We start from the raw sequence: 111,181 nt of genomic DNA, 5'->3' as shown, positions 1-111,181 counted from the left end.
CGCGCCCGGCCCCGGCGGGCGAGATGAGCGTGGTGCTGGGCAGCGGCTGGCCCGGCATCTTGTTGCACGAGGCCATCGGCCACGGGCTGGAAGGCGACTTCAACCGCAAGGGTTCCAGCGCCTTCGCCGGCCAGCTCGGCAAGCAAGTGGCGGCCAGGGGCGTGACGGTGCTGGACGACGGCACCCTGGACAACCGCCGCGGCTCGCTGAACATGGACGACGAAGGCAACCCGACCCAGCGCACCGTGTTGATCGAAGACGGCGTGCTGGTGAACTACATGCAAGACAGCCTCAACGCCCGCCTGATGAAGCGCCAGCCCACCGGCAATGCGCGGCGCGAGAGCTACGCGCATGTGCCGATGCCGCGCATGACCAACACCTATATGCTGGCCGGCGACAAATCTCCCGAGGAGATTGTGGCCAGCCTCGACCGTGGCCTGTACGCGGTGAACTTTGGCGGCGGCCAGGTCGACATCACCAGCGGCAAGTTCGTGTTCTCCGCCAACGAAGCCTGGTGGGTGGAAAACGGCAAGCTGCAATACCCGGTGAAGGGGGCGACGCTGATCGGCAACGGCCCCGACGCGCTCAGCCGCGTCAGTCTCATCGGCTCCGACCTGCGCCTCGACCCCGGCGTCGGCACCTGCGGCAAGGAAGGCCAGAGCGTGCCCGTCGGCGTTGGCCAACCCACACTGCGTATCGACGGCATGACGGTGGGCGGCACGGGCTGAGACGCCGCTGCCAAGGCGCCGCGCCCGTGCGGGCATGGCAGGACCTGCGACTGGCTGTGGGCCCCCAGAAGTCCGCAAGCGGACTCCCCCCGAGGGGCAAGGAAACTTGGGGACAGTCTGGCGTTTGCTTGTGACCGCGTCCGTGGATGTGTGAACCAGGCCGGCGTGCGCCAGGGTTCACACCACCTTCAAGCCCTTGAGTTCCGGTTTCGGGTCGGGTTCGCGGATGTCCATGGCCTCGAGCGCTTGCACCACCAGCCGCGCCACCAGCAGGTTGCGGATGGGTTTGCGGTCTGCCGGGACGATGAACCAGGGGGCATGCCGGGCGTTGCTGCGTCGCAAAGCGGCCTCGTAGGCGTCCTGGTAACGGCGCCACAATTTGCGCTCGGAGAGGTCGGAAGGGTCGAACTTCCAGTGCTTGGCCGGGTTGTCGATGCGTTCCTGCAGGCGTTCGCGTTGTTCCTCGTGGCCGATGTGCAGGAAGCACTTGACGATGGTCGTGCCGTTCTCCGCCAGCATGCGCTCGAAGTCGGCAATCTGCGCCAGGCGCCGATCGAATTCGGTGGCGTCGATTTGCTCGTGCACCAGATTGATCACCGGGTCTTCGTAATGGCTGCGGTTGAACACGCCGATGCAGCCACGCGGCGGCACCTGCGCGTGCACCCGCCAGAGATAGTCGTGCCGCTGTTCGAGCGGCGTGGGAAAACTGAATGACGCCGCGCGCATGCCCAGCGGGTTGACGCCCGTGAACACGGCCTTGGTCGTGCTGTCCTTGCCGGCCGAGTCCATGCCTTGAAGCACCACCAGCAGCGCGCGGTCCTTGCGGGTGAACATGCGGTCTTGCAGTTCGCCAATGTGGTTGCGCAGCTGCGCGAGTTCTGCCTCGACGCCGTTCTTGCCGCTGTATTCCGGCAGGTCGATGGCGGTGTCGCGCTTGTCCAGTTTGGGCGCATCACCCGCGGCAAAGCCGAGATCTTTCATCTCTTTCATCTCTTTGAGTTGGCTCATCCTGGTTCTTTCCTGCCGTTGTGCATGAATGGTAGGTGCGCCACGGTGGCGCTGTGGGGCGCATTGCTTTGCATCTGCCAGAGGATGCCGCCGCGCCCGCGTTGCAATTCAGCCAAGCCCCGGCTTGCAGCCACGGCGCGAACGCGGCTACACTCAATGCACTGATTGCTCCGACCTGCCATGTTCAATTCCGGTTTTTACTTTTATTTCTGGTTCTCGCACCGTGCCGGCGGAGGGAGAGGGCAGCGTTCAGCCTGAATCGATCAAATCCCCCAAAAACCGCCGGCTCAACCCGGCGGTTTTTTTTCGCCGGGCCGGCAAGGAACCCAGCCATGTTCGACGACCGCTCCAATTCCCCCATCCTGCAGCAGACGCAGCAGCCCAAGCATTCCACTCAGCCAGGAGAAAGCTCCATGCCCCCGAAGTCGACAGCCCCGATGCCCGAGTGGCGCGCCGCTCCGTCCGAGAAGACCTCAGCCACCGACGATGAACGCATCAAGGATGTCATGCCGCTGCCACCGCCCGAACATCTCATCCGCTTTTTCCCGATTGCCGGCACGCCGGTCGAGCGGCTGATTCAGGACACGCGCAAGGCGGTGCATCGCATCGTGCAGGGCGACGATGACCGCTTGCTGCTCATCATCGGCCCCTGCTCCATCCACGACCCCAGGGCCGCGCGCGAATACGCCGAACGCCTGGCGCATGAGCGCCGCCGCCATGCGGGTGAGCTCGAAATCGTCATGCGGGTGTATTTCGAGAAGCCGCGCACCACGGTGGGCTGGAAGGGGCTGATCAACGACCCCTACCTGGACCAGAGTTTCCGCATCGACGAAGGCTTGCGCATGGCGCGAGAACTGCTCATCGACATCAACCGCATGGGCGTGCCGGCCGGCAGCGAATTTCTCGACGTGATCTCGCCGCAATACATCGGCGACCTCATCTCCTGGGGCGCCATTGGCGCACGCACCACCGAAAGCCAGGTGCACCGCGAACTGGCCTCGGGGCTGTCGGCGCCCATCGGTTTCAAGAACGGCACCGACGGCAATCTGCGCATCGCCATCGATGCCATTCAGGCTGCACGCCGGCCGCATTCGTTTCTCTCGGTGCACAAGAGCGGCCAGGTGGCCATCGTTCAAACCCGCGGCAACAAGGACACCCACGTCATCCTGCGGGGCGGCAAGACGCCGAACTACGACGCCGCCAGCGTGCGCGAAGCCTGCGAGCAACTGGAGGCGGCGAAGGTGGAATGCCGTTTGATGATCGATTGCTCGCACGCCAACAGCGACAAGAAACCCGAGCGCCAGCTTGATGTGGCGCAGAACATCGCCGCGCAACTTGCGGCTGGCGAGCGCTGCGTTTTCGGCGTCATGGCCGAAAGCCATCTGGTCGGCGGGGCCCAGAAATTCACTCCCGGCAAGGACGAGGCCAGCAGCCTGACCTACGGCCAGAGCATCACCGACGGTTGCCTGCCGTGGGACGAATCGGTGCAACTCATGAGCACCTTGGCCGCTGGCGTCAAGGCCCGGCGCAAGCACAAGTAAGCGCACTTCAGTGCGAATGCGTGTTCAAGTCGGCGCGATGGAACCCAAGGCCCCAAAGCCAGCGGCATCCTTCCGGCGCGGCACCTTGCGGGCGCTGGGCGCGGTGGCCACTGCGATGTTGGGTTTGCGACGGCGGCAGGACCGGGAGCGCGACTTCGCCGCGCTGAAGCTGCAGCATGTGGTGGTGGCCGGCGTCATCGTCGCGGTGGTCATCGTCACCCTGCTGATCGTGCTGGTGAATCGCATCGCTGCCTGAATCACCGCGAAATTGTCCCAGCGCAGCCCGTAAAAAACCCCGCACGAGGCGGGGTGAAGATCTTCACTCGGAAAGCTGAGGTCGACGGACCCGAGGCCCGTCTTGTGCAGATCTTCAGCCCGGCAGGCCGACCGTGGGGTTGCCCAGATTGGTCCACTCGTTCATCGAGCCCGCGTAGAGCTTCGAGTTCTTGTTGCCCATGATTTCGTGCACCACGAACCAGGCGCCCGAAGCCAGGTGCCCGGTGTTGCAGTAGGTGGTGGTGGGCGCGTTGTCGCTGATGTTGGTGTCGTGGAAAATTTTCTTGTAGTCGGCGGCGCTCAGGAACATGGTGGCGCCATGATCATCCTTCACGATGGCATCGATCGGGAAGGACTTGGCACCAGGGAGGTGGCCGGCGGTCTTGTTGATCGGCTTCTTGGCGATGCCGAGGAATTGCGCGGTCGGGCGGGCGTCGATGTACTGCTCGGCGCCGCTCCTCAGGCCTTCCTTGACTTCTGCCGTCGTGGCCAGTAGCGCTTTGTCTTCACCCATTGCTTTCCAGTCGCCCTTGGCGGTCGGGGCAGGCTTGGTGCTCACCGGGAGGCCGGCGTTCAGCCAGGCGTTGGTGCCGCCGTTGAGGATGGCGATCTGGCCGTGCGGCACGCCGAAATAGCGCATTTGGAAGTACAGGCGGGTGCCACGGTCCATCGCGAACACGGCATTGCCGGTGGGCACGATGACGAAGGGCTTGCCGCTGTTCACGCCGGCGTCGTCCATCACCTTGGTGAAGTACTCGGCGGTGGGCATCATGGCCTTGAGCTTGACGCCGTCCACCGTGCGGGTTTCACGGATGTCGTTGAAGTTCACCAGCACGGCGCCAGCAATGTGGCCGCCGGATTTCTTGACCATGTGGTTGGCCATCACGGGCTGTTCGTCGAACGACTTGAGACTGCCGCCACCACGAATGTCCACCACCGTCACATCGTTCAGATGCGCCTTGAGCCATTGCGGTGTCACCAGCGGACCGGGCACATCCATGGCCATGGCGCCTTGTGCGGCGGCCATGCCCAGACCCAGAACGGTGGCGCTCATCAGATATTTCATTTTCATGTCAACTCCTCCTCGGTTTAAATCGATCAGACTGCATCCAAATTTGCAGATTCATGCGTCGGCTCGTGTCTAGCATCCTTGCCGACCTCTTTTTCCCGCGGCGCTTCGCCTCGGCAGGCCACGTGAAGCGGTTCATGGCGCCTGGCTTGCCCCGCCGCTCATCGGGGTGTGAACTGCGGCCGGCCACCACTGGATTCGGGGCGGCACGACAAGAAGCTGCTGGGCAGTTGTCGCGCCTGACCATGTCAACGAGGAGAGCGATTCATGGCTGTCCTGCAATCTAGTAGATACTGTACCGAGTAAATGTAGCCACCTTGTATCGACTGTGTCCAAGCGTTTCACCTGGCCTCGGTGTTTATGCGGAGCGGCATAACCCTAGGGCCGCAAGGTACGCATCCCCCCTTTTACATTCCTCTGCATGAACGCGACGCTGAAGTTGAACTTCGCACATCAGGCCAGCGCTCTGACCGCGGCAATGCCGTGGACGCCTTCACCGGCTGCTGGCGTCTGGCGCAAGCCGCTGGAGCGCGAGCAGCGCGAAAGCGGCCGCGCGGTGCGCTATGTGCCGGGCGCATCGTTTGCCACGCACGCTCATCCCATGGGCGAAGAGTTCTTGGTCCTGAGCGGCATGTTCCCCGACGAGCATGGCCACTATCCCGCCGGCTCCTGGTTGCGCAGCCCGCACCTGAGCCAGCATCAGCCCTTCAGCCGCGAAGGCTGCACCATCCTGGTGAAGGTCGGGCATCTGCCCGCGACGGCCGTCACCGCGTGATGGGGTGCCGCATGACGTGCGCCGCAAGCCTCAAGCGGCCGCTGGCGACGCCTACAATTCCGGGCGTTCCCAAGCCTGCCCCCCAGCCGCATGACTCACGCCCTGCTCACGACCTCCATCACTTCTCTGCCCTTGCTCTCGCGTGGCAAGGTGCGCGACAACTACGCCGTGGGCGACGACCTCATGCTGATGGTGGCAAGCGACCGCATCTCGGCCTTCGACGTGGTGATGGACCAGGGCATTCCGGGCAAAGGGGAAATGCTCACGCGCATTTCCTGCTTCTGGTTCGAACTGCTGGAAGATGTGGTGCCCAACCATCTCACCGGCATCGACCCCGAAAGCGTGGTGGCCGAGCACGAGCGTGAGCAGGTGCGGGGGCGCGGCCTGGTCGTCAGGCGTCTCAAGCCACTGCCGGTCGAGGCCGTGGTACGTGGTTACCTGGCCGGCTCGGGTTGGAAGGACTACCAGGCCAGCGGCAAGGTTTGCGGGGTGGATTTGCCCGATGGCCTGCAGCAGGCAGCCCGCTTGCCGCACCCCATTTTCACGCCCGCCACCAAGGCCGCGCTCGGCGAACACGACGAGAACATCGCCTTCGGCCAGATGGTGCGACTCATCGGTGTGGAACTCGCCGGCCAGGTGCGCGACGTCAGCCTGGAGATTTACAGCCGCGCGGCGGCCCACGCCAAGGCGCGCGGCATCATTTTGGCCGACACCAAGTTCGAGTTCGGCCTGGACAAGCAGGGCCGCCTGGTGTGGATGGACGAAGCGCTCACGCCCGACTCCTCCCGCTTCTGGCCAGCCGACCAGTGGCGCGAGGGCATCTCGCCGCCGAGCTTCGACAAGCAATTCCTGCGCGACTGGCTGGAAACCGTGCCCGGCTGGACCAAGCAGCCGCCCCCGCCCACCCTGCCGTCCGAGGTGCTGGACGGCACCGCGGCCAAATACCGCGAGGCGCTGGAGCGCATCACCGGGCCGGCTTGAGCCGTCGGTTCAGGCACCATGTTCCGAAAGCCGAGGACCCGCACGCAGCGGGCCCTCGGCTTTCGGGTTTCTGGCTCGCGCCTCAGCTCAAGACCACCATGCTCAGGCGGCGGCGGTAGCTTTCCACCGTGGGGTCGGTGGCGGGCGCCTGGCCTTCCGCGGGCTTGACCACCGGCGGCGCGATCAGTTCGAGGATGGCGACATAAGCCTTGCGTGCGGCATCCTCGTTCCAGCTCTTGTCGCGCATCAGGATGTCGAGCAGTTCGTCCATCGCCTCGGTCCAGCGCTGCCCCGCCATGTGGTGTTGGGCCAGGGCGAAGCGGGCGGCGAAGTCGCGCTTGTTCGTGGCGATTGCCGCTTGCAGCGTGGCGATGTCGGCAGCCGCTGCCGCGGCGTCGATGGCGTCCAGCCAGTGCTTCAGCGCACTCGCCAGGCGGTCGAGGGCCACCTTGCCGGCCAGCGGCTCGAAGGCGCGGCGCGCGTCGTCCAGGCGGCCCTCCTGCAGCAGCAGCTTGACATACTCGCCGCGCGCCGCATCGTTCGCGGGGTTGGTGGCCAGCGCTTGTTGCAGTTGCTCCAACTCGGAGACGGGCGCGGCGTCTGCCATGGCATCCGGCGCCTCGTGAGCGTCATCCTGGTCCGTGGAGGCAGGCACATGCTTGTCGAGGAACTCACGAATCTGCCCTTCGGGCAGAGCGCCGACAAAGCCGTCCACCGGCTGGCCGTCCTTCATCAGCACCACCATCGGAATGCTGCGCACGCCGAAAGCCTTGGCGAGTTCCTGCTCTTCCTCGGTGTTGACCTTCACCAGTTTGAAGCGGCCGCCGTAACTGGTTTCCAGCTTTTCCAGCACCGGACCCAGGCTGCGGCAAGGGCCGCACCACGGCGCCCACAGGTCCACCAGAACGGGCATGGTCTTCGAGGTTTCGACCACCTCGGTTTCGAAATTGGCTAGGTTTGCGTCGATCATGATGAGTTCTCCAAAACGCATAGATGGGGGCGCCACGGCCGATTTCCAGGGCGCACCGCAGGGCAGGGCGTGGGGGCTTGCAGGGCGGGCCTGAGCGTCAGCCGCAAGCATACCGGCCCCCGTAAAATGGGCGGATTTCGGAGCAAGCCGGAACAGCTCCGCATCAACAAGCAACACGAAAGAAAACGGCATGGCCTTGATCGGTGTGGTGATGGGTTCGAGTTCCGACTGGGACGTGATGCGGCATGCGGCCGAGATGCTGGCACGCTTCGACGTGGCGCACGAGGCCCGCGTGGTCTCGGCCCACCGCATGCCCGACGCCTTGTTCGCCTACGCCGAGGCCGCACGCGGCCGCGGCCTGGCGGCCATCATCGCCGGCGCCGGCGGCGCGGCCCATTTGCCCGGCATGCTGGCGGCCAAGACCACCGTGCCGGTGCTGGGCGTGCCCGTGCCCAGCAAGTATTTGCGCGGTGAAGACTCGCTCCTGTCCATCGTGCAGATGCCCAAGGGCATTCCGGTGGCAACCTTCGCCATCGGCGAGGCCGGGGCGGCCAATGCCGCGCTGTTCGCGCTGGCCATGCTGGCGGCGCACGACGCGGCGCTGCAGGCCCGGCTCGACGCCTTTCGCGCCGGGCAAACCGCACAGGCCGAGGCCATGCGTGTCGGGCTTTGATGGCGCCAGCGCCTGCTGTGCCGGCGGTCTCGTTGGCTTGTTCGGCGTTGTTCCGCGCCAAGCCCCGCGTGCGCTTTGCCAGAGCGTACGCGCCAGCTTTTCTCACACCATTTTTGCGCTGATGCCCGCATGACAGCCCATCCCACAGACTTCATCGCCCCCGGCGCGACCCTGGGCGTGCTCGGCGGTGGCCAGCTCGGACGCATGTTCGCGCAGGCGGCGCAAGCCGCTGGTTACACCGTGGCGGTGCTGGAACCCGACGCGCACGCGCCGGCCGCCCAGGTCACGCCGAACCATGTCCGCGCGTCATACGACGATGCCGACGCCTTGCACCAACTCGCGCGCATCACGGCGGCCGTGACCATCGAGTTCGAGAACGTTCCGGCCGCGACGCTCGACTGGCTGGACGCGCATGTGCAACTCGCGCCGCACGCGCCTGCCGTGGCCGTGTGCCAGGACCGCAGCGCCGAGAAGGCTCTGTTCACGCGCCTGGGCGTGGCCTGCGCGCCGCATGCGGTCATCGCCAGCGAGGCCGATGCGCGCACCGCGCACATCGAATCGCTGCTGCCCGGCATTTTGAAAACCGCGCGCCTGGGCTATGACGGCAAGGGCCAGATGACGGTGGCCAGCGCTGCCGATTTGCCTGCCGCCTGGCGTGCCCTCGGCGGCGTGACTTGCGTGCTGGAGCGCAAGCTCGACCTGCGCCAGGAGCTGTCCGTCATCCTGGCCCGTGGGCGGGATGGCCAGATCGTCCACCTGCCGCCGCAGCAGAACCTGCACCGCGACGGCATTCTGTTCGCCAGCTTCGCGCCGCCTTCCGCCTTGGAACCCGCCCTGGCGCAGCGCGCGGTGCAGGCCGCCCAGGCCATCGCCCGGGGGCTGGACTACGTGGGCGTGTTGTGCGTGGAATTTTTCGTGCTCGACGACGGCAGCCTGGTGGCCAACGAAATGGCGCCGCGCCCGCACAACTCCGGCCATCACACGCTGGACTCTTGCGACGTCTCGCAATTCGACCTGCAAGTGCGCGCCCTCGTCGGCGCCCCATTGGTCGCGCCGCGCCAGCACAGCCCCGCCGTCATGCTCAACTTGCTGGGCGATGTTTGGTTCGACCCCTCCGGCCAGCAGCGCGAGCCCGACTGGGCCGGTGTGCTGGCCCTGCCCGGCGCGCACCTGCATCTCTATGGCAAACGCGAGCCGCGCCGCGCACGCAAGATGGGCCACCTCACCTTCACCGCAGCCACAACGGCACAAGCCGCCCAGGCCGCACTGCAGGCTTGCAGCGTGCTCGGGCTGGAGCCCTTCTGATGCAAGCCGAAGGCCGTGGGCCACGGCGGGTCACGGAGGCCACCGTTCATTCCCGCGAGATCGTCCAGGCCGCACGCTTGCTCGAAGCCGGAGAACTCGTCGGCCTGCCCACCGAGACGGTGTACGGCCTGGCCGCAGACGCCGCCAACCCGCAGGCCGTGGCGAAGATCTACGCCGCCAAGGGCCGACCGGCGAATCATCCGGTCATCGTCCACCTGCACCGCGACGCCGACCCCTTGCGCTGGGCGGCCGAACTGCCCGATGCGGCGCGCAATCTCATCGCCGCCTTCTGGCCCGGCCCGCTGACGCTGGTCCTGCCGCGCCGCGCAGGCGTCGCCGAGGCCTGCGCCGGCGGCCAAGACACCATTGCCCTGCGCTGCCCCGACCACCCCGTGGCTCAGGCCGTGCTGGCTTTGTTCCAGGGCGGGCAGGGTGGCTTGGCCGCGCCTTCGGCCAACCGTTTCGGCCGCATCAGCCCCACGACCGCGGCCCATGTGCGTGCCGAATTGGGCGCGGCCGTGGCCCTGGTGCTCGACGGCGGCCCCTGTGCCGTGGGCATCGAAAGCACCATCGTCGACTGCACGCGCCTGCAAGCCATGGACGGCTTGCCACGCATCCTGCGGCCTGGCGGCGTGGAGGCGCAGGCCATCGCGGCCGTGCTGGGCTGCACAGAGCAAAGCCTGTTGGCGTTGCCCGACCCGCACCTCGACGCCCGACTGCAACCCCAGCGCGCGGGGATGGCGCCGGGTATGGCTATGCACGCAACGGACGCAGCGCCGGAGGCCCCGCGCGTGCCCGGCGCCCTGGCTTCGCACTACGCCCCGGCCACCCCCTTGCGCTTGTTGCAAGCCGATGCGCTCGACACCGCCTGGCCGAGTGCGCAGCGCATTGGGGTGCTGGCGCCGCGGAGCGCACCGGGCGCCAATCCCCAATCACGCTGGCTGGCCATGCCGGCCGATGCCCAGGCTTACGCCCAGGCGCTTTACGCGGCACTGCGGGAACTGGACGCCGCCGGGCTCAAGGCCATCTGGGCGCAGACACTGCCTGCCGATGCCGGTTGGGACGCGGTGCGCGACCGCCTGCAACGGGCCGCAGCCGACAAGCGCTGAGGATTTCGCGCGACGCAACGGCGTTTTTCAGCATCGCGCACGCTCCATCCGGCCCAGCAGGCGAGCGACGCCTCAGTCGATGCGCAGCCGTCGCCATCGCCCCGCGGCTGGCCGTCTGTTTCCTTACCAGCCAACTTGCTCATCCATGGCCGTGAAGCATTGGGCCGGCCCAATATCTCGCCCAGGGGCGCAAGCCAGCAGATTTCCACGCTTGTGCCAATTTGTTACACAACTGGCGGATTTTCGCAACCCGGGGTTTTCTCACTTGCCACCCTTCGCCACTTCGCTTAATCTAAACGAACGGTCGTGCTTTTACCGTGACAGGGCTGCAGGCGGAACTTGAGCTGCAGCCGATTGACCACAACATTCTGGAGACATCGGCATGCGTTATCCCATTTGGACTGCGCTGGCATTGGCCAGCGCATTGGCTCTTGCAGGTTGCGGTGGAGGCGGCAGCTCCAGCGCCCCGACCTTATCGACCGTCAGCAGCGTCAACGCGTCGAGCAAGGCTCCGACAGCGGCGCCTGCGGGTGGGTTCAAGGCCGTCGTGGCGTTTGGCGACAGCTTGTCTGACGATGGGGCATATACCCTTGCGGCAGTCAGTACCTACGGGGCTCAAGTGTCGTTTACGGGGCTGCCGTATCCAGCAGGCGGTCAGTTCACGATCAATGGCGCTGCCACTGGAAACTGGACCAATGTCTTGGCCAAGAGCATGGGCCTTGGTTTGACCCCGAATCTCATCGGCTACGGTACGGCGCAAGGCCCGGTCTATCTCACTTTGCAGGGCCCGACATCGCCCGGCGCTACGCCGCCATTTTGCGCATTTTCGGTCCAAGGGTCGTGTACCAATTTCGCCCAGGGCGGCTCCATGGTCAGCAACCCGAATGGCATCGGCCATAGCACCGGCGCGCTCACCATTCCCGTGACCCAGCAGGTGCAGAACTATCTCACCCAGTTCAGTACGTTCACCAGTGGCCAACTCATTACCGTGCTTGCCGGCAACAACGACATTTTCACCGCGCTGGGCAATGTGAGCACGCAGGTGACCCAGGCTGTGACGCAAGCCGCGACCCAGGCGGCGCAGGCCGGTACTCCGCTGACACCGGCCCAGATCGCCACAGTGCAGCAGCAGGCGACTTCGCAAGCTGTGGCGGTGGCACAAGCCACCGTGGGTGCGGCAGCCGATCAACTGGCTGGCGTGGTGCAAAACATCATCGCCAAGGGCGGGCAGTACGTCTTGGTCTACACCTTGCCCGATTCCTCCGTCACACCATTCGGCCGCGGCCTGCCTTACACCGGCGCATCACCACCCGCCGCTCCCCCCGCCGGCTATGTGTGCAACAACCAGGACCCAACCCAGCCCTGCTATTTGTTGTCCAACCTCGTGCAGGTGTTCAACCAGCGCTTGACGAATGACTTGCAGGGCCAGCCGGTGAAGATGCTCGATGGCTTCGCCTTGCTGAATCAGGAAATGGCCGATCCTTCCCAGTTTGGCTTCACCAACACCACCACGCCCTGGTGCAATCCGGCGACCACCAGTTCCCTGTTGTGCAACGTGAACACACCCTTCACTGCCGCCGGCGCCACCAGCGCCAATCTGAGTACTTGGCTATTCGCCGATTCGGTTCACCCCACACCCGCCGGTTATCAGGTCATCGCCAACGCAACTTTGCAGGCGATGAAGGGTTTCGGCTGGGCGCAATGACCACACGACAAGGAGATCTCACATGACAACTTTTCTGCGTCAATCATCCTGGTCGCTGGCTCCGGTTGCGGCCGCTCTGACGCTGGCCGCGGTTTTTGCCGCACCCAGCGCCCATGCGGATTCGGCCACGCCCAATACCGTGTTCGTCGGCCTGGCCTATCTGCAAAATCATTCCAGCTCGGCGGACTTGAGCGGCTACAACACGCCGCCCGGCTTGAACCTGAACGTTGGCAATGCCACGACGCTCGGCTTGACCTTTGTCCGCGACCTGCCGGGGCCCTGGAGCTTCGAGTTGGTGCTGGGCTATCCGCCCCGGGTGCGAACCGACGCCATGGGCGCCAACTGGGCCAAGGTCGGCGTCAAACCCGGAGTGGGCATCACCGATGTCGACGTCATCTCGCCCACGGCCTTCATCAACTACCACATCCTCGGCAAGCAATCGAAGTGGGATCCCTTCGTCGGTCTGGGCATCAACTACACGCGCTTCACCAACACCAAGGCGCTCAGTTCGCTCACCGACCATCTCGGCCCCACCCAGATCAGTCTGTCGGACTCCTGGGGCGCAGCAGCGCATGTCGGGCTGATCTATCACATCGACCCGCGCTGGTCGGTGGTCGGAACAGTGGCCGTCGCCGATGTGCAGAGCGATCTGACGTCCACGTCCTATTCGCCGATCAATCCCAGTCTCATCACCTCGCAGGCCAAGACGCACATCAACTTCCATCCCATCGTCTACACCGTGGCAGTGGGCTACAGCTTCTGAGTCAGTTGTGCAGGTGCCTGTTCAAAAGGGGCGCAAGCCCCTTTTTTCTTGGGCTCGGTGCGTGTGTTCGGCTGTTTTTATATACAGGTGTGATAAATTCTGATCCATCGTGAAACAATCGGGGCAGGACAAATGGAACAGGGCAAAACCATGGTGAGCGCGGAAAAGGCCAAGGCACTGGCTGCCGCGCTGTCACAGATTGAAAAACAGTTCGGCAAGGGTTCCATCATGCGCCTGGGCGAGGGCGAGGTGGTGGAGGACATCCAGGTCGTGTCCACCGGCTCGCTGGGGCTCGACATCGCCCTCGGTGTGGGCGGCCTGCCGCGCGGCCGGGTGGTGGAAATCTACGGCCCCGAATCCTCAGGCAAGACCACGCTGACGCTGCAGGTCATTGCCCAGATGCAAAAGCTCGGCGGCGTTTGCGCCTTCATCGACGCGGAACATGCGCTGGACTCGCAATACGCCCAGAAGCTGGGCGTCAACCTGCAAGACCTGCTGATCTCCCAGCCCGACACCGGCGAGCAGGCGCTGGAAATCGTCGATGCGCTGGTGCGCTCCGGTTCGGTCGACCTGGTCGTGGTCGACTCGGTCGCCGCGCTCACGCCCAAGGCTGAAATCGAAGGGGAAATGGGCGATTCGCTGCCGGGGCTGCAAGCGCGGCTGATGAGCCAGGCGCTGCGCAAGCTCACCGGCAGCATCAAGCGCACCAACACCATGGTGATCTTCATCAACCAGATCCGCATGAAAATCGGCGTCATGTTCGGCAATCCCGAAACCACCACCGGTGGCAACGCGCTCAAGTTCTACGCCTCGGTGCGCCTGGACATCCGCCGCATCGGCGCCATCAAGAAAGGCGAGGAAGTCATCGGCTCCGAGACCAAGGTCAAGGTGGTGAAGAACAAGGTGGCGCCGCCGTTCAAGCAGGCCGAATTCGACATTCTGTATGGCGAGGGCATTTCGCGCGAAGGCGAAATCATCGACCTCGGCGTGAACGCCAAGATCGTCGATAAATCCGGTGCCTGGTATGCCTACAAAGGTGAAAAAATCGGTCAGGGCAAGGACAATGCCCGCGAGTTCCTGAAAGAGAACCCGGCCATCGCCACTGAAATCGAAAACGCCGTGCGCGAACAACTCGGCGTGCCCGGCCTGCAAGCTGCCGCAGTTTCAGTGGACGCGTGAGCGGCAGGCACGTCCCCAAGCAAACCGCCGGGTCGTCCCAAGGTTCGCGATCCCCGTCGGGGTGCGGGGTGGCGCAAGACGAACCCCCTGGGGGAACCAGCAGTCTCAAGGCGCGGGCCTTGAGACTGCTGACCATGCGCGAGCACAGCCGTGCCGAGCTTGAACGCAAACTCTCGCGCACCCGCAAGGCGGGCGACCTTCCGCCCGATCGGGCGGAGCTCGCTGCCATGCTGGATGAGCTACAGACGCTTGGCCTGCTCGACGAGCAGCGTTTCGCCGAATCCCTGGTGCGCAGGCGATCGGTCAAGTACGGCAGCCAGCGCATCGGCCAGGAACTGCGCATGCACGGGTTGGACGAGGGCACTGTGAGCGGCGCGCTTGACGCGCTCAACGCGCCCTTGCAGGACGATCTGGCGCGGGCGTTGCGCATTCTGCGCAAGCGCCATCCCGAGCCTGTGAGCAGCCCCCAGGAGCATGCGCGGCAGCAGCGTTTCCTGGCTGCGCGTGGCTTCCCGCACGATGTGATACGGCAGGCGATGAAGCTGCATGCCGCGACGCACCGAAAGGGCGCCATGGACGACGCCCCGGACTCTGACCCGCATGAAGACCCGCAGGAGCATCCTGACGACACTCCACCGCCCGACGCTGCCGATTGAATGGGCGGCATCCCCGCCGTATGCACTGCTAAACTTAAATTTTTGCGCTGCATCAATTCCCGTGTCACCGACCGAAAACCAGAACAAAGCGCCGCCTCTAGCCACGTCAGCTCCCGCTGAGGGCCTCGCGCATGTCGCACGCTCGACCTCCCGCCGCCTGGTGCAAACGCGGTCCATCAGCCTGCAGGTTTATGCCCGTGACGATGGTCTGTGGGACATCGAGGCCGAGTTGATCGACACCAAAACGCGCGATTTCGAGCTGACTGCCGGCCTGCGCCGCGCCGGGCAGCCCATTCACCACATGCGGCTGACCTTGACCATCGACATCGCGTTTCACATCGTCGACGCCGACGCGCATACCTTGGCCGCGCCCTATCCCGGCTACTGCGAAGACTATGGCGACGCCTACCGCAGTCTCATCGGCCTGAACCTGATGCATGGCTTCTCGCCTGCGGTCAGGCAACGCTTGCACGGGGCTCTGGGCTGCACCCACATCACCGAACTCACCCGCGTCCTGCCCACGGCCGCCATCCAGGCGTTTGCCGGCGAAGTGGTGCGCCCGGAAGCCAGCGAGGGCAAGCAGCCCTTCCAACTCGACCGCTGTCACGCGCTCCGCCTGGACGGCCCCGCCGTGCTGCGCTATTACCCCCGCTGGGCCAGGCCTGCGGCGCACAATTCCGACAGCAGCGTGAGCGCCGGCGGTGCTTCGCGATCCGGCTGACGACACGCATTCCAATCCACCTGAAGCGCCTGTTCAACTCCACCCTAACCTGCCAGAGGCCTCCGAACATGAAGATTCACGAATACCAGGGCAAACAGATCTTGCGCGAATGCGGGGTGTCCGTGCCACGCGGCGCGCCCGCGTACACGGTGGATGAGGCCGTGCATGCGGCGCAGCAACTCGGCGGGCCGGTGTGGGTGGTCAAGGCGCAGATCCACGCCGGCGGGCGCGGCAAGGGCGGGGGCGTGAAGCTGGCGCGCTCGGTGGAGGAGGTGCGCACCCTGGCCGGGCAGATGCTTGGCATGCAACTCATCACCCACCAGACCGGGCCTGCGGGCCAGACCGTGCGGCGGCTGCTGATCGAAGAAGGCGCCGACATCCGCCAGGAGTACTACGCCGGGCTGGTGATCGACCGCGCGGCGCAATGCGTGGTGGTGATGGCCTCCAGCGAGGGCGGCATGGACGTCGAAGACGTCGCCGCCCACAGCCCCGAGAAGATCCACAAGGTGTGGGTCGATCCGCTCACCGGCCTGCAAGACGCCGACGCGCTGGCCCTGTGCGCCAAGATCGGCCTGCCCGAAGCCAGCCGGGCCCAAGGCGCCGCCGCCCTGCAAGGGCTGTACCGCGCCTTCTGGGACAACGACGCCTCGCTGGCCGAGATCAACCCCCTCATCGTGCAAGGCGACGGCAGCGTCAAGGCCCTGGACGCCAAGTTCAACATCGACGACAACGCCCTGTTCCGCCACCCCGAGCTGCAAGCCCTGCGCGACCTCGACGAAGAAGACCCCGCAGAGATCGAAGCCTCCAAGCACGAGTTGTCCTACATCCAGCTCGACGGCAACATCGCCTGCCTGGTCAACGGCGCCGGCCTGGCCATGGCCACCATGGACACCATCAAGCTGTTCGGCGGCGAGCCGGCCAACTTCCTCGACGTCGGCGGCGGCGCCACGGCCGAGAAAGTCACCGCCGCGTTCAAGATCATGCTGCACAACCCGCATGTCAAAGCCATCCTGGTGAACATCTTCGGCGGCATCATGCGCTGCGACACCATCGCCGAAGGGCTGATTGCCGCCAGCCAGGCCGTGGCGCTCAAGGTGCCGCTGGTGGTGCGCATGAAGGGCACCAACGAGGACATCGGCAAGCAGATGCTGGCCGAGTCCGGCCTGCCCATCATCAGCGCCGAAACCCTGGCCGAAGCCGCCCAGAAGGTCGTCGCCGCGGCGGCCTGAGCCCACACCCCTTTCCGGAGCCTTTCTCCATCCTTTCTGCACGTCCAAAGCGCAGGGCCGCCCCAAGCTTTGGACGCCCATTCAATCCGGGGCCAAGTATCGCGGGAGCGCAGCGACCGAAACTTGGCCCCGCTCGGAGGCTTGTATGTCCATCCTCATCGACAAGAACACCAAAGTCATCACCCAAGGCATCACCGGCAAGACCGGCCAGTTCCACACCCGCATGTGCCGCGACTACGCCCACGGCCGCGCCGCCTTCGTCGCCGGGGTCAACCCGAAGAAGGCCGGGGAGGACTTCGAGGGCATTCCCATCCACGCCAGCGTGGCCGAGGCCCGCGCGGCCACCGGAGCCACCGTCTCCGTCATCTACGTGCCGCCCCCCGGCGCGGCCGCGGCGATCTGGGAAGCCGTCGAGGCCGACCTCGATCTGGTCATCTGCATCACCGAGGGCATTCCGGTGCGCGACATGATGGAAGTACGCGCCAGGATGCGCGCCAAGGAGGCCGGCGGCGGCAAGCGCACCCTGCTGCTGGGGCCGAACTGCCCGGGGCTGATCACGCCGGATGCAATCAAGATCGGCATCATGCCCGGGCACATCCACCGCAAGGGGCGCATCGGCGTGGTGTCGCGCTCGGGCACGCTGACCTACGAGGCGGTGGGGCAGGTCACCGAGCTGGGGCTGGGGCAGAGCAGCGCGGTGGGCATCGGCGGCGACCCCATCAACGGTCTGAAGCACATCGACGTGCTCAAGCTGTTCAACGACGACCCCGACACCGATGGCGTCATCATGATCGGCGAGATCGGCGGCCCCGACGAGGCCGAGGCCGCGCTCTGGGCCAAGCAGCACATGACCAAGCCCATCGTCGGTTTCATCGCCGGCGTCACCGCGCCTGCGGGCAAGCGCATGGGCCATGCCGGCGCGCTCATCGCCGGCGGCGCCGACACCGCCGAAGCCAAGCTGGACGTGATGCACGCCTGCGGCTTCACCGTCACCCGCAACCCGTCGGAAATGGGCCAACTCATCCAGAAACGGCTGGGCTGATTGGGGTTTGACGCGCGTCCCTGGCGAGGTGCGCGGTGTCGGTGCGACAGCCGCTTGGCTGGGCCGACGTCTGAATCGCGCCACAAGCCTGGCCAGCGCTGGCCGCGACGCAGCCCTGAGTCACTTGCCAGGGCACTCTCCCGCTATGCTGCAGCGTGATGCGCTTGAATGCGCATGGTGTCCCCAGCATTCGTTCGGAGCTTTGCCTTGACCCTGGAGTCCTTTCTCACCCCCGTGTTCTGGGCCGCTCTGGGCCAGATTGTCCTGATCGACATTCTGCTCGGCGGGGATAACGCCGTGGTCATCGCCCTGGCCAGCCGCAAGCTGCCGTTGCCGCAGCGGCGCAAAGCCATCGTGTGGGGCACCGCGGGCGCCATCGGCTTGCGTGTGGTGCTGATTTTTTTCGCCCTCACCTTGCTCAAGCTGCCGTTCCTCAAAATTGTCGGCGCCTTGCTGTTGCTCTGGATTGGCGTCAAGCTGATGCAGCCCGAGGATGACGAGGGCGCTCACGGCGACGTGCGGTCGCCCGACAGATTATGGGCCGCCGTCAAGACGGTCATCATCGCCGACTTTGTCATGAGCCTGGACAACGTCATCGCCATTTCCGGCGCGGCGCAGAACGCCGGTTCCGACCACAGCATGGTTCTGGTGGTGTTCGGCCTGGTGCTCAGCGTGCCCATCATCGTCTGGGGCAGCCAACTGGTCATCACGCTGATGACGCGGTTCCCTATCATCATCACGCTCGGTGCCATACTGTTAGGTTGGATCGCCGGTGGCCTGGTGGTGACCGATCCGGCGACCGAGTCCTGGGTGCAGCAACAGCCCTGGGCCAAGCAGGCAACGGCCCTGGCCGGTGCTGTCGGCGCTGCCATCGTCTGGGGTGCCGGACACTGGCAGCGTCGTCGGAACACCATGACTGCTCACGGTTCCTGACCATCGCCCAAACAACTCATCCAGACCCCGATCCCTATGCCAAGCCTTGCCGACAAGCCGCGCGCCCTGCAATTGGAGATGGCCAGTTGCACCGATATGGGCCGGGTGCGCGAGCACAACGAAGACGCCATCGCCTGCGACGCGGTCGCTGGCATTGCGGTGCTGGCCGACGGCATGGGGGGCTATGCGGCCGGCGAAGTTGCCAGCGGCGTGGCTGCGGCGCAGATCAATGCCGACCTGTCGCGCCTCAAGGCCGAGTACCCGCGCATCAGCGCCGTTGACTTGTCGAATGCCATGCGCGAATCCATCCGGCGCGTGAATACCCAGATCTACCGCTCCGCCAAGCAAGATCTGCGTTACTCCGGCATGGGCACGACACTGGTTGCCGTGGCCTTTACCGGCAATGTGGCGGTGCTTGGCCACGCGGGCGATTCGCGTGCCTACTTGCTGCGCCAGCAGCGCCTGACGCAGATCACCAAGGATCATTCGCTGCTGCAGGAGCAGATCGACATGGGCCTCGTTCGGGTGGGTGACGCCGGAGCGAAAGCCGTGAAGAATCTGGTGACGCGGGCTTTGGGTGTGGATTTGTCCCTGGAGCCGGAGCTCGGCATGACCCCAGTGTTGCCGGGGGATCGGATCCTGCTGTGCTCCGACGGCCTGAGCGACATGTTGTCCGACAACAGCATCCAGACCATCCTGAACGATTATGAAGATGCCGCTGAAGCTGCTGCCCTTCGCCTCGTGCAGGAGGCCAATTTGGCCGGCGGGCGCGATAATATTTCCGTCATCATCGTGACGCTGCACCAAGGTGCATGCGTTTGATCGTACAAAGACGCAAGCTTCCTCCCTGCCCAATGCGACGCCCGATGTTCCCGTGCCCTCAACTCCAACACACAAGGTAGATCGCCATGGCCAAACTGGTCATCTTTCTCGACGACAAAGTGCTCAAGGAAGTGGTTCTCAACAAGGACCGCGTCACCCTGGGGCGGCGCCCGCACAACGATGTGGTGATCGACAACCTGGCCGTGAGCGGCGAGCATGCCGTGTTGCTGCGCGAAGGCGATGGCTATGTGGTGCAGGACCTGGGCAGCACCAACGGGTCCTACATCAACGGCAAGCCGATCAAGCGTGCCGCCTTCAACGAGGGCGACTCGCTGGACATCGGCAAATACACCCTGCGCCTGCTGTCGGACTCGAAGCAATCCGCCTTTGCCGGCTCGCGGTTCGGCAACTCTCGCTTCGGCCCCACAGGCTTCACCAATTCGGGCGGGACTGGAACCAGCTTTCGCAATTCGCGCAGTGGGGTGACCACCTCCAGTTACAGCCCGACGCAACATCAGGATGGCGGCTTGCCGGCGTTCAAGATCCGCGTGGTCAGCGGTGCCGCAGCGGGCACCGAGCTAGTGCTCAGCAAGCCGCAAACCACCTTCGGCCAACATGGTGTCATGGTCGTGTCGATTCAGCGCAATCCACGTGGCTACGAGTTGTCCCAAGTCGAGGGCGAGCAGCGTGTGCGCATCAACGGCGCCGCGCTCGGCCTGGTACCTGCGGTGCTGACTTCAGGCGATGTGGTCGAACTGGCTGGCGGCACGCGCTTGCAAATTCTGCCAGCCTGAAGGCCGGTGCTTGAGCCGCTGCCACGCGGCTTGTTTCTGTTTGGGGCCTAGGCTTCGGGCAAGGATGACTGCGAGTCGTTCGCCCGCGCCCAAACAGCCGCAGGGCTGTTCGGAGCCGCACGGACTCAGCGATTCACGCGCATGAGTTTGAGCATATTCGTGCCACCCGGGGCGCCCATGGGCTCGCCGCAGGTGATGGCGTAGCTGTCGCCAATGGCTAGCGCATGATTTTTCACCAGCAGGATTTCGGCCTGCTTCAGCGCTTCGTCGCGGTCATTGGAAAACTGCATGTGCACCGGACGCACATTGCGGTAGAGCGTCATGCGGCGCACCGAGCTTACCTTGGGCGAGAGCGCGTAGATGGGCATGCGCACACGGTGGCGGCTCATCCACAGCGCGGTGGAGCCTGACTCAGTGAGCGCCACGATGGCCTTGCAGTCCAGATGGTGCGCCGTGAACAGCGCCGCCATGGCGATGGAATGGTCGATGCGCGTGAAACTCTTGTCGACGAAGTCGCGCTCGAGTTTCATTTCCTCGAAGCGCTCGGCTTCGACGCAGATGCTGGCCATGGCTTCCACCGTTTCAACCGGGTATTTGCCGGCGGCTGTTTCCGCCGAGAGCATGACCGCGTCGGTGCCGTCGAGTACGGCGTTGGCCACGTCCGACACTTCGGCGCGGGTGGGCACGGCGTTGGTGATCATGGACTCCATCATCTGCGTCGCGGTGATCACCACGCGGTCCATGTCGCGGGCCATGCGGATCATGCGTTTTTGCAGCGCCGGTACCGCGGCGTTGCCGACTTCAACCGCCAGGTCTCCGCGTGCCACCATGATGCCGTCGGACGCCTTCAGGATTTCCGCCAGCGCCGGAATGGCCTCGGCGCGCTCGATCTTGGCGATGAGCGCCGGCTTGTGGCCATGGGCCGCGCCGGCCACATTCGCCAACTGCCGCGCCAGTTCCATATCGGTGGCGCTCTTCGGGAACGACACGGCCAGATAGTCGGCCTGGAAAGCCATTGCGGTGCGGATGTCCTCCATGTCCTTGGCCGCGAGGGCCGGTGCCGACAGGCCGCCGCCCTGCTTGTTGATGCCTTTGTTGTTCGACAGCTCGCCGCCGATGACCACCGTGGTGATGATCTTCGAGCCCTCCACCGCATCGACCGCGAGCACGATCAGGCCATCGTTGAGCAGCAGCCGGTCGCCCTGTTTCACGTCGCTCGGCAGGTCCTTGTAGTCCAGCCCGGCGATGTCCGCATTGCCCAGTTCGCACTCCGCGTCCAGGGTGAAGCGATTGCCCTTTTCCAGCAGGATCTTGCCGCCGGCGAATTTGCCGACGCGGATTTTCGGCCCCTGCAGATCGGCCATGATGGCGACCTCGCGGCCGCAGCGCTTGGCCGTGTCGCGCACCAGGACAGCGCGGTCGATATGGTCTTGCGCGTTGCCATGGGAGAAATTCAGCCGAACCACATCGACCCCGGCGCGGATGATGCGTTCGAGGACTTCGGGTGAGGCGCTGGCCGGGCCGATGGTGGCCACGATTTTGGTTGCACGGGTCATGGAATGGGAATGTTGGGATCGGTGGAAAGCGGCGTGGCTGACAAGCAGGAAGGCAACAGACAAAAAATACTGCAAAACCGTGAACAATTGAACAGCAGTGTAGGCCTGGATCGGGGTCGTTCCGCACAAAACAGTCTGAATCTGGACGTATGCTTTGACCACGCGCATTGGGCCAAGACATCCCGGCGCGACGATGTGAGGCCAAGGGGGCGGTATGGGGCGGTTGAGATGGATCACGCCGGGGCGGAGCCGCAAACAGCAGCTTCCTGGACCTGGGGTCTGGCGCACGCGCCTGTGAGCCCGGCATGGCCACGACCTTTCCCCTTGACGATCTCACCGACTCGGCCGCGGTCCGCCGCCTGCTCGAGGCCGTCGACCTTCCCATCGGCCGCTGGGATGTGCAATCCCGCCTGACCTTCTGCAATCCGCCCTACTTGCGCTGGGCCCGGTTGCCGGCGCAGGCCTTGCTCGGCAGAACCCTGGCCGAGCTTTACGGCGTCGAGGCCTGGGAGCGAGCCCAAAACGCCTTTGCACTGGCCTTCCAGGGCCAGCCAGCCGAGTACGAACGCCTGTTGACCCACCTGCAGCCGCCGCGCTGGGGCCGCGTCCAGGTGTTTCCCGAACTCACCGCGCAGGGCGAGGTGACGGCCGTCTATACCGTTGCGTTCGATATCCACAACGACGTCGTGCTGGCCGAATCGCTGCGTCGGTCCAACTGGCTGCTGGAGCAGCACATGCTCAATGCGCCATGGGGCGTGGTGGAAACCGATGGCGCTCTGCGTGTCACGCGCTGGTCGCGCGCGGCCGAACAGATCCTCGGCTACACCGCCAGCGAGAGCTTGCGGCTGGACTGCCTCGATCGTGGCGTGGCGCCTGAAAACTTGCCGCAGTGGCATGACACCCTGCGGCGCATCAGGCAGGGCGAGTTGCAATCGTCCGTCGTGCAGCGGCCGCACCATTTGCCCGGTGGGCAACGGATCTGGAGCGAATGGACCTTGTCAGCCCTGCGCAATGACGCCGGCAGCATGGTCTCGCTGCTGTGCTTCGTGCGCGATGTCTCCGCCCAGGTGCGCCGCCATGCGCTCCTGCAGCGCGAGGCCGAGCACGACGCGCTCACCGGCGTGCTCAGCCGCCGCGCCATCATGCGCCGGCTGGACGTCGCCCTGGAACGGCGCCAGCCTGGCGAGCTGTTGGCGGTGTGCTTCATCGACCTGGACGGATTCAAGCCGGTGAACGACAGCCTCGGCCACCATGAGGGCGACCGCCTGCTCATGCATGTGGCCAAGGCCCTGGCCGCCAGCGTTCGCGGCGAGGACGTCGTCGGCCGCCTCGGTGGCGATGAATTCGTCGTGGTGGCGCTGCTGCGCAGCGAGCGCGATGCCGGCGTGCTGGCCGAAAAACTGGTGTGCGCCGTGCGCGATGCGTCCCTCGGCCTGCATCCACGCACGCAGGTCACCGCCAGCGTCGGTGTGGCCATGGTGCCGCAACACGCGCGCAACAACTTCGAGTTGCTGCAGCGTGCCGACGACGCCATGTACACGGCCAAGCGCAGCGGCAAGAACCGTTGGGTCATCTGCCCCAATCCGGATGCTGGACAGACGCAGTTTCCAGGCAAGTCTGCCGCCGTCTGAACGCGATGCGCCGACCTGGCGCCGACGCCGCGTCAAGGTCAGCCCAGCCAGGCGCGCAGTCCGATCAAGATCCAATACGCCGCCATGCCGCTGACGATGGTGCCGAGGATGCCGCGGCGCCACAGGTAGTAGCCGCTGGCAACGACCGCGGCGCCGAGCTTGACCCAGGAGGGTCCCAGATCGGTCGCCAGCAGCAACTCGGGCGCCACCACCGCAGCCAGGGCGGCAGCCGGTGCGTAGCGCAGGGCGAGCCGCAGGCGCGAGGGCAGATTCCAGGCCTTGTGTGGGAACAGGAACATGGCGCGCGTGACGATGGTCACGGCGGTGAGGCCCGCCACCAGGGCGATTTCGGTTTCGAGTTGCATGGGGTTCAGGCTGTGCGGCTTACATCGCCAGGCCGGTGCGGCGCTGGCTCCACGCGTCCCAGCTCATGCCGACCACCAGTGCCAGCGCAATGGCGAGGACGAGATTGAGCTTGAGTGGCAGCCAGAACAGGGCGGTGCTGAGGGCGGAAGCCAGGACGATGACCCCGGCCACGGCGCGGTTGGCCATCAGCCCGAGCACGATGGCCAGCAACGCCAGCGTGCCGGCGAAACCCACGCCCCAGGAGTCGGGAAACAGGTTGGCGAGGAAAATGCCGGCAATGGACGGTATCTGCCAGAACAGCCAGTTGACCGTGCCGCCGCCGAGGAAATAGCGCGTCTGCTCGGTGGTGCCGTGGGCCACGGGATGGCGGCGCAGCATGACCACCAGGTTCACATCGCCGATCAGGTAGCCATAAGCCACGCGTTTGAACAGCGACAGGCGCTCCAGGTAAGGGCGCATTTGCGCGCTGAAGACGACGAAGCGCAGGTTCACACAAAAAGCCGCGCCCAGCACCAGGGCCAGGGGTGCCCCGGCGGCAATCAAGGGCAGGACGGCGAGTTGGGCGCTGCCGGCATACACCGTGAGGCTGATGACCAGCGCCAGCCAGACGCTGAGGCCGGACTTGACCATGGCCACGCCGGTGACCAGGCCCCAGGCGCTGATGCCCAGGCCGACGGCACGCATGTCGCGAAAGCCTTCGCGAAAGTCTGGGTCAGCCAGCAATTGGCGCAAGCGGGGGGGTAGCAAGAACAGTCTCCGAAGGATCTGATGCAGCCCGAGGCAGATCGGGCCGAAGCACGCCAGGGATGCAAATCCGCGGCGATTCCGGTTTATTCTGCGCCGCCGCAAAATCCCCTGCAAGCCGAAGCTGCATGATCGTGCTGCCATGCGCTTTGCATGGCGCATCAACGCCACGCAGGCCGGCAAAGGCTGCTTCTCGACGCCACTTGACGGGCCTGAACCGGCTTGGGCTATTGCCGTGGCACGACGATGCGGCGAAGCACAGGCGCCTTGTGCAGCACATCCATGATGCGCGCGACGTTCGGATTGTTCTGCAGCCCGGCCTCGGCGGCGAGGGCGCCGAAGTTCCTGGCGGTTTGCGGCGCATAGCGCCAGAAGGCGTGCGCGGTGTAGCGCGCCAGGTCCAGTGCCTTTTGTGTTTCGCCCAGACGCAGCAGCACGATCATGCGGCGCGACAGCAGCCCGGGATCGCCCCAGGCGTGGGAGGAGCGATCGAGCAGCGCCAGATCGGCCAGCAAATCGCCCCGGCTGGCGTCGGGTGAGGGCAGCACGGAAGCGGCCTCGGTGAACTGGGCCAGCGGCAGGAAGAACCAGTCGTCACGCAAGGCGGTGCTGCGCGCAGCCAGGCTGCTCTGGGGGTCGCCGCCGTAGACCTCGGCGGTGCGGGTGTAGTCGATGGCCGCCTTGAAGGTGAACAGCAGCGCCAGCACCCCGGCGGCGATGCCGACGCTGCGCCACGGCCCCAGGTTGGGTCGCTTCCATTGAGCCGGCACGCGTTGCGCCGGCGCCGCCGCGCCCTCGGCCCAGCCCAGGGCGAACGCAAACGCCAGGAGGAAGTACGCATACCAAAGTGGGTATTCCACCAGGCTGTGCAGACCGATGAAACTGGCGGTCATCAAGCCCGGTAGCAGGGCGATGCGCCGCGCCGCGCCCGCTAGCCCAACACGCCAGGGCTGCACCACCTGCCACAGCCACACCAGCGCGGCGACCAGCACCGGCAAGGTGCCCGCCACCCCGGTTTCGGCCAGCAGTTGCAGGATCAGATCGTGGGCGTTGTCGATGTTGTCCAGCGGCAGTGGGTGCAGGTGGCCAGCCAGCGTGGTCTGCTCCAGGCCCCAGCCGATCTGGCCCCAGCCCCAGCCGCTGATGGGATGCATCTGGAACACTTGCCAGGCGTTGCGCCAGATGATGGAACGGGCGTTGACCGGCTGGTCGAGTTGGCGCGTGACGGCGTCGAGATAGCTGATCCAGCCGAAATGGTCGGCCTCGCGCAGCACCAGCCACCAGGCCGCATACAGCAGCGGCGCGGCCAGCAAGGCTTGCCAATGCCGGTTGCGCCAGGCGCCCGGCACGGCCAGCGCCACCAGCAGGGCAACCACGAACACATGCACGGTGCCGGTGCGCGAGCCGCTGACGACCAGCGCCCAGGCCAGCATGGCGCTGAAGGTCCAGACGGTGCGCAGGCGCAGGCGCGGAGCCAGTCCGGCCAGCCCGGCAAAGCCCATGGCCACGGCCGTGGCGTAGTGGTTGGGCTGACGCAGATTGCCGTAGATGCGACCATCGCCGGGGAAGCTGATGATTTGATAAAACCAGGCCGCGTGCGCGTTGAACCACTGCCCAAGCGCCGGCATTTGCCACAGGCTGAATTGCACCAGGCCGATGAAACCCTGCGCCAAACCCTGCGCCAGCAGGGCGATGCAAGCCAGGCGCAACCAGGCTGTCTGGCGCGACAGGCCAAGGCCCAATCCGGCCACCAGGGCAGCGCCCAGCAGCAGCAAGACCGCCATCCAGCCCTGCCCTGGGTAAGCCAGGCGTCCCGCGAGGGTTTGCGCCGCAATCACCGCGGCCAGCACGACGAAGCCCCACACCGCTGTGCCCAGGCGTGGTAGCCAGCCGGCGGCGGCGGCGGCCACAAGAGTCAGGCTCCAGAGCCCGGCGGCAAGCAGCATGGTGCCGGTCTTGGCGCTGGGGCCGGGGTCGTACGGCCAGAAGAACGGCAAGGCCAGCGCCAGGACGAGCAGGACTTGCCCCGGCAGGGCGTAACGCGAGCCGGCATGGGCTGGTGCTGGAACGGCCGAGGCGTCGATGCGGGGCCTTTGGGCGTGCGCAGGGGCGGTCATTGGGGTAGGAGCTTGTCGAGCTGTCGGTCTTGCCGCAGCCGGTTTTGCAAGGCTTGCAGCCGGGCGTCGATGATGGATGCCTCGAAGTAGTTGGCGCCCGGTGTGCGCTGGGCGATTTTGAGTTGCAGCACGGCGCCTTCGAGGTTGTCTTCCAGGGCATAGGCCTCGCCGGTGGCGCGGTGCTGGGCGGCGAATTCACCGGTCGCGGCGTAAGCCTGGGCCAGCCATTTCCACAGCTGGATATCGTGGGGATGCAGCACGGTTTGCTCGCGCAGGAAATCGCGCGTGGCGTTTTTGTTGGGCAGCGCGAGCAGAGCACGAGCCTGCAGGTGCAGCGCGGCGCGCGACGCCGGATCGACCAGGAGCAACTGGCGGGCAAGGCTCAGGGCGGGCTGGGCCTGCTGCTGGGACAGCAGCCAGTCGCCGTGCGCCAGATCCAGCGGCAGGCGCTCGGCCGGGCTGAATGCGCTGGCGTCGTTTTGCGCCTGCTGCAAGGCAAGCGCTGCGGCCTCGAACTGGTTGATGGCTTGCAGCGCCAGCGCCTGGCCGTAAGCCCAGGCCGCGCGCTGGGCGGGGAAGCCGGCAGGCTTGGTGGCCAGCTCATCCGCCAGACGGCGCCAGGCGTCGCTGCGGTCCTGGGTGAGCACCCGGGCGCGGGCGTTCATCAGCCAGAAGCGCAGGCTGTGGTCCGGCGGCAGTGGCTGGTTGCCGCCACGCGCCTGGGCATCGGCGATGCGTTCGCTGGTCAGCGGGTGATCCTGCAGGAAGGCATAGACGTCGGCATTGTCCAGGCGCGACATGTTCTGCAAGCGCTCCAGCATGCTGGCCATGGCCTGGGGCGGATAGCCCGAGGCGCGCAGGATGCCAGTGCCGACGCGATCGGCGTCGCGCTCGTTGTTGCGCGAAAAGCGCAGTGCGCGGTCCACCGCAGCGGCCTGCCCGCCCAGCGCCAGTCCCTCCGCGGCCTGACCACTGCCGGTGGCGCCGGCGAGGATGGCCAGCACCAGCGAGCCGATGGACAGGATGTTGTTGGTGCTGGCCTGGGCCAGGCGCTGGGCGATGTGGCGCTGGGTGATGTGCGACAGCTCGTGCGCAAACACCGCAGCCAGTTGCGCCTCGGCCCGCGCGTCCACCACCAAGCCGGTGTGCACGCCGACATAGCCGCCCGGCAGGGAGAAGGCGTTGAAGCTGGCGACGCGCAAGACGAAGACCTCGAAGCGATGCGGCGCGTCGGGCTCGGCAGTCGCGTCGGCCGCCTTGGTCAGGCGCTGGACGATGGCTTGCAAATAGTCGCGCAGCAGCACGTCATGCAGGTATTCGGGCTGGCGGCGCATTTCGCCCATGATGCGTTCGCCCAGCCGGGTTTCCACCGCCGGCGGCAGCAAACCCTGCGCCGCATCGCCCAGCGCGGGCAGGCCGGCAATGGACTCGTTTTCCGCCGCATGGCTTGCGGTGGGCAGCCCGAGCAGCAGCGAAAACCCGCACAGGCCACAGCGCAGGAGTTGGCGACGGCCGGTGAAATCAGTCATGGCTCAAAGCGGTGCAGTGGAGAAGCAATGCATGGCGAAACAAGGTAGAACAAGGACAAGGGCAAAAAGCTCCGACGTCTGGCCCGCGCTCAGGCCGTGAGCGCCGCCAGCGCGCGCTGCTGGCCCTCGGGCTCGAACTCGGCCAGAACGGCCTGGGCCAAGGGAGCGAGCCGGGCGCAGTCGGCGCGCAGAACTTCCTGCTTGACGCTGAGGATTTGCGCCGGGTGCATGGAGAAACTGCGCAGGCCCATACCCAGCAACAGGCGGGTGAGGCTGGGGTCGCCGGCCATTTCGCCGCAGACGCTCACATGCACGGCGCGGCCCTTCCAGGCCTCGGCGGCGTGGCTCTGGGCGATGGTCTGGCCCAGCAGCTGCAGCACGGCCGGATGCAGCGGGTCGTACAGCGCGGCCACGCTTTCATCGGCACGGTCGATGGCCAGGGTGTACTGCACCAGGTCGTTGGTGCCGACCGAGACGAAGTCGAAGTACTTGAGGAACAGCGGCAGCATGAGCACGGCGCCGGGCACCTCGATCATCGCTCCCACCTCCACCGGCCCATAGGCCTGGCCGGAAGCGGCAAGCTCGGTGCGGGCCGTGTCGAGCAGGGCGAAGGTCTGGCGAACTTCGCCGACATGCGCCAGCATGGGGATGAGGATGCGCAGCGGCCCGAATGACGCGGCACGCAGCAGGGCGCGCAACTGCACCCGGAACATGGCGGGGTCGGACAGGCTGTAGCGAATGGCGCGCAGCCCCAGCGCCGGGTTGAGGTGGGTGAAATCGCCGTCGCGGTAAGAGGCCTCGGTGCCCAGCGGTTTGTCGGCGCCGATGTCGATGGTGCGGATGGTGACCGGGCGCCCCTGCATGCTCTGCAGCACGCGCCGATAGGCCTCGAACTGCTCCTCCTCGCCGGGCAGGTCGTGGGCGCGGTTCATGAACAGGAACTCGGTGCGGAACAGCCCCACGCCGGCGGCACCGGACTGCAGCGCGGCGTCGCAGTCGTCGGGCAGTTCGATATTGGCCAGCAGCTCGACCATTTGCCCGTCGAGCGTGCGCGCCGGGGTGTTTTTCAGGCGTTTGAGGCGCTCGCGCGCGAGCGAGGACTCCTGCTTGCGCACGCGGTAGTCTTCGAGAATGATGGGTGATGGATCGACGATGAGCAGGCCGGCGTCGCCGTCGATGATGACCCAGTCGTCCTGCCGGATCAGGCGGCTGGCTTCGCGCGCGCCCACCACCGCCGGAATGTCCAGGCTGCGGGCGACGATGGCGGTGTGCGAGGTCTTGCCGCCGACATCGGTGGCGAAGCCGCGGAACACACCCTGCTTGAACTGCATCATGTCGGCCGGCGAGATGTCGTGCGCCACCAGCACCAGGTCTTCGTCGCTGCTCATGCCGCGCGCCAGCCCGCCCGTGCCGCGCAAGGCGCGCAGCAGGCGCTCCACCACCTGCTCGACGTCGGCTTTGCGCTCGCGCAGATAGCTGTCGTCCATTTCATCGAAGCTGCGGCCGATGACTTCGAGCTGCGCGGTGAGTGCCCACTCCGCGTTGTAACGCCGCCGGCGGATCCACACCGCGGTTTCGCGGCCGATCTGCGGGTCGTCCAGCAGCATCTTGTGAACGTCGATGAAGGCCGAGAGCTCGGCCGGGGCGTCTTCCGGCAATTCAGTCTGCAGCGCGTCGAGTTCGGCGCGCACGGCTTGGCGCGCGGCGCGCAGGCGGTCGACCTCCTGCTCTTCCTGCCCGGGATCGACGAAGTAGTGCGCCACGTCCAGCCGCGCCGAGGACATGAGCACGGCGCGCCCGACAGCCACACCGCGAGAAACCGGAATACCGAAGATTTGCAGAGCCATGACTCCATCTTAGAGGCGGCCGCGGCCGCCGGGGCGTTGCGGTGAGGCACAACGAACGCAGTTCTGCCGCAGCGATGTTTCCAAACCTTACAGTTCTACGCGGAATTCAGCGAGGCTTGGCACTTTTCTGTGTGCGGCGCAAAATCCACCTCTTCTTTGCTCCACTTCACGAGGTGAATCCATGAACAAAATCGTCATGTCTCTGGCTCTGGCAGGTCTGCTCGCCACTCCGGTTGCGGCCTTCGCCATGCATCACGAGATCAAGGTCGAACTCGCGGCGCAGAACAATTCGGGCGAAACCGGCTACGCCATCATCAAGCCCATGGGCAAGGGCATCGAAGTCACCGTCCACCTCAAGGGCGGCCCCAAGGGCGTGGCCCAGCCGGACCATATCCACCCGGGCACTTGCGCGAGCTTGAACCCGGTGCCGAAGTATCCGCTGGAAAACGTGGTGGATGGCATGTCGGTGACCAAGCTGCCCGAAGTCAGCATGGACGATGTGCTCAAGGAGCCGATGGCGATCAACGTGCATGAAAGCGCCTCTGACATCAAGAAATACGTGGCTTGCGGCGACATCAAGAAGTCCATGTGAACAGCTTTCCCGCGCATGAAAAAGCCGGCTCGAAGCCGGCTTTTTCATGCGCGCCGGGGCGTCGCCGCCGTGGTGTTGTCGAGCGCGGCAACGTCCAGCACGAAGCAGGCGCCCCCGCCGGGGTTCGGGACGTAGCGCACATCGCCGCCGTGCAGCCGGGCGATGCGTCGCACCAGCGGCAGGCCCAGGCCGCTGCCGTCGCCACGCCCCTGCAGCCGGACGAACGGCTCGAAAATGCGCTCGGCTTCGGCAATGGGTACGCCCGGGCCGCGGTCGCAGACGCTGATGCGCGCGCCGCCTGCCGTGCGCTGCACGCTGAGTTCGGGCGGGCTGCCGGGGGCGTGTTTGCGCGCGTTGTCTAGCAGGTTGCGAATGGCGTGGCGCAGCAGGCGCTCGTCGCCCGAGAAACGAACCCAGTCGCCCTGGACTTCGACGTCATCGCGCGCCGCCTCCTCGGCGGCCAAGGCCAGCAGGTCAACTTCGCGCACATCCAGAACACGCGTGCCGCCCGCATCCAGCCGGCTGAACAGCAGGATGGTGCCGATGAGCTCGTCCAGCTCGGCCAGGTCGCGCCTGGCCTCGGTCATGGCGGCATCGTGCGTCCTGCCAGGCAGTTGCGGCTGGCTCAGGGTTTCCAGCGCCATGCGCAGGCGTGCCAAGGGGGTGCGCAGTTCGTGCGAGGTATAGGCCAGCAAGGATTTGTGGCTGTTCACCAGGGTTTCGATACGGCCGGCGGCCTGGTTGAACGCCACGGCCAGCGCCGCCACCTCGTCGCGCCCCTCGACGGCCACGCGTGCGCCCAGGTTCAGATTACCGAGCGCCTGCACGCCGCGTTGCAGGCGTTGCAGGCGGCGCGTGAGTCGGCGCATCAACGGGAAGGTGACAGCGCCAACCACCAAGGCCGTGATCACGGTGGTGGCCAGTGGCGACAGCAGCAGGCGCCGCCACGGCGAGGGCTGGATGCCGTAGACATGCATGAAGGCGCGGAACATGGCGTGCCGCAGCGCGACTTCTTGCGGATTGGAGAAAAACAGCCAGTGGATGAACACAGCCGAGGCCACGGCCTGCACCAGCAAGGCGATGGCCAGCGCCAGGCCGATGCGCGCCCACAGCGGGGTGCGCACGGCAAAGGCCGCAGCAGAGCCGGGTGCCGGAGCTGTCGGGGATGCCGCCGATGCCGCGATTGCAGCGTCTGCAGATGGGGCCAGGGCGGCGGCCTTGGGCGCGGCAGCCATGGCGGCTTGGGGCCGGTTCATGCCACGTCCTGGCTGCGGGCAAACACGTAGCCGGCGCCGCGCAGGGTGAGGATGCGCCGCGGGTGGCGCGGGTCGTCTTCGAGCACGGCGCGGATGCGACTGATGTGAACGTCGATGGAGCGGTCGTAGACCTCGGGCGCGTCGGTGTTGTTCACCGCATCGAGCAGGAAGTCGCGCGACAACACCCGCCCGGGATGACGTGCCAGGGCCAGCAGCAGGTCGAACTGGTAGCCGGTGAGTTGGCGCGCTTCGCCATCGACCCGCACCTGGCGCGCGGCGGGGTCGACTTCCAGACGGCCGAATCGCAGAACCTGGGTTGGCTCGGACGCGCCCTGGCGGCGGCGGACGATGGCGCGCAGCCGCGCCAGCAACTCGCGCGGCTCGAAGGGCTTGGGCAGATAGTCGTCGGCGCCGAGTTCCAGGCCGATGACGCGGTCGAGCGGATCGCCCCGCGCCGTGAGCATGAGCACCGGCAGGTCGCTGCCGGTGCTGCGCAGCCGGCGGCACAGGTCCAGGCCGTCGCCATCGGGCAGCATCAGGTCCAGCACCACGGCGTCGAAGCCCGGGCCGTGGCCAACGGCCTCGTCCAGCCCCAGCGCGGTGTGAGACTGGGCCAGGTTGACGGCACGCGTCACCTGCCAGCCAGCCGTCGTCAGGTAGTCGTCCACCATCTGCCCCAGGCGGGCATCATCTTCGACCAGCAGCAGGCGAAGGTTCATGGGCAGTCTCCCGGTCTCGTGCGAATCCAAAGCCTGTGAGCCGCCAGCGGCCAGGCTTGCTTTACTGCGCGCCACCCATGCCGTGGTTCATCGGGCCGTGGCCCATGTCCCCATGGTCGCCCGGCTTCGCGCCGTGGCGCATGCGTTCCTGCAGCATGTGCGCGATCTGCTGGCGCTGCGCCGGGGTCAGGACCAGGGCGACTTCATATTGCGTCTGGGTTATGGTCTTGGAGATCTGATCGGCCACGGCCATCTGTTTGCTGCGCAGGTTTTCCAGCGCACCGAAGTCGATGTTGGGTGCGGCCAGCAATTGCATGCGCTGCTGCGTCAAGTCGTGCATCTGTTCCATCAGCGGACGGTTGTGCTCCATGGCGCTTTTCTGGAACCCGCGGATGCGTTCGCGCTGCTCAGGCGTGGCGTGCACGCGGTCGAGCATGCGCTGCATCGTGCGGTCCATGCCGTGATGCTTCCAAGCTTTTTCGTGGCCATGTGGCATGCCGTGCTGCATGCCCTGACCCATCGGGCCGCCTTGCTGCATGGGGGTTGCGGGAGGCGGGGAAGGTTCACTCTGTGCCAGTGCTGAACCGGCGATCAGGCTCAGGCTCAGGCCCAGCGCACCGAGAACGGCCTTGGTCGAGAGGTGTTGCGGGAAGCGGCTGGGGCGGGCGGTGGTGTGCAGCGACATGATGAATCTCCGGGATGGTCCCGCGTGGGGACGATGCTTGCATGATGCGCTCTAAGCATTGCCAACGTTTGCCGCGCAGATGTCGGAATGTTGCGGGGGCGGCCGGCCGCCGGTCTGGCACTTGCGCCGCGCGGCGCCGGCGGCGCGCCCCGACGTCGTCGCCCGCGAGCCCGCAGCGTGCCGGGCTCGCGGCTTATTCGCCTTCGCCGAATTTATCGTCCACCAGCAAGGTGAGTTGGTCCAGCGCCTGCTGGGCATCCGCGCCATCGGCCTCGATGCCGAGGCGGGAACCCTGGCCAGCGGCCAGCATCATCACGCCCATGATGCTTTTGGCGTTGACGCGGCGGGAGCCTTTGGAGAGCCAGATATCACTGCCGAATTCCGAGGCCAGTTTGGTGAGCTTGGCCGAAGCACGGGCGTGCAGCCCGAGTTTGTTGCTGATGAGGAGTTCGCGTTTCAACATGGGGGAGGGTCGGAGGTCTCGTCGTTGTGAAGTTCGGCGATGCCACGAGCGCCACCGGCCAGGGCCCGGCCCAGGAGCGCGTCCAGTGGCTCATTCTGGTAGCACAGGGTGCGCAGCAGCATGGGCAGGTTGACGCCCGAAACCACGCGCACCGCGGTTGCCGGCACAGGTGCGCGCGCCAGGCGTTGGGCCAGATTGCACGGTGTGGCGCCGGCAGCATCCACCAACAGCAGCGCGGCGCCATCGTTTCCGGCGACGCGCTGCAGCGCCGCTTGCGCCTGGGGCAGCATGCTTTCGGGCGAGGCGTCGGGCGGCACGTCCAGCGCCTCCAACTGGCTGGGGCAACCGGCGTAGACATGGGCTGCACAGTCGCGCAGGGCGCTGGCCAGCGGGGCGTGGGCGATGATGAGGATGCCGGGCATGCGGCGCACTCCAGAGGGCGAATGGGGCAACTGGGTGTCAGCAGCTTCGCGTCACCCAGGGCCATATCGCAGAGCATTCAAGTTTAGCTGCGGCGCAACATTGCGCAAACCCGATGGGTTCAATCACCCAATCAACCCCCGCCCGGCAGGCGGATCGAGTTGGCAAAGGTCTGTGCCGCTTCGTCCTTGTAATGCGAACTGCTGGCGAAGGTCGTCGCCTGGAACACCTGGGTGCCCTGGGCAAACAGAACCACCCGCTCGCGCAGCGGCTGACCCGTGGGGGATTTGCCGGCGATCTTCAGGTCCAGCGCATCGGCCAGGCCACGGGTCGCATGGGCAACATCGGCGGGCTGGCTCTGGGTCACGATGCCGGCTACGTTGCGCACCGCAGCCTGGTGCAGCGCGGCCAGGGCCGCGCTCACCTTCGTCGCGTCCTTCATGTCGGCGTGGGCCAGGGCGAAGGTCATGTCGTCTGTGGCGCACCCGGTCATGCTCATCTTGACCATGCTGCCGGCCAATTGCACGGTTTGCGCGATTTGCTGCGGCTTGCAGGGGAAGGTCAGCAGGATGTCGATGTCCTTCGGGCGCGTTTCCCGCCAGTTCAGGGTGGGTGAGCAAGCGCCAAGCAGACTCGTCGCCGAAACCGCCAGCGCGACAGGCCATGACCAGCCACGCTGGGAACAGGGGCGTTGATGAAGATTTAGCATATGCGCATTATCCGGTGAAGTTTTCCAGCCTACGGAGTTCAGCCCATGTACCGCAACCAGATACTCCCCGAGTCGACTGCGTCCGTCTGGACGAAGTCTGCGCTGCGACTCCAAGCCCATGTGCGCGCCTGGCTTTGGACGGGCTTGATCGCCATGGGGCTGTCATTCACGCTCGCTGGCTTGTCGCGGGCCGACACGCCACTGCCACCTGCGCGCGATCTGCAGTCGAGCGCAGTCCAGGCTGCGAGCCGGCACCAACCGCTGGTGGTGATGTTCAGCTACCCCGGCTGCACCTATTGCGAGCGCTTGCGCAAGAGCACCTACCAATGGCTGGTGAAAGACGGCTACGCGGTGCAACAGGTGGAGATGGAGCCCGATTACCGATTGCTGGGCTTTGACGGCAAGCCCACGACCGGCAAGGCCCTGGCGCGAAAATACGGCGTGCAACTGGCCCCCACCGTGCTGTTTTTCGGCCCCGGTGGGCGCGAAGTGGCCGACCGCCTGGCGGGTGCAGGCCAGCCCGACTTTTACCAAGCCTTCGTCGACCGCGCCTTGAAGGAGGGCGCCGCGCTGCTTGGTGCCAACAAGGAAGCGCCGGGCCGCTCCCAATCTTCCTTGACCCCCTCGGGGGGCGGCCGCAGCAAGGCAGCGGCCTAGGGGCCGTCACGAAGGAAGCGCCGGGCCGCTTCCAAGCTTCCTCCTCCCTCTCGGCGATGCGCGGGAACAAGACTTGACCGTTGGTGCGCAAACGCAGGCAAGCCGGGCGATCGATGCAGCAATGCTGCATACCCTGTGCAGTATTGATATACTGTAGCCAGTATCAAATCCAAAGATTTCACGCCGTGGGGCGGTTCGTCCTTGTCAGCCGTTCCGCTGGTGGATTAGTCTAGGTGTCGGTCTTCGGTTTCGGTGCTGCACAAGGCTGCAAGTACGACCAAAGCCGCTTCGTTCAACCGGGGGTTTTCAAATGGCTGATTCCGCAATGCGCCGCATCGGTGTCGGTGTTGTTCTGCTGGTCGCCGCGTGGCCTGTTTGGGCAGAGGCATTGACGCTGGATTTTCGTCAGGCCATCGACATGGCCTTGCGTCAAAACCCTGACCTGCTTTCGGCCCAGGCGCAAATTGCCCAGGCCCAGGCCGGCGTGTCGCAAGCCGAAGGTGCGCGCCTGCCCAAGATCACTGCCACCGTGGGCGCCACCCGCACCAATGACGCGCTGAATGCCTTCGGCATGAAGCTGTCGCAGCGCCAGGCCACGTTCAACGACTTCGGCGCCAACCAGTTCACTGGCCCGGAGTCTCTCGGCGTCGCCCCCAACAACCTGAACGATCCCGGCTGGGTGAACAATTTCAGCACGCGGCTGGAAGCCCAGTTGCCGCTTTACACCGGCGGCAAGTTGCAGGGCTATCGGCAGCAGGCGCGTTCCATGCTGCTGGCGGCGCAGTCGGGCGACGTTGCGGCGCGTCAGCAAATCATCGCCCGTGCGCTGCAGGCTTACGACGGCGTGTACACCGCGCGCGCCTTCCAGGGCGTGGCGGCCAAGGCGCTGGAGGCGGCGCAGAGCCAGGTGAAAACCGTGGACAGCCTGCTCAAGCAGGGCGTGGTGATCAAGAGCGATTTGCTTTCGGCCCAGGTGCGGCTGGAAGACGTGAAGCTGCAGCAAGAGCAGGCTGGCGACATGGAGGCGCAGGCGATGGATGCGCTGCATGTGGCGTTGGGTCTGCCGCTGACGGAGAAGATCGAGCTTGGGCCGGAGGTGCAGGTGAGCCTGCCCGCTGGCAGCCCGGACAGCTGGATCGGCCAGGCGTTGGAGAACAACCCACAGATCCAGGCACTGCGGCAGCAGATTCAAGCGGCTTCGGGCAAGGTGGAAGTGGCCCGCTCGGAGTTGTATCCGCAGGTGGGCGCCTTGGCGCGTGTCGACACCGCCGACCCGAGCGTGGGCTTCAGCGCGCACAGCTACACCATCGGCGCGCAGCTCACCTGGAATGTGTTCGATGGCGGCGTCGCCCGCCAGGGGGTGGATCAGGCCGTGGCGCAGCGCATGGAGATGCAGGCCAAGTTGCAGTCGGCGGAGAACCAGCTCGGCATGCAGATTCAGGACAGCTACCGCAAGGCGCTGGACGCGCAGAACCAGCTCAAGACACGCGCCCTCGCGGTGCAGCAATCCGAAGAAGCCGCGCGCATCGTGAGCAAGCGCTATGCCAACGGCGTCGGCACGCTGGTGGAGGTGCAGGGCGCGCAAGCCCAACTCGACAAGGCCCGCGCCGACCTGGTGCTGGCGCGCAACCAGATCAATATGCAGCGCGCCGCACTGCGCCTGGCCCTGGGCCAGCTCACGCTCGACGGCCTGCAACCTGTCGTCGCGTCCGCCACGGCATCTGTCGCTGCGTCCGCCATGCAAGCGCAGCCGGCCTCAACCTCGGCCCAACCCTGATGACCACGGATACACCCGGTCGCCCACCCCATTCAGTCGAGAACATCATGCCCCATGCCCCATCGCGCTTCCTGCCCGGCCTCAGCCTGAAACGCACGCCGCTGGCCCTGCTGCTCGCGGCCGCGTTGCTGTCCGGCTGCGGCCGTCCCGACGAAACGGCCAGCACCGCGGCGGCCCCGCGCCTGGTCGCGGCGCGAACCCTCAAGCTCGCCTCCAGCAATCTGCAGCATCTCACCCTGTTGTCGGGCACGGTGGTGTCGAGCAATCAGGTGCAGGTGGCGTCGCGCCTGATGGGCTACATCCGTACCCTGACGGTGAAGGAAGGTCAGACGGTGAAGGCGGGAGAACTGCTGTTCCAGGTCGACCCCACCGACATCGAGGGTCAGGTGGCGCAGGCGCGTGCAGGCCTTGCGCAGGCGCAGGCCAATTTCGCCAATGCCAAGGGGGATGACGAGCGCTTTGGCAATCTCTACAAAGATCAGGCCATTCCGAAACAGCAGTGGGATCAGACCCAACTGCGCTACCAGGTGGCACGGCAACAGGTGGCCGCGGCGCAGGCAGGGCTCAACACCGCATTGGCGCAAATGCGCTATGCCTCCGTGACTTCGCCGATTGCCGGCGTGGTGGTGCAAAAAATGGCGAATCAGGGTGATCTGGCGGCACCGGGCCGCCCGGTGCTGGTGATCGAAGGCCAAGGCAAGCTGCAGGTGCAAACACAAGTGCCGGGCGAGGTCTACGGCAAGATCAGGATTGGCGACACGGTGCAGATGTTTGCGAATGGCAAAACGCTGCAGGGCATCATTGCCCAGGCCGTGCCGGTGGCCGATCCGATGAGCCACACGCACACCGTGAAGATCGATCTGCCCGCCAACGCCGGGCTCGACAGCGGCAGCTTCGTGCGCGTGGGCTTTCCGGTCGGCAGCTCGCCGCAATTGCGTGTGCCACAAGCCGCGGTGGTCGATCGCGCCGGGATGACCGGGGTGTTCGTGGTGGACAGGGATGGCATCGCCCATTTCCGCCTGGTCCGGCTGGGCGCGCAGACCGGCGACGAGGTCGAAATTCAGGCGGGCTTGAGCGCGGACGACACTATCGTCACCAGCAACCTGGGCGCAGTGGAAAACGGCGTGAAGATCGGCGGAGGCAACCGTGGCTGAAGGCGCCCCCATGAACAGCGCGGGCAGGCTGGCCCGCGCCTTCATCAGTTCCAAGATCACCGCCCTCGTCATGGTGGCGCTCACGCTGGTCGGGGTGCTGGCGCTGCTGGTCACGCCGCGCGAGTACAACCCGCAGATCGTGGTGCCGGCGGCAAACATCATCGTCGCCAAGCCCGGTGCCGGCCCGCAGGAAATCCAGAACCTGGTGGTCAAGCCGCTGGAAGCGATCATGGCGTCGATGTCCGGTGTCGATCACACCTACGGCTACGCGACGAACGATTTCGGCGTGGTCACGGTGCAGTTCAAAGTGGGCGAGGACCAGGAGAAAAGCCTGGTCAAGATGTACAACCAGCTGATGCAGAACCTCGACCGCATTCCCCCCGGGGCGATGCAGCCGGTGATCAAGCCGATCAACGTGGACGATGTGCCGATTCTGACCCTGACGCTGTCGTCCGCCAGCATGGGCGGCGTGCAGTTGCGCGACGTCGGCGAGAAGGTGCTGGCGCATTTGCGCAATGTGCCGGGCGTGTCGTTCACCGAGGTGGTGGGCGGTGCGCCGCGGGCTGTGAATGTGTGGATTTCGCCATCCAGGCTGGCCGCTGCCGGCATTCCGCTGGAGCAGCTCGACAAGATTCTGCAGGGCAGCAACGCCGCCGCGCCCATCGGCAATGTGGTCGACAACAACCAGGTCACGCCGGTGCGCGTGGACAGCTTTCTCGGCAACGCGCAGCAGGTGGGCGACATCATGATCGGCGCGCCCGGTGGCAAGCCGGTCTACCTGAAGGACGTGGCGCGCGTGGTGGACGGCCCCGAGCATGTGGACGATCTGTCGCACTTCGCCTGGGGCCTGGCCGCCAAGGGCAAGCCGCACGGGCAGGAGATGAGCGCCGTCACCCTGGCCATTGCCAAGAAGTCCGGCACCAATGCCGTGGTGGTGGTGCATGACGTGCTGGCCAAGCTCGACATCATCAAGTCTTACGCGCTGCCGCAGGGTGTGCATGTCACGGTCACGCGTGACGATGGCCACAAGGCCAACGAGGCGGTGAACACCCTGGTCGAACACTTGGGAATCGCCATCGTCAGCGTGTCGCTGCTGCTGTGGTTTTTCCTCGGCTGGCGCGAGGCGGGCATCGTCACCCTCACGGTGCCGCTGACGCTGTTCGCCGTGCTCGCGGTCGATCTCATCATCGGCCAGAGCATTAACCGCATCACCTTGTTCGCGCTCATCTTGTCGCTGGGCCTGCTGGTGGATGGCGCGATCGTGGTGATCGAAAACATCCACCGCCATCTGCACAGCGGGCCCAAGGGCGACTTCATCTCCACCGTGATCGAGGCCACCAACGAGATCGGCAACCCGACCAATATGGCCACGCTGGCTGTGATCCTGGCCTTCATTCCGATGGCCTTCGTCAGCGGCATGATGGGTCCGTTCATGCGCCCCATCCCGATCAACGTGCCGGTGGCGATGATCGCCTCGCTGCTGCTGGCCTACATCGTCGTGCCCTGGGCAGCGCGCGTGTGGCTGAGCAAGAAGGCCGCGCGCGAAGCCCTGGCGCGCAGCGAGGCGCTGGAAGAGCAGGGCGCGCGCCAGGACGACAAACTGCACACGGCCTACCTCAAGCTCATCGAGCCCATGCTCAAGAGCCGCACCAGGCGCAACCTGATGCTGCTCGCGGTGCTGTTGTTGTTGATTGCGGCGATGTTGATGCCGGCTTGGCAGTTCATCCGCCCGTCCGGCATGAACGGTCCGCTGTCGCCGCTGGGCGTGGAGCTGAAAATGCTGCCGAACGACAACACCAACACCTTCCTGGTGCAGGTGGATACGCCGGCAGGCTCATCGCTGGAACGCACCGACGAAGTGGCACGCGCGGTTGGCGATGTGCTGGCGACCAACCCCTATGTGGTCGATTTCCAGACCTTCGTCGGCGAAGCCGCGCCCATCGACTTCGCCTCGCTGGTGCGTGGCGACATGCTCAAGCGCGGCGACAACTTCGCGCAAATTCGCGTCAATCTCGTGGGCAAGAACGAGCGCTCGATCGGGTCGCACGCCATCGTGCAACAGCTCGATGAGCGGCTCGCCGCGGTGCGTGCACGCTTTCCGTCCAGCTTCATCAAGCTGTTCGAAACTCCACCCGGCCCGCCCGTGCGTGCGCAGGTCATGGCCGAGTTGTACGGCCCGAACTACGACACCCTGCGCAGCTCCGCCAAGAACGTGCTGGCCGACTTCGACAAGACCTATGGCCTGATGAACCAGGACGATTCGGTCACGGCAACCACGGCCGAATACCGCATCGAGATCGACCGCCAGAAAGCGGCCATGTCGGGCATCGTTCCGGGGCAGGTGATTCAACTGCTGCACAACTATGTGTCCGGGATGAAGGTGGGTGCCATCCACGACAACGCCTCGCTGGAGCCGATCAACATCATCGTGCGCGTGCCACGCGCCGACCGCCAGAGCCCGCAGCAATTGCTCGACGTGCCGATCCAGAATGCGCAGGGCAAGATCGTTCCGCTAGCCAGCATCGCCACGGTGGAGAAAACCAGCTTGGCCAAGCCGATCTACACCCGCGACCAGCATCCTGTGGTCTATGTGGGCGGCGAGATGATCCACTCCAGCCCGGTCTATGCCACGCTCAGCCTGAACTCCAGGCTCGACGGCAAAAAACTGGCCAACGGCACCACCTTCACCACCGGCAACCTCGGCTTCACCGACACCCCGGCATCCGACCTCAAAGGCTACCAGCTGCTGTGGGGCGGCGAGATGCGCCTGACGCTCGACGTATTCCGCGACCTGGGCTCGGCCTTCATGGTGGCGCTGGTGTTCATCTACCTGCTGCTGGTGGCGTACTACAGGTCCTTCCTGCTGCCGGTCATCGTCATGGGAGCGATTCCGCTCACCCTCATCGGTGTGTTTCCCGGTCACTGGATCACGCACCAGGCATTTACCGCGACGTCGATGATCGGGGTGATCGCCCTGGCGGGCGTGGTGGTGCGCAACTCACTGCTGCTGATCGACTTCATCCTCGACTACCGCGCCCGCGGCTACAGCCTGCAGGAGTCGGTGGCGCAGGCCGGCGCCGTGCGTCTGCGTCCCATTCTGCTCACCGCGCTGGCCATCATCTTCGGCTCGGCCGTGATGGTGTCCGACCCGGTGTTCGGCGGGCTGGCGGTGTCGCTGATCTTCGGTACCCTACTGTCGACCATCCTCACGCTCATCGTGATTCCGCTGCTGTATTACATCTGGCAGCTTCGTGTCCAATCGCCACCGCCGATGCAAGCATGATGGGCCGCCTTTACAACTTGTCATTCCCGCCGCCGCCCACCCGCTTGATACCCGGGTGGGTTTGCATTACTTTTGATGCATTGATTCCCATCCAACCGCTGGAGCCTGACCATGACCGTTGAACGCTACATCCGTATTTTTGCCGGGACCTTCATCCTGCTGTCCCTCGCCCTGGGTGTACGAGAAAGCCCGATTTTCGTGTCCGAATGGTTCCTGCTGCTGACCGCCTTCGTGGGTGCCAACCTGCTGCAGTTCGGCTTCACCAACTTTTGCCCGCTGGGCATCATCCTGAAAAAGGCGGGCGTGCCTGAGTCCAAGCTGAGTTGCGGGAGCTGAACCGCCTCGGCTCAGCTCGCATGGGTGAGCCCGCAACGCAAGGCCGACCGCCTCAGTATCATGAAAGGCAACGGATGCGCCATTCCACTCCTCCCCATACCCAGCCCCCTGGAGAGTCCTTCATGACTGTTCTCACCGATCAATCTTCGCGTACCGACATCCTCAACCGCCTCAAGCGCGCCGAGGGTCAGTTGCGCGGTGTGCAGCGCATGATCGACGAAGGCGAACCCTGCCTCAAGGTTGCGCAGCAACTGTCGGCGGTGCGCAAGGCGCTGGACAGCACCTTCGTGCGCATGACCGTTTGCTACATCGAGCAGGAGCTCGACTCCCGCATGGACGGCGGCCCGACCGAGAAGGTCAAGCTCGATTCCATGATGGAGGAGATGGAAACCCTGTTGAGCCGCATGACCTGAACCGCCCCGCCCGCTCAAGCGCGGGCGATTGCTGGCGTCATCGCCTCGGCCACGAGGCGGTCCGTTTTGGTGATGACGCCGCCTCCCAGACAAACCTCCCCCGCATAGACCACGGCCGACTGGCCAGGCGTCGCTGCCCACTGCGGCGTGTCGAACGCCAGCGAAAAGCCGCCGTCATCCAGCTCGCCGATGCGGCAGGCGCTATCCGCCTGGCGGTAGCGCGTCTTGGCGCTGAGAGCCCCCCGGGAGCGGCCCTGCATGTCCTCGTGAACCGTGCCGGCGCTGGGTGCGACTCCCGCCACCCAGCTCATATCGCTGGCTCGCAGGCTGTGGCTCAGCAGCCAAGGATGGTCGTGACCCTGCGCGACATAGAGGGTGTTGCTGGCCATGTCCTTGCGCGCCACGAACCAAGGTTCGCCGCTGCCGTCCTTGCTGCCGCCCAGACCAATGCCCTTGCGCTGCCCCAGGGTGTAGAACGCCAGGCCGACATGTTCGCCAAGCAGGCGCCCATCGGGCGTTTTCATCGGTCCGGGGCGGGTCGGCAAGTAACGGTTGAGAAACTCGCGAAACGGCCGCTCGCCGATGAAGCAGATTCCGGTCGAGTCCTTCTTGCGCGCATTGTGCAGGCCGATTTCCGCAGCGATGCGGCGCACCTCGGTCTTGTGCAGCGCACCCACCGGGAACAAGGTTTTCGACAACTGCGACTGGTTCAGCCGATGCAGGAAATAGCTCTGGTCCTTGGACGCATCGAGCCCGCGCAGCAGCTCGAATCCCGGTGCCGTTTCGCGTACCCGGGCGTAATGGCCGGTGGCGATTTTCTCCGCGCCCAGGCGCATGGCATGGTCGAGAAAAGCCTTGAACTTGATTTCGGCGTTGCACAGCACATCGGGGTTGGGCGTGCGTCCGGCGGCGTATTCGCGCAGGAATTCGGCGAACACGCGGTCTTTGTATTCGGCGGCGAAATTCACCGCTTCGATGTCGATGCCGATGCGGTCGGCCACGCTCACCGCATCCAGCCAGTCCTGGCGCGACGCGCAGTATTCGCTGTCATCGTCGTCTTCCCAGTTCTTCATGAACAGGCCGACGACGTCGTAGCCCTGCTGCTTGAGCAGCCAGGCGGAAACGGATGAATCGACGCCACCGGACAGGCCGACGACGACGCGGGGTTTGGGGCTGGGCAACATGCGCAAATTTTAGGCGCCGCCGCCCCCGCCCTGCAGCGCCAGCACGCTGGCATGGGTCGTCACCAAGTCGAGGGGATAACACTTGCCGGCGAGGTGATCCTCCACGCACTGCAGCACCAGCGGACTGCGATGCCGCGACTGGCTGGCGCGCACTTCCTCGGGCGTCAGCCACAGGGTGCGGACGATGCCGTGATCCAGCACGCGCCCGGCCACGCTTGCGCCCACGCTGCCGCGAAACGCGAAGCGCAGGTAAGTCACATCTTCGCCCGGGCGCTGGAAGCGCGACAGGTACACGCCCACCAACCCGTCGGGCGTGAAGTCGCGGGTGGTTTCCTCCAGCGCTTCACGCGCCACGCCCTGCAGCGGGCTCTCGCCCGGCTCGAGATGGCCAGCCGGGTTGTTCAGGCGCAGGCCTTCCTGGGTGTGTTCCTCCACCAGCAAAAAGCGGCCATCCTGCTCGATGATGGCGGCAACGGTGACACTGGGTTTCCAGACTTGGCGCATGGGTTGGCCTTCAAGGACGAAGTGACCGATTGTTTCATCAAACCCCCGGGAGAACCCGGGGGCTGGCTTGCTGCGCTTGCACCCGAATGCCGCGCTTCGGTAAGAATATCGGGCTGGATTGCATGAGACATCCCCAACCCACAAGGAGAATCCTGGATGCGCATCGGCGTTGTTGCTGAGAGCTTAGGAGGAGAGAGGCGGGTGGCGGCCACGCCCGAGACCGTGAAGAAGCTGGTGGCCCAGGGCCACACCCTGCTGGTGCAAAGCGGAGCGGGGCTGGGCGCCGGGGCCACCGACGCCGACTACCAGGGCGCCGGCGCCCAGATGGTTGACGCCGCGGCGGCGCTGGGGGCCGAGCTCGTGCTCAAGGTGCGCCGCCCGCAGCCGCACGAGCTGGCGCAGATGCAGCCCGGCGCGGCCGTGGTGGGCATGCTCGAGCCCTTCGACGCCGCAGGCCTGCAAGCCCTGGCTGGCGCGGGCCTGACGGCCTTCGCCCTGGAGGCCGCCCCCCGCACCAGCCGCGCCCAGGGCCTGGACGTGCTCTCCAGCCAGGCCAACATCGCCGGCTACAAAGCCGTGCTCCTGGCGGCCAACCTCTACCCCCGCTTCATGCCCATGCTCATGACCGCCGCCGGCACCGTCAAGGCCGCCCGCCTGGTCGTGCTCGGCGCCGGCGTGGCCGGGCTGCAGGCCATCGCCACCGCCAAGCGCTTAGGCGCGGTGGTGGAAGCCTCCGACGTGCGCCCCGCCGCCAAGGAGCAAGTCGAGTCGCTGGGCGCCAAGTTCATCGACGTGCCCTTCGAGACCGACGAAGAACGCCAGATCGCCCAGGGCGTGGGCGGCTACGCCCGTCCCATGCCCAAGGCCTGGCTGGAGCGCCAGGCCGCCCTGGTGGCCGAGCGCGTCAAGCAAGCCAACATCGTCATCACCACCGCCCTCATCCCCGGGCGGCGCGCCCCGGTGCTGGTGAGCGAAGCCATGGTCCAGGGCATGCGCCCCGGATCGGTCCTTGTCGACATGGCCGCCGCCCAAGGCGGCAACTGCCCGCTCACCGAAGCCGACCAGACCGTGGTCAGGCACGGCGTGACGATCGTGGGCGACACCAACCTGCCCGCCCAAGTCGCCGCCGACGCCTCCCAGCTCTACGCCCGCAACGTGCTCGACTTCCTCAAGCTCGTGCTCGACAAGGACCGCGGGCTGGTGGTCAACCTGGACGACGACATCGTCGCCGCCTGCCTCATGACCCAGGGCGGCGAGGTCAGGCGCAAGAGCGCCTGACGGATAGGCGCCCGCAACGCCCCGCCCCCCTCCGCCAAGGACACCCCCCACCATGCATGACATCGCCCCCTTCGTCATCAACCTCACCATCTTCGTGCTGGCCATCTATGTCGGCTACCACGTCGTGTGGACCGTCACGCCGGCGCTGCACACCCCGCTGATGTCGGTGACCAACGCCATCTCCGCCATCATCATCGTCGGCGCCATGCTGGCCGCCGCCCTCACCGTCACCCCCTTGGGCAAGGTCATGGGCGTGCTGGCCGTGGCCATGGCCTCGGTCAACGTGTTCGGCGGCTTTCTCGTCACCCGGCGCATGCTGGAGATGTTCAAGAAGAAAGAGCGCGCCCCCGCCCCCAAGGCGCGCCTTGAGCCATGACGCCAGCCCCCATGATGCCCGCCACAACCCAGAACCCATCCAAGGATTGGTCATGACCCTCAGCATGAACCTGGTCACCCTGCTGTACCTCATCGCCTCGGTGTTCTTCATCCAGGCCCTCAAGGGCCTGTCGCACCCGGCCTCGAGCCGCCGCGGCAACGTCTTCGGCATGACCGGCATGGCCATCGCCGTGCTCACCACCGTGGCCCTCATCCTCAAGCTCGGCGGTGACGCCGGGGCCGCCGGCCTGGGCGATGTGCTCGCCGCCATCGTCGTGGGCGGGGCCATCGGCGCCACCATGGCGCGGCGCGTGGAGATGACGAAGATGCCCGAACTGGTGGCCTTCATGCACAGCATGATCGGCTTGTCGGCGGTGTGCATCGCCGTGGCCGAAGTGGCCGAGCCGCACGCCTTCGGCATCGTCGCCGCCATGGGCGACCCGCTGCCCTACGGCAACCGCGTGGAGCTGTTCATCGGCGCGATCGTGGGCGCCATCACCTTCAGCGGCTCCGTCATCGCCTTCGGCAAGCTCTCGGGCCAGTACAAGTTCCGCCTGTTCCAGGGCGCGCCGGTGCGCTTTGCCGCGCAGCACTGGATCAACCTGGGCATCGCCCTGGCCACCATCGGCTTCGGCCTGGGGTTCTGGGCCACGGCGGCCTGGACGCCCTTCCTCGTCATGCTGGCGCTGGCCTTCGTCCTCGGGGTGCTCATCATCATCCCCATTGGCGGCGCCGACATGCCGGTGGTGGTGTCCATGCTCAACAGCTACTCCGGCTGGGCGGCCGCGGGCATCGGCTTCTCGCTGGAGAACCCCATGCTCATCATCGCCGGCTCGCTGGTGGGGTCGTCCGGGGCGATTCTCTCCTACATCATGTGCAAGGCGATGAACCGCTCGTTCTTCAACGTGATCCTGGGCGGCTTCGGCGGCGAGGCCCAGGCGCCGTCCGCGGGCGGGGCGCAGCGCACGGCCAAGTCGGGCAGCCCGGACGATGCGGCCTTCCTGCTGGGCAATGCCGAGAGCGTGATCATCGTGCCCGGCTATGGCCTGGCGGTGGCGCGGGCGCAGCATGCCTTGAAGGAACTGGCGGCCAAGCTCACGGCCAAGGGGGTGAGCGTGAAGTACGCCATCCACCCGGTGGCCGGGCGCATGCCGGGGCATATGAATGTGCTGCTGGCCGAGGCCGAGGTGCCCTACGACCAGGTGTTCGAGATGGAGGACATCAACCCCGAGTTCGCCCAGGCCGATGTGGCCGTGGTGCTGGGGGCCAACGATGTGGTGAACCCGGCGGCGAAGACGGATCCGCACTCCCCCATCGCCGGCATGCCCATCCTGGAGGCCTACAAGGCCAAGACGGTGATCGTGAACAAGCGCTCCATGGCCACCGGCTATGCCGGCCTGGATAATGACCTGTTCTACCTCGATAAAACCATGATGGTCTTCGGCGACGCCAAAAAGATCATCGAGGACATTACTCGGGCAATTGAATAGCCGCGCAGTCGTGCACCGTATCCAGCCACCTCCGGGTGGCTTTTTCATTTTCTGGAATATCGATTATCATGCGGACATTGCGTATGAAGATTCTTGTTCGTTTTTTTGTCCACACCCAAGGAGGTTCTGATGTCGTCCTATAAAGATTTGCTCTCCCAGATTGAAACCCTCAAGCAGCAGGCTGAATCGCAGCGCAAGTCGGAAATCTCCCATGTCGTCGCCGATATTCGCAGCAAAATGCAGGAATACGGTATCAGCCTGTCGGATCTTGGCGCTACCGGCCGTGGTTCGCGCAGCAAGGGCACGACGGTTGCGGCCAAATACCGCAACCCCAAGACTGGCGACACCTGGACCGGTCGCGGCAAGATGCCGAAATGGCTGCAAGCCGAAGTGGGCATGGGCAGGCGCAAGGAAGATTTCCTCATCGCTTGAGATCCGCGGTGATGCGCGGTGACAAGCTTTTGCCGCTGCGGCTCTAGCTTCTGCCTGCATCACCGTGCTATTTCGCCGCGCTATTGCTCTCTGCAACAGCGCGGCGGCGCCCCGGAGCTTGTTGATCTGGGGCACTCGATGAACGGATATGCAGGCCTGTTGCAAGCGGGCCCACAGCAAGCCCACAGCAAGGAAAGGCAGGCTTGTTCCCAAGATTCCTTGACCCCGGTGGAGGCAGGCACATACCACAGCAGGGGTGCTCAGTTCAGTGGTCCTTGCCGTGCAATGCGGCGGTGCTGCGTAAGCAGCCATGGACTTTCGCATGGTGCGGAGATTTCGGTCGGCACGTCCGCATCGATACTGATTCTCGGCGATATTCAACCCGTATCGCCAATTCCATTCGAGCGCGGTTGCGCTCGACGATTCATACGACGATCGCCAATGCGCGCGGCGCTGATCAGCCGGATATGGATGGGCGCTGATCGATGATGCGTTTGCCGTCATCGGGCAGCGTTGCTGGTGTGAACCATTGCACTTGCGCGCGCAATTTTGTGCATTCGCGCACGCTGCTTCGAAGCGCCTGCTCCAGTGCATGACTTGGCTGCTCGCATTCGCATTGCAAGGTCATTTGATCTTCGCCTGCGTGTTGCGAAATTTGCAAACGCGCACGCTGAATCTGCGCATGTCGTTTCACAATATCTTGCACCTGTTGCGGATGGACGAAAATCCCGCGCACCTTGGGGTTCGAACAGCGGCCCGGGCGAACAGAACACCCGCAGCGGGGCCGCGGAACCCAGCGGCCGTGCCGTACCCCAGCCGATCGCGGCGTGTGCGTGGCAGCGCGGACCAGAAGTCCGCCGTGCGCGACTGCGGGCTGCGGGTTTCCAGGGCGTCGTAGGGGGCTTCATGAATTGCGTCGAAGCCGGCGTCGGGATGGGCCATGTCGATGGGACGACGATGAGGTGGAGTGGGGGATGCGGTCGCGCGGCGAGGGGTTCGAGAGCGTTCGGCGAGATGGCCGGATGCGACGCAACGACGCCGCAGCGTGAGCGTCGCTCAGCTCAGCCAGCGCTTGCGCCGGCGGTAGCTGCGGACATCGCGGAAGGATTTCTGCTCCTTGCCGGAAAGGCCGAGGTAGAACTCGCGCACGTCGTCGTTCTCGGCCAGGGCCGAGGCCGCCCCATCGAGCACGACACGCCCGTTTTCCAGGATGTAGCCATGGTCGGCGTAGCGCAAGGCCATGCGCGCGCTCTGCTCGGCCAGCACGAAGGTCGTGCCTTCGCGCTGGTTGAGTTCACGCACGATGCCGAAAACCTCGTCCACGACTTGCGGCGCCAGGCCCATCGAAGGCTCGTCCAGCAGGATGAGTTTCGGGCTGGCCATCAGCGCACGGCCGATGGCGCACATTTGTTGTTCGCCGCCCGAGGTGTAGGCCGCCTGCGTGCGCCTGCGGGTTTTGAGCCGCGGGAAAAAGGTGTAGACCTTCTCCAGCGAGTTCTGGATTGCAGCCCGGCCGTCGCGCCGGCTGTAGGCGCCCGCCAGCAGGTTGTCCTCGACGCTCAGATGGGCGAAGCAATGCCGGCCTTCCATCACCTGCACCACGCCACGCCGAACCAGCGCCGGAGCGTCGTCCTGGTCGATGCGCCGGCCGTCGAAATGGATGCTGCCTTTGGTGACCTGGCCGCGCTCGGCGCGCAGCAGGCAGGAGATGGCGCGCAAGGTGGTGGTCTTGCCCGCGCCGTTGCCGCCCAGCAGGGCGACGATGCGCCCGGCGGGCACGCTCAGCGACACGCCTTTGAGCACCAGGATGACATGGTTGTAGATGACTTCGATGCCGTTGACGTGCAACAAGGCGGCCTGCGTGGCCATGGACTGTGCCGTGCTGGGGAGGGTCGGTGTCATGGCGGAGGGGAGAGGAGCGGAGGCCAGCGGGAATGAACGTTTCGGACACTGCGGCGACGGCTGCCGAGGCCTGGTGCGGCACCTGCCGGGCGATGCCGGCAAGCGCCTTGTTCAGACCCGGCAGGGCTTGCGTTTTCAGGTGCCCGAGGTTTCCTTGGCGCAGTCGCGCGGCGCGATGTCGCGCTCCTTGGCATACTTGACCGCTGCCTGCCGCACCATGGGCTTGATGATCTGCATGTCGGCATCGAACCACTCGGGCGACATCACCCACTTGGCGCCGTCCCAGGTCTGCACCCGCGCCCAGCTCGAACCCAGATGGTTCTCGCAGGTGGTGCGCAGGGTGCGCAACTGGCCGTCCACGCCCAGGCGCTTGAGCGCGGCGTCGTTCAGGTCGAGGTTTTCCAGGCCCCAGCGCACCTGCTCGCCGGTCATGGGCTTCTTGCCGTATTGCTCCTGCGCGCGGCGCACGCCCTCCACCGCCAGGATGGCCGAATACACGCCGCGGTTGTAGAGCACCTGGCCCACCATGTCGCGCGGACCGGTGCCCTGGTTCTTGTCGTACACCTGCTTGAGGATGTCCTGCTGCACCCGGCCGATGCCCGAGCCGTATTGCATCGCCAGCGCGCGGTAGCCCTTGGCGTCGGCGCCCACGTCCTTCACGTCCGGCTCGGCCCCCGACCACCACACCCCGTACATGTGGTCGAGCGGGTAGGCGGTGGCGATGGCTTCCTTCAAGGCGGTGGAGTTCATCACCCCCCAGCCCCACAGCAGCACATAGTCGGGGCGGTCGCGCCGCACCTGCAGCCAGGTGGATTTCTGCTCGACCCCGGGCGCCGTCACCGGCAACTTGTCCAGCGTGAAGCCGTGCATCTTGGCGCGCTCTTCCAGCAGCGCGATGGGCTCCTTGCCGTAGGGCGAGTCGTGGTAGACGAGGGCGATTTTCTTGCCCTTGAGCTTGGCCGCGCCGCCTTCGCGCTTGACGATGTCCTGCATGATGATGTCGGCCGCCGTCCAGTAACTGCCCAGCAGCGGGAAGTTCCACTTGAACACCGCGCCGTCCTGCGATTCGGAGCGGCCGTAGCCGGCGGTGATCAGCGGAATCTTGTCTTTCGGTGCCTTTTCCGTGAGGGCGAACGTCACGCCGGTGGACAGCGGCTGGAATACGGCTGCGCCCGTCGGGCCCTTGCCCTTGAGGCGTTCGTAGCACTCCACGCCGCGATCGGTGGCGTAGCCGGTTTCGCACTCCTCGAACGTGATTTTCACGCCGTTGATGCCGCCATCGCGGGCGTTGATCATCTTCAGGTAATCCACATAACCGTTGGCCCAGGGCACGCCGTTCGGGCCGTAAGGGCCGGAACGGTAGACCAGCACCGGGAAAAATTGCTCGGCTGGCGCTGCCTGTGCGGCGGGTGCGAGCAGCGCGCCGGACAGAGCCAGGGCCAGGGCGGCATACCGCAGGGATGGATGAGGTTTCATGGCGTCTCCTTCGTGGTGTGGGTGAAAAAATCGATGGGGTCGGGCAGAGGTCGGGCAAGGGTCAGACAAACCCGCGCTCAATGCGGGAAGGGCCAGATGCGCAGTTTGTTCTTGGCCGTGATCCACAGCCGCGCCAGGCCATGCGGCTCGACGATCAGAAAGAACACGATCAGCGCGCCGAACACCATCAGTTCCAGGTGCGACACCAGGCTGGTCGAGAGTTGCAGCCCGACCATGGCCGGCAGGCGGTTGAGGGCGATGGGCAGCAGCACGATGAAGGCAGCGCCGAAAAAACTGCCCATGACCGAGCCCAGGCCGCCGATGATGATCATGAACAGCAGCTTGAACGACATGTCGATGTTGAACGCCGCCGGCTCCCACGAGCCCAGGTGGACGAAGGCCCACAGCACGCCCGCGATGCCGGCGATGAAGCTGCTGACGCCAAAGGCCGAGAGCTTGGCGCGCACGGGTGAAATGCCGATGACGCTGGCAGCCACGTCCATGTCGCGCGTGGCCATCCACTCGCGGCCCTTGCGTCCGCGCACCAGGTTTTTCACCGCCAGCGCGACGACGCACAGCAGGGTCAGGCACAGCAGGTATTTGCGTACCGGCCCCTCGATCGCCAAACCGAAAACGTCAAGGTGTGGCGCCGTGACCGAACCCGAGGCGGAGCCGTGGGTCAGCCAGGCCACATGCGAGAACACCCAGTCGGCCAGGAACTGTGCCGCCAGCGTCGCCACCGCCAGGTACAAGCCACGGATGCGCAGGCTGGGCAGACCGAACACCATGCCCACGGCGGCGGCGATCAGCCCGGCGAGCAGCAGCGCCAGCAGCAGGGGCATGCCGGGCAGGCGCGCCATGAGGTTGAAGGCGGCGTAAGCGCCCACCGCCATGAAAGCGCCGGTGCCCAGCGAGATTTGGCCGCAATAGCCCGCCAGCACGTTCAGCCCCAGGGCGGCCAGTGCCAGGATGAGAAAGGGGATGAGCAGGGCGCGCAGCAAATAGTCCGAGCCCCAGGCCGGCACCAGCACGAAGGCCGCGAGCAGCAAGGCCCGGATGAACAGCCGGTCTTGCAGGATGGGGAAGAGTTGTGCATCGGCGGCGTAGCTGGTTTTGAACTGGCCGTTTTCGCGGTAGAACATGGTTTGCCTTCCTCAGACGCGGTCGATGATGCGTTCGCCGAACAGGCCCTGCGGCCGCAGCAGCAAGAAGCCCAGCGCCAGCAGATAGGCGAACCAGCTCTCGATGCCGCCACCCAGCATCGGGCCGAGGTAGACCTCCGCCAGCTTCTCGCCGACGCCGACGATCAGCCCGCCGACGATGGCGCCCGGCACCGAGGTGAGCCCGCCGAGGATGACCACCGGCAGGCCTTTGAGGGCGATGAGCGAGAGCGAGAACTGCACCCCCAGCTTGGAGCCCCAGATCATGCCCGTGACCAGGGCCACCAAGCCGGCGATGGACCAGACGATGACCCACATGCGCGACAGCGGAATGCCGATGGATTGCGCCGCCTGGTGGTCGTCGGCCACCGCCCGCAGCGCGCGGCCGACGTCGGACTTCTGGAAGAACAGGGTCAGCAGCGCCACCAGCAGGGCCGCTGCCAGCGTGGCGATCAGGTCTTCGCGGCTCAGCAGCAGGCCGCCTGGAATCAGCCCGCCCAGAACCACCGTGGGCTGCTTGGGCAGGCCCAGGTCGATGCGGTAGATGTCGCCGCCCCACACCATTTGCCCCAGGCCTTCGAGAAAGTAGGCAATGCCCAGCGTCGCCATCAGCAGGGTCACGCCTTCCTGGTTCACCAGATGGCGCAGCACCAGGCGCTCGATCAGCCAGGCCAGCGCCACCATCACGCCGAAAGCCAGCAAAAACGCCAGCGGCCAGGGCATGTGTTCCTGCAGCCGCGCCATGGCCAGCGCGGCGAACAGCACCATCGCGCCCTGGGCGAAATTGAACACGCCGCTGGCTTTGTAGATGAGCACGAAGCCAAGGGCGATGAGGGCGTAGAGCACCCCGGCCATCAGTCCGGCGATCAGGGTTTCGAGCAAAAATCCCATCGTGGGCTCCGGTCGGGTCTTGGATCAGGCGGCATCGCTGCCGAGATAGGCGCGAATGACTTCGGGATCGGCGCGCACGGCATCGGGCGTGCCATCGGCGATGAGGCGGCCGTAGTCCAGCACGACGACGCGGTCCGACAGGTCCATCACCACCCCCATGTCATGCTCGATCAGCACGACGGTGGTGCCGAACTCCTCGCGCACGTCGAGGATGAAGCGGCACATGTCCTCCTTCTCCTCCAGGTTCATGCCGGCCATGGGCTCGTCGAGCAGCAGCAATTGGGGTTGCATCGCCAGCGCCCGCCCCAGGTCCACACGCTTTTGCAGGCCATAGGGCAGACGCCCCACCGGCTGCTTGCGCCAGGCCTGGATTTCGAGGAAGTCGATCAGGCGCTCGACCACCTCGCGCTGGGCGGTTTCCTCACGCAGCGCCGGCCCCAGGCGCAGCGCCTGCGCCAGCAGTCCGCAGCGCATATGCAGGCTGCGCCCGGCCATGATGTTGTCGAGCACGCTCATGCCCGAAAACAGCGCCAGGTTCTGGAAGGTGCGGGCGATGCCCAAGCGCGCGGCCAGCGCCGGCTGCATGCGGGCGGGGCTGCGGCCGTCGAAACGCACACTCCCCCGCTGCGGCTGGTAGACGCCCCCGACCACATTGAGCAGCGAACTCTTGCCCGCGCCGTTGGGCCCGATGATGGCGCGAATCTCGCCGCGCCGCACATCGAAGCCCACGCCCTGCAGCGCCTTGATGCCACCGAATGCCAGGTGAATGTCGGCCAGTTCGAGCAGCGCGCCGGCGCGGCCCGCTGATGTTGTGGCGGCTTGCGCGCCGGCCGTGGGCGCAGGTGATTGCTGCATGGGATTGGACTGGCGCAGGGTGAGGCTCATCGCGTGTGCTCTTGGCGGGGATGGGTTCAGGCGGCTTGGCGCAGCGCGGGGTGAACGGTGGCGTCAACCAGGGGCAGATCCGCCTGCACCGAGCCGGTGCGGCCATCGTCGAAACGCACCTGCACGTGGATGTGCTGCTGCTGGCGGCTCGGGTCGTACAGGGCTGCCACCAGTGCGGCGTATTTCTGCGCGACGAAGCGCCGCCGCACCTTGCGGGTGCGGGTGAGTTCTTCGTCGTCCGGGTCCAGTTCCTTGTGCAGCACGGTGAAGCGGTGCACCTGCACCCCGGCCGTGTGCGGGTCGGCGGCGAGGTCGGCGTTCACACGCGCCACGCAATCCGCCAGCAGCGCCAGCACCTCGGGCTTGGCGGCGAGGTCGGCGTAGCCGCTGTAGGGCAGGGCGCGCTTTTCCGCCCAGTTGCCCACGGCAGCGAAATCGATGTTCAGCAGCGCCACCACATGCGCGCGTTCGGCACCGAAGGCCACCGCTTCCTTGATCGCCGGGTAGAACTTGAGCTTGTTCTCGATCAGCTTGGGCGCGAACAGGGTGCCGTCCGCCAGCCGCGACACGTCCTTGGCGCGGTCGATGATGCGCAACTGGCCGTCGGGCTCGATCCAGCCGGCGTCTCCCGTGTGATACCAGCCGTCGGCGTCGAGCACCTCGGCGGTGGCCTCCGGATTGCGGTAGTACTCGCGCAGCAGCCCTGCGCTGCGCAGCACGATCTCGCCGCTGTCACTCACGCGCAATTCCACTCCCGGCGCGGGCAGGCCGACGCTGTCGCTGCGCGCGCCGGAATCGGGCTGCATGCAGACGAACACCGCGGTTTCGGTCGAGCCGTAGAGCTGCTTGAGGTTGATGCCGATGCCGCGGTAGAAGCGGAACAGTTCGGGGCCGATGGCCTCGCCCGCGGTGTAGGCCACGCGCACCCGGCTCAGGCCGAGCCCATTGCGCAGCGGCGCCAGCATCAGTGCGTTGGCCAGGGGCAGCAGCAGGCGGTCGCGCAGCGCCGGGTGGCCGCCCGCGTCGCGTGCCCCCTGCACCCGTTCGGCCAGGGCGATGCTGGTGCGATACAGCCAGCGCTTGAAGCCGGCGGCGGCGTCCATGCGCACCTGCACCTCGGTGAGCAGGGCCTCGAACACGCGTGGCGGGGCGAAGTAGTAGGTCGGGCCGATTTCGCCCAGGTCGATGGCCACGGTGGATGGCGACTCCGGGCAGTTCACCGTGTAGCCGCAGACCAGATGCTGGGCGTAGGAAAAGATGTGCTGCCCGATCCACGCCGGAGGCAGGTAAGCCAGCACGTCCTCACGCGCGGTGAGCCGGTCGAACGCGGCGCCGGCGCGGGCGCGGTCGATCAGGCTGGCGTGGGTGTGCACCACACCCTTGGGGTGGCCGGTGGTGCCGGAGGTGAAGAACAGCGCCGCCACATCCTCCGGCCGGCCTTGTGCCACCACTTGCTCGAACAGATCGGGGTGCAAGGCGTGATGCTGCCGGCCCAGCGCCTCGACCTCGTCCAGGCTGAGCAAACCTCGGGCCGTGTTCTGGCGCAGGCCTCGCGGGTCGTGGAACAAAATATGGTCGAGCAGCGGCAGCGCCTGGCGCATGTCCAGCAACTTGTCCACCTGCTCCTGGGCTTCAACGATGGCAAAACGCATCGCCGCCAGTTCCAGTGGATAGGCCAGTTCGGCCGCAACGGCGTCTTGATAGAGCGGGGCTGGAATGGCGCCGAGGCTTTGCGCCGCCAGCATCACCGCGTACAAGCGTGGCCGGTTTTCGCCGACGATGGCCACATGCTCGCCGCGCTGCAGGCCCAGGGCCGCCAAGCCACAGGCCAGGCGCCGCACCCAGTCCAGCCCCTGCGCCCAGGTGATGGATTGCCAGACGCCGAGGTCTTTTTCGCGCCAGGCCACGCCGCTGGGTTGTCGCCTTGCACGCTGCAGCAGCAACTGGGGAAAGGTTGATGTGTCCTCGGATCGACCGGCTTGCAACTCGCCCATGCCTCCTCCTGGCGCTGCGTGTTGCGGGTTGGTATTAGCCCGCAATCGTCATGCTTGGCTGCCCATCTCGTCGTTTTGGTGGGTTTGCTCGAAGCGTTTACATTTTGTCATGGAGTTTAGGCTGGAATTTGGCGCATATTTGTCCCCAAAACGACAATCAAGCGCCATGAAGCCTAGGGATTACACCGAATTCACCCAGTCCTGCCCGTGGATGGCCGAGCTGCAGGACAGCGAACGCCTGCGCGTGCACCACGATTTGCGCGTGCAGGTGTTCGAGCCCGGCGCCCCCGTCTGCCAACGCGGCCAGAGCGCCGAGCATTGGGTGGGCGTGCTCAGCGGCCTGGTCAAGGTGTCTTCGGTCTCGCTCTCGGGCAAGACCATCACCTACACGGGCGTGGCGCCAGGGGGCTGGTTCGGCGAGGGCACGCTGCTCAAGCGCGACGTCTGGAAGTACGACGTGATCGCCCTGCGCAAAAGCCGTATCGGCCTGCTGCCGGCCGAGACCTTTTTTTGGCTGCTCGACCGGAGCCTGGCGTTCAACCACACCATCGTCAACCAGCTCAACGAGCGTCTGGGCCAGTTCATCGGGCAGTTGCAGATCGACCGGCTTGCCGGCTCGGACGAGCGCGTGGCGCACACCCTGGCCGCCATGTTCCATCCGGTGCTGTATCCGGGCGTGGGGCAGATGCTGCGCGTGACGCAGGAGGAATTGGGCTATCTCTGCGGCCTGTCGCGCCAGCGCGTGAACCAGGCCTTGCAGCGCCTCTCCAGCCTCGGCCTGCTGCGGCTGCGCTATGGCGGCATCGAGGTCCCCGACGCCGCCCGGCTGCGAGCCTTCGAGTCGTCCCACGTCGAGGTTCATGAAACGGCGCGTGGTGTGCAGCGCGTGACGCAGCACGAAGCTGGTTGAGCCGGCTTGGGCAGCGCCGGCGCCCCAGGCGCTGCTATGCGGCTGGCTTGGGCTGCAGCAGGATGCCGATTTCGAAGATCCCCAAAGGGTGGGGAACATGGGCGAAGGGCGGCGCCGGCCAGTCCCAGCGCGACGCGGGAAACAGCGCGCGCATGGCGTGAATGTCGCAGTGATAGGGCGGCCCCTGGATCAGGCCCTGGGCCGCGCCATCTTTGAGCGTTTGCATGAAGAGAGCGAACAGCCGCCCTCCAGGCCGGAGCCAGGCATGCAGCCGCGCGGCATAGCTCATCCAGTCGTCCGGATGCAGCGCACACAAACAGGTTTGCTCGTAAATCGCATCGAACAGGCCATCATCCGGCGTCCATTCGCGCACATCAGCCTGCAAAACGCTCCCACGTAGGTCTTTTGCCCGGAGTTGCGCAGCAACCCGTTCGACCGCAGCCGGGGCGTAATCCAGCGCCGTGACCTCGAAACCCGCTGCAGCCAGGGCCAGAACTTCGTACCCATTGCCACAGCCGGGAACCAGAATGCGGCAGGGGCTGAGCGTGCCGCTTTCCAGCCACGCCAGCAGTTGCGGACTGGCCGAACCGCGATCCCAGGGGGTGATGTTTTGCTCGAACAAGCGCTGCCAAAAAGGACGATCGGGTCCGGTCATGGCAATGGTTTCCAGTGTGGTGTGGCATGCGGGGAGCGAACCTGAGAGCTGCAATCATAGGTTTTGATTGGGAAATGTTGCCCAGAGCACAGAACATTCAACGACTTTGGCGTCGAAGAACCCGGTGTTGGCAGGCCGCCAACGGCATTGATGCAGTCTCAATAGAATGCAGGACTTCCTTCGGGACAACCCGGATACCCAACTTCCAACGCATGACCCATACGCCCAAGCAGCCACTGGTCGAATTCGACGCCGTCGAGTTTGGCTACGACGCGCGCCCTGTGCTCACGCAGGTTTCGCTGCGGGTGATGCCTGGCCAGGTGGTGGCGGTCATGGGCGCCTCCGGAGGCGGCAAGACCACGACCCTGCGCCTGATCGGCGGCCAGATCCGGGCCACTGCCGGCACGGTGCGCTTTGACGGCCAGGACGTGGGCGCGATGCGGCATGCCGAGTTGTACGCCGCGCGCCGGCGCATGGGCATGTTGTTCCAGATGGGCGCGCTGTTCACCGATCAGACGGTGTTCGAGAACGTGGCTTTCGCCTTGCGCGAGCACACCCGCCTGCCCGAAAGCATGATTCGCGACCTGGTGCTGATGAAGCTCAACGCCGTGGGCCTGCGCGGCGCGCGCGACCTCTATCCCGCCCAGCTCTCCGGTGGCATGGCCCGGCGCGTGGCACTGGCGCGTGCCATCGCGCTCGATCCCGCGCTGGTGATGTACGACGAGCCGTTCGCCGGGCTCGATCCCATTTCGCTGGGCATTTCCGCGCGGCTGATCCGCACCCTGAACGACGCACTGGGCCTCACCAGCATCGTCGTCTCGCACGACGTGGATGAAACCTTCGCCATCGCCGATCGCGTGTTCATTCTGGGCAACGGCACCCTCATCGCCGAGGGCACGCCGGCCGAGTTGCGCGCCAGCGCCGATCCGCTGGTGCACCAGTTCGTGCGCGGCGAGCCTGACGGGCCAGTCGGCTTCCACTACCCGGCTGCGCCGCTGCAGGCCGACTTTCTCGGCACACCGGCAGCACGGCCATGAACGCCATCCTCGGTTTCGTCGCATCCATCGGCTTCGGCACCCGTCGCCTGCTGGCCAACCTCGGCTATGGCCTGCGTCTGTTCCTGCGTCTGTTGGCGCTGCTGCCAAGCGCATTGCGCCGCCCGCAGCTCATCGCCCAACAGGTGTTTTTCCTGGGCAACTACTCGCTGTCCATCATCGCTGTGTCGGGCCTGTTCGTCGGCTTCGTGCTCGGGCTTCAGGGCTACTACACGCTGTCGCGCTACGGCGCAGCCAACACGCTCGGCCTGCTCGTGGCGCTCAGCCTGGTGCGCGAACTCGGCCCGGTGGTCACGGCCTTGTTGTTCGCCGGACGCGCCGGCACTTCGCTGACCGCCGAGATCGGGCTGATGAAAGCGGGCGAGCAAATTTCGGCGATGGAGATGATGGCGGTCGATCCCATGGCGCGCATCCTGGCGCCGCGCTTCGTCGGTGGCCTGATCGCCATGCCCTTCCTGGCCGCCGTGTTCAGCGCCGTGGGCATCGTCGGCGGCTATATCGTCGGCGTGCTGATGATCGGCGTCGATTCGGGGGCCTTCTGGTCGCAGATGCAAAGCGGCGTGGACGTGTTCAAGGACGTTGGCAACGGCGTCATCAAGAGCCTGGTGTTCGGCGTGGCCGTCACCTTCGTCGCGCTCTACCAGGGCTGGCGCGCCCAGCCCACGCCCGAGGGCGTGTCGCGCGCGACCACCCGCACCGTGGTGGTGGCATCGTTGGCCGTGCTGGGGCTGGATTTCATTTTGACGGCGCTGATGTTCAGCACCTGAACGCACAGGCTCGGCGCCGCCACTGCAAAGCGTGGCGCGGAGCGACAAGGAGCAGGCATGGAAAGCAAGAAAATCGACGTCTGGGTGGGGCTGTTCGTGCTGATCGGCGCGGCGGCCCTGCTGTTTCTGGCACTGAAGGCCGGCAATCTGCTGAGCCTGAATTTCGGCCCGACCTACGACGTCACCGCCCAGTTCGACAATATCGGCGGCCTCAAGTCCGATGCCCCCGTGAAAAGCGCAGGCGTGGTGGTCGGTCGTGTCGCCGGTATCCAGTTCGATAACCAGACTTTTCAGGCCAAGGTCACGCTGGCCTTGGATCAGCGCTATAAATTCCCCACCGACACATCGGCCAAGATTCTCACCTCGGGTCTGCTTGGCGACCAATACCTCAGCCTCGACCCCGGCGCTTCCCAGAAGAACCTTCAAAATGGTGGCGTGATTCAAAACACGCAATCAGCCGTGGTTCTGGAGAATCTGATCGGCCAGTTCCTCTACAACAAGGCCGCATCGAGCAATAGCGGCCATAGCAACGCGGCCGCGAAATAAACCCATGGAGCGCATATTGTCCTCAAGCTTGTCTGTCCAACCCGCGCAAGCTGCTTCAGGGCGGCCGCTCAAGTATGCCGCCATTGGCCTTGCACTGGCCACGAGTCTGTTGGCCGGGTGCGCCACCAACAACCCGCAAGACCCGCTGGAGCCTTACAACCGCACGATGTTCAAGATCAACCAGAACGTCGACAAAGCCGTGCTCAAGCCGGTGGCCACGGGCTATAAGGACGTGGTGCCGATCCCCATGCGCAAGGGCGTGACCAATTTCTTCGGCAATCTCGGCGATGTCTGGTCGATGGCCAACGACTTCGCCCAGGGCCATGTCGTGGAGGGTTTGAACGGTTTCATGCGCGTGGGCGTCAACACCGTGTTCGGCGTGCTCGGCGTGCTCGACATTTCCTCGGAGATGGGCTTGTACAAGCAGCCGAATGACTTTGGCCTCACACTGGCACGTTACGGCATCGGCTCCAGCCCGTATTTCGTCATACCCCTGCTTGGCCCCAGCACCATCCGCGACGCTGCCGGTACCGGAGTGGCCATTTATTACGCGCCCTTCAACTACATCACCAACAACGCGGCCGTGCGCAACTCGGCGACCGTGCTGCAACTCGTCAATACCCGCGCCAACATGTTGAGCACCACGGCCTTGCTCGAACAAATCGCGCTCGACCCCTACGTTTTCACGCGCGATGCTTTCATGCAGCAGCGCAAGTCGCAAGTCAAGGCCGTGCGCAGCGAAGGCATTTTGTCTCCCGGGCCGATGGATGCGGGCGGCAACTATTCAGATGCCGACGCTGCCGGCGACGCCAGCGACACGATGGACAGCGGGGCTCAAGCTCAGCCGGCCCCAGCCCCAGCCCCAGCCCCAGCCCCAGCCCCAGCGATCAGTCCCGCCAATACCCCTCAACAGGCGCCATCATCTCCAGCGGCGCCCGCGGCAAGCCCGGCCGCTTCGGCCGCGCGCCCCTGACCCTGTCATCTGTCGCGCTTGCTGTCCGTTAAGGCAGGGAGCCGAACACCTTTGGAGAACTCCATGTTCCGAACATTCAAAACCGCTTTACTACTGCCCGCTCTGGCCCTGGGCTTGTTGGCTGCCGCGCCCGCTGCGCGAGCCGATACGCCAGCCCCGGTGCAGGTCATCCAGAAGCTGACGGAATCCGTCATGGATGCAGTCAACAACGACCCGGCGCTGAAGTCTGGCGACCCCCAGAAGGTCATGCAACTGGTCGAGACCAAGGTCCTGCCTTTCGTCGACTTCCAGCACATGACGGCCTCGGCCGTCGGCCGCTACTGGCGCCAGGCCACCCCCGCGCAACAGGAGGAATTGCAGCAGCAGTTCAAACTCCTGCTCATCCACACCTACTCGGGCGCGGTGAGCCAGATCAAGAATCAAAAGGTGGAATACCTGCCATTTCGCGCCGCGCCGAATGCGACCAACGTCGTGGTTCGCACCCGCGTGCTCAATAACGGCGAGCCCATCCAGCTTGACTACCGTTTGGTGAAAATGGACAACGACTGGAAGATCGCCGACGTCAACGTCATGGGCATCTGGCTGGTGGACAACTACCGCGGCGTGTTCGCTCAGGAAATCGGTCAAAAAGGCGTTGAAGGCCTGATCCAGACCCTCACCACGCGCAACAAGGAACTGGCTCACGTCAGCAGCGCCAAGGGTTGAGGCGATGGCGCACTTCGTTCTGCCTGCCAGCGTGACTGTCGCCGAAGCCGGGGAGGTGGTGCGGCAGGCGCTCGGCGCACTGCGCGCGGCGCCCACCGCGCAGTTGTGGGAGGTGGATGCCGCAGCGCTGCGCGATTTCGACTCGGCCTGTCTGGCATTGCTTCTGGAGCTGCGCAGGCAGGCGGGTGACCGTGCGCTGCGCGTGCTCTCAGCGCCGCCGCGCCTGGCCCATCTCGCCACCGCCTACGGGCTGGATTTCGCCCTCGGCGAGGCCGCCGCAGCTCCACCTGGGCCAGAGCTGCATTCCTGAGCCTTTGCGGCTGGTGGTCCAACACCCCGGCCGACTTTTGCATGACCGCTTCCAGTACACGCCCCGCAGTTCGATTCGAGGCCATCGTCAAGCGCTACGGCGGTCGCGCCGTGGTCGACGGCGTCGATCTCGACATTGCGCAGGGCGAATTCTTCGCCCTTCTCGGTGCCAATGGCGCGGGCAAAACCACCCTCATCAGCATGCTGGCCGGGCTGACGCGCGCCAGTGGCGGCCGAGTGCAGGTGCTTGGGCGCGACGTCGCCACCGACCCCATCGCCACCCGCCGTCTGCTCGGCGTCGTGCCGCAGGAATTGGTGTTCGATCCCTTTTTCACGGTGCGCGAAACCTTGCGTCTGCAGTCCGGTTACTTCGGCCTGGGCAAGAACGACGCCTGGATCGACGAATTGCTGCACCACCTCGGCCTCGCATCCCAGGCCGAACAAAACACCCGCACTCTCTCCGGCGGCATGAAGCGCCGCGTCATGGTGGCGCAGGCGCTGGTGCACAGGCCGCCGGTCATCGTGCTCGATGAACCCACAGCGGGGGTGGACGTGGAACTGCGTCAAAGCCTGTGGGCTTTCGTCACCGGCCTGAACCACCAGGGCCACACGGTGTTGTTGACCACCCACTACCTGGAGGAGGCGCAGGCTCTGTGTAGCCGCATCGGCATGCTCAAGCTCGGCCGCCTCGTGGCGCTGGACTCCACCCATGCATTGTTGTCGCGCTTTGCCTCGACGCAAATGCTTTTTCGCGTTGCAACCGGTGTTTTGCCGGCGGAGCTTGCCGCACGCTACAAGCCGGAAGGGCACCGCCTCGTCTGCGCGGTGCGCGATGCGGCCGAGGTCGAGCACATCCTCGCCGCGCTACGCGCTGCGGGCTGTGTGGTGGACGAGCTGGAAGTTCGCCGTGCCGACCTGGAAGACGCGTTCATGCAGGTCATGAACGGCAGCGAACAAGTGGCTGAACTCGTCAGGCAAGCCGCATGACCGGCCTGTCCACCCTGTTTCGCAAGGAGTTGCTGCGTTTCTGGAAAGTCAGCCTGCAGACCGTGGCCGCGCCCGTGCTCAGCAGCCTGCTCTACCTGCTGATCTTCTCGCACGCCATGACGGCGCACATCAAGGTGTTCGGCAGCGTGCCTTACACCGCTTTTCTCATTCCCGGCCTGGCGATGATGAGCGTGCTGCAAAACGCATTCGCCAACACCTCCTCGTCGCTGATCCAGTCCAAGATCACCGGCAATCTGGTGTTCGTGCTGCTGTCGCCACTCAAGTCCTGGGAGCTGCTCGCCGCCTATGTCGGCGCCTCGGTGGTGCGGGGTTTGAGCGTGGGGCTTGGGCTGACGCTGGTGGCGCTGTGGTTCGTGCCGCTGGAGTATCGCCATCCCATGTGGATTCTGGTGTTCGCCATGCTGGGGGCATCCATGCTGGCGTCGCTGGGCATCGTTGCCGGCATCTGGGCCGAGAAGTTCGATCAGATGGCGGCGTTCCAGAACTTCATCATCGTGCCGGCCACGTTTTTGTCGGGCGTGTTCTATTCGGTCAAGAGTTTGCCGCCGTTCTGGATGGCGGTGTCGCATTTCAACCCGTTTTTCTACCTGGTCGACGGATTTCGCTACGGTTTTTTTGGCGCCTCCGACATCTCGCCCTGGATCTGCCTCCTCGCAGCCCTGCTCGGCAATGCCGTCTGCGGCGGGTTGGCCTGGTCCTGGCTGCATCGCGGCTATAAATTGCGCAACTGACCATTGCGCCGCGCCCATCGTCATCTCTCGTTTTCGCCCACCATCATGGCCCTGCCCACCCCCGAACATCTGCGCGACCTCATCGCCGCCGGTCTGGATTGCACCCATTTGGAGGTGCAGGGTGACGGCCAGCATTTCTACGCCACCATCGTCAGCCCCGCTTTCACCGGGCAGTCGCGCCTGGCCCGGCATCGCTTGGTCTACGCTGCTCTGGGAGACCGCATGCGCGCTGAAATTCACGCGCTGTCGATGCGCACCGTCGCCCCCGGCGAGCCCATGCCCGACTAGAGCGCCTCCAGGGCGCACCAGGGCGCACCAGGGCGGCGCCTAGAATCCACAAGTCTTTCTCCGGCACGGCCGGATCACATCATTCCCCATGGACAAACTCCGCATTCAGGGCGAGCGCCCGCTGCATGGCGATGTGCAGGTCAGTGGCGCGAAAAACGCTGCGCTGCCGCTGATGGCGGCCTGCCTGCTCACCGACCAGCCCGTCGTGCTGTCCAACGCGCCCGAGTTGATGGACGTGCGCACCCTCGGCCAGTTGCTGGCCGGCATGGGCACGCAGGTGGCGCAAGAAGGCGCCAGCATCCGCCTGCAGGCCGACGCCATCACCGCCTGCGTCGCGCCTTACGAGCGGGTGAAAACCATGCGCGCCAGCGTGCTGGTGCTGGGGCCGCTGGTGGCGCGCTTCGGCCATGCCCGCGTCAGCTTGCCCGGTGGTTGCGCCATTGGCGCGCGGCCGGTTGATCAGCACATCAAGGGCTTGCAGCAGCTCGGTGCCGAGGTGCATGTGGAGCATGGCGACATCGTCGCCGGCGTGCCGGGCGGGCGGCTCAAGGGCGCGCGCATCAGCACCGACATGATCACCGTCACCGGCACCGAGAACCTGATGATGGCCGCCTGCCTGGCCGAGGGCGAGTCGGTGATCGAGAACGCCGCGCAGGAGCCCGAGGTGGCCGACCTGGCGGCGATGCTGCTGAAGATGGGCGCTCGCATCGACGGCGCCGGCAGCTCGCGCATCCGCATTCAGGGCGTGGAGCGCCTGCATGGGGCCGAGCACGCCATCGTGCCCGACCGCATCGAGGCCGGCACCTTCTTGTGCGCGGCGGTGGCCACGCGTGGCGACGTCACGCTGCGCGGCTGCGTGCCCGAACATCTCGACAGCCTGCTGGACAAATTGCGCGAGGCCGGCGCCACGCTCACCAGCGGCACGGACTGGATCCGCGTGCAGGCCGACGCCATGCCCGGCGGCCGGCCCCGTGCGGTGTCGGTGCGCACCTCCGAGTACCCCGGTTTCGCCACCGATATGCAGGCCCAGTTCATGGCCGTGAACTGCCTGGCGCAAGGCGCTGCGCATCTGACGGAGACCATTTTCGAGAACCGCTTCATGCATGTGCAGGAGCTGGTGCGCCTGGGGGCGAATATCGCCATCGAGGGCAATACGTGCGTGGTGCAAGGCGTGGAGCGCTTGTCGGGCGCCACCGTCATGGCCACCGATCTGCGCGCGTCCGCCGGGTTGGTGATAGCCGGGCTGGCGGCCGAGGGCGAAACCCTGGTGGAACGCATCTATCACCTCGACCGCGGTTATGCCGGCATGGAGCACAAGCTCGCCGCGCTGGGCGCCAGCATCGCGCGGGTGCGTTGAGCTGGCCGCAACCGGCGTCGCCCTTCACCCCGCGTCCTGCAAGTCTCTGCGCATCCGGTAATCTTTCGTCCACCATGCTCACTCTCGCGCTGTCCAAAGGCCGCATCTTCGACGACACCCTGCCGCTGCTGGCACGGGGCGGCATCACCGTGGCGGAAGATCCCGAAGCCACGCGCAAACTCATCCTGCCGACCAACCGGCCGGACCTGCGCGTGGTGCTGGTGCGCGCCAGCGACGTGCCCACCTATGTGCGCTACGGCGGCGCCGATTTCGGCGTGGCCGGCCTCGACGTGCTGCTCGAAGCCGACGCCGCGCTCGGCGGCGACGGCCTGTACCGCCCGGTGGACCTCGGCATCGCCCGCTGCCGCCTGAGCGTGGCCACGCCGCAGGGCTTCGACTACGCCCACGCCGTGCGCCAGGGCGCGCGCCTGCGCGTGGCCACCAAGTATGTGCATCTGGCGCGCGAGCACTTCGCCGCCAAGGGGGTGCATGTCGATCTCGTCAAGCTCTACGGCTCGATGGAACTCGCGCCCCTCATCGGCCTGGCCGATGCCATCGTCGACCTGGTCTCCAGCGGCGGCACGCTCAAGGCCAACGGCCTGGTCGAGGTCGAATCCATCATGGATATCTCCGCCCGGCTCATCGTCAACCAGGCCGCGTTCAAGACCAAGACCGCCGCGCTCAAACCTTTGGTCGACGGCCTGCGCGCCGCCGCTGCATCCAACGCATCCATTCCCGCATGAACGCCCCCGCTTCCGACTTGCTGCTGCGCCGTCTCGACACCGCAAGCCCTGACTTCGAGGCGCAGTACGCCCAGCTCTTCGCCCGCATGGCCGAGGAGCATGCCGAGATCGACGCCCGCGCCGCCGACATCCTGGCCGATGTGCGCGCCCGTGGCGACGCCGCCGTGCTGGACTACACCCGCCGCTTCGACCATCTCGACGCACCGAACATGGCCGCGCTCGAAATCTCCCAGGCCGAGCTGCATGCCGCGCTGGCGCAGATTCCCGCCGAGCAGCGCCACGCGCTGGAGCAGGCCGCCGAGCGCGTGCGCGACTACCACCAGCGCCAGATGCAGCAGGTTGGCCAGAGCTGGGAGTATGTCGACGCCGACGGCACCCTGCTGGGGCAGAAGGTCACGCCGCTGGACCGCGTCGGCATCTACGTGCCGGGCGGCAAGGCGGCCTATCCGTCCTCGGTGCTGATGAACGCCATTCCTGCTCATGTGGCCGGCGTGGTCGAGATCATCATGGTCGTGCCCACGCCCGGTGGCGAGCGCAATCCCCTGGTGCTGGCCGCAGCGGCCGTGGCCGGTGTCAGCCGCGCCTTCGCCATTGGCGGCGCCCAGGCCGTGGGTGCCTTGGCATTTGGGACAGCCACCGTGCCCAAGGTGGACAAGATCACCGGCCCCGGCAACGCCTATGTGGCCGCCGCCAAGCGTCGCGTGTTCGGCATTTGCGGCATCGACATGATCGCCGGGCCTTCGGAAATCCTGGTCATCGCCGATGGCACCACCCCGCCGGAATGGGTGGCGATGGATTTGTTCTCCCAGGCCGAGCACGACGAACTCGCGCAGAGCATTCTGCTGTGCCCGGACGCTGCATATATTGACGCCGTGGCCGCCGAAATCCGCCGCCTGCTGCCGGGCATGAGTCGGCAGCCCATCATCGCCGCATCGCTGTCCGGCCGGGGTGCCCTCATCCAGGTGCGCAATCTGGACGAGGCCTGCGAACTGGCCGACCGCATCGCCCCCGAGCACCTGGAAGTGTCGGCAGCGCAGCCGCGTCTCATCGCCGATCGCCTGCGTCATGCCGGCGCCATCTTCCTCGGCGCCTACACCTCCGAGTCGCTCGGCGACTATTGCGCCGGCCCCAACCATGTGCTGCCCACCTCGGGCACGGCGCGCTTCTCCTCACCGCTCGGGGTGTACGACTTCATCAAGCGCACCAGCTTGATCGAGGTCAGCCACGCCGGCGCGCAGCGCCTGGGCCGCATCGCCTCGGTGCTGGCACATGGCGAACGCCTGCAGGCGCATGCGCTGGCGGCCGAAATGCGCCTGGATCACGACCTCAAGGCCTAGCCGCATGAGCCTGCAGAGCCGCCTCAAAGGCGCATACCCTCTCGGACGGGCGGCGCGCAGCGCCTGGGGAGCCAATTCATGAGCCGATACTGGAGCGAGGTCGTGCACGGCCTCACACCCTATGTGCCGGGCGAGCAGCCGATGATCGCCGGCCTGATCAAGCTCAACACCAACGAGTGCCCCTACGGCCCCAGCTTGCGCGTGCTGCAGGCCATCCGCGAGGCGGCAACGGAAGACCTGCGCCTGTATCCCGACCCCGAGGCGCGGGCGCTGAAAGACGCCATCGCCGTCCATCATGGTCTGCAGGGCGAGCAGGTGTTCGTCGGCAATGGTTCGGACGAAGTGCTGGCCCATGTGTTTCAGGCGCTGCTCAAGCACGACGCGCCGCTGCTGTTCCCCGACATCAGCTACAGCTTCTATCCGGTCTATGCCCGGCTGTACGACATGGCCACGCGCCTGATGCCCTTGCGCGACGACTTCAGCCTCGGCGTGGACGACTATTTGCAGGTCGGACGCGACGGTCGCGTCGGCGGCATCATCTTTCCCAACCCCAACGCGCCCACCGGCATGGCGCTGGCCCTGGCCGAAGTCCAGCGCCTGCTGACAGGCTTTCCCGACGCGGTGGTGGTGGTCGACGAGGCGTATGTCGATTTCGGCGCGCAGAGCGCCGCCGCGCTGATCGACCGCCATCCCAACCTGCTGGTGGTGCGCACCTTGTCGAAAGCCCGCGCCCTGGCTGGTTTGCGGGTGGGTTACGCGCTGGGCCATGTCGATTTGATCGAAGCCCTGGTGCGGGTGAAGGACAGCTTCAATTCCTACCCGCTGGACCGGCTGGCCATTGCCGGCGGCGTGGCCGCCATGCAGGACGAAGCCTGGTTCGAGCGCACCCGCGCACTCATCACCGCCAGCCGCGGCAAGCTCGTCGCCGGTTTGCAGCAACTCGGCTTCGAGGTGTTGCCATCGGCCGCCAACTTCGTTTTTGCGCGCCACCCACGGCATGCCGGCACCGAGTTGGCTGCCAAGCTGCGCGAACAGCGCATCCTGGTACGCCATTTCCGTCAGCCCGAGCGCATTGCGCCGTTCCTGCGCATCACCGTCGGGACCGAGGCGCAGTGCGAGGCCTTGCTGCTGGCGCTGGCCGACATCCTGCAGCCAGCGTCTGCGCTTCGGTAACATCGCGTCATACCGCTTTCTTCGCGGTTCCATCACGGCCAAACCCGTTTTCCCAGCCTCCACGCATGCGTATCGCCCAGGTCACCCGCCAAACCGCTGAAACCCGCATCAGCGTCGAACTCAATCTCGACGGCAGCGGGGTGTCCAAGCTTGCCACCGGCATTGGTTTTTTCGACCACATGCTCGATCAGATCGCGCGTCATGGCCTGGTCGATCTCAGGGTGCAGGCCGAGGGCGATCTGCACATCGACGGCCACCACACGGTGGAGGACGTCGGCATCACCATCGGCCAGGCCCTGGCCAAGGCGATTGGCGACAAAAAAGGCGTGCGCCGTTACGGCCACGCCTATGTGCCGCTGGACGAAGCGCTGTCGCGCGTGGTGATCGATTTTTCCGGCCGTCCAGGGCTCGAATGGCATGTGCCTTTCACCCGCGCCATGATCGGCGAGTTCGACGTCGATCTCGCCCACGAATTTTTCCAGGGCCTGGTCAATCATGCCTTCATCTCGATGCATGTCGACAATCTGCGCGGCGACAACGCCCACCACCAGTGCGAAACGGTGTTCAAGGCTTTCGGCCGCGCGCTGCGTGCGGCGGCCGAAATCGACCCGCGCATGGGCCAGACCATCCCCTCGACCAAGGGCTCGCTGTGACCACGCCTGCGGCGCGGATCGTCCGCACCTGATTCGCCACACCACACCACCGTTCCTTCCGACGCCCGCATGAAAACGGTCGCCATCGTCGATTACGGCATGGGCAATCTGCGCTCCGTGTCGCAGGCCGTGCAGCATGTCGCCAAGGGTCTTCCCTGGCAGGTGGTGGTCACGTCCGACGCTCGGGTGGTGCGCGCTGCCGACCGCATCGTGCTGCCCGGTCAGGGCGCCATGCCGGACTGCATGCGCGAGCTGCGCGACTCCGGCCTGCAAGCACCGGTGCTTGAAGCCGCAGGCGGGCAGGCGCGCAGCGGCAAGCCACTCTTTGGCGTCTGCGTCGGCATGCAGATGCTGCTCGACCGCAGCGAGGAAGGCCCGACACAAGGTCTGGGGCTGATCGCCGGCGAGGTGCGCCGCTTCCAGCTCGCTGGCCAGAACCAGCCCGACGGCAGCCGCTACAAGGTGCCGCATATGGGCTGGAACGCGGTGCACCCGGTGGCGCACGACGGCCGAGTTCACCCTTTGTGGGCGGGCGTGGACGATGGCGCGGCGTTCTACTTCGTGCATAGTTTCTATGCGCAGCCGACAGCAGAGCGCAGTATTGCGGGCCGCTCCGAGTATGGCGTGACCTTTGCCAGCGCCATCGCCCGGGATACGATTTTCGCCACCCAGTTTCACCCTGAAAAAAGCGCCGCGGCAGGCCTTGCGCTCTACCGCAATTTCCTCGACTGGAATCCCTGACCCGGCTGCCCGGCAGGATGTCCCGAACTCGTTGTCGACCCGTCCCATGTTGCTGATTCCCGCGATCGATCTCAAGAACGGCCAGTGCGTCCGCCTGGAGCAAGGCGAAATGCAGGCCGCCACCGTGTTTTCCACCGAGCCCGCCGCCATGGCCCGGCACTGGGTGGAGCAGGGCGCGCAGCGCCTGCATCTGGTGGACCTGAACGGCGCCTTCGCCGGCCGGCCGGAAAACGAGCCTGCCATCCGCGCCATCCTGCGCGAGGTGGGCGAAGACATTCCGGTGCAACTCGGCGGTGGCATTCGCGACCTCGAGACCATCGAGCGCTATCTGGACGATGGCCTGAGCTTCGTCGTCATCGGCACCGCCGCGGTGAAAAACCCCGGCTTCCTGAAAGAGGCTTGCAGCGCCTTCGGCGGCCACATCATCGTCGGCCTGGACGCGCGCGACGGCAAGGTCGCCACCGATGGCTGGAGCAAGCTCACCGGCCATGAGGTGGTCGATCTGGCGCGCAAGTTCGAGGACTACGGCGTCGAGGGCGTGATCTACACCGACATCGGCCGCGACGGCATGCTCACCGGCCTGAACATCGACGCCACCGTGCGCCTGGCCGAGGCGCTGTCCATCCCCGTCATCGCCTCCGGCGGCCTGGCCGGCATGGCCGACATCGAACGCCTGATTGCGGTGGAAAGCAGTGGCGTCGAAGGCGTGATCTGCGGCCGGGCCATTTACACCGGTGCGCTCGACTTCAAGGCGGCGCAGCAGCGCGTCGCGGCCGCGGCCGCCGGCTCGGCCTGATCACGGCGCAAGGCCCAAGCTCTCCCACTTCCATGCTGTTCAAACGCATCATCCCCTGCCTGGACGTGACCGGCGGCCGTGTGGTCAAGGGCGTGAACTTCGTCGGTCTGCGCGACGCCGGTGATCCGGTGGACATTGCCGCGCGCTACAACGAACAGGGCGCCGACGAACTCACCTTCCTCGACATCACCGCCACGTCCGACGGCCGCGACCTGCTGCTGCACATGATCGAGGCGGTGGCGTCGCAGGTGTTCATTCCACTCACGGTCGGCGGCGGCGTGCGCACGGTGGACGATGTGCGCCGTCTGCTCAACGCCGGCGCCGACAAGGTCAGCTTCAATTCCGCCGCCATCGCCAACCCGCAGGTGATTGCCGACGCTTCCGCCAAATACGGTGCGCAGTGCATCGTCGTCGCCATCGACGCCAAACGCCGCGCTGGCGACGACCTCGCCGCGCGCGGCGCCGGCTGGGACGTCTACACCCACGGCGGCCGGCGCAATGCCGGCCTCGACGCGGTGGACTGGGCCTGCCGCATGACCGTAGCCGGCGCCGGCGAAATCCTGCTCACCAGCATGGACCGCGACGGCACCAAGGCCGGCTTCGATCTCGACCTCACCCGCGCCGTGGCCGACGCCGTTCCGGTGCCCGTCATCGCCTCAGGTGGTGTCGGCGGCCTGCAAGACCTCGCCAATGGCATCACCCAGGGCCATGCCGACGCCGTGCTGGCCGCGAGCATCTTCCACTACGGGCAACACACCGTCGGCGAGGCCAAGCGCTTCATGGCCGGCCTGGGCATCCCGATGCGCGTGAACGCATGATGAAGGCACAAGCCATCCGGGGCGTCTGGGTCAACGCAGTCCATAGCAGCATGATGACTACACTTCCAGCATGAACTGGCTCGACGAGATTTGCTGGGACGCCAGCGGCCTGGTTCCCGCCATTGCGCAGGAAGCGGGCAGCAAGGATATTCTCATGGTGGCCTGGATGAGCCGGCAGGCGCTGCAGCGCACGCTGGAACTGGGCGAGGCCGTGTATTGGTCGCGCTCGCGCAAGCGCCTGTGGCACAAGGGCGAGGTCTCCGGCCACGTGCAGAAGGTTGAATCCATCCGGCTCGATTGCGATGGCGACGTGGTGCTGCTGACGGTGCGCCAACTCGGCCACGACCCTGGCATTGCCTGTCATACCGGACGCCATTCCTGTTTTTTCCGCGAGTTGCGCCAAGGCGAATGGGCCACGGTCGAACCCGTGCTGAAAGATCCCGAGCAAATCTACACATGAAGCCATCTTCACCAGCGCCCGACACGCCGGGCTGCGACGTGCTCGACCGCCTCGCCGCCGTGATCGAAGCCCGCAAACAGGCCGATCCAGCCTCGTCCTACGTGGCCCGTCTTTTCGCCAAGGGCGACGATGCCATGCTCAAGAAGGTTGGCGAGGAAGCCACTGAATTCGTCCTCGCGGCGAAGGGCGGAGAGCGCCAGTCCATCGTCCATGAAGCGGCCGATTTATGGTTTCACACCCTCCTGGTCTTGGCCCATCACGGCATTTCGCCGCGTGAGGTCTTGGCCGAATTGGCGCGGCGCGAAGGTTTGTCGGGCATCGAGGAATTCGCGCGCCGCAGTGCGTCGTCACCCAAGTAGCCAGGCTTGACAGCAGCCCGTCGTGAGCGCCTCATTCGAGTTTGCATCCAAACCCTGATTTGACTCGTACTGTTCATCAACATGCACGACCCCAACTGTATTTTCTGCAAGATCATTGCCGGCACCATCCCGTCGAACACGCTGTACGAGGATGATGGGGTCGTGGCTTTTCATGACATCAACCCGGCCGCACCGGTCCATTTTCTGCTGGTGCCCAAGCGCCATATCGCCACGCTGGCGGCAGTGGAACCTGGCGACCAGGCCTTGCTCGGTAAAATGCTGGCGTTGGTTCCGCGACTGGCCGAGCAGCTAGGCTGTGGCGATGGTTTCAAAACCGTCATCAACACCGGACCGAATGGCGGGCAGGAGGTTTACCACCTGCATCTTCATGTCTTGGGCGGCCCTCGCCCCTGGAAACGCGCGACGATCTGAAAGTCGCTAAGGAGTATCGAAATGGGCTCATTGAGCATTTGGCATTGGCTGATCGTCCTGGTCATCGTGATGATGGTCTTCGGCACGAAAAAGCTGAAAAACATGGGTTCCGACCTGGGGTCAGCCGTCAAGGGTTTCAAGGACGGCATGCGCGACGGCGATGCCGAGGCCACCCCGGGCACAACGGCTGCCGACAAGCAGCTGGGTGCCCAGGCCGGCGCGGTGAAGAAGGACACCATCGACGTCGAGGCCAAGGAAAAATCCTGATCGCCGGACAGCGGCGCCGGGCCGGCCATGTTGCCGGCTTTTTTATGCATCGGCACCGCAAGGTCTGAGCAACAGCCATGTTCGATATCGGCATCTCCGAACTGGGCGTCATCGGCGTGGTCGCGCTGATCGTGCTCGGCCCCGAAAAACTCCCCAAGGTGGCGCGCACGGTGGGCAATCTGCTCGGCCGGGCGCAGCGCTACATGGCCGACGTGAAATCCGAAGTGAACCGGCAAATGGAGTTGGACGAGTTGCGCAGCATGAAGTCCACGGTCGAGTCGGCAGCGCAGGACATCCACAACACGGTTTCCAAGAACATCGGCGACGTCGGCCAGGAATTCGACTCGGCCTGGAAAGAAGCCACCGCAGGCCTGGAGGACGGATCGCAAACAGCGTTCGATGCTCCCTCCATTGGCGACGGTCTGGGTTTCGAGAGCCATAAGCCCAAGCGCCTGAAAAAATCCACCGGCCAAGCCGTTCCGCTCTGGTATCGCCGCCAGGCCCGGGTACGCAGTCACGCCCTGTCTGGCGCGGCCCGCGTGGCGCGCCACCGTCCCCGTTCCGGCCGCTGAAGCCCGCACTCCTTTCCTGCCGCACACGTGACTGATCCCAAGCCGTCCGACTCCCCGAATCCGGAAGCCGAGCAGCCCTTCGTGACCCATCTGGTCGAGCTGAGAAATCGGCTCATCCGCGCTGTGGCCGCCATAGGCATCGTCTTCGCCATCCTGGCCATCTATCCCGGCCCGTCCGGTTTGTTCGACCTGTTCGCCAAGCCGCTCATTGCACATCTGCCGCACGGCTCGGGCCTCATTGCCATCGGCGTCATCACGCCCTTCCTGGTGCCGCTCAAGCTGACCATGCTGACGGCGTTGATGATCGCCCTGCCCGTCGTGCTGTATCAGCTCTGGGCCTTTATCGCGCCGGGGCTGTATGCGCACGAGAAACGACTGGTTGTCCCTCTGGTGTTCATCAGCACCATTCTTTTTTACCTGGGCGTGGCCTTCGCGTATTTCATCGTTCTGGGAAGATTGTTTACCTTCATCCAGGACGTGGCGCCCAAGGTGGTGACGGCCGCACCCGATATCGAGTCTTACCTGAGCTTCGTGCTCACCTTGTTCATGGCTTTTGGCACCGCTTTCGAGGTGCCGGTGGTGCTGATGCTGCTGGTGCGTTTCGGCATGCTCACCATCGAGCAGCTCAAGGCCTGGCGCAGTTACTTCATCGTCGTGGCCTTCATCATCGCCGCCGTCATCACCCCGCCAGACGTGTTTTCGCAAACCTCGTTGGCCGTGTCCATGATTTTGCTGTACGAGGTGGGCATCATCGGATCGCGGGTGCTGGGCAAGTACGCACGGCCGCCCGATGAAGACGCCGATCAACCCAAGGATTCGGATCCCCCGGCCTCGTGACCACTGCTGCAGCCCAAGGTGCCGCAGCCAAGTGATCCGTTCCGAATGCCCTCAGGCTGCTCCGAGGAGGTTGAGAAAACTTCGTGAGCGCACGCGTTTTCTCACGCGCCTCCTAGGGTGCGCCACCCTCGGCGTTTCCGCTTTCCTCATCCCGCAGCATGGCTGGCCCTTGCGGACGGGTGCCAATCTTGACCTGAAGTTGCTGCTCATGCCCTTGGCGCAAGATGCGCACTGCGGCGGCGCTACCGGGTTTGAGGGCAGCCACGGCGTTGAGCAACTGGCCCGTGTTGTGCACCGCCTGCCCGGCAACGTCGAGCACCACATCGCCCGCGCGCATGCCGGCTCGGTCAGCAGGTCCGTGACGTAACACCGCGGCAACAATCACTCCGTCGGTCACGGGCAGGCTCAGGGCCTGGGCCAGTTGCGGGCTGATGTCCTGTGGCTCCACGCCAATCCAGCCGCGCACCACATGCCCGCTCTGCACGAGTTGCTGCAGCACGTTGCGCGCGGTGGACGCCGGCACGGCGAAACCAATGCCGAGCGAGCCGCCCGAGCGCGAGAAGATCGCGGTATTGATGCCCAGCAAATTGCCGTTCACGTCCACCAGCGCCCCACCCGAATTGCCGGGATTGATGGCAGCATCGGTCTGGATGAAGTTCTCGAAGGTGTTGATGCCCAGTTGCGTACGCCCGAGGGCGCTGACGATGCCCTGCGTCACCGTCTGCCCGACGCCGAAGGGGTAGCCAATGGCCAGCACCACGTCGCCGACACGCGCCTTGGTCTCGTCGCCGAAGGCCAGGGTGGGCAGATCGTGCAGCTTGATCTTGAGCACCGCCAAGTCGGTGTCGGGGTCGCGCCCCACGACCTGAGCGGCCGCTTCGCGTCCATCCGCCAGCTTGACCTCGATTTCCTCCGCACCCTCGATCACATGGTTGTTGGTCAGCACATAGCCCGTGGGGCTGACGATCACACCCGAGCCCAGCCCCACCGTGGGCGCGCGTGCGTCGGAGCCCCCGAAAAATCGCCCCGACAGCGATCCCCGGCCTGGCTTGGGCGCACGCGTCGTAGTGACGGATACCACCGCCGGCATGGCCTTCCGCGCCGCGCCGCTGTAGGAGCCCGCCGCAGGCGCAGCAGTCGGTCCAGGCGCGGCCTGCAACAGCTGCAAGACCGTCGTTTGGCCAGGGGCGCCGGCGCTGCGTTCCAGCCATTGCGGCGCCAGCATCCGTACCGCGAACACCACGCCCAACGCGATCGTTGTCGCCTGAGCGAAAATCAACCAAAACCTGCGCATACCCACCTTCCCTGAACATGATCGACCGCGAGCAATTGGCCGCCTATCTACGCGATTTTCTGCGCACCGATGGCTTTGAGGATTATGGCCCAAACGGCTTGCAAGTCGAGGGCAGGGCGCGCATCCGCCGCGTCGTCAGTGGCGTCACGGCAAGCCTGGCGCTGATCGAACGCGCCGCCCAGCAGGGCGCCGACGCCATCCTCGTGCATCACGGCTGGTTCTGGCGTGGTGAAGACCCGCGCGTGGTGGGCCAAAAGCGCAAACGCCTGGCCGCGCTGATGGCGGCTGACCTCAATTTGTTCGCCTATCACCTGCCCCTGGACGCGCATCCCCTGGTGGGCAACAACGCCCAATTGGCCGCGCGCATGGGGTGGCGGGCCGATGGTCGTTTTGGCAAGCAGGATCTGGGCTGGCTGGGCTCGGCACCCGCGCAGGAAACGCTGGCCGATCTTGCTGCTGAACTCGGGCGCAAGCTCGAGCGCGCGCCCGTGCTGGTGGGCGATCCCACCGCGCGCGTCGGCCGTCTGGCCTGGTGCACCGGAGCCGCGCAAGGCTGGGTCGAGCAGGCCCATGCCGCCGGTGCGAACACCTACATCAGCGGCGAGATTTCCGAGCCCACGGCGCACTTCGCCCGCGAGATGGGCATCGCCTATCTCGCGGGCGGCCACCACGCCACCGAACGCTACGGCGTGCAGGCGCTGGGCGGGCACCTGGAACGCAGTTTCGGCATCGAGCACCGCTTCATCGACATCGACAATCCGGCATGAACCCGACACAGCCCCTGGCCATCACCATGGGAGATGCCGCCGGCATCGGCCCGGAAATCATCGTCAAGGCCTTCGCCGCGGGGCAGGCGCAGGATTGCGTCGTGGTGGGCGATGCCCAAGTCATCGCTGCGGCCGCCGCCCGTCTGGACATTCCCGGGGCCTTGGGGCCGAGCGTGGCGCGCATCGAGCAAGTGGCGCAATGGCACGGCCTGCCTCCCGGCGTGATCCCCGTGCTGCAGGCCGATGGCCTGGAGCCCGGATCGCTGCGCGACCTTGCGCCTGGACGAGTGGATGCACGCGCCGGCGCGGCGGCGCATGCCGCCATCGTCACCGCCGCGCAAGCGGCGCTGCGCGGCGAGGTCGCCGCCATCGTCACGGCGCCCGTTCATAAGGAGGCCTTGCATGCCGCGGGTGTGCCTTTCCCTGGCCACACCGAGTTGCTGCAGCATCTGGCGGGGGGCGCGCCGGTGCGCATGATGCTGGCCAATGACGAGCTTCGAACCGTGCTCGTCACCATCCACATGAGCGTTCGCGAGGCGATCGATGCCGTCACGTTCGAAGCCGTTCTCGACACCTTGCGCATCACCCACGCAGCCGCACAGCGCTGGGGTCAGGCGCACCCGCGCATTGCAGTGGCGGGTTTGAACCCGCATGCGGGTGAGGGCGGTTTATTCGGCGATGAAGAGATTCGCATTCTTACCCCGGCCATCGAGCAGGCCCGGGCCGAGGGCATCGATGCCAGCGGGCCGCATGCGCCCGATACGGTGTTCATGCGCGCCCGCAATGCCCCTGGGCATGCGGGCGCGTTCGACGTGGTGGTCGCCATGCTGCACGACCATGGCCTGATTCCGGTGAAGTACATGGGGCTGGACGCAGGCGTGAACGTCACCCTCGGCTTGCCCTTCGTGCGCACCAGCCCGGACCACGGCACGGCATTCGACCTGGCAGGGCGTGGATGCGCCAATCCAGCCAGCCTGGCGAGTGCCATCGCCATGGCGCGGCAACTCATCAGCCGCGCTTAGTTCGGTTTCAGCGTCTGAGCGAGTCGCGAATGTCTCGCAGCAGCAAGATTTCCTCGGGGTCGGCTGCGGGTGGTGCCGGGGGTTGCGCGCGCTTGAGCTTGCTGATGAGCCGGACCATCATGAAAATGATGAAGGCCAGGATCAGAAAGTTGATGGCGATGGTGATGAAGTCGCCATAGGCCAGTACAGGAACGTTCGCCTTTTTCAAGGCGGCAAGCGTCATTTCCGTTCCTGCGGGAACCGTCCCCAGCGGAATAAAAAAATTCGAGAAATCGATCTTGCCGATGATGGCTCCAACCACCGGCATGATGATGTCGCCCACCAGGGCTTCGACGATCTTGCCGAAGGCGCCGCCGATGATCACGGCAACAGCCAGATCGATCACATTGCCTTTGACGGCAAACTCCTTGAAATCAGTCAGCAAGTTCATCGTGTCACTCCCGTAGTCAGTGGATAAGGGTGACCCAATGTACCGCCCAGCGCTTGGATTGGACACCTTTGTAAAGCCCGGCGGGCGGGTTGCGACCCATGGAAGTTGGGTCGATTTAGTGAGATGGCCAGCCGATGTCACAGCGCATTTTTGCGGTGCAGCAAGGCGTTTATTGATGAAACGCAATGCATCGTCCCTAAATCAGTGAGTTCTTATACATGCTTTTCCTAATGCGAAATTCGTGCTGGGGGACCAGAATTCCATCGCTTCACTACCGCTCCGAAACGATGGATTCCCAACGCCGCATTTGGTTGATTGCCACAGGTGCCGCCACCTGCTTTGCAGGCGCGGCAACCGCCGTCCCTTTTATTGAATCGATGGAGCCATCGGCCAAAGCCAAGGCCGAGGGTGGGCCGATCGAAGTCGAAATCGGCCAGCTGCGTCCCGGTGAAAAACTGACCGTGCTGTGGCGGGGGCAACCGGTGTGGTTCTTGCGCCGCACGCCGCAGATGCTGGCTTCGCTGAACGTGACGCAATCGCTGGTGGCCGATCCACTGTCCAAACGCATGGCCTTTCCCACGCCGGCCTGGGCGCAAAACCAGTGGCGCTCCATCAAACCCGAGTTCCTCGTGGTCATCGGCATTTGCACGCATCTGGGCTGCTCGCCTGTCGACCGATTCACCCCGGGCGCCCAGCCCTCCTTGCCAAGCGACTGGCAAGGCGGCTTCCTCTGCCCCTGCCATGGTTCCGAATTCGATCTCGCAGCGCGCGTGTTCAAGAACATGCCGGCGCCGGACAACCTGCCCGTGCCCCCGTATCACTACATCAACGACCGAAAAATTCTTCTCGGTGAATACAAGGCCTGAAGGCCCCAAACGGAGATCAAGCCATGGCTGATCAGACTCTGCCGGATCCCGGCGTGCCTGCCGAAACTCCACGCGGCGGCTTGCGTCAATGGATCGACGACCGTTTCCCGTTCTCCGCGCTTTGGGCTGCACACCTGAGCGAGTATTACGCGCCGAAGAACCTGAATTTCTGGTACTACTTTGGCTCACTCGCCATCGTCGTGCTGGCCATCCAGGTCATCAGCGGCATTTTTCTGGTGATGCACTACAAGCCCGATGCGGCACTGGCGTTCGGCTCGGTCGAATACATCATGCGCGACGTGAGCTGGGGCTGGCTGATTCGCTACATCCACTCCACCGGGGCATCGGCGTTCTTCGTCATCATTTACATGCACATGTTCCGCGGCCTGCTCTACGGCTCATACCGCAAGCCGCGCGAGTTGGTGTGGATTTTCGGCTGTCTCATTTTCCTGTGCCTGATGGGCGAGGCTTTCTTCGGCTACCTCCTGCCCTGGGGTCAGATGTCGTTCTGGGGTGCGCAAGTCATCGTCAACCTCTTTTCCGCCATTCCCTTCATCGGTCCCGACCTCTCGTTGTGGATTCGTGGCGACTATGTGGTGAGCGACGCCACGCTCAACCGCTTCTTCGCCTTCCACGTCATCGCCATACCACTGCTGCTCATCGGGCTGGTGGGGGCACACATCATCGCGTTGCATCAAGTGGGCTCCAACAACCCGGACGGCATCGAGATCAAGGCCAACAAGGACGCCCGCGGCAATCCGCGCGATGGCATTCCCTTCCATCCCTATTTCACCGTGCACGACCTCTTCGGGCTGTCGGCTTTCCTCACCATTTTCAGTGCCGTGCTGTTCTTCGCGCCGACCTTCGGTGGCTACTTCCTGGAGCACAACAACTTCATCCCGGCCGATCCGCTGAAAACCCCGCCGCACATCGCCCCGGTCTGGTACTTCACGCCCTTCTACTCCATGCTGAGAGCCACCACCACCACCTCTGTCCATCTCTGGATGGCCGTGCTTGCAGCCGCTGCGTTATGGGGAGCCTGGCGCCTGCGGCGCAGCCCCCTGCGTTTGGCCGCGCTGGCTGCAGGCATGGCTTTTCTGCTGTGGGCTATGGCCACGGTCGATGCCAAGTTCTGGGGCGTCTTGGTGATGGGTGGCGCCGTCATCTCGCTGTTCTTCCTGCCTTGGCTGGATCACTCCCCGGTCAAGTCCATCCGCTACCGCCCGAAATGGCATTTTTCGCTGTTGATTCTGTTTGCGCTTGACTTCATCGTGCTTGGCTATTTCGGCATCTCCGAACCGTCTCCCGTCGGTTACTGGATCTCGGTGACCTGCACCTTCATCTACTTCGGCTTCCTTTGGCTCATGCCCTGGTGGAGCCGTCTCGGCGTGTGCAGAGCGGTGCCCGAACGCTTGGTCTATCACCCCCACTGAGCATGATCATGATCCATCCATTCCGCTGGTTGCTGCGCCTGGCGCTCGCGCTGGGGCTGAGTTGCGCTGCCTTGACGGCACACGCGGCAGCCGAACAAGAACGTATCGCGCTACAGCATGCTCCCTATCGGGTCAACGATTTGCTCGCTCTGCAAAACGGTGCGAAGCTTTTTGTCAACTACTGCCTCAACTGCCACAGCGCCAAGTACATGCGCTATGAGCGTTTGCGCGCCATTGGCTTGACGGCAGACCAGGTGCAGAAAAACCTGATGTTCAGCGAATCCAGGCTCGGGGACACGATGAAAGTCGCGATGACGCCAGCCCAGGCCGAGGCCTGGTTCGGCGCTTCCCCGCCGGACCTGAGCGTGATCGAGCGGGCACTGGCCTCCCATCGTGGTTCTGGCGCCGATTACCTGTACACCTACCTGCTTTCGTTTTACCGCGACCCCACGCGCCCGACGGGCTGGAACAACTTGGTGCTCCCCGGAGTCGCCATGCCCAACCCGTTGTGGCCCTTGCAGGGCGAGCGCGCAGCGAAGTTCGTGCTCACGAAAGACCCAGCCGCCGCGGGCCTCCAACTCAAGCGCTTTGTCGCGTACGAACAGCTCACGCCTGGAAGTTTGAGCCCGACGCAGTATGATTCACAAATTGCCGATCTTGTGGCCTACATGCAATGGATGGCCGAACCGGACCAACTCGAACGCAAACGACTGGGCGTTATTGTGTTGCTCTTTTTGGCCCTGCTCACCTTCATCACCTGGCGCCTCAAGTCCGAATACTGGAAAGATGTGAGTTAGTTGAACCGAGTCCCTCCAGGGACCCGGCAGCAGTGTCCATAGGCCCGCCTTTTTGGCCGGCTGTCGCGGGGGTGAGCATGCTCACTCCCTTCGCTTTTTCAGGAGTCGCCTCTTATGATGGTGCTTTATTCAGGCACGACCTGCCCATTCTCGCAGCGTTGCCGTTTTGTCCTGTTCGAAAAGGGCATGGATTTCGAAATTCGTGATGTCGATCTCTTCAACAAACCTGAAGATGTGAACGTCATGAACCCCTATGGTCAGGTGCCCATTCTGGTCGAGCGTGACCTCATCCTGTACGAATCCAACATCATCAACGAGTACATTGACGAGCGTTTTCCGCATCCCCAGCTCATGCCGGGTGACCCGGTGGCGCGTGCCCGGGTGCGTTTGTTCCTGTTCAATTTTGAAAAGGAATTGTTCGTGCACGTCTCCACACTCGAGTCTCGTGCCAGCAAAGCCAATGAAAAGGCCATGGAAAAGGCCAGGGCCGCGATTCGTGACCGCCTGACCCAGCTGGCGCCGATTTTTACCAAGAATCGTTTCATGCTGGGTGATGAATTCTCCATGCTCGACGTCTCCATCGCGCCCCTGCTCTGGCGCTTGGACCACTATGGCATCGATCTGCCCAAATCAGCCGCGCCGCTCTCCAAGTATGCCGAGCGCATTTTTCAGCGCCCTGCCTACATCGAGGCGCTCACGCCTTCGGAAAAGGTCATGCGCAAGTAATTCCGGCAGCAGGAAGAGTCATGACCAACTCGGCTGAAAATCCAAGTTCGACCAAGCCCTACCTGTTGCGCGCCCTCTACGAATGGTGCACCGACAACGGACTGACACCCTACCTGGCAGTTCACGTGGACAGCCAGGTGCGGGTGCCGCGCGAGCATGTCAAGAATGGCGAAATTGTGCTCAACATCAGTTTCGGCGCGACCACGGGCCTGAAGATCGGACATGACGACGTGCGTTTCAAGGCGCGCTTCGGCGGAGTAGCCCGCGACATACTCGTGCCCGTGAGCCACGTCACTGCGATCTACGCCCGCGAGAATGGGCAGGGCATGGCGTTTCCCATCCCCGAATCCGGCGCTGGTGATCCTGCTGCCGCCGGCTCAGTCGAAGGCGAAGATGCGCAGACGCCTGAGACAGCGCCAGCAAGCCATCTTCATGCCGTGCCCGACAGCACTCAAGCCGCCGCAGAGATCCCTGAGCAAGCTTCCCGCTCAGTCGATGCATCCAAGGCCGAGGGCGAGCCGCCGGCTGATCCCCCCCCGCGGCCTTCCGGGGGACATCTCAAGCGCGTGAAGTGAACGTTTGAGATCGCAACCCGAAGTCGCCGCTTCACCAGGGAAGTCCCTGCCGCTTTAGCTCAGTTGGTAGAGCAATCGCCTTGTAAGCGATAGGTCGTCTGTTCGAGTCAGACAAGCGGCACCAAAAAAACCTGCAAATAGAACCTCGATATTGCATCGCTCCCGGGTTTGAAGAGCTGGACAATGCAAACTTTTTGTATCAGAATGTGACTGAGCTCTAAACAGCTCTTTCAGGGAGTGTGCAATTCACCCGGGCTCTGCCCGGGTATTTTTTTGCTCGCCAGACTCGTGCAGCCCGGCAGCGTTCTCAGTCTTGCAAAAGTGCAGTCGGCTTGTCGTGCTGTTGCGCAGCCGCATGAACGTGTTTTTCGAACGCTGCAGCAGTCCGACGGCTGTTGGCGTACACGCGTATGGACGCAGACGCATAATTCGCTATTGCAAGTCAGCGCGACAAAGGTTCAAGTTCATGGCTCACACAGTCCCCCACCCAACGCAATTGACGGTTCACCGCCAGTCGCGTGATCTGGAAATCGCCTTCGATGATGGCGCGGTGTTTCGGCTTCCGTTCGAACTGCTGCGGGTGTGTTCGCCTTCAGCCGAGGTGCGTGGACACGGTCCTGGCCAGGAAACCCTGCAGACAGGGAAACGCGATGTCTTGATCAATCAGCTGGAATACGTGGGCAATTACGCCGTGCAACCGACTTTTTCCGACGGTCACGACACGGGCATCTTCACCTGGGAATATTTGTATTTCCTGGGTTCGGAGCAGTCGCAGTTGTGGAGTGACTACCTGGAGCGACTTGCCGCGGCTCAAGTGGACCGCGATGCCGCAATGGTGACGGCTGATGCCCCATCGAGCGGTGGCTGTGGGCATGGAGCGCACCATGGCCATTGAGTCCGGTGAAGCAACTACACACTTCGGCTTCGAGACCGTGGCCGAGCGTGAAAAGGCGCAACGCGTGGCGCAGGTCTTTGACTCGGTCGCGCCCCGCTACAACCTGATGAATGACTTGATGAGTGCCGGCCTCCACCGGGGCTGGAAAGCCTTCACCGTGGCGCTGGCAGCCGTGCGTCCCGGGCATCGTGTGCTCGACATCGCCTCCGGCACTGGTGACTTGGCCCGTGCATTCGCGCCGCAAGTCGAACCGGGCGGCATGGTCGTGTCGACCGACATCAATGGTGCCATGCTGGCCGAGGGGCGAACCCAGCTGGAAGATGCAGGCTTGTGTGTGCCGGCAGCGCTCTGCGACGCCGAAATCCTGCCATTTCCCGATGGCAGCTTTGACCGCGTGAGCGTGGCTTTTGGCCTTCGCAACATGACCCACAAGGACCTTGCGCTGGCGGAAATGCGCCGCGTGCTCAAGCCAGGCGGAAAACTGCTGGTGCTCGAGTTTTCTCGTCCCTGGGAACCGCTGCGCGGCATCTATGACTGGTACTCCTTCCGCATACTGCCACGCCTTGGACAATGGGTCGCGGGCGATGCCGACAGTTACCGCTACCTGGCTGAATCCATCCGCCAGCACCCGGATCAAGCCAGCTTGAAGACTCTGATGCTCGAGGCCGGATTCGCCAAGGTCGACTGGTATAACCTTTCGGCCGGAGTCGTCGCGTTGCATATTGGCCTCAAGGCTTGAAGGAACATAATTTTTTCGAGATGCGTGAACTTTTCCGGTGGTTTTAGTAACAAAATGTAGGCATCCACAACCGGGCATGATCATGAACAAGCATTGGACCCTTCTCGTTCTCGGCGTCAGCCTCGTGCTGGCCTCCACTCTTTTTGCGGCCGAGGCACAAGCCAAGCGCATGGGAGGAGGCAAAACACTGGGGCGTCAAAACAGTGGATTGCTGCAACGTCAGCAGGCCACACCCGCCCCTGCCGTGGCGCCACGGCAGGCAGCCGCACCTGCGGCAGCCACCCCACGCCCTGCCAGCCGTTGGGGCGGCATGCTCGGCGGCTTGGCGGCTGGCATCGGGCTGGCAGCGTTGTTCCACGCCTTCGGCCTGGGCGCAGGCCTGGCCTCGTTCGTCACAGCCCTGCTGATCGCAGGCTTGGCGGTGGCCGTGGGGATGTTCCTGCTCCGACTTTTCCGCCGTTCTGGTGCCTCATCCATGCCGCAACCGGCCGGAATGCCGCGTGGTGCTTATGACGCGGCCCAACTCGGGTCGGAGTCCTATCTATCCCCACAGCGTTTCGAGGGGATGCAAGCCCCAGTTGGAAGCGCCGCCACGGCTCAGGGCTCGATTCCGGCAGACTTCGATCAACGTGCATTCCTGAACAAGGCGCGCGAGCATTACTACCAACTGCAGAAGGCGTGGGATGCAGGCGACTTGCACGGCATCGAGTCGTACAGCACGCCGGAATTCTTCGCGCAGCTAAAGGCCGAGATCGAACAGCGTGGGGGTGCGCAGAATCAGACCGATGTGGTCACGCTCGAAGCCGTGCTGCTCGATCTGCAGGAGTTGGGCGGTGAATACCTCGCCAGCGTCGAATTCTCCGGGTTGGTCCGCGAGGAAAGCTGGGGTGGTGCGCAGCCCGTGCGCGAGGTGTGGAATCTGGTCAAGCCGGTTTCCGGCAATGGGGGTTGGCTGCTGGCCGGAATTCAACAGCTGGCCTGAATCTTGTTGCGGCCTGAACCCGTTGTCCAGGCCGCAACGTTTTCGCCGGCCAGTTTGGGATTGACATTCCTAGTCGGGCCCATTCTTCGGGTACCGAGATGACTCGAGGGTGCATGGTCACAATGGCCTTGCACCCTTGATCTTTGCTGGACGTCGCAAGCCAGTCTTGCGCGGCTTTGGGCGATGTCTTCTCCAGAGTTCCACAGGGCTTCGGATTCGGCCCGGCATGTACTTGGTACGCGACATGTGGCGCAACGCTGGCTTGCTGCTCTGAGGTTACTCCAGACTCCTAGAATGATCGCCGGATTGCACACCTCCTATGTCCAGCACAGACCCAAGCCCAACTTTGCAGTGGCCAGACCGCATGCAGCAACGCGCTGTGCTGCATGTGACCCAAGCCATCAACCACCTCATCCGCCAAGAGCCGCAGGCTGAGGAACGCATGCGAGCGCATATCGGCAAGCACCTGGCCCTGCATGTTGCCGGTCGAAGTGCCGTATTGCAGATATCCCCGGCGGGCGGGTTTGCACCGGGGCCGACCCAGGAGGTCGCTCAGCCTTCTGAACTCAGGCTCGATATCGACGTCAGCGCCGTTTTGGCGGCTCGATGGCGCGGACAAGCACTGGGGCTGACGGGAGTGCGCATCACGGGCGATGCCGAATTTGCCCAGGCAGTCTCCTGGCTGCTCGGCCATCTGCGCTGGGATGCGGAAGATGACCTTGCCCAACTTCTCGGCGACCTGGCTGCGCATCGGCTGGTACGCGCCGGGCGAGGAATGCTAGCCCAGGGGCGACGCCTACGCCGGCAAGTCGAAGCCGACACCAAGGACTGGCTGGCCGAGGCGCCACGCGCACTGGTTGGCCGCGCCGAGTACACGGCCTGCAGTGTCGAATTGGCGCAATTGCGTGACGCGACGGCCAGGCTCGACAAGCGCGTTCAAATGCTCGTGCGCCGCACCGATACAACGGCGCGGAACTGAGGGATGCGCCGCCTGCTGCGTTTGTTGCGCATTGCCACCGTTGCCCATCGCTACGGACTTGATCAGCTCGTGCTCAGCGGCTTTCGCCATCGCTGGCTGCGGCTCCTGGCGCGCATCCTTGCCGTTGGCCGCAAGCTCGATGCGCCGCGTGGGCAGCGCCTGCGCTTGGCGCTGGAAAGTCTGGGGCCGATCTTCGTCAAGTTCGGACAGATGCTGTCCACCCGGCGCGATCTTCTGCCCACCGATATCGCCGACGAACTCGCCAAGCTGCAGGATCGCGTCCCGCCGTTCGACTCCGATCAGGCCGTGATGCTGATCGAGCAGGCCTTGGGTCAGCCGTTGTCGCAGCTGTTTGCCAGTTTCGATCGCACACCGGTTGCCAGCGCCTCCATCGCCCAAGTGCACTTCGCGATGCTGCCGGTGGAGCAAGGTGGACACGAGGTGGCGGTCAAGGTGCTGCGACCTGGCATGCGCAAAATCATCGACCAGGACCTGGAGTTGATGCAAACCCTGGCCGCCTGGGTTGAGCGCGCCTGGTCCGACGGCAAGCGCCTCAAGCCGTGCGAAGTGGTGGCCGAGTTCGATAAATATCTGCACGATGAGCTTGACCTCGTTCGCGAAGCGGCCAATGCGGCGCAACTGCGCCGCAATATGGACGGCCTGGGCCTGGTCCTGATTCCGCAGATGGTCTGGGATCTCTGCACCGAAAGCGTGATCGTGATGGAGCGCATGCATGGCGTGCCCATCAGTCAGATCGACCGCTTGCGTGATGCCGGTGTGGACATCCACAAGCTGGCGCAGAGCGGGGTCGAGATCTTTTTCACCCAGGTGTTTCGCGATGGTTTTTTCCATGCCGACATGCATCCGGGCAACATCATGGTCAGTCTCGCGCCTGAAACTTTTGGCTGGTATATCGCGCTGGACTTCGGCATCATCGGCACCCTGTCAGAGTTCGACAAAGACTATCTGGCGCAAAACTTCATCGCCTTTTTCCGGCGCGATTACCGGCGCGTGGCTGAGCTGCATCTCGAATCCGGCTGGGTGCCGGCCGAGGTGCGTGTGGACGAGCTGGAGGCCGCTGTTCGCACCGTGTGCGAGCCGCAGTTCGAGCGTCCGCTGAAAGATATTTCCCTGGGACAGATTCTGCTGCGCCTGTTCCAGGTGTCGCGCCGCTTCAAGGTGGAAATCCAGCCGCAGCTCGTGCTGTTGCAAAAAACCCTGCTGAATGTCGAAGGCCTCGGACGTCAGCTCGACCCCGACCTGGATCTCTGGAATACCGCCCAGCCCTTCCTCAAGCGCTGGATGCAAAGCCAGGTTGGCTGGCGCGCTTTGCGCGATCACCTGCAAAAAGAGGCGCCACGCTTCGCCCAGTACTTCCCCGCCTTGCCTCGCTTGGTTCATCACGCCTTGGAACAAGCGCAACAGCCAGTCGAGCGTGAGCTGACGCGCCAGTTGTTGCAGGAACAACGGCGCACCAATGCGTTGCTGCAGGGCCTGATCGGTTTCGTCGTCGGGCTGGTGGTGTTTCTCTTGTTGTTGGCCTTGTGGAATGCGCGCCACTGGCTTGGGGCATGAACCGATGAACCTCGTACAACTTGGGAGTGGAGAGCAGTGGCCCGCGCTCGGCCTGGGTACATGGCGCTTCGGTGAAGACACGGCACGCCATGCCAGCGAAATCGCCGCCGTGCGCCGTGCGCTGGAACTCGGCTACCGCGTGTTGGATACCGCCGAGATGTATGGCGAGGGCGGTGCCGAGCGCGTGGTGGGCGAGGCCCTGGCCGATGCCATGCATGAGGGCGTGGTCAAGCGCGAGCAAGTGCTTGTGGTCAGCAAGGTCTATCCGCACAACGCCAGCGCAACTGGAGTGCAGGCTGCTTGCGAGCGCAGTCTGCGCCGGCTCGGCTTGGAGCAGATCGATCTGTACCTGTTGCACTGGCGCGGCAGTGTGCCCCTGGAAGAGACGCTGGAAGGATTCACCCGCCTGGTGGCTTCGGGCCGGATCCGCCATTGGGGCGTGAGCAATTTCGACCTGCAGGACATGCACGAACTGCTGCGACTGGGCGGCGGTACCCATTGCGCGACGAACCAGGTTTATTACGCCGCCAGCAGTCGTGGCGTCGAATTCGACTTGCTGCCCTGGATGCAAGGCCAGCGCATGCCGCTGATGGCCTACAGCCCATTGGACGAAGGCAAACTCGCACACGACACGCGCCTGGCTGCGTTGGCTCAAGCGCTGGGGCTCAGCGCGGCACAACTCGCTTTGGCCTGGGTGTTGCGGCAGCCTGGGGTGATGGCCATCCCCAAAGCAGGCAGCCAGCAGCACCTGCGCGACAACCTGGCCGCTGCCTCGACAACCTTGGACGCGGCCACCTGCAAAGCCATCGATCAGCTCTTTCCCTCGCCACGAGGCAAGCAGCCACTGGCCATGATTTGAGCTTTGATGTGTCGAGCGCCCCAGATCAAGCCAATGCGGTGTATTGGTGAATTTCGGGAGCTGCGGCCAAGTGCGCGGACCCGCCTGCACCATGGCTGCTGCAATATGCGCGCGGCGCAAGTGGGCATCGGCGCTGGCTTGGTCGAGCCACTGCTCCGCGGTCATGAAAACTGTTGGTTCATCTTCGCGCTGGAACAGCGTGCCGAGCTTGCAGCCGGGTTCCCGCCTTGTGTGTTTCACCAATTCGAGCAGAGCTGCGCGAATGCGTGCCAGGATATGAATCCTGGTTGTTTCCTCGATTCTTGGTTGGGGAACTACATGCTGCGCCGGTACTGCCCGCCGACTTCAAACAGTGCGGTGGTGATCTGCCCCAGGCTGCATACGCGCACCGCGTCCATCAGCACGGCGAACACATTGCGGTTGTCGATCACCGCCTGTTGCAGCGCCTGCAGCATGGCCGGCGCTGCGCCGGCGTGGCGCTGGTGGAAGTCGGCCAGGCGGCGCAGCTGCGACTCTTTTTCGTCCTCGGTGGAGCGTGCCAGTTCGAGGTGAGCCGACACCGTGTCGCCATGCGGGTTGCGGAAGGTGTTGACGCCGACGATGGGCAACTCGCCGGTGTGCTTGAGCATTTCATAATGCATGCTCTCTTCCTGAATCTTGCCGCGCTGGTAGCCGGTTTCCATCGCCCCCAGCACGCCGCCACGGTCGGCAATGGCCTCGAACTCCTTGAGCACGGCTTCTTCCACGAGGTCGGTGAGTTCCTCGATGATGAACGCACCCTGGTTCGGGTTCTCGCACTTGGCCAGCCCCCACTCGCGGTTGATGACGAGCTGTATCGCCATCGCCCGGCGCACGCTTTCTTCCGTGGGCGTGGTGATGGCCTCGTCGTAGGCGTTGGTGTGCAGGCTGTTGCAGTTGTCGTAAATGGCGATCAGCGCTTGCAGGGTGGTGCGAATGTCGTTGAACGCAATTTCCTGCGCATGCAGGCTGCGACCGCTGGTCTGCACGTGGTATTTGAGCTTCTGGCTGCGCTCGTTCGCGCCGTATTTGTCGCGCATCGCCACAGCCCAGATGCGTCGCGCCACCCGGCCCAGCACGCTGTACTCCGGGTCCATGCCGTTGCTGAAAAAGAAGCTCAGGTTGGGGGCGAAATCGTCGATGTGCATGCCCCGCGCCAGATACGCCTCGACGAAGGTGAAGCCGTTGCTCAGCGTGAAGGCGAGCTGCGAAATGGGGTTGGCCCCGGCCTCGGCAATGTGGTAGCCGCTGATGCTCACCGAGTAGAAATTGCGCACCTTGTGGTGCACGAAATACTCCTGAATATCGCCCATGACCTTGAGCGAGAACTCGGTGGAGAAGATGCAGGTGTTCTGCCCCTGATCTTCTTTCAGGATGTCCGCCTGCACCGTGCCGCGGACGTTTTCCAGCACCCAGGCCTGGATTTTCTGCGCCTCGTCGTCGGTCGGTTCGCGGCCGTTGTCGGCCTGGAATTTGGCCAGTTGCTGGTCGATGGCGGTGTTCAGGAACATCGCCAGGATGGTCGGTGCGGGGCCGTTGATGGTCATGCTCACGCTGGTGGCGGGGTCGCACAGATCGAAGCCGTCGTACAGCGCTTTGAGGTCGTCGAGCGTGGCGATGCTCACGCCCGAGTTGCCCACCTTGCCGTAGATGTCGGGGCGGCGGTCGGGGTCGGCGCCGTAGAGCGTCACCGAGTCGAAGGCGGTGGACAGGCGCTTGGCGGGCATGCCTGCGGAGAGCAGCTTGAAGCGGCGGTTGGTGCGGAACGGGTCGCCTTCGCCGGCGAACATGCGGGTGGGGTCTTCGCTGCCTTGACCAGAACCACTGCGCTTGAACGCAAAGGTGCCCGCGGTGTAGGGAAAGCTGCCGGGTACGTTGTCGCGCATCAGCCAGCGCAGCACCTCGCCGTGGTCCTCGTACTTCGGCAGCACGACTTTGCGCACCGTGGTGCCTGACAGCGTGGTGTGGGTGAGGGCGGTACGAATTTCACGGTCGCGGATCTTCACCACATATTCACGGCCCGCGTAGGCCTGCTGCATCTGCGGCCACATCGCCAGCAGCTTGCGCGCAGCGGGCAGCATTTTCGTCTCGCGTTGTTCCGCCAGATCGATGACGGCTTCGACCGCGGCGACCTTGGTGGGGTTGGCCGCGCGCAGCATGCGGCCGCTGGCGCGCAACTGCTGCGCTTCGCGTGCGAGTGCCGCCTGCGCGGCGACGCTGTGGTGATAGCCGCGCACGCTATCGGCAATTTCGGCCAGGTAGCGGCCACGCGCGGCGGGAACGATGGGGGTCTGGTGGGTGCTGTGGCGGGTGGCCGCAATCGGCAAACGTCCCTCTTTGAACCTGAGGCCGTGCTCGGCCAGACGCGGCTTGATGGCTTGATACAGCGCAGTCACGCCGTCGTCGTTGAAGCGGCTGGCCATGGTGCCGAACACGGGCAGCTCTTCGGGCTTGGTGGTCCACGCTTCGCGGTTGCGCTGCAACTGCTTAGCCACGTCGCGCAGCGCATCCATCGCGCCCTTGCGGTCGAACTTGTTGATGGCGACAAAGTCGGCGAAGTCGAGCATGTCGATTTTTTCGAGCTGGCTGACCGCGCCGAATTCCGGTGTCATCACGTACAGACTGACATCGGCATGCGGCACGATGGCGGCGTCGCCCTGGCCGATGCCGGAGGTTTCGACGATGATGAGATCGAAGGCCGCCGCCTTGCATGCGGCGATCACGTCGGGCAGCGCCTTGCTGATTTCGCTGCCTGCCTCGCGTGTGGCGAGGCTGCGCATGAACACCCCTCGCCCGCTGGCCCACGGGCCAATGGCATTCATGCGGATGCGGTCGCCCAGCAGCGCGCCGCCGCTCTTGCGCCGCGAGGGGTCGATGCTGATCACGCCGATGCGCAGGGCGTCGTCCTGATCGAGCCGCAGGCGGCGAATCAGTTCGTCCACCAGGCTGCTCTTGCCGGCGCCGCCGGTGCCCGTCACGCCCAACACCACGCCATGCGCGGCTTCGGCACTGGTGTGCAGATCGCGCAGCAGCGCAGCGTCGGTCGTCCCATTTTCGAGTTGGGTGATGACGCGCGCCAGCAAGCTTGCATCCGCCCCAAGCGCCTGCAGCGCCTGTTTGCTGTCCAGCGCGGGCAGCGCCTTGTCTGCGCGCATCAGCATGTCGCCGATCATGCCCTGTAGCCCCAGGCGCTGGCCGTCCTCGGGGCTGTAGATACGGGTGACGCCATAGGCTTGCAGCGCGGCGATTTCGTCGGCCACGATCACTCCGCCGCCGCCGCCGAACACCTGGATATGCCCCGCGCCCTGCGAGCGCAGCCGGTCGATCATGTAGCGGAAAAATTCCACATGCCCGCCCTGGTAACTGGAAATGGCGATGCCGTGCGCATCTTCCTGAATGGCGGCGGTGACGATGTCATCGACCGAGCGGTTGTGGCCGAGATGCACCACCTCCGCGCCCATGCCGATGAGGATGCGCCGCATGATGTTGATGGCGGCGTCGTGCCCGTCGAACAGCGCCGCGGCTGTGACAAAGCGCAGCCGCTGCTGCGGACGGTAGGCGGCCAGCACTTTGGCGTCGGACAGGTCGGTCATCGCGGTCTCCTTGGGCACGGTGTGCATCGCACCGCGCGCTTCGGTGTTCATCGGCATCACCCACGGCTTGTCGCGGCAGGGGTTGTGATTGACGTATACGTCAATTTGGCAATGTAGCGGATTCCGTGACGTTCCGAAATGCCTGCTTTCCGCGGCGAACTGCCGAAAGGGCGATGAATGCGGCTGCGAACACCAACGCATTCAGGCGCAGCAGGCGGCGCCCCAGCGGTGAAATGCTTGAGATGGCCGGTCGATCAGCGACTTGGCCCTGAAGAGAGGCCGCATTCCGGCTTGGCTGGCGGCGTTGCCCAGTAGCCGAGTTTGCTGGTGCGAAGGCTCAGGGTGGCAAGTGACTCCGCCAGTTTCACAGCCACAGCGACGCCGTCAACGACCGGTGCGCCGATCTCGTCCGACAGGGGTCGGCACAGGTCCGACATCCCCGCACAACCGAGCACGATGGACTCGCAGCGGTCTTCGTGCAGAGCACGCAGCCACTCATCTCGAATCAGTGCGCGAGCGTTCTTGGCTGGGTCTTCGAGGTCGAGTACGGGCAGATCAGCGGCACGGCCGTTTTTGCAGAAGCACCGCGTGCCGTAGCGCTCCGCCAGATGCCAGGCCGTGCCGACGGTCGAGCCCGTCAAGTTGAACCCCGATGCCATGGGCGTCGACAATGACGGGGTCCATTGGCAGTCGATGTGCGCGTGAGGTGAATCCGGGCGAATTGCCACAAGGGCAAAAAACCCGGCACGCAAAAAATGTGCCTAACGGTATACAAGAATGCATCGGATTTGTGCGCCGGTCGATGAGGGCAGATCACGCATCGATCCCCTGCTTTTTTCCTCCCCATCGCGAGGTTGTCATGGTTGGGAAATCAAGCAGTTGGAATGGAGTCCTTTGCATGAAAGATAGATCACTGCCGCAGAATTTGTATACAAAAAATGTCAAGTGTCTACAAACGGAACTGGCATGAACGGCAACGGTTTTCACGGATGACTTGTGAGCCTGAGACGCTGCCTGTAACGATCGATCGACGCGAATCCAGATCCTTGTGCACGCGTCATGCGACATTTGCTTGGATTGCGGCTCTGGTATGGTGCACGGGACTGCGCCTGTACTTCCTATGACTCATCTCCTTCTGCTCGACATCGGCAACACCCGTCTCAAGTGGGGTATCTGGGCGGGTGGGCGCGCGGCGCCGGAGCCTGAACTCCTGGCGCACGGGGCCATGCCGCAACAGTCCATCGAGCAGCTCGGCAAGGAGCTTCAGGCTCATCCCAGGCCGCAGGCGGCCATTGGCTGTGCCGTAGCCGGTGTCGTGGCCACGGCGCGGGTGGAAGCGCAACTCGCCAGCCTGGGTTTGCGCTGCGACTGGATCCACTCGCTGCCGCAGCAATGTGGCGTGCGCAACGGCTACACCAATCCTGGCCTGCTCGGGGCCGACCGCTGGGCGGCGCTGATCGGGGCCAGGGCGCGACATCGCGCCGAGCCGGTGCTGGTTGTGAGCGTGGGCACGGCCGTGACCATCGACTGCCTGGCGGCGGATGGGCGCTTTCTCGGCGGCGTCATCCTGCCCGGATTCGGGCTGATGCTCAAGGCGCTGGAAATGGGGACCGCGGGGCTGAACGTGCCCGAAGGCGCGTTGCGCGAGTTCCCCAACAACACCAGCGATGCGCTGATGAGTGGCGGCGCCTTGGCCATATCAGGCGCCGCACGGCAAATGCACGAGCGGTTGAGCCGCCTGGAGGGCAGGGCACCCGTGGTGCTGCTGACCGGCGGCGCAGCGCCCAAGCTGGAACTGGCGCTGGGCTTGCCGCATCAGACCGTGGACCATCTGGTGTTCGAGGGTCTGCTGTGCATTGCCCAGCAGCGCGGGTTGCTGCGGCCCGATTTGGCGCTGCGGGCTTAGGGTGACGCCGAATCAGTTCCCGTGATGCAAGGCGCAAACCACAGCCATAGCCCAAGCTATGGCGCGGATTTGCAACGCAGCAGAGACCGCCCGAGGCGCGGATGCGATGCGCACGATGGACTGGTTCAGTGTTGTCTTAGCGCGCCCAAACCCGCCGCGTCGCGTCAGGCCCCCGCGAGATGGGCTCAAGAAGCACTCGGGGCGGCCCGGCATGTATCTTGAGGGCCCTCACCTCAGAGCACGAAGCGCGACAAATCTTCGTCGGCGGCGATCTCGTTCAGACGCTGATTGACGAAGGCCGCGTCGATCGTCAGGGCATGCGGCTTGCTGCCGTCAGCCTGGAACGACACATCCTCCAGCAAGCGTTCCATCACGGTGTGCAGACGGCGGGCGCCGATGTTCTCGGTTTTCTCGTTCACCGCATACGCCACCTCAGCCAGGCGGCGTATGCCGTCGGAGCCGAACTGCAGGCTCACGCCGTCGGTGTGGAGCAGGGCCTCGTACTGCTTCACCAGGCTGGCATCGGTGGCGGTGAGGATGGCGACGAAATCGTCCACCGAGAGGCTTTGCAGTTCCACGCGAATGGGGAAGCGTCCCTGCAACTCCGGAATCAGGTCCGAGGGCTTGGCAACGTGGAAGGCGCCGCTGGCGATGAACAGCACATGGTCGGTACGCACCATGCCGTACTTGGTGCTCACCGTGGTGCCTTCCACCAGCGGCAGCAGGTCGCGCTGCACGCCCTGGCGCGAGACATCGGCGCCCTGGGCGTTGCCGCGCGAGGCGATCTTGTCGATCTCGTCGAGGAAGACGATGCCGTTCTGCTCCACGCGTTGCACTGCCTGGCTGCGAATCTCGTCTTCGTTCACCAGCTTGGCCGCCTCGTCATCGACCAGCAGGCGCAGCGCTTCGCGCACCTTGAGCTTGCGGCGCTGGGTGCGGCCCTGGCCCATGCCGGCGAACATCCCCTTGATCTGCTCGGCCATGTCCTCCATGCCGGGCGGGGTCATGATGTCCATCGTCGCCTGGGGCTGGGCGACATCCAGTTCGATCTCCTTGTCGTCGAGCTGGCCTTCGCGCAGGCGCTTGCGGAAAATTTGCCGCGTGTTCTCGTCCGACGTGGGCAGGAGCTGGCCGGCGGCGTCGTGCGGGCGCGGCAGCAGCACGTCGAGAACGCGGTCTTCGGCAGCGTCCTCGGCGCGGGCGCGATGCGCCTGCATGGCCTGCTCGCGCACCTGCTTCACGGCGATGTCCACCAGATCGCGGACGATGGTGTCGACGTCGCGCCCGACATAGCCGACCTCGGTGAACTTGGTCGCTTCGATCTTGATGAAGGGCGCGTTCGCCAGCCGCGCCAGGCGGCGGGCAATCTCGGTTTTGCCGACGCCGGTGGGGCCGATCATCAGAATGTTCTTCGGCGTGATTTCATGGCGCAGCGGCTCGGCCACCTGCTGGCGGCGCCAGCGGTTGCGCAGCGCCACGGCCACGGCGCGTTTGGCATCGGCCTGGCCGATGACGTAGCGGTCGAGTTCGGAGACGATTTCGCGTGGGGTCATGTTCATGGATCTGCTCGGCAGTGGGTGGCGCTCGGCGCTGTTCGCGCCGAGCGCCATGGAATACGGTGGGGCGCGGTGGGACCGATGGATCGGGGAGCGAGCCGCGCCCTCAGTCGCCCAGGGTTTCGATGCGCAATTCGTGGTTGGTGTAGATGCACAGATCGGCGGCGATGTGCAGCGATTTTTCGACGATGCTGCGCGCATCCAGCTCGGTGTTCTCCAGCAGCGCGCGTGCCGCCGACTGCGCGTAGGCACCGCCCGAACCGATGGCCAGCAAGCCGTGCTCGGGTTCGAGCACGTCGCCGTTGCCGGTGATGACCAGTGAGGCGGTGGCGTCTGCCACGGCCAGCATGGCCTCGAGGCGGCGCAGCATGCGGTCGGTGCGCCAGTCCTTCGCCAGTTCAACGGCGGCGCGCAGCAGCTGGCCGCGGTGCTCGTCGAGCTTGGCCTCGAAACGCTCGAACAGCGTGAAAGCGTCGGCCGTACCGCCGGCGAAACCGGCCAGCACCTTGTCGTGGTGCAGGCGGCGCACCTTGCGGGCGCTGGCCTTGATGACGATATTGCCCAACGTCACCTGGCCGTCACCGCCAAGGGCGACACCGGCGCCGCGGCGCACGCTCAAGATGGTGGTGCCGTGATATTGCTGCATGGGATAGGAGGGTTGTGCGCGGCGGCGGGGCAGCGCGGAATCGGAACGCAGACTGGAACTTAAAACTTGCGCAACTGGATTTGAGCCACCGAGTTGATCCCGAGAATGACGAACAGCCCGGCGATGAGCCGGTGCGTGCCTTCGAACTGCACCGCGCGCCCGGCGCTGCTCTGCGACATCACCCAATTGAGCATGATGCCGGCGCTGGAGAAGTCGAGCCGGCGCAGTTCGCTGAGGTCGACGACCACGGCGCCATGGCCGGCTGCGGCCTGATCCAGCGGCTTGAGGAAGTCTTCGCTGCCGCCCTTGATGTCGCCTCGCAACTGGGTGAACGCCACGCCTGTGTCGGTGTTGCCAAAATGGGTGCTGAACTGGCTGGGAAACAGGCTGCTGGCCTGCGCTTGCGAGGGCCGCGAATGCTGCGACATGGGCCGGCTCAGGCCAGCGGCGTCGGCAGTGAGCACATGGACCTTGGCGTGGCTGGGTTCCCAGGTTGGCGGAGAAATTTCGTAAGTGACGCAATAGTCCAGCGCGACGTTCTCATAGGCCTCCTGTTCGCCCGCCATGCGCAAGGCCTCCAGGCGCAGACCCCACCAGCCCGGGTCGGCATCGCGCTGCATGGGAGGCGCGGCCGCGGCACAGGCCTCCGTCAGATTGGAAATTCCGGCCAGTTCGATGACGCAGCCACTGGATGCGTTCAGCACCTTGAAGGCCTCCAGCGAGAAGGTCTGGGCTCCCGGGGCGATGCTGGTCAGGCCACTGAATTCGAGTACGACCTGACGCACCCCGCCCCGCGCCAGCAGCAGCAGGGCGCGGGACTGCGCCGCATCGAGCTCGCCCAGGGCGGTGAAATTGGACGAAGGTCCCGCAGCGGCGGGCTGAGCGGCGGGCGCGCGGGCGGCTGCATGCGCGGCGCGCAAATTCTGGGGTGCCGGCGTATCCCAGGACGGCGCCGAGGACTGGAAGCGATCGACGTAGTCGTTCACCAGAGCCTCGAATTTCGGGTTGTCGCCGCCGGCGCGATAGAGGTCGAACAAGGCCAGCCAGAACTCGTTCTCCAACTCGCGCTCGGGAGAGCCGGAGATGGCGTCGAGCAAGGCGCGCTCGGCGTCGCGGTCGTGGCCATTGGCGAAGTCGATACAGGCCTGGTCGAACAGCGGGCTGGACGATACGCCTTCCTGCACGTCCACGGCCATGGGACTTGAGGATGCGAAGCCGCCGGTTTTCATCCAGGTATCCATCGGCGGATGATCGGCGGCGAGTTGCGTCATGCCCATCATGGTCGGTGCCATCTGGGTTGGAGCCATCTGGGTCGGGGCCGGCATGGTGGCCTGGATGATCTCGCCGGGCGCGGCGGGCGTAGATACAACCGGCGGCGGTGGCAAATGCCGCGAGAGATGATCGGTCGGTTGGAAGCCCAGCCCCGGCGCCAGCCCGGGCTGGGGGGCGAATGCCTGTTGTGCGCCCGGCCCAGATGCAGGCGCCTGGGGTGCTCCACTGCCCAAGCGAATCTGCTTGGCCTGTAGGCCTGGCCGGCTGGGACCACCGCGCCCCTGTTGCCCGGTTTCCTGCACCATGGACTGCTCGATCTCGTTGATCTTGCGCAGCGTGGCTTCGCGCTCGGGCGCAGATGGGCCGGTGCCGGTGCCGGTGTCGGGCACGTCGGTGTAGGCGTCGTCGATCGGCAGGCCGTCGGCCTGGCGCTTGCGCAGGCGCCGCAGCGAGGCCAGCTCGCGGCGGCGGATGAAGGCATCGAGCTTGCGCTGTTCTTCTTTCGCCTTGACCTGCTCCTGCTCCTGCATGTCGCGCAGGGCGTTTTCGTGGCGTGTGAGCGACCAGTCCTGTGTCGGGTTTTTGACGAACTCACCGACCCGGCCCCAGAAGCTGCGCGGTTTCGAATCACTCATCGGCATGCCTGTGCTTGAAGCGGGGTGGCCGACCAGGTTCAGTCCCCGAACATCTTTTGCTTCATCTCGCGCCGCTGCTGCGCTTCCAGCGACAAGGTGGCCGTGGGCCGTGCCAGCAGGCGACCGATGCCGATGGGCTCGCCGGTTTCCTCGCACCAGCCGTACTCGCCAGCGTCGATGAGCAAGAGAACCTGCTCGACCTTCTTCAGCAATTTGCGCTCGCGGTCACGTGCGCGCAGCTCCAGCGCATGTTCTTCCTCGATCGTGGCGCGATCGGCGGGATCCGGCACCAGCAGGGTGTCTTCGCGCAAGTGCTCGGTGGTTTCGCCGGCGCTACGCAGGATATCGTTGCGCAGTGTGCTCAGCCGGTGCTTGAAGAACTCCAGCTGGACGGCTTTCATGTACTCGCTTTCGGGCATGGCGAGCACTTCAGCGTCGGTCAGATCCTTGGGCGCCTTGGTTTTCCAGGCATTGGCCAGCTTGGGATCGGCTTTCGCCGGGGTTTGTGTGGGGGCGAGACTGCTCATGGATTTGGCTGCTGAAGATGCTGAAATGGGCGCGGCAACCTGGGGGCGGTTCGCCACGGCGGTTGCAGGTTTTTGGGCTTGGGCGGGCGGCAGTGTAGCCCGAACCGGAGTTGGGGTTTTAGGCGCGGCTGCCGTGGCGCGGGTCTTGATGGATGGGTCGTTTTTGGTCACTGCTGGAGGCGCATGGGCCGATGCCTTGGAGGCTACGGGAATTGCTGCCTTGGCTTTCGTCAAGGGTTTGGCCGGGCTCGCTGTCGTGGTCTTCCACGCCTTCAGGCCTGCGGGCGATGTCGCCCCGGCCGTGCGCTTGGGTGCTGGCGCTTTGGCCGCCGGCGCCACGGGGCGTTTGGCCACGACGGCCTTGACAACGGTCTTGGCTCCCCGAGCCGGTGTGGTTTTGCTGGCCGCGCTTTTTGCCCGGCTGGTTTCTGGTTTTGCCGCCTTGACCACAGTTCCTCCTGGAATCTGATGATGCCCGCGTTGTGCCACGGATGAGCGCAACCGCTCAGCAGTGCGGACAGGGCACCGCTGAAGCCGGCCGATTGTAGTCAGATGCATGGAGCTGGCTTCGGGGGCTTTGTGCCATGCACGCGGGATGTCGCGTCAGCGCAACGCGGCAGTGGCAACCGAGGGGCCGCCAGAGAGGCCAGCCTTGACCGATCAACTCACCAGCGATTGCTCCAGCCCCTGCAGGATGATGTCGCGCGGCAGGTCGATGCCGATGAACACCAGCTTGCTCTGGCGTTGTTCCTGCGCGCCCCAGGCCGAGGCCAGGTCGCTGCCCATGAGCTGGTGCACGCCCTGGAACACCACCTTGCGGTCGATCCCTTTCATGTGGAGCACGCCCTTGTAGCGCAGCATGCGCGGACCATAGATCTGAACGATGGCGCCGAGAAAGTCTTCCAGTTTGGCGGGGTCGAATGCCTTGTCGGAGCGGAAGACGAAAGACTTCACATCGTCGTCGTGGTGGTGGTGATGCGGGTGATTGCAGGCCTCGCCGGGCGCATGGTCGTGGTGATCGTGCTCATGGTCGTGATGGTCATGCTCGGCGGCGTCGGCCTTGAGAAAGTCGGGGTCGATGTCGAGCTTGGCGTTGAGGTTGAAGCCGCGCAGGTCGAGCACGTCTTTGAGCGGCACTTCGCCGAAATGCACCACGCTTTGTTTCGCCCGCGGGTTCATGTGGGCCAGGCGGTGCTGCAGCGCGGCCAGTTCGCCGGCGCTCACCAGGTCGGCCTTGGAAATGAAGATCTGGTCGGCGAAACCCACCTGGCGTTGCGCTTCCAGCCGGGAGTCGAGCTGCTGGCCGGCATGCTTGGCGTCCACCAAGGTCAACACCGAATCGAGCAGATACTGGCTGGCGATTTCGTCGTCCATGAAAAAGGTTTGCGCCACCGGGCCGGGGTCGGCGACGCCGGTGGTTTCGATGATGATGCGGTCGAACACCAGTTCGCCCTTGCGGCGGCGCGCGGCGAGGTCGGCCAGGGTCACGCGCAGATCGTCGCGGATGGTGCAGCAGATGCAGCCGTTGGACATCTGCACGATCTGCTCCTTGCTGTCCTGCACCAGGATGTCGTTGTCGATGTTCTCCTCGCCGAACTCGTTCTCGATCACGGCGATGCGCGAGCCATGCGCTTCACTCAGCACGCGCTTGAGCAAGGTGGTTTTGCCGCTGCCGAGAAAGCCGGTGAGGATGGTGGCGGGAATCAGGGGTGTGGACATGGTGGTGATGGTTGGCAGTGCGGGAGGCGGCGGGTGTGCTTGAAACCCGCCACTGGGCAGTTTAAAACTGCCGTTGAGATGATGCCGCTCAGCGGGTTTGCAACAGCAGGCCCTTGAGGTATTCGCCTTCGGGGAAGGACAGCAGCAGCGGGTGGTCGGCGCCCGCGGCGGCGCGCGCGACGATGTCGGCCTCCACCCCGGCGTCGAGCGCGGCGCCGGCGACGATGCTCTGGAACAGTGTGGCGTCAATCCCGCCCGAGCAGGAAAAGGTGAACAGCCAGCCGCCCGGCTCCAGCAGCGTGAGCGCGAGGCGGTTGATGTCTTTGTAGGCGCGTGCCGCACGTGCGGCCGCGGCCGCGGTGGGGGCGAGCTTGGGCGGGTCGAGCACGATGGCGTCGAAGCGCCGGCCCTCTTCGCGCAGGCGCCGCAGCGTGGCATTGACGTCGGCGTCGAGCATGGGCGCGCGCGCGGTGTCGAAGCCGTTGAGCCGCACATGGGCCTCGGCCTGGGCCAGCGCCGGCGCGGAGGAATCCACCGTCAGCACCTGTTTGGCACCACCCGCCAGCGCCGCCAGGGTGAAGCCGCCCGTGTAGCCATAGCAGTTCAGCACCTTGCGCAGCCGCTGTTCGCGCACCAGCGTGGCGAAGCGCGCGCGGCTGTCGCGCTGGTCGAGGTAGAAGCCCGTCTTGTGCCCGGTGGCCACGTCCACGCCATAGCGCAGGCCGTTTTCGGCGATGTCGACGCGGGTTTCACCCTCGCCTTGCAGCCAGCCGCTGACCGGCTGCAAACCCTCCAGCCCACGCACGCCGGCGTCGGAGCGCTCGTAAATGCGCACCTGCGGCAGCAGCTCATGCAGCAACTCCGCCAGCATGGGTTTGATGCGCTCGATGCCGGCGGCCAGCGCCTGCAGCACGACGATGCCGCCATAGCGGTCGACGATGCAGCCGGGCAGACCGTCGGACTCGCCATGCACCAGGCGCACCGCCTGCATGTCCAGGCCCAGGCGGGCGCGGCGGGCGATGGCGGCCTGCAGCCGCCCACGGAAGAAGTCGCGGTCGATGCGCTGCTCGGCGTCGAAGCTCCACATGCGCAGGCGAATCTGCGAGTTCGGGCTGAACGCTGCCCAGCCCAGCACCCGGCCGTCGGACGCGTCCACCCGCACCGTCTCGCCACTGTCGCCGCCGCCGCGCGCAACCGCACCGGCGAACACCCAGGGATGGCGGCGCAGCAGGGCGCGTTCCTTGCCTTCGTGCAGGCGGATGACTTTCATGGCGGGTTCCGTGGCGAGCCGGGTTGTGCCGGCTCGGGGTGATGGGGCCTGGGAATCAGCGCTTTTTCGCGCGGGGATGGGCGGCGTCGTAGACCTTGGCCAGATGCTGGAAGTCGAGCCGGATGTAGATCTGGGTGCTGGCGATGCTCGCATGGCCCAGCAACTCCTGCACCCCGCGCAAATCGCCGCTGGACTGTAGCAAATGCGAGGCGAAGGAATGCCGCAGCATGTGCGGGTGCACGGCCGTGGGCAGGCCAGCGGCGCGGGCGCGTTCGCGCAATTCCACCCAGACGCGCTGCGTGGTGATGCGCCGTCCGCGCGGCCCGAGGAACAAGGCCGCCTGGTCACCGCCGTCGCCGCTCGATGCCGGGCGCAGCGCCAGCCAGTCGCGCAGGGCTTGCATGGCGGGCGTGCCCACCGGCACGCTGCGGCGCTTGCCGCCTTTGCCGAGCACGGTCACTTCGGCGGCGTCCCAGTCCACCCAGCCGGCCGATTCGTGGCCGGGGGCGCGGGTGTAGCGGGTGTCCAGGCTGGTGAGTTCGGAGACGCGCAAGCCGCTGGAATAGAGCAACTCGGCAATCGCCCGGCCGCGCGCGAGGCTCAAGGCCTGGGTTTGTTGTGTGCGGCGATCGGCGGATGCGGGCGCATGGTCCTGTGGCGCATACGCGGCCAAGGCCACGGCCTGATCCACGCTGATGGCCTTGGGCAAGGGCCTTGCGGCGCGCGGGGCACGCACGTCTTGCAGCGGATTGCTGGCCACCAGGCCTTGCAGCCCCAGCCACGAGAACAGCCCGCGCCAGGCCGACAAGCGGGCGGCGATGGCGCGCGGCGTCATGCCGCCCCCATGCAGCGCCGCGACCCAGGCGCGGATGTGTTGCGGGCCGATGCCACCAAGCCCGGCGCCTGCCAGCTGGGCGCGCCGGCGCAGGTCGCCCAGGTCGCGCTCGTAGTTCACCAGGGTGCGTGGCGAGAGGCGACGCACATGCCGCAGCATGTCGAGATAACGAACGCAGGCGCCGGCGAGATCGTCTGCCCCGCCGGGCGCTGGAACTTGGGCGGGAACGTCCGGCATGCGTGCGGCCGTGGCTATGGCCCGGCGTGCCCGGCTTCAGCCGCCGCGCACCAGGCGCTGCAAGCCTGCCGAGGCGAGGTGACCGATGCGGGTGAGGAACTCCGTGCCCATGTCGGCGGTGAAGCGGTCGGCATGGGGCGAACCCAGGACCAGCAGGCCAAAGGCGGGCGCCTCGTCGGTTTCGCGCAGGGCAATCATCGCCATCGACTGCGGCGGCGCGCCCGCGCCCAGCCAGCGTGCCGCTTCGAACCCGGCATTGGCGCCGCAATACGGCTGGCTCAGGCTGTTGGCCAGGACCGGGATGTCGGTGCCCACATCGGCGGCGTAGTCCTGTGTGGTGTAGGCCGGCAGCAGGTTCCACAGCCGCAAGGCGGCCTGCGGCAACTGAAACTGCTGCTGCATTTCGCGCACCAGGGTGTGGGGCAGGGCGGCGGGGTCGGCCTCGCGCAGCATGGCGCGAACCCAGTCCAGCAAGCGGCCGGAGATCGCCTCGTTCTCCGCGGCGTTGCGCATCATGTCGGCCAGGCGATGTTCGAGCACGCGCATCTTGTCGCGCAGCATCTCGATCTGCCGCTCTTGCAGCGACACGGCGCGGTTGCCATGCGGGCTTTGCAATTGCACCCCGGCCAGCAACTCGGCGTGGCGCTCGAAAAAGTCGGGATGTTCCGCCAGATAGGCGGCGAGGTCCTGTTCGGTCAGTTGCATGGTCGGTGTCTCGGTCATGGTTGTTCGTTTCGCGTTCACAGTTCAATGTTGCCATCGAACACATGGGCCACCGGGCCGGTCATGTACACCGGGCTGCCGGCACCGTCCCAGGCGATGGTGAGCCGGCCACCGTGGATATCCACCTCCACCGGGCTTTGCAGCCAGCCGTGGCGCATGCCGGCGACCACGGCAGCGCAGGCGCCGGTGCCGCAGGCCAGGGTTTCGCCGGCGCCGCGTTCCCACACCCGCAGGCAGATGTGGTGCGGGTTCATCACCTGCATGAAGCCGGCGTTGACGCGCCGGGGGAAGCGCCGGTGGTGCTCGATGCGCGGGCCGAGCGTGGTGACAGGCGCGGTGTCCACCTCGTCCACGCGCTGCACCGCGTGCGGGTTGCCCATGGACAAGGCGCTGATCCAGATGGTGGTGGAACTTGTGGCGGCGGCCGAGGCGTCTGCTGCGCCCAGCTCCAGCGGCCAGCGCTCGAAGCCGGCTTCGAGCCGCGGGGCCAGGCCAGCGTTGTCGAAGGGAATCTCTGCCGGAGTGAAGCGCGGCGGCCCCATGTCCACGGTGACGCGGCCATCGTCTTCCAGGCGAGGCTGGATGATGCCGGAGCGGGTGAGCACGCGGATGCTGCGCTTGTCGGTGAGGCCGCGGCGGCGCACGAAGGCGACGAAGCAGCGCGCGCCGTTGCCGCATTGCTCCACCTCGCCGCCGTCGGCGTTGAAGATGCGGTAGCGGAAGTCGATATCGGCCGAGGGTGCGGGCTCCACCATCAGAATCTGGTCCGCGCCCACGCCGAAATGCCGGTCGGCCAGCAGGCGCAGTTGCGCCGGCGACAGGGCCAGCGCCTCGCGCGTGGCGTCGAGCATGATGAAATCGTTGCCGGCGCCGTGCATCTTGGTGAACTGCAGTTTCATGCGCGTGCGATTGTGGGGGCGGGATCGGTGGGGCGGGCGTGCGTGCAGGCCACAGAGCCCGGCAGCATTCAGTACAACGAGGGTTCGCCGGGCGGCCGGGTCTTGAAGCGTTTGTGCACCCAATGATATTGCTCGGGCATTTCCAGCACGCGCTGCTCGATGAAGTGGTTCATGCGCAGCAGGTCGGCGTCGATGTCGGCCAGGCGGCCATCCTGCAGGGTGGGGAAATGGTCCCAGGCCGGATGGATGGTGATCTCGTAGCCGGCATAGCCCGGCAGCATGCGCGCCACCACCGGGTAGACCCGCGCCTTGCTCGAGGCCGCCAGGCGCGGCACGGCGTCGAGCGTCGCGGCGGGCACGCCGAAAAACGGAATGAAGCGCGAGTGGCGCTCGCCGAAATCCATGTCCGGCAAGGTGTAGAACGGCGTGCCGCGGCGCAGCGCGCGCAGCATGCCGCCGGCGCCCTCGTGGCGCGAGACGATGCGCTCGGTGTGAAAGCGGCTGCGGCCATCGAGCACCCAGCGGTCCAGCACCTTGGACTTTTGCGGCGTGTACATGCCCGACAGCGGGCGCTGCGCCGCCAGGGTCAGCGCCGTCCAGGCCGCGTCCATGCCCTCGAAATGAATGCCCAGCAGCAGCACGGCGCCCGCGCCATGCAGCGCTTCGTCCACCGCGCCGCGCAGATGCAGCACCCGTTCCAGGCGCGCAGGACTTGCCCACCACAGCACCACGCGTTCGAGGAAAGCGCGGCTGACGCAAATGAAATGCGCCCGGCCCACCTGCTCGCGCCGCGCCTGGGTCCAGTCGGGAAAGCAAAGCTCCAGGTTGCGCAGGGTGATGGCGCGGCGTTTGCGCGCCAGCGGCCATAGCACAACCCCCATGGCGGTGCCGATGCGCCCGATCACGCCGTAGGGCAGCAGGTGCAGCAGCCAGAGCAGGCCAAGGCCGATGCGGCTCATGATGCGGCACCCGGTTGCGCGGCTTGGCCCGATTGCGCGCTGGGCATGGGTAGCGACCCGGGCGGAGCCTTGTAGCGGTTGTAGCCCCACAGGTATTGCTCCGGGCGCATGCGAATCAGGCCCTCCACCGCCAGGTTGATGCGCGTGGCCGCCTCCACCGGGTCGTCCGGCAGGGTTTCGTCGAAGGGCAGGAAATGCAGCACATAGCCCTGGCCGCGTGGCAGGCGCTCGGCAAACGCCAGGATGATCCGCGCGCCGGTGAGTTGCACCAGCCGTGCCGGCAAGGTCATGGTGTAGGCCGGGCGGCCGAAAAACGGCGCCCACACGCCTTCACCGGCACCCGGGGCCTGGTCGGGCAGCAGGCCGACGGCTTCGCCATGGCGCAGGGCGCGCAGCAGCGGGCGCATGCCGGTGACCGTGGCCGGGGCGGTGCGCAACTGCCCGCGCGGCCTGGCCTGCACCAGGCTGTCCAGCCAACGCTTGCGCGGCGGGCGGTACAGCACCGTGATGGGCAGCCATTCCGACACCACCTGGGCCGACGCCTCGAAGCAACCGAGATGCGGGGTGAGGAAGAGTATGCCGCGGCTCTCGCGCTTGGCCTGCTCCACATGCTCCTTGCCCACCAGCTGCACCCGGCGCACGGCTGCGCTGGGGCCGAAGCGGAACCACACATAGGGCATTTCACCCAGCATGCGCCCGGTGCCGCGCGCCACGTCGAGCGCCAGACGGCTGGGGGCGTAGCCGGCCTGCGCCAGATTGGCGCGCAGTCGCTTGCGGTAGGTGGGCGAGGCGGCATAAACCGCCAGCCCGAGCAGGGCGCCCAAGGCCTGGAGCAGGCCAAGGGGCAGATGGGAAAGCGCACGAAACAGGCGCAGCATGGGTGGGCGCGGAGCGATTCGGGTGGATGGAACGAAACAATGCCGATGAGGCCAGCGATGCTGGCCAAGCACCCTGGACGAATGATGCAGCCCCGGCCTGACATTCCGGGCAGCGGGCTGCAGTGCCAACTCGGCAGTGCCGCGTCGAATCGCTCATCATGGGCAACTTCACCAGACCGGCAATGTTACGCATCAGCAGGTGGCGAGTTCGAGGGTTAGAATTCGGCCAGGTCGCCGAGTTAATGACAACTTGCGGGGCGACTGGCAGTGCGGGGTAACCCGGAGCTGCCGAAACCAAACCGCTAAAGCGTCGCCGTGCGGGGTCTCAAGCGGTGACGGAACTGCAACCCAACTGGAGCACTGCAATGGCTGATTCATTCTTCTTCACGTCCGAATCCGTGTCCGAAGGCCACCCCGACAAGGTGGCTGACCAAATCTCCGACGCCATCCTCGACGCCATTTTGGCGCAGGACCCCACCTCCCGCGTTGCCGCTGAAACCCTGGCCAACACCGGCCTCATCGTCCTGGCCGGCGAAATCACCACCAATGCGGTGGTCGATTACATCCAGGTGGCGCGCAACACCCTCAAGCGCATTGGCTACGACGACGCCGACTTCGGCATCGACCACAAAAGCTGCGCCGTGCTGGTGGCCTACGACAAGCAAAGCCCCGACATCGCCCAGGGCGTGGACAAGGCCCACGACAACAACCTCGACCAAGGCGCCGGCGACCAGGGCCTGATGTTCGGCTACGCCTGCGACGAAACCCCCGAGCTGATGCCTGCACCCATTTACTACGCCCACCGCTTGGTGGAACGCCAAAGCCAATTGCGCCGCGACGGTCGCCTGTCCTGGCTGCGCCCGGACGCCAAGAGCCAGATCACTTTCCGCTACGAAAACGGCCGCCCGTCGGCGATCGACACCGTGGTGCTGTCCACCCAGCATGCCCCCGACATTGCCTTGGCCGATCTGCGCGAAGCCGTGATCGAACACATCATCAAACCCGTGCTGCCGCCCGAGTTCATGCGCGGCGAGGTCAAGTACCTCATCAACCCCACCGGCCGCTTCGTCGTCGGCGGCCCGCAGGGCGACTGCGGCCTGACCGGGCGCAAGATCATCGTCGACACCTACGGCGGCGCGGCCCCGCACGGCGGTGGCGCGTTCTCCGGCAAGGACCCGAGCAAGGTCGACCGCTCGGCCGCCTACGCCGCACGCTACGTGGCGAAGAACATCGTCGCCGCCGGTCTGGCGAAAAAGTGCCTGGTGCAAATTTCCTACGCCATCGGCGTGGCCCTGCCCACCAGCATCATGGTGACGACACAAGGCACCGGCGTGATCGATGACGCCAAACTCGAACAACTGGTGCGCCGCCACTTCGACCTGCGCCCCAAGGGCATCGTCAACATGCTCGACCTGCTGCGCCCCATCTACGCCAAAACCGCCGCCTACGGCCACTTCGGTCGCGACGAACCCGAATTCAGCTGGGAAGCGACCGACAAGGCGGCGAAGCTACGGGAGGACGCGGGCTTGGGGGAACTGCGCGGGGTGGGGGTGGTGACGGCCTGAGAGCTGTAAGCAGGGTCAGTTGGCGTCGCTCGACCCTCGTCTTGACACGCCTTGGCCTCCCGAGTAGAGTTCCTTACAAGCCGTAAGGAGGCTCCATGCCCACCGCCACCCTCACCAGCAAAGGCCAGATCACCCTGCCGCTGGCCGTTCGCAAGGCCTTGGGGGTGAGCACGGGCCAGCAGGTGGATTTCGTTCCGGACAAAGATGGATTCCGCGTGGTGGCTGTCAGCCATGACGTGGCGACGCTCAAGGGGCGCTTTGCGGGGCGGGTGGGCAAGCCCGTCAGCCTGGAGGCGATGGACGAGGCCATCGCTGCCGGTGCGGCAGCGCGCGCGCGCAAATCCGCATGATCGGTCTGGACACCAATATCCTGGTCCGTTATCTGACGCAGGACGATGCCCGCCAGTCGGCATTGGCCAGCAAGTTCATCGAACAGAGCCTCTCGGCCAGTCAACCGGGGTTCGTGAGCCTGGTCGTGCTGGCCGAGTTGTGCTGGGTGCTGCAGCGGCTCTATGGTGTGACGCCAAACGAACTGGCCGATCTGATCGCAGATCTGTCGAACACGCCGCGATTCGTGTTGGAGCAGCGCACCGCGGTGCAGGCCACGCTGACGCATTTCCGTGGCCTCAAGTCGCGCAAGTCCGGGCTGGTGGACGTCCTGATCGCTCAACGCGCCGCAGCAGAAGGCTGCAGCCAGACGGTGACATTCGACAAAGCTGCGGTGCGCGCGGGCGGAATGGCCTTGCTGGCGTAGCGCACCGCATACCCTGGACGAACATCCACTTCGAGTTGTCCGATCTGCTACCAAACCTCACGCCGGGGGCGGACATGCAGTTCATGCTGAGTAGGGCCTGTTCACGCCATTTCTTCACCTGCGATGGGGGACTGGGCAGATGCAGTGCAAGGTGCAAGGTGCGAGCCGCGCCGCGATGTGCTACCCAGTCCCCCGTCCCGCAGGGTTGCCCCCAGACGAGGCGTCTGCGGCGTTGTCGGTCTTGGCAAGGGTTCACCCTTGCCGGCGCCCTCCGCCTTGCAGCCATCCCCGTCTGGGGGCAACGCAGGTGAAGAAATGGCGTGAACAGGCCCTAATGTGCTGAACCCGAAAATCATGCTGTTCTTCCTCGCCTTCCTGCCGCAGTTCGTCGATCCGGCGCACGGCAAGCAGGGCTGGGCTCTCCTGCTGCTGGGCGTGGCGTTCGCGTTCAACGGCACGCTGTTCAACCTGGCCGTGGCCTGGGTTGCGGCGCGCGCCCGCAGCCGCCTGGGGCGCATGCAGCGGCTGGTCGTCTGGGTGCGCCGGGTGACGGGTCTCGTCTTCATCAGCCTGGGGCTGCGGCTGGCGCTGGCGGCGCGGTAGGCTGGTGCGGCAGCACAGGCGGCCACATGGGCATTCGTGCACGCCAAGGCGCCGAGCCTTTTACAATAGCCGCCTTTCCTGAGGAGCGTTGCAACGCACGGCTGGCTGTTTGACCGCCAGACCCGTCGCCAGGCTCGGGGACTTTGATCGCAGGCTGTCTTTGTCAATGCGGCTTTCCTTCAACGGCGCTCACCCAACCCGTGCCGGGCGCGGGATGCGGTGCGCATCCGTTCCCGGCCACTTTGTTCGGAGTTTGTATGAACGCTGTGGTCGATTCGAAAACCTCCCCCGACTTTTGCATCGCCGACATCGGCCTGGCCGATTGGGGCCGCCGCGAAATTGCCATTGCCGAGAGCGAAATGCCCGCGCTGATGGCCATCCGCGAGGAATATGCCGCCCGGCAACCGCTGCGCGGCGCGCGCATCACCGGCAGTCTGCACATGACCATCCAGACCGCCGTGCTGATCGAAACCCTGCAGGCGCTGGGTGCGCAGGTGCGCTGGGCCTCGTGCAATATTTTTTCGACGCAGGATCACGCCGCCGCGGCCATTGCCGCCAGCGGCACGCCGGTGTTCGCGGTGAAGGGCGAGTCGCTCGAAGACTACTGGCTCTACACCCACCGCATTTTCGAGTGGACCGACGGCGGCTACTCGAACATGATCCTCGACGACGGCGGTGACGCCACGCTGCTGCTGCACCTCGGTGCGCGCGCTGAAACCGATGCCGCCGCGCTCAACCACCCGACCAGCGAGGAAGAGCGCGTGCTGTTCGCCGCGATCAAGTCCAGGCTGGCGGCGTCGCCCAAGTGGTATTCCACCCGCCTGGCGCGCATCTTGGGCGTGACGGAAGAAACCACCACCGGCGTGCACCGCCTGTATCAAATGCACCAGCGCGGCGAACTCAAGTTCCCCGCCATCAACGTCAACGACAGCGTCACCAAGAGCAAGTTCGACAACCTCTACGGTTGCCGTGAAAGCCTGGTGGACGGCATCAAGCGCGCCACCGATGTGATGGTCGCGGGCAAGATCGCCGTGGTCGCAGGCTATGGCGACGTGGGCAAGGGCTCGGCGCAGGCCTTGCGCGCTTTGAGTGCCCAGGTGTGGGTGACCGAGATCGACCCGATCTGCGCGCTGCAGGCGGCGATGGAAGGCTACCGCGTGGTGACCATGGACTACGCCTGCGAGCATGCCGACATTTTCGTCACCGCCACCGGCAACTACCACGTCATCACCCACGACCACATGGCCCGCATGAAGAACCAGGCCATCGTCTGCAATATCGGCCACTTCGACAATGAAATCGACGTGGCCAGCATCGAGAAGTACCAGTGGGAAGAGATCAAGCCCCAGGTCGATCACGTCATTTTCCCTTCAGTTGACGGAAAACCGGGCAAGCGCATCATCCTGCTGGCCAAGGGGCGCCTGGTGAATCTGGGCTGTGGCACCGGCCACCCCAGCTATGTGATGAGCTCCAGCTTCGCCAACCAGACCCTGGCGCAGATCGAGCTGTTCAGCAAAGCCGCCGATTACCCGGTGGGCGTCTACACCCTGCCCAAGCACCTCGACGAGCATGTGGCGCGCCTGCAGCTCAAGACGCTGAACGCGCAGATCACCACGCTCACCGACCAGCAGGCCAGCTATATCGGCGTGCCCAAGAACGGGCCGTACAAGACCGAGCATTACCGCTATTGATTGACGCGGCGCCAGAACGGCTCCAAAATGAAACCGATGTTTCATTCCGGAGCCCGATCATGACCGTCAGCCTCTCCATCAAAGAAGTGCCGGAAAGCCTCGCCGAACGCCTGCGCCAGCGCGCGGCGCGCAACCATCGCTCGCTGCAAGGCGAGTTGATGAGCATTCTCGAGCGCGCTGCACTGGACGATGCGTCGTCCAACACCAGATCGGCGCCGCCTTCGAGTTCGCAGCAAGATCAGCCCCAAACGGCCAGCGCGCAACGCGGCTGGAAAAGCATCGAGCAGATTGCCGCCGAGCACCTTGCCCGCTTTCCCAAGCCCATCGCGAGCGGACCCCGCGCGGTGGACATCATTCGCG

The 111,181-nt window shown here is 65.3% G+C and carries 114 protein-coding genes, 1 tRNA gene, 1 pseudogene and 1 riboswitch (2 of these 117 only partly in view); of the genes and pseudogenes, 75 read left to right on the top strand and 41 right to left on the bottom strand.

Translation table 11 applies throughout. The features are described 5' to 3' along the window. A protein-coding gene (tldD, locus tag THIX_RS20345) for a metalloprotease TldD (protein ID WP_112487677.1) crosses the window boundary here: on the top strand, positions 1–728 show its 3' portion. It extends 739 nt beyond the left edge of the window; the window shows 728 of its 1,467 coding nt (coding positions 740–1,467); the start codon falls outside the window, past its left edge; the stop codon is at positions 726–728. A gap of 177 nt (positions 729–905) precedes the next feature. Here the strand turns inward: tldD and THIX_RS20340 are convergent, their stop codons facing one another. Further along, the gene (locus tag THIX_RS20340; RefSeq protein ID WP_371413023.1) at positions 906–1,709 is read right to left on the bottom strand and encodes a PPK2 family polyphosphate kinase; all 804 of its coding nucleotides are present in this window, start codon (positions 1,707–1,709) and stop codon (positions 906–908) included. A 440-nt stretch (positions 1,710–2,149) separates the two neighbouring features. Here THIX_RS20340 and THIX_RS20335 point away from each other — a divergent pair, with 440 nt between their 5' ends. Together THIX_RS20335 and THIX_RS20330 are read left to right on the top strand one after the other, a co-directional pair. After that, the gene (locus THIX_RS20335; protein ID WP_112488509.1) at positions 2,150–3,277 is read left to right on the top strand and encodes a 3-deoxy-7-phosphoheptulonate synthase; all 1,128 of its coding nucleotides are present in this window, start codon (positions 2,150–2,152) and stop codon (positions 3,275–3,277) included. Positions 3,278–3,314: 37 nt separating this feature from the next. Then, positions 3,315–3,533, top strand: a complete 219-nt coding sequence (locus THIX_RS20330; protein WP_233224655.1) for a DUF2970 domain-containing protein — start codon at positions 3,315–3,317, stop codon at positions 3,531–3,533. Positions 3,534–3,647: 114 nt separating this feature from the next. On the opposite strand, the gene THIX_RS20325 is transcribed toward THIX_RS20330, so the two are convergent. Next, positions 3,648–4,625 (bottom strand): sulfurtransferase, encoded by a 978-nt coding sequence (locus THIX_RS20325; RefSeq protein ID WP_112487675.1) that lies wholly within the window; start codon positions 4,623–4,625, stop codon positions 3,648–3,650. A gap of 418 nt (positions 4,626–5,043) precedes the next feature. Between THIX_RS20325 and THIX_RS24425 the strand changes: the two genes are divergently transcribed. Next, positions 5,044–5,397, top strand: a complete 354-nt coding sequence (locus THIX_RS24425; protein ID WP_233224654.1) for a cupin domain-containing protein — start codon at positions 5,044–5,046, stop codon at positions 5,395–5,397. 90 nt (positions 5,398–5,487) lie between these two features. Then, positions 5,488–6,378, top strand: coding sequence for a phosphoribosylaminoimidazolesuccinocarboxamide synthase (locus tag THIX_RS20315; protein WP_112487674.1), 891 nt, complete (start codon positions 5,488–5,490; stop codon positions 6,376–6,378). 82 nt (positions 6,379–6,460) lie between these two features. On the opposite strand, the gene trxA is transcribed toward THIX_RS20315, so the two are convergent. After that, positions 6,461–7,348: a thioredoxin gene (gene trxA, locus THIX_RS20310; protein WP_112487673.1), complete on the bottom strand. Its 888-nt coding sequence runs from the start codon at positions 7,346–7,348 to the stop codon at positions 6,461–6,463. A 190-nt stretch (positions 7,349–7,538) separates the two neighbouring features. Between trxA and purE the strand changes: the two genes are divergently transcribed. The 13 genes from purE to THIX_RS20245 all read left to right on the top strand — a co-directional run bounded on the left by purE (position 7,539) and on the right by THIX_RS20245 (position 20,279). Beyond that, the gene (gene purE / locus THIX_RS20305; protein WP_112487672.1) at positions 7,539–8,021 is read left to right on the top strand and encodes a 5-(carboxyamino)imidazole ribonucleotide mutase; all 483 of its coding nucleotides are present in this window, start codon (positions 7,539–7,541) and stop codon (positions 8,019–8,021) included. 129 nt (positions 8,022–8,150) lie between these two features. Then, a complete protein-coding gene (locus THIX_RS20300) occupies positions 8,151–9,326 on the top strand; it encodes a 5-(carboxyamino)imidazole ribonucleotide synthase (RefSeq protein ID WP_112487671.1) in 1,176 nt (391 codons plus the stop codon). Further along, a complete protein-coding gene (locus tag THIX_RS20295) occupies positions 9,326–10,435 on the top strand; it encodes an L-threonylcarbamoyladenylate synthase (protein ID WP_112487670.1) in 1,110 nt (369 codons plus the stop codon). The genes THIX_RS20300 and THIX_RS20295 overlap by 1 nt, the downstream gene beginning before the upstream one ends. A 382-nt stretch (positions 10,436–10,817) precedes the next feature. After that, positions 10,818–12,140: an SGNH/GDSL hydrolase family protein gene (locus tag THIX_RS20290; protein WP_112487669.1), complete on the top strand. Its 1,323-nt coding sequence runs from the start codon at positions 10,818–10,820 to the stop codon at positions 12,138–12,140. Positions 12,141–12,162: 22 nt separating this feature from the next. Beyond that, complete coding sequence (locus THIX_RS20285; protein WP_112487668.1) at positions 12,163–12,903, top strand: OmpW family protein; 741 nt, start codon at positions 12,163–12,165, stop codon at positions 12,901–12,903. A gap of 132 nt (positions 12,904–13,035) precedes the next feature. Then, complete coding sequence (gene recA / locus THIX_RS20280; RefSeq protein WP_112487667.1) at positions 13,036–14,082, top strand: recombinase RecA; 1,047 nt, start codon at positions 13,036–13,038, stop codon at positions 14,080–14,082. Positions 14,083–14,201: 119 nt separating this feature from the next. Beyond that, the gene (locus THIX_RS20275; protein ID WP_233224653.1) at positions 14,202–14,738 is read left to right on the top strand and encodes a regulatory protein RecX; all 537 of its coding nucleotides are present in this window, start codon (positions 14,202–14,204) and stop codon (positions 14,736–14,738) included. Between the two features lie 157 nt (positions 14,739–14,895). Further along, positions 14,896–15,459 carry a DUF2889 domain-containing protein gene (locus tag THIX_RS20270; protein ID WP_256360014.1) on the top strand — a complete coding sequence of 188 codons (564 nt, stop codon included), beginning with the start codon at positions 14,896–14,898 and terminating at the stop codon, positions 15,457–15,459. 68 nt (positions 15,460–15,527) lie between these two features. Next, positions 15,528–16,688 carry an ADP-forming succinate--CoA ligase subunit beta gene (gene sucC, locus THIX_RS20265; RefSeq protein WP_112486591.1) on the top strand — a complete coding sequence of 387 codons (1,161 nt, stop codon included), beginning with the start codon at positions 15,528–15,530 and terminating at the stop codon, positions 16,686–16,688. Positions 16,689–16,833: 145 nt separating this feature from the next. After that, positions 16,834–17,730, top strand: a complete 897-nt coding sequence (gene sucD, locus THIX_RS20260) for a succinate--CoA ligase subunit alpha (RefSeq protein WP_112487664.1) — start codon at positions 16,834–16,836, stop codon at positions 17,728–17,730. Positions 17,731–17,943: 213 nt separating this feature from the next. Further along, positions 17,944–18,663, top strand: a complete 720-nt coding sequence (locus tag THIX_RS20255; RefSeq protein WP_112488507.1) for a TerC family protein — start codon at positions 17,944–17,946, stop codon at positions 18,661–18,663. Positions 18,664–18,699: 36 nt separating this feature from the next. Beyond that, on the top strand, positions 18,700–19,485 hold the full coding sequence (locus tag THIX_RS20250; protein ID WP_112487663.1) for a Stp1/IreP family PP2C-type Ser/Thr phosphatase: 786 nt from the start codon (positions 18,700–18,702) through the stop codon (positions 19,483–19,485). An 86-nt stretch (positions 19,486–19,571) separates the two neighbouring features. Then, a complete protein-coding gene (locus THIX_RS20245; RefSeq protein WP_112487662.1) occupies positions 19,572–20,279 on the top strand; it encodes an FHA domain-containing protein in 708 nt (235 codons plus the stop codon). Positions 20,280–20,404: 125 nt separating this feature from the next. On the opposite strand, the gene pyk is transcribed toward THIX_RS20245, so the two are convergent. Further along, complete coding sequence (pyk, locus tag THIX_RS20240) at positions 20,405–21,835, bottom strand: pyruvate kinase (RefSeq protein WP_112488506.1); 1,431 nt, start codon at positions 21,833–21,835, stop codon at positions 20,405–20,407. Positions 21,836–22,140: 305 nt separating this feature from the next. Here pyk and THIX_RS20235 point away from each other — a divergent pair, with 305 nt between their 5' ends. Beyond that, entirely contained in the window at positions 22,141–23,466 is a 1,326-nt protein-coding gene (locus THIX_RS20235; RefSeq protein ID WP_112487661.1) for a sensor domain-containing diguanylate cyclase, read from the top strand. A gap of 38 nt (positions 23,467–23,504) precedes the next feature. On the opposite strand, the gene THIX_RS20230 is transcribed toward THIX_RS20235, so the two are convergent. The 5 genes from THIX_RS20230 to ptsP all read right to left on the bottom strand — a co-directional run bounded on the left by THIX_RS20230 (position 23,505) and on the right by ptsP (position 30,069). Beyond that, on the bottom strand, positions 23,505–23,831 hold the full coding sequence (locus THIX_RS20230) for an AzlD domain-containing protein (protein WP_112487659.1): 327 nt from the start codon (positions 23,829–23,831) through the stop codon (positions 23,505–23,507). A gap of 19 nt (positions 23,832–23,850) precedes the next feature. After that, entirely contained in the window at positions 23,851–24,579 is a 729-nt protein-coding gene (locus THIX_RS20225) for an AzlC family ABC transporter permease (RefSeq protein WP_233224652.1), read from the bottom strand. A gap of 224 nt (positions 24,580–24,803) precedes the next feature. Then, a complete protein-coding gene (locus tag THIX_RS20220) occupies positions 24,804–26,693 on the bottom strand; it encodes a PglL family O-oligosaccharyltransferase (RefSeq protein ID WP_112487657.1) in 1,890 nt (629 codons plus the stop codon). Further along, the gene (locus THIX_RS20215; RefSeq protein WP_112487656.1) at positions 26,690–28,222 is read right to left on the bottom strand and encodes a M48 family metalloprotease; all 1,533 of its coding nucleotides are present in this window, start codon (positions 28,220–28,222) and stop codon (positions 26,690–26,692) included. Before THIX_RS20215 ends, THIX_RS20220 begins: the two co-directional genes overlap by 4 nt. Positions 28,223–28,311: 89 nt before the next feature. Further along, entirely contained in the window at positions 28,312–30,069 is a 1,758-nt protein-coding gene (ptsP, locus tag THIX_RS20210) for a phosphoenolpyruvate--protein phosphotransferase (RefSeq protein WP_112487654.1), read from the bottom strand. Positions 30,070–30,250: 181 nt separating this feature from the next. On the opposite strand from ptsP, the gene THIX_RS20205 reads away from it, so the two are divergent. Continuing rightward, positions 30,251–30,661 (top strand): hypothetical protein, encoded by a 411-nt coding sequence (locus THIX_RS20205; RefSeq protein ID WP_112487653.1) that lies wholly within the window; start codon positions 30,251–30,253, stop codon positions 30,659–30,661. Between the two features lie 44 nt (positions 30,662–30,705). Here THIX_RS20205 and THIX_RS20200 read toward each other — a convergent pair whose 3' ends face one another. The 6 genes from THIX_RS20200 to THIX_RS20175 all read right to left on the bottom strand — a co-directional run bounded on the left by THIX_RS20200 (position 30,706) and on the right by THIX_RS20175 (position 34,913). Next, a complete protein-coding gene (locus tag THIX_RS20200) occupies positions 30,706–31,917 on the bottom strand; it encodes a HAMP domain-containing sensor histidine kinase (RefSeq protein WP_233224651.1) in 1,212 nt (403 codons plus the stop codon). Beyond that, positions 31,914–32,636 carry a winged helix-turn-helix domain-containing protein gene (locus THIX_RS20195; protein WP_112487651.1) on the bottom strand — a complete coding sequence of 241 codons (723 nt, stop codon included), beginning with the start codon at positions 32,634–32,636 and terminating at the stop codon, positions 31,914–31,916. The genes THIX_RS20200 and THIX_RS20195 overlap by 4 nt, the downstream gene beginning before the upstream one ends. A gap of 61 nt (positions 32,637–32,697) precedes the next feature. Beyond that, positions 32,698–33,321, bottom strand: coding sequence for a Spy/CpxP family protein refolding chaperone (locus tag THIX_RS20190; protein ID WP_112487650.1), 624 nt, complete (start codon positions 33,319–33,321; stop codon positions 32,698–32,700). Positions 33,322–33,514: 193 nt separating this feature from the next. Continuing rightward, positions 33,515–33,784 (bottom strand): HPr family phosphocarrier protein, encoded by a 270-nt coding sequence (locus THIX_RS20185; protein ID WP_112487648.1) that lies wholly within the window; start codon positions 33,782–33,784, stop codon positions 33,515–33,517. After that, positions 33,778–34,206, bottom strand: coding sequence for a PTS sugar transporter subunit IIA (locus THIX_RS20180; protein ID WP_112487647.1), 429 nt, complete (start codon positions 34,204–34,206; stop codon positions 33,778–33,780). Before THIX_RS20180 ends, THIX_RS20185 begins: the two co-directional genes overlap by 7 nt. 131 nt (positions 34,207–34,337) lie before the next feature. Continuing rightward, on the bottom strand, positions 34,338–34,913 hold the full coding sequence (locus THIX_RS20175; protein ID WP_112487645.1) for a hypothetical protein: 576 nt from the start codon (positions 34,911–34,913) through the stop codon (positions 34,338–34,340). Between the two features lie 45 nt (positions 34,914–34,958). On the opposite strand from THIX_RS20175, the gene THIX_RS20170 reads away from it, so the two are divergent. The 6 genes from THIX_RS20170 (at position 34,959) to THIX_RS20145 (ending at position 42,533) form a co-directional block, all read left to right on the top strand. Further along, entirely contained in the window at positions 34,959–35,570 is a 612-nt protein-coding gene (locus tag THIX_RS20170; RefSeq protein ID WP_112487643.1) for a thioredoxin fold domain-containing protein, read from the top strand. Between the two features lie 310 nt (positions 35,571–35,880). Beyond that, positions 35,881–37,347: a TolC family protein gene (locus THIX_RS20165; protein ID WP_112487641.1), complete on the top strand. Its 1,467-nt coding sequence runs from the start codon at positions 35,881–35,883 to the stop codon at positions 37,345–37,347. Between the two features lie 47 nt (positions 37,348–37,394). Then, positions 37,395–38,501 carry an efflux RND transporter periplasmic adaptor subunit gene (locus THIX_RS20160; RefSeq protein WP_112488503.1) on the top strand — a complete coding sequence of 369 codons (1,107 nt, stop codon included), beginning with the start codon at positions 37,395–37,397 and terminating at the stop codon, positions 38,499–38,501. Continuing rightward, positions 38,494–41,784 (top strand): efflux RND transporter permease subunit, encoded by a 3,291-nt coding sequence (locus THIX_RS20155; protein ID WP_112487640.1) that lies wholly within the window; start codon positions 38,494–38,496, stop codon positions 41,782–41,784. Before THIX_RS20160 ends, THIX_RS20155 begins: the two co-directional genes overlap by 8 nt. Before the next feature lie 111 nt (positions 41,785–41,895). After that, the gene (locus THIX_RS20150; protein WP_112487639.1) at positions 41,896–42,120 is read left to right on the top strand and encodes a DUF2892 domain-containing protein; all 225 of its coding nucleotides are present in this window, start codon (positions 41,896–41,898) and stop codon (positions 42,118–42,120) included. Positions 42,121–42,242: 122 nt separating this feature from the next. After that, the gene (locus THIX_RS20145) at positions 42,243–42,533 is read left to right on the top strand and encodes a metal-sensing transcriptional repressor (RefSeq protein ID WP_112487637.1); all 291 of its coding nucleotides are present in this window, start codon (positions 42,243–42,245) and stop codon (positions 42,531–42,533) included. A gap of 14 nt (positions 42,534–42,547) precedes the next feature. On the opposite strand, the gene mnmA is transcribed toward THIX_RS20145, so the two are convergent. Both mnmA and THIX_RS20135 read right to left on the bottom strand, forming a co-directional pair. After that, a complete protein-coding gene (mnmA, locus tag THIX_RS20140) occupies positions 42,548–43,717 on the bottom strand; it encodes a tRNA 2-thiouridine(34) synthase MnmA (protein ID WP_112487636.1) in 1,170 nt (389 codons plus the stop codon). A gap of 9 nt (positions 43,718–43,726) precedes the next feature. Then, the gene (locus THIX_RS20135; RefSeq protein ID WP_112487635.1) at positions 43,727–44,221 is read right to left on the bottom strand and encodes an NUDIX hydrolase; all 495 of its coding nucleotides are present in this window, start codon (positions 44,219–44,221) and stop codon (positions 43,727–43,729) included. A gap of 156 nt (positions 44,222–44,377) precedes the next feature. Here THIX_RS20135 and THIX_RS20130 point away from each other — a divergent pair, with 156 nt between their 5' ends. The 4 genes from THIX_RS20130 (at position 44,378) to THIX_RS20115 (ending at position 47,796) form a co-directional block, all read left to right on the top strand. Then, positions 44,378–45,499, top strand: coding sequence for a Re/Si-specific NAD(P)(+) transhydrogenase subunit alpha (locus THIX_RS20130; RefSeq protein ID WP_112484820.1), 1,122 nt, complete (start codon positions 44,378–44,380; stop codon positions 45,497–45,499). Between the two features lie 52 nt (positions 45,500–45,551). Further along, positions 45,552–45,875 (top strand): NAD(P) transhydrogenase subunit alpha, encoded by a 324-nt coding sequence (locus tag THIX_RS20125; RefSeq protein ID WP_112484819.1) that lies wholly within the window; start codon positions 45,552–45,554, stop codon positions 45,873–45,875. A gap of 52 nt (positions 45,876–45,927) precedes the next feature. Then, complete coding sequence (locus THIX_RS20120; RefSeq protein ID WP_112488103.1) at positions 45,928–47,364, top strand: NAD(P)(+) transhydrogenase (Re/Si-specific) subunit beta; 1,437 nt, start codon at positions 45,928–45,930, stop codon at positions 47,362–47,364. 129 nt (positions 47,365–47,493) lie between these two features. Beyond that, entirely contained in the window at positions 47,494–47,796 is a 303-nt protein-coding gene (locus tag THIX_RS20115) for an H-NS family nucleoid-associated regulatory protein (RefSeq protein WP_112488502.1), read from the top strand. Positions 47,797–48,253: 457 nt separating this feature from the next. Here the strand turns inward: THIX_RS20115 and THIX_RS20110 are convergent, their stop codons facing one another. The 7 genes from THIX_RS20110 to THIX_RS20080 form a co-directional block, all read right to left on the bottom strand. Then, the gene (locus THIX_RS20110; RefSeq protein WP_158540967.1) at positions 48,254–48,532 is read right to left on the bottom strand and encodes a hypothetical protein; all 279 of its coding nucleotides are present in this window, start codon (positions 48,530–48,532) and stop codon (positions 48,254–48,256) included. Between the two features lie 320 nt (positions 48,533–48,852). Then, positions 48,853–49,665 carry an ABC transporter ATP-binding protein gene (locus tag THIX_RS20105; RefSeq protein WP_112487632.1) on the bottom strand — a complete coding sequence of 271 codons (813 nt, stop codon included), beginning with the start codon at positions 49,663–49,665 and terminating at the stop codon, positions 48,853–48,855. 168 nt (positions 49,666–49,833) lie between these two features. Next, positions 49,834–51,174 (bottom strand): ABC transporter substrate-binding protein, encoded by a 1,341-nt coding sequence (locus THIX_RS20100; RefSeq protein ID WP_112487631.1) that lies wholly within the window; start codon positions 51,172–51,174, stop codon positions 49,834–49,836. Between the two features lie 77 nt (positions 51,175–51,251). Next, entirely contained in the window at positions 51,252–52,316 is a 1,065-nt protein-coding gene (locus THIX_RS20095) for a branched-chain amino acid ABC transporter permease (RefSeq protein ID WP_112487630.1), read from the bottom strand. A gap of 12 nt (positions 52,317–52,328) precedes the next feature. After that, the gene (locus tag THIX_RS20090) at positions 52,329–53,225 is read right to left on the bottom strand and encodes a branched-chain amino acid ABC transporter permease (RefSeq protein WP_112487628.1); all 897 of its coding nucleotides are present in this window, start codon (positions 53,223–53,225) and stop codon (positions 52,329–52,331) included. Between the two features lie 24 nt (positions 53,226–53,249). After that, positions 53,250–54,080 carry an ABC transporter ATP-binding protein gene (locus tag THIX_RS20085; protein ID WP_112488501.1) on the bottom strand — a complete coding sequence of 277 codons (831 nt, stop codon included), beginning with the start codon at positions 54,078–54,080 and terminating at the stop codon, positions 53,250–53,252. Positions 54,081–54,136: 56 nt separating this feature from the next. Further along, the gene (locus THIX_RS20080; protein ID WP_112487627.1) at positions 54,137–56,104 is read right to left on the bottom strand and encodes a long-chain fatty acid--CoA ligase; all 1,968 of its coding nucleotides are present in this window, start codon (positions 56,102–56,104) and stop codon (positions 54,137–54,139) included. Positions 56,105–56,270: 166 nt separating this feature from the next. On the opposite strand from THIX_RS20080, the gene THIX_RS20075 reads away from it, so the two are divergent. Further along, positions 56,271–57,014 carry a Crp/Fnr family transcriptional regulator gene (locus tag THIX_RS20075; protein ID WP_112487626.1) on the top strand — a complete coding sequence of 248 codons (744 nt, stop codon included), beginning with the start codon at positions 56,271–56,273 and terminating at the stop codon, positions 57,012–57,014. Positions 57,015–57,048: 34 nt separating this feature from the next. On the opposite strand, the gene THIX_RS20070 is transcribed toward THIX_RS20075, so the two are convergent. Continuing rightward, on the bottom strand, positions 57,049–57,669 hold the full coding sequence (locus tag THIX_RS20070) for a methyltransferase domain-containing protein (RefSeq protein WP_112488500.1): 621 nt from the start codon (positions 57,667–57,669) through the stop codon (positions 57,049–57,051). Between the two features lie 212 nt (positions 57,670–57,881). On the opposite strand from THIX_RS20070, the gene THIX_RS20065 reads away from it, so the two are divergent. The 23 genes from THIX_RS20065 (at position 57,882) to tatC (ending at position 74,596) form a co-directional block, all read left to right on the top strand. Beyond that, complete coding sequence (locus tag THIX_RS20065) at positions 57,882–58,706, top strand: ABC transporter ATP-binding protein (RefSeq protein WP_112487625.1); 825 nt, start codon at positions 57,882–57,884, stop codon at positions 58,704–58,706. Beyond that, positions 58,703–59,491, top strand: coding sequence for a lipid asymmetry maintenance ABC transporter permease subunit MlaE (gene mlaE / locus THIX_RS20060; RefSeq protein WP_112487624.1), 789 nt, complete (start codon positions 58,703–58,705; stop codon positions 59,489–59,491). Before THIX_RS20065 ends, mlaE begins: the two co-directional genes overlap by 4 nt. Before the next feature lie 57 nt (positions 59,492–59,548). Continuing rightward, positions 59,549–60,037 (top strand): outer membrane lipid asymmetry maintenance protein MlaD, encoded by a 489-nt coding sequence (gene mlaD / locus THIX_RS20055; RefSeq protein WP_112487623.1) that lies wholly within the window; start codon positions 59,549–59,551, stop codon positions 60,035–60,037. A 28-nt stretch (positions 60,038–60,065) separates the two neighbouring features. Continuing rightward, positions 60,066–61,010 (top strand): VacJ family lipoprotein, encoded by a 945-nt coding sequence (locus tag THIX_RS20050; protein WP_233224649.1) that lies wholly within the window; start codon positions 60,066–60,068, stop codon positions 61,008–61,010. Between the two features lie 63 nt (positions 61,011–61,073). After that, positions 61,074–61,715 (top strand): phospholipid-binding protein MlaC, encoded by a 642-nt coding sequence (locus THIX_RS20045; RefSeq protein ID WP_112487620.1) that lies wholly within the window; start codon positions 61,074–61,076, stop codon positions 61,713–61,715. Between the two features lie 4 nt (positions 61,716–61,719). After that, positions 61,720–62,025: a lipid asymmetry maintenance protein MlaB gene (locus tag THIX_RS20040; RefSeq protein WP_112487619.1), complete on the top strand. Its 306-nt coding sequence runs from the start codon at positions 61,720–61,722 to the stop codon at positions 62,023–62,025. 41 nt (positions 62,026–62,066) lie between these two features. Then, positions 62,067–63,011: an ABC transporter ATP-binding protein gene (locus THIX_RS20035; protein WP_112487618.1), complete on the top strand. Its 945-nt coding sequence runs from the start codon at positions 62,067–62,069 to the stop codon at positions 63,009–63,011. Next, positions 63,008–63,763, top strand: a complete 756-nt coding sequence (locus THIX_RS20030; RefSeq protein WP_112487617.1) for an ABC transporter permease — start codon at positions 63,008–63,010, stop codon at positions 63,761–63,763. The genes THIX_RS20035 and THIX_RS20030 overlap by 4 nt, the downstream gene beginning before the upstream one ends. Before the next feature lie 45 nt (positions 63,764–63,808). Further along, positions 63,809–64,051 carry a BolA family protein gene (locus tag THIX_RS20025; RefSeq protein ID WP_112488499.1) on the top strand — a complete coding sequence of 81 codons (243 nt, stop codon included), beginning with the start codon at positions 63,809–63,811 and terminating at the stop codon, positions 64,049–64,051. A gap of 88 nt (positions 64,052–64,139) precedes the next feature. Further along, positions 64,140–65,408, top strand: a complete 1,269-nt coding sequence (murA, locus tag THIX_RS20020; protein WP_112487616.1) for a UDP-N-acetylglucosamine 1-carboxyvinyltransferase — start codon at positions 64,140–64,142, stop codon at positions 65,406–65,408. 74 nt (positions 65,409–65,482) lie between these two features. Then, the gene (gene hisG, locus THIX_RS20015) at positions 65,483–66,151 is read left to right on the top strand and encodes an ATP phosphoribosyltransferase (protein WP_112487615.1); all 669 of its coding nucleotides are present in this window, start codon (positions 65,483–65,485) and stop codon (positions 66,149–66,151) included. Continuing rightward, positions 66,148–67,488, top strand: coding sequence for a histidinol dehydrogenase (gene hisD, locus THIX_RS20010; RefSeq protein WP_199195338.1), 1,341 nt, complete (start codon positions 66,148–66,150; stop codon positions 67,486–67,488). The genes hisG and hisD overlap by 4 nt, the downstream gene beginning before the upstream one ends. Before the next feature lie 78 nt (positions 67,489–67,566). Continuing rightward, positions 67,567–68,661 (top strand): histidinol-phosphate transaminase, encoded by a 1,095-nt coding sequence (gene hisC / locus THIX_RS20005; protein WP_112487611.1) that lies wholly within the window; start codon positions 67,567–67,569, stop codon positions 68,659–68,661. Between the two features lie 65 nt (positions 68,662–68,726). Continuing rightward, positions 68,727–69,314, top strand: a complete 588-nt coding sequence (gene hisB / locus THIX_RS20000; RefSeq protein WP_112487610.1) for an imidazoleglycerol-phosphate dehydratase HisB — start codon at positions 68,727–68,729, stop codon at positions 69,312–69,314. Between the two features lie 69 nt (positions 69,315–69,383). Beyond that, positions 69,384–70,055: an imidazole glycerol phosphate synthase subunit HisH gene (hisH, locus tag THIX_RS19995; RefSeq protein ID WP_112487609.1), complete on the top strand. Its 672-nt coding sequence runs from the start codon at positions 69,384–69,386 to the stop codon at positions 70,053–70,055. A gap of 46 nt (positions 70,056–70,101) precedes the next feature. Beyond that, positions 70,102–70,851, top strand: a complete 750-nt coding sequence (gene hisA, locus THIX_RS19990; RefSeq protein ID WP_112487607.1) for a 1-(5-phosphoribosyl)-5-[(5-phosphoribosylamino)methylideneamino]imidazole-4-carboxamide isomerase — start codon at positions 70,102–70,104, stop codon at positions 70,849–70,851. 32 nt (positions 70,852–70,883) lie between these two features. Beyond that, positions 70,884–71,669: an imidazole glycerol phosphate synthase subunit HisF gene (gene hisF / locus THIX_RS19985; protein ID WP_112487605.1), complete on the top strand. Its 786-nt coding sequence runs from the start codon at positions 70,884–70,886 to the stop codon at positions 71,667–71,669. A gap of 70 nt (positions 71,670–71,739) precedes the next feature. After that, positions 71,740–72,129, top strand: coding sequence for a phosphoribosyl-AMP cyclohydrolase (gene hisI / locus THIX_RS19980; protein ID WP_112487604.1), 390 nt, complete (start codon positions 71,740–71,742; stop codon positions 72,127–72,129). After that, positions 72,126–72,488, top strand: a complete 363-nt coding sequence (locus THIX_RS19975) for a phosphoribosyl-ATP diphosphatase (protein ID WP_112487602.1) — start codon at positions 72,126–72,128, stop codon at positions 72,486–72,488. Before hisI ends, THIX_RS19975 begins: the two co-directional genes overlap by 4 nt. Before the next feature lie 81 nt (positions 72,489–72,569). Then, positions 72,570–72,920 (top strand): histidine triad nucleotide-binding protein, encoded by a 351-nt coding sequence (locus THIX_RS19970; RefSeq protein ID WP_112487601.1) that lies wholly within the window; start codon positions 72,570–72,572, stop codon positions 72,918–72,920. A 21-nt stretch (positions 72,921–72,941) separates the two neighbouring features. Continuing rightward, positions 72,942–73,187, top strand: a complete 246-nt coding sequence (gene tatA, locus THIX_RS19965) for a Sec-independent protein translocase subunit TatA (RefSeq protein ID WP_112487600.1) — start codon at positions 72,942–72,944, stop codon at positions 73,185–73,187. Between the two features lie 77 nt (positions 73,188–73,264). Further along, entirely contained in the window at positions 73,265–73,759 is a 495-nt protein-coding gene (tatB, locus tag THIX_RS19960) for a Sec-independent protein translocase protein TatB (protein ID WP_112487598.1), read from the top strand. A 27-nt stretch (positions 73,760–73,786) separates the two neighbouring features. Beyond that, complete coding sequence (gene tatC, locus THIX_RS19955) at positions 73,787–74,596, top strand: twin-arginine translocase subunit TatC (protein WP_112487596.1); 810 nt, start codon at positions 73,787–73,789, stop codon at positions 74,594–74,596. 112 nt (positions 74,597–74,708) lie between these two features. On the opposite strand, the gene THIX_RS19950 is transcribed toward tatC, so the two are convergent. After that, complete coding sequence (locus THIX_RS19950) at positions 74,709–75,890, bottom strand: trypsin-like peptidase domain-containing protein (RefSeq protein WP_112487595.1); 1,182 nt, start codon at positions 75,888–75,890, stop codon at positions 74,709–74,711. 17 nt (positions 75,891–75,907) lie between these two features. On the opposite strand from THIX_RS19950, the gene THIX_RS19945 reads away from it, so the two are divergent. Beyond that, positions 75,908–76,657: a Nif3-like dinuclear metal center hexameric protein gene (locus THIX_RS19945; protein WP_112487594.1), complete on the top strand. Its 750-nt coding sequence runs from the start codon at positions 75,908–75,910 to the stop codon at positions 76,655–76,657. Further along, positions 76,654–77,679 carry a 4-hydroxythreonine-4-phosphate dehydrogenase PdxA gene (gene pdxA / locus THIX_RS19940; protein ID WP_233224648.1) on the top strand — a complete coding sequence of 342 codons (1,026 nt, stop codon included), beginning with the start codon at positions 76,654–76,656 and terminating at the stop codon, positions 77,677–77,679. Before THIX_RS19945 ends, pdxA begins: the two co-directional genes overlap by 4 nt. 7 nt (positions 77,680–77,686) lie before the next feature. Here pdxA and mscL read toward each other — a convergent pair whose 3' ends face one another. Continuing rightward, a complete protein-coding gene (gene mscL / locus THIX_RS19935; protein WP_112487593.1) occupies positions 77,687–78,109 on the bottom strand; it encodes a large conductance mechanosensitive channel protein MscL in 423 nt (140 codons plus the stop codon). A 287-nt stretch (positions 78,110–78,396) separates the two neighbouring features. On the opposite strand from mscL, the gene petA reads away from it, so the two are divergent. From petA to THIX_RS19875, 12 genes are all read left to right on the top strand, one after another. Next, entirely contained in the window at positions 78,397–78,975 is a 579-nt protein-coding gene (petA, locus tag THIX_RS19930; protein ID WP_112487592.1) for a ubiquinol-cytochrome c reductase iron-sulfur subunit, read from the top strand. Between the two features lie 23 nt (positions 78,976–78,998). After that, positions 78,999–80,408, top strand: coding sequence for a cytochrome bc complex cytochrome b subunit (locus THIX_RS19925; protein ID WP_112487590.1), 1,410 nt, complete (start codon positions 78,999–79,001; stop codon positions 80,406–80,408). 8 nt (positions 80,409–80,416) lie between these two features. Beyond that, the gene (locus THIX_RS19920) at positions 80,417–81,205 is read left to right on the top strand and encodes a cytochrome c1 (RefSeq protein WP_233224647.1); all 789 of its coding nucleotides are present in this window, start codon (positions 80,417–80,419) and stop codon (positions 81,203–81,205) included. A 114-nt stretch (positions 81,206–81,319) separates the two neighbouring features. Beyond that, positions 81,320–81,931, top strand: coding sequence for a glutathione S-transferase N-terminal domain-containing protein (locus tag THIX_RS19915; protein WP_112487586.1), 612 nt, complete (start codon positions 81,320–81,322; stop codon positions 81,929–81,931). Between the two features lie 20 nt (positions 81,932–81,951). Then, positions 81,952–82,506 (top strand): ClpXP protease specificity-enhancing factor, encoded by a 555-nt coding sequence (locus tag THIX_RS19910; RefSeq protein WP_112487585.1) that lies wholly within the window; start codon positions 81,952–81,954, stop codon positions 82,504–82,506. Between the two features lie 48 nt (positions 82,507–82,554). Continuing rightward, positions 82,555–82,630: transfer RNA gene (locus tag THIX_RS19905), tRNA-Thr, on the top strand. A 342-nt stretch (positions 82,631–82,972) separates the two neighbouring features. Continuing rightward, complete coding sequence (locus THIX_RS19900; protein ID WP_112487583.1) at positions 82,973–83,401, top strand: gamma-butyrobetaine hydroxylase-like domain-containing protein; 429 nt, start codon at positions 82,973–82,975, stop codon at positions 83,399–83,401. After that, positions 83,391–84,140 carry a class I SAM-dependent methyltransferase gene (locus THIX_RS19895; protein ID WP_112488497.1) on the top strand — a complete coding sequence of 250 codons (750 nt, stop codon included), beginning with the start codon at positions 83,391–83,393 and terminating at the stop codon, positions 84,138–84,140. The genes THIX_RS19900 and THIX_RS19895 overlap by 11 nt, the downstream gene beginning before the upstream one ends. Before the next feature lie 82 nt (positions 84,141–84,222). Then, positions 84,223–85,122 carry a Tim44 domain-containing protein gene (locus THIX_RS19890; RefSeq protein WP_199195337.1) on the top strand — a complete coding sequence of 300 codons (900 nt, stop codon included), beginning with the start codon at positions 84,223–84,225 and terminating at the stop codon, positions 85,120–85,122. Positions 85,123–85,486: 364 nt separating this feature from the next. Beyond that, positions 85,487–86,101, top strand: coding sequence for an SCP2 domain-containing protein (locus THIX_RS19885; RefSeq protein WP_112487580.1), 615 nt, complete (start codon positions 85,487–85,489; stop codon positions 86,099–86,101). Positions 86,102–86,104: 3 nt separating this feature from the next. Next, the gene (gene ubiB / locus THIX_RS19880) at positions 86,105–87,676 is read left to right on the top strand and encodes a ubiquinone biosynthesis regulatory protein kinase UbiB (RefSeq protein WP_112487579.1); all 1,572 of its coding nucleotides are present in this window, start codon (positions 86,105–86,107) and stop codon (positions 87,674–87,676) included. A gap of 4 nt (positions 87,677–87,680) precedes the next feature. Next, positions 87,681–88,535 carry an aldo/keto reductase gene (locus tag THIX_RS19875; protein WP_112487578.1) on the top strand — a complete coding sequence of 285 codons (855 nt, stop codon included), beginning with the start codon at positions 87,681–87,683 and terminating at the stop codon, positions 88,533–88,535. 102 nt (positions 88,536–88,637) lie between these two features. Here the strand turns inward: THIX_RS19875 and THIX_RS25010 are convergent. From THIX_RS25010 to THIX_RS19860, 3 genes and pseudogenes are all read right to left on the bottom strand, one after another. Then, a pseudogene (locus tag THIX_RS25010) lies at positions 88,638–88,799 on the bottom strand (putative quinol monooxygenase); the annotation flags it as partial. A gap of 50 nt (positions 88,800–88,849) precedes the next feature. Further along, positions 88,850–92,146 carry a fused isobutyryl-CoA mutase/GTPase IcmF gene (gene icmF / locus THIX_RS19865; protein WP_112488496.1) on the bottom strand — a complete coding sequence of 1,099 codons (3,297 nt, stop codon included), beginning with the start codon at positions 92,144–92,146 and terminating at the stop codon, positions 88,850–88,852. A 254-nt stretch (positions 92,147–92,400) separates the two neighbouring features. Further along, on the bottom strand, positions 92,401–92,787 hold the full coding sequence (locus THIX_RS19860; RefSeq protein ID WP_146748644.1) for an aspartate/glutamate racemase family protein: 387 nt from the start codon (positions 92,785–92,787) through the stop codon (positions 92,401–92,403). 479 nt (positions 92,788–93,266) lie between these two features. On the opposite strand from THIX_RS19860, the gene THIX_RS19855 reads away from it, so the two are divergent. Further along, on the top strand, positions 93,267–94,052 hold the full coding sequence (locus tag THIX_RS19855) for a type III pantothenate kinase (protein WP_112487575.1): 786 nt from the start codon (positions 93,267–93,269) through the stop codon (positions 94,050–94,052). Between the two features lie 233 nt (positions 94,053–94,285). Here the strand turns inward: THIX_RS19855 and hslU are convergent, their stop codons facing one another. The 11 genes from hslU to THIX_RS19795 form a co-directional block, all read right to left on the bottom strand. Further along, on the bottom strand, positions 94,286–95,611 hold the full coding sequence (hslU, locus tag THIX_RS19850; RefSeq protein WP_112488495.1) for an ATP-dependent protease ATPase subunit HslU: 1,326 nt from the start codon (positions 95,609–95,611) through the stop codon (positions 94,286–94,288). A gap of 103 nt (positions 95,612–95,714) precedes the next feature. Continuing rightward, the gene (gene hslV, locus THIX_RS19845) at positions 95,715–96,254 is read right to left on the bottom strand and encodes an ATP-dependent protease subunit HslV (protein WP_112487574.1); all 540 of its coding nucleotides are present in this window, start codon (positions 96,252–96,254) and stop codon (positions 95,715–95,717) included. Between the two features lie 59 nt (positions 96,255–96,313). After that, positions 96,314–98,161 (bottom strand): STAS domain-containing protein, encoded by a 1,848-nt coding sequence (locus THIX_RS19840; protein ID WP_112487573.1) that lies wholly within the window; start codon positions 98,159–98,161, stop codon positions 96,314–96,316. A gap of 38 nt (positions 98,162–98,199) precedes the next feature. After that, positions 98,200–98,688 carry an RNA polymerase-binding protein DksA gene (gene dksA, locus THIX_RS25005; protein ID WP_112487572.1) on the bottom strand — a complete coding sequence of 163 codons (489 nt, stop codon included), beginning with the start codon at positions 98,686–98,688 and terminating at the stop codon, positions 98,200–98,202. A gap of 660 nt (positions 98,689–99,348) precedes the next feature. Continuing rightward, positions 99,349–100,407 (bottom strand): GTP-binding protein, encoded by a 1,059-nt coding sequence (locus THIX_RS19825; protein ID WP_112487570.1) that lies wholly within the window; start codon positions 100,405–100,407, stop codon positions 99,349–99,351. Positions 100,408–100,495: 88 nt separating this feature from the next. Then, positions 100,496–101,677: a class I SAM-dependent rRNA methyltransferase gene (locus tag THIX_RS19820; RefSeq protein WP_112487569.1), complete on the bottom strand. Its 1,182-nt coding sequence runs from the start codon at positions 101,675–101,677 to the stop codon at positions 100,496–100,498. Between the two features lie 55 nt (positions 101,678–101,732). After that, positions 101,733–102,749, bottom strand: a complete 1,017-nt coding sequence (locus THIX_RS19815) for a tyrosine recombinase XerC (RefSeq protein WP_112487568.1) — start codon at positions 102,747–102,749, stop codon at positions 101,733–101,735. Positions 102,750–102,785: 36 nt separating this feature from the next. Further along, complete coding sequence (locus tag THIX_RS19810) at positions 102,786–103,472, bottom strand: DUF484 family protein (RefSeq protein WP_233224645.1); 687 nt, start codon at positions 103,470–103,472, stop codon at positions 102,786–102,788. Between the two features lie 17 nt (positions 103,473–103,489). Continuing rightward, positions 103,490–104,371 (bottom strand): diaminopimelate epimerase, encoded by an 882-nt coding sequence (gene dapF / locus THIX_RS19805; protein WP_112487567.1) that lies wholly within the window; start codon positions 104,369–104,371, stop codon positions 103,490–103,492. A gap of 68 nt (positions 104,372–104,439) precedes the next feature. Next, positions 104,440–105,330, bottom strand: a complete 891-nt coding sequence (locus THIX_RS19800; protein WP_112487566.1) for a lipid A biosynthesis acyltransferase — start codon at positions 105,328–105,330, stop codon at positions 104,440–104,442. Beyond that, positions 105,327–106,208 (bottom strand): lysophospholipid acyltransferase family protein, encoded by an 882-nt coding sequence (locus THIX_RS19795; protein WP_112487565.1) that lies wholly within the window; start codon positions 106,206–106,208, stop codon positions 105,327–105,329. Before THIX_RS19795 ends, THIX_RS19800 begins: the two co-directional genes overlap by 4 nt. Positions 106,209–106,573: 365 nt before the next feature. Here THIX_RS19795 and metK point away from each other — a divergent pair, with 365 nt between their 5' ends. The 6 genes from metK to THIX_RS19765 all read left to right on the top strand — a co-directional run. Beyond that, positions 106,574–107,773 carry a methionine adenosyltransferase gene (metK, locus tag THIX_RS19790; RefSeq protein WP_112487564.1) on the top strand — a complete coding sequence of 400 codons (1,200 nt, stop codon included), beginning with the start codon at positions 106,574–106,576 and terminating at the stop codon, positions 107,771–107,773. Between the two features lie 95 nt (positions 107,774–107,868). Continuing rightward, on the top strand, positions 107,869–108,123 hold the full coding sequence (locus tag THIX_RS19785; RefSeq protein ID WP_112487563.1) for an AbrB/MazE/SpoVT family DNA-binding domain-containing protein: 255 nt from the start codon (positions 107,869–107,871) through the stop codon (positions 108,121–108,123). Beyond that, complete coding sequence (locus tag THIX_RS19780) at positions 108,120–108,527, top strand: PIN domain-containing protein (RefSeq protein ID WP_112487562.1); 408 nt, start codon at positions 108,120–108,122, stop codon at positions 108,525–108,527. Before THIX_RS19785 ends, THIX_RS19780 begins: the two co-directional genes overlap by 4 nt. 336 nt (positions 108,528–108,863) lie before the next feature. Continuing rightward, complete coding sequence (locus THIX_RS19775; protein WP_256359992.1) at positions 108,864–109,130, top strand: LysE family transporter; 267 nt, start codon at positions 108,864–108,866, stop codon at positions 109,128–109,130. A 74-nt stretch (positions 109,131–109,204) separates the two neighbouring features. Then, a riboswitch (S-adenosyl-L-homocysteine riboswitch) is annotated at positions 109,205–109,328 on the top strand. A 59-nt stretch (positions 109,329–109,387) separates the two neighbouring features. Then, entirely contained in the window at positions 109,388–110,821 is a 1,434-nt protein-coding gene (ahcY, locus tag THIX_RS19770) for an adenosylhomocysteinase (protein WP_112487560.1), read from the top strand. Between the two features lie 59 nt (positions 110,822–110,880). Beyond that, positions 110,881–111,181, top strand: the 5' portion of a protein-coding gene (locus tag THIX_RS19765; RefSeq protein ID WP_112487559.1) for an Arc family DNA-binding protein. It continues 20 nt past the right edge of the window; only the first 301 of its 321 coding nucleotides appear in the window; it begins with the start codon at positions 110,881–110,883; its stop codon lies off the right edge, out of view.

Source organism: Thiomonas sp. X19, from assembly GCF_900089495.1.
Taxonomy (GTDB): domain Bacteria; phylum Pseudomonadota; class Gammaproteobacteria; order Burkholderiales; family Burkholderiaceae_C; genus Thiomonas_A.
Note: the sequence above shows the minus strand (reverse complement) of the source record. Positions and strands in the feature narration are given on the sequence as shown.

Coding starts and splice junctions, on each gene's coding strand:
- THIX_RS20340 (WP_371413023.1), bottom strand. CDS start 1,709: ATGAAAGATCTCGGCTTTGCCGCGGGTGATGCGCCCAAACTGGACAAG.
- THIX_RS20335 (WP_112488509.1), top strand. CDS start 2,150: ATGCCCCCGAAGTCGACAGCCCCGATGCCCGAGTGGCGCGCCGCTCCG.
- THIX_RS20330 (WP_233224655.1), top strand. CDS start 3,315: ATGGAACCCAAGGCCCCAAAGCCAGCGGCATCCTTCCGGCGCGGCACC.
- THIX_RS20325 (WP_112487675.1), bottom strand. CDS start 4,625: ATGAAAATGAAATATCTGATGAGCGCCACCGTTCTGGGTCTGGGCATG.
- THIX_RS24425 (WP_233224654.1), top strand. CDS start 5,044: ATGAACGCGACGCTGAAGTTGAACTTCGCACATCAGGCCAGCGCTCTG.
- THIX_RS20315 (WP_112487674.1), top strand. CDS start 5,488: ATGACTCACGCCCTGCTCACGACCTCCATCACTTCTCTGCCCTTGCTC.
- trxA (WP_112487673.1), bottom strand. CDS start 7,348: ATGATCGACGCAAACCTAGCCAATTTCGAAACCGAGGTGGTCGAAACC.
- purE (WP_112487672.1), top strand. CDS start 7,539: ATGGCCTTGATCGGTGTGGTGATGGGTTCGAGTTCCGACTGGGACGTG.
- THIX_RS20300 (WP_112487671.1), top strand. CDS start 8,151: ATGACAGCCCATCCCACAGACTTCATCGCCCCCGGCGCGACCCTGGGC.
- THIX_RS20295 (WP_112487670.1), top strand. CDS start 9,326: ATGCAAGCCGAAGGCCGTGGGCCACGGCGGGTCACGGAGGCCACCGTT.
- THIX_RS20290 (WP_112487669.1), top strand. CDS start 10,818: ATGCGTTATCCCATTTGGACTGCGCTGGCATTGGCCAGCGCATTGGCT.
- THIX_RS20285 (WP_112487668.1), top strand. CDS start 12,163: ATGACAACTTTTCTGCGTCAATCATCCTGGTCGCTGGCTCCGGTTGCG.
- recA (WP_112487667.1), top strand. CDS start 13,036: ATGGAACAGGGCAAAACCATGGTGAGCGCGGAAAAGGCCAAGGCACTG.
- sucC (WP_112486591.1), top strand. CDS start 15,528: ATGAAGATTCACGAATACCAGGGCAAACAGATCTTGCGCGAATGCGGG.
- sucD (WP_112487664.1), top strand. CDS start 16,834: ATGTCCATCCTCATCGACAAGAACACCAAAGTCATCACCCAAGGCATC.
- THIX_RS20250 (WP_112487663.1), top strand. CDS start 18,700: ATGCCAAGCCTTGCCGACAAGCCGCGCGCCCTGCAATTGGAGATGGCC.
- THIX_RS20245 (WP_112487662.1), top strand. CDS start 19,572: ATGGCCAAACTGGTCATCTTTCTCGACGACAAAGTGCTCAAGGAAGTG.
- pyk (WP_112488506.1), bottom strand. CDS start 21,835: ATGACCCGTGCAACCAAAATCGTGGCCACCATCGGCCCGGCCAGCGCC.
- THIX_RS20235 (WP_112487661.1), top strand. CDS start 22,141: ATGGCCACGACCTTTCCCCTTGACGATCTCACCGACTCGGCCGCGGTC.
- THIX_RS20230 (WP_112487659.1), bottom strand. CDS start 23,831: ATGCAACTCGAAACCGAAATCGCCCTGGTGGCGGGCCTCACCGCCGTG.
- THIX_RS20220 (WP_112487657.1), bottom strand. CDS start 26,693: ATGACCGCCCCTGCGCACGCCCAAAGGCCCCGCATCGACGCCTCGGCC.
- THIX_RS20215 (WP_112487656.1), bottom strand. CDS start 28,222: ATGACTGATTTCACCGGCCGTCGCCAACTCCTGCGCTGTGGCCTGTGC.
- ptsP (WP_112487654.1), bottom strand. CDS start 30,069: ATGGCTCTGCAAATCTTCGGTATTCCGGTTTCTCGCGGTGTGGCTGTC.
- THIX_RS20205 (WP_112487653.1), top strand. CDS start 30,251: ATGAACAAAATCGTCATGTCTCTGGCTCTGGCAGGTCTGCTCGCCACT.
- THIX_RS20200 (WP_233224651.1), bottom strand. CDS start 31,917: ATGAACCGGCCCCAAGCCGCCATGGCTGCCGCGCCCAAGGCCGCCGCC.
- THIX_RS20195 (WP_112487651.1), bottom strand. CDS start 32,636: ATGAACCTTCGCCTGCTGCTGGTCGAAGATGATGCCCGCCTGGGGCAG.
- THIX_RS20190 (WP_112487650.1), bottom strand. CDS start 33,321: ATGTCGCTGCACACCACCGCCCGCCCCAGCCGCTTCCCGCAACACCTC.
- THIX_RS20185 (WP_112487648.1), bottom strand. CDS start 33,784: ATGTTGAAACGCGAACTCCTCATCAGCAACAAACTCGGGCTGCACGCC.
- THIX_RS20180 (WP_112487647.1), bottom strand. CDS start 34,206: ATGCCCGGCATCCTCATCATCGCCCACGCCCCGCTGGCCAGCGCCCTG.
- THIX_RS20175 (WP_112487645.1), bottom strand. CDS start 34,913: ATGCTAAATCTTCATCAACGCCCCTGTTCCCAGCGTGGCTGGTCATGG.
- THIX_RS20170 (WP_112487643.1), top strand. CDS start 34,959: ATGTACCGCAACCAGATACTCCCCGAGTCGACTGCGTCCGTCTGGACG.
- THIX_RS20165 (WP_112487641.1), top strand. CDS start 35,881: ATGGCTGATTCCGCAATGCGCCGCATCGGTGTCGGTGTTGTTCTGCTG.
- THIX_RS20160 (WP_112488503.1), top strand. CDS start 37,395: ATGCCCCATGCCCCATCGCGCTTCCTGCCCGGCCTCAGCCTGAAACGC.
- THIX_RS20150 (WP_112487639.1), top strand. CDS start 41,896: ATGACCGTTGAACGCTACATCCGTATTTTTGCCGGGACCTTCATCCTG.
- THIX_RS20145 (WP_112487637.1), top strand. CDS start 42,243: ATGACTGTTCTCACCGATCAATCTTCGCGTACCGACATCCTCAACCGC.
- mnmA (WP_112487636.1), bottom strand. CDS start 43,717: ATGTTGCCCAGCCCCAAACCCCGCGTCGTCGTCGGCCTGTCCGGTGGC.
- THIX_RS20135 (WP_112487635.1), bottom strand. CDS start 44,221: ATGCGCCAAGTCTGGAAACCCAGTGTCACCGTTGCCGCCATCATCGAG.
- THIX_RS20130 (WP_112484820.1), top strand. CDS start 44,378: ATGCGCATCGGCGTTGTTGCTGAGAGCTTAGGAGGAGAGAGGCGGGTG.
- THIX_RS20125 (WP_112484819.1), top strand. CDS start 45,552: ATGCATGACATCGCCCCCTTCGTCATCAACCTCACCATCTTCGTGCTG.
- THIX_RS20120 (WP_112488103.1), top strand. CDS start 45,928: ATGACCCTCAGCATGAACCTGGTCACCCTGCTGTACCTCATCGCCTCG.
- THIX_RS20115 (WP_112488502.1), top strand. CDS start 47,494: ATGTCGTCCTATAAAGATTTGCTCTCCCAGATTGAAACCCTCAAGCAG.
- THIX_RS20105 (WP_112487632.1), bottom strand. CDS start 49,665: ATGGCCACGCAGGCCGCCTTGTTGCACGTCAACGGCATCGAAGTCATC.
- THIX_RS20100 (WP_112487631.1), bottom strand. CDS start 51,174: ATGAAACCTCATCCATCCCTGCGGTATGCCGCCCTGGCCCTGGCTCTG.
- THIX_RS20095 (WP_112487630.1), bottom strand. CDS start 52,316: ATGTTCTACCGCGAAAACGGCCAGTTCAAAACCAGCTACGCCGCCGAT.
- THIX_RS20090 (WP_112487628.1), bottom strand. CDS start 53,225: ATGGGATTTTTGCTCGAAACCCTGATCGCCGGACTGATGGCCGGGGTG.
- THIX_RS20085 (WP_112488501.1), bottom strand. CDS start 54,080: ATGCAGCAATCACCTGCGCCCACGGCCGGCGCGCAAGCCGCCACAACA.
- THIX_RS20080 (WP_112487627.1), bottom strand. CDS start 56,104: ATGGGCGAGTTGCAAGCCGGTCGATCCGAGGACACATCAACCTTTCCC.
- THIX_RS20075 (WP_112487626.1), top strand. CDS start 56,271: ATGAAGCCTAGGGATTACACCGAATTCACCCAGTCCTGCCCGTGGATG.
- THIX_RS20070 (WP_112488500.1), bottom strand. CDS start 57,669: ATGACCGGACCCGATCGTCCTTTTTGGCAGCGCTTGTTCGAGCAAAAC.
- THIX_RS20065 (WP_112487625.1), top strand. CDS start 57,882: ATGACCCATACGCCCAAGCAGCCACTGGTCGAATTCGACGCCGTCGAG.
- mlaE (WP_112487624.1), top strand. CDS start 58,703: ATGAACGCCATCCTCGGTTTCGTCGCATCCATCGGCTTCGGCACCCGT.
- mlaD (WP_112487623.1), top strand. CDS start 59,549: ATGGAAAGCAAGAAAATCGACGTCTGGGTGGGGCTGTTCGTGCTGATC.
- THIX_RS20045 (WP_112487620.1), top strand. CDS start 61,074: ATGTTCCGAACATTCAAAACCGCTTTACTACTGCCCGCTCTGGCCCTG.
- THIX_RS20040 (WP_112487619.1), top strand. CDS start 61,720: ATGGCGCACTTCGTTCTGCCTGCCAGCGTGACTGTCGCCGAAGCCGGG.
- THIX_RS20035 (WP_112487618.1), top strand. CDS start 62,067: ATGACCGCTTCCAGTACACGCCCCGCAGTTCGATTCGAGGCCATCGTC.
- THIX_RS20030 (WP_112487617.1), top strand. CDS start 63,008: ATGACCGGCCTGTCCACCCTGTTTCGCAAGGAGTTGCTGCGTTTCTGG.
- THIX_RS20025 (WP_112488499.1), top strand. CDS start 63,809: ATGGCCCTGCCCACCCCCGAACATCTGCGCGACCTCATCGCCGCCGGT.
- murA (WP_112487616.1), top strand. CDS start 64,140: ATGGACAAACTCCGCATTCAGGGCGAGCGCCCGCTGCATGGCGATGTG.
- hisG (WP_112487615.1), top strand. CDS start 65,483: ATGCTCACTCTCGCGCTGTCCAAAGGCCGCATCTTCGACGACACCCTG.
- hisD (WP_199195338.1), top strand. CDS start 66,148: ATGAACGCCCCCGCTTCCGACTTGCTGCTGCGCCGTCTCGACACCGCA.
- hisC (WP_112487611.1), top strand. CDS start 67,567: ATGAGCCGATACTGGAGCGAGGTCGTGCACGGCCTCACACCCTATGTG.
- hisB (WP_112487610.1), top strand. CDS start 68,727: ATGCGTATCGCCCAGGTCACCCGCCAAACCGCTGAAACCCGCATCAGC.
- hisH (WP_112487609.1), top strand. CDS start 69,384: ATGAAAACGGTCGCCATCGTCGATTACGGCATGGGCAATCTGCGCTCC.
- hisA (WP_112487607.1), top strand. CDS start 70,102: ATGTTGCTGATTCCCGCGATCGATCTCAAGAACGGCCAGTGCGTCCGC.
- hisF (WP_112487605.1), top strand. CDS start 70,884: ATGCTGTTCAAACGCATCATCCCCTGCCTGGACGTGACCGGCGGCCGT.
- hisI (WP_112487604.1), top strand. CDS start 71,740: ATGAACTGGCTCGACGAGATTTGCTGGGACGCCAGCGGCCTGGTTCCC.
- THIX_RS19975 (WP_112487602.1), top strand. CDS start 72,126: ATGAAGCCATCTTCACCAGCGCCCGACACGCCGGGCTGCGACGTGCTC.
- THIX_RS19970 (WP_112487601.1), top strand. CDS start 72,570: ATGCACGACCCCAACTGTATTTTCTGCAAGATCATTGCCGGCACCATC.
- tatA (WP_112487600.1), top strand. CDS start 72,942: ATGGGCTCATTGAGCATTTGGCATTGGCTGATCGTCCTGGTCATCGTG.
- tatB (WP_112487598.1), top strand. CDS start 73,265: ATGTTCGATATCGGCATCTCCGAACTGGGCGTCATCGGCGTGGTCGCG.
- THIX_RS19950 (WP_112487595.1), bottom strand. CDS start 75,890: ATGCGCAGGTTTTGGTTGATTTTCGCTCAGGCGACAACGATCGCGTTG.
- THIX_RS19945 (WP_112487594.1), top strand. CDS start 75,908: ATGATCGACCGCGAGCAATTGGCCGCCTATCTACGCGATTTTCTGCGC.
- pdxA (WP_233224648.1), top strand. CDS start 76,654: ATGAACCCGACACAGCCCCTGGCCATCACCATGGGAGATGCCGCCGGC.
- mscL (WP_112487593.1), bottom strand. CDS start 78,109: ATGAACTTGCTGACTGATTTCAAGGAGTTTGCCGTCAAAGGCAATGTG.
- petA (WP_112487592.1), top strand. CDS start 78,397: ATGGATTCCCAACGCCGCATTTGGTTGATTGCCACAGGTGCCGCCACC.
- THIX_RS19925 (WP_112487590.1), top strand. CDS start 78,999: ATGGCTGATCAGACTCTGCCGGATCCCGGCGTGCCTGCCGAAACTCCA.
- THIX_RS19920 (WP_233224647.1), top strand. CDS start 80,417: ATGATCCATCCATTCCGCTGGTTGCTGCGCCTGGCGCTCGCGCTGGGG.
- THIX_RS19915 (WP_112487586.1), top strand. CDS start 81,320: ATGATGGTGCTTTATTCAGGCACGACCTGCCCATTCTCGCAGCGTTGC.
- THIX_RS19910 (WP_112487585.1), top strand. CDS start 81,952: ATGACCAACTCGGCTGAAAATCCAAGTTCGACCAAGCCCTACCTGTTG.
- THIX_RS19900 (WP_112487583.1), top strand. CDS start 82,973: ATGGCTCACACAGTCCCCCACCCAACGCAATTGACGGTTCACCGCCAG.
- THIX_RS19895 (WP_112488497.1), top strand. CDS start 83,391: ATGGCCATTGAGTCCGGTGAAGCAACTACACACTTCGGCTTCGAGACC.
- THIX_RS19890 (WP_199195337.1), top strand. CDS start 84,223: ATGAACAAGCATTGGACCCTTCTCGTTCTCGGCGTCAGCCTCGTGCTG.
- THIX_RS19885 (WP_112487580.1), top strand. CDS start 85,487: ATGCAGCAACGCGCTGTGCTGCATGTGACCCAAGCCATCAACCACCTC.
- ubiB (WP_112487579.1), top strand. CDS start 86,105: ATGCGCCGCCTGCTGCGTTTGTTGCGCATTGCCACCGTTGCCCATCGC.
- THIX_RS19875 (WP_112487578.1), top strand. CDS start 87,681: ATGAACCTCGTACAACTTGGGAGTGGAGAGCAGTGGCCCGCGCTCGGC.
- icmF (WP_112488496.1), bottom strand. CDS start 92,146: ATGACCGACCTGTCCGACGCCAAAGTGCTGGCCGCCTACCGTCCGCAG.
- THIX_RS19855 (WP_112487575.1), top strand. CDS start 93,267: ATGACTCATCTCCTTCTGCTCGACATCGGCAACACCCGTCTCAAGTGG.
- hslU (WP_112488495.1), bottom strand. CDS start 95,611: ATGAACATGACCCCACGCGAAATCGTCTCCGAACTCGACCGCTACGTC.
- hslV (WP_112487574.1), bottom strand. CDS start 96,254: ATGCAGCAATATCACGGCACCACCATCTTGAGCGTGCGCCGCGGCGCC.
- THIX_RS19840 (WP_112487573.1), bottom strand. CDS start 98,161: ATGAGTGATTCGAAACCGCGCAGCTTCTGGGGCCGGGTCGGTGAGTTC.
- dksA (WP_112487572.1), bottom strand. CDS start 98,688: ATGAGCAGTCTCGCCCCCACACAAACCCCGGCGAAAGCCGATCCCAAG.
- THIX_RS19825 (WP_112487570.1), bottom strand. CDS start 100,407: ATGTCCACACCCCTGATTCCCGCCACCATCCTCACCGGCTTTCTCGGC.
- THIX_RS19820 (WP_112487569.1), bottom strand. CDS start 101,677: ATGAAAGTCATCCGCCTGCACGAAGGCAAGGAACGCGCCCTGCTGCGC.
- THIX_RS19815 (WP_112487568.1), bottom strand. CDS start 102,749: ATGCCGGACGTTCCCGCCCAAGTTCCAGCGCCCGGCGGGGCAGACGAT.
- THIX_RS19810 (WP_233224645.1), bottom strand. CDS start 103,472: ATGACCGAGACACCGACCATGCAACTGACCGAACAGGACCTCGCCGCC.
- dapF (WP_112487567.1), bottom strand. CDS start 104,371: ATGAAACTGCAGTTCACCAAGATGCACGGCGCCGGCAACGATTTCATC.
- THIX_RS19800 (WP_112487566.1), bottom strand. CDS start 105,330: ATGAGCCGCATCGGCCTTGGCCTGCTCTGGCTGCTGCACCTGCTGCCC.
- THIX_RS19795 (WP_112487565.1), bottom strand. CDS start 106,208: ATGCTGCGCCTGTTTCGTGCGCTTTCCCATCTGCCCCTTGGCCTGCTC.
- metK (WP_112487564.1), top strand. CDS start 106,574: ATGGCTGATTCATTCTTCTTCACGTCCGAATCCGTGTCCGAAGGCCAC.
- THIX_RS19785 (WP_112487563.1), top strand. CDS start 107,869: ATGCCCACCGCCACCCTCACCAGCAAAGGCCAGATCACCCTGCCGCTG.
- THIX_RS19780 (WP_112487562.1), top strand. CDS start 108,120: ATGATCGGTCTGGACACCAATATCCTGGTCCGTTATCTGACGCAGGAC.
- ahcY (WP_112487560.1), top strand. CDS start 109,388: ATGAACGCTGTGGTCGATTCGAAAACCTCCCCCGACTTTTGCATCGCC.